We start from the raw sequence: 115,343 nt of genomic DNA on the forward strand, positions 1-115,343 counted from the left end.
AATCGGCCAGCCCCTGCGGGGCCACGTGCTCCACGGGTCCGCTCAGCGCCCGCTGGTCGGCGGCCCCCGGCCGTACGGCGGCGACGAGAGTATGGGGACGGGCAGTGAACTGGTCGAGTACGCACGAGTTACGCGTCGATGGCCTCGGCTCGCTCCCGTGGGAGCAGTTCGGGTCAGTGGTCGATGGCCAAGCCGAGCCGGTTGGTGCCCGGCGCGCGACGAGGACCAGTGGACAGTGCGTCGCGTCATGCCCTTCAAGGCGATGCCGGCGCCCGCGAGGAAATGGCGTCTACCCAGGCCGCTGCGGGGCTTTGGCGGACGGTCATGAAGGGTCGTTGGCCATGCTCTTGATCAGGCTCTTGGGCCGTAGGTCGGTCCAGTTCTTCTCGATGTAATCCAGGCACGCCTGCCGGGTGTCCTCGGGATGGACGGCAATCCACCCCTCGGGGACGTCCGCGAATGCCGGCCACAGTGAGTGCTGGCCGTCATCGTTGACGAGCACTAGGTACACGCCGTCCTCGTCCTCGAACGGATTGGTCACAACAACCTCCCAAGACATCGGGCCCCTCACACCCGGACCCGCTCATTAGGTGAGCCTAGCCTTACTTTTTACTGAGCTTCAAGTGAGCAAGAGAGGGCTGATTCACGAACCGGTTAACCCCGGCCCTCGGCGATCAGGCCGCTCAGGCTGGCGCTGATCGCGGCCCCGACCAACGCGAGCCGCACCGGCGATGCACCACCGCGCCCGGAGGCGCCGAGGAGGTAGACGATGACCGTGGTCACCGCGGCGCCGACGAACGAGAACCAGACCAACGTGGGGTAACCGCTGACGCCGACCACGCCGAGGCCGAAGACCACGGCGGCCGACGCCCGGCGTTGACGCGGAGCAGCCCCGGATCGGCCAGCGGGTTGCGGGTCAGCGACTGCTGATCGCCCCGGTTGCGGCGAGCCCGGCGCCGGCAAGGAGCCCCACCATGGTGCGCGGCAGCCGTAACTCCCTGATCACCTCGGTGGTGTACGAGCAGTCGTTCGTCCACAGCGCCCGCCACACCTCGGGCAGCGAGGTGTCCTTGGTGCCGATCCAGGTGCTCAGCACGACCAGCACGGCGAGCACCCCCGCAAGGACCAGCAGTCCGCTACCGCGCATCGCGGCGCGGCCCTTGCCCCCTCGGGTGCCACCGCTGCGCCGCCCGCGGCACGGAGCCGCGGGCGGTCAGCTTCCGCAGGCTGGCCGCAAGCCTCGCCGGGAGGCCCGCCGGGAGTTGCGTGCCCTGGCACCGAGGGCGGCGCGGCCACGGCGACCCGATGGCGGGCCGGGCCCGGCGGCCCGGTGGATGGTTGTGCCGCGACGCTGACTCACCCGGCCTTTTCCGGATGGCCGCGCAGGTATCCGCCCATGGTGCGGAAGTAGTCGGTGGCCGCCAGCTCCGTACCGTCCTCGGTCCGCACCCGCTTCAGCAGCAATCCGCGGCTGCGGCCGTGCCGGGCGTCGGAGCCCGCGACGATCACTACGCCGTCGCCCTCCTTGATGAAGATCCGCCCAGGCGTGCCGCCGTAGCAGCCTTGCGAGAGCCCGGCGGAGACGATCCGCAGCCGCTGCCCCCGGTGGTAGGTAAAGGCGTTGGGGTACGGGTCGGACTGCGCCCGCACCAATCGCTCCAGGTCCTCCGCCGGCCAGGTCCAGTCGATGCGGCTGTCCTCAAGGGCCCGCTTATGGAAGAAGCTCGCCTTGGACGGGTCCTGCGGCGTCCACTCGGCCTTGCCCGAGTCGATCAGCTCAAGCGCCTCGGTGACGATCGGGGCGATGAGGTCCACGGTGGCGTGGAAGAGGTCGGTCGCGGTGTCGGTGGGGCCAACGGGCACCGAGCGCTGCAAGAGGACGTCCCCGGCGTCCAAGGTGGCGTCCATCCGGTGTGCGGTGACGCCGACCTCTGGCTCAGCGTTGATGAGGGCCCAGATCAGCGGCGAGAAGCCGGCGTAGGCGGGCAGCAGCGAGTCATGCACGTTGAGGGTGCCGTGCCGCGGCACGTCGAAGATTTCCGGCGGTATCCAAGTGCGCCAGTTGTTGGCGACGATCAGATCGGGGGCTACCTCGGCGACGGTACGGGCCAGTTCGGCGTCGGGCCGATTGGCCAACACCACCGGGACCCCGTGCTCCGCCGCCAGGTCGGCCACCGAGTCATCCCAGACCTTTTCGTACACATGGTCGCTCTTGGGGTGGGTCACCACCAGGCACACCTCGTGTCCCGAATCCAGCAGCGCACGCAGGGTGCGGTGCCCCCAGGTTTGGTAGCCGAACATGGCGATCCGCATACAGCAACTCCCTAGAGATCGGATGACGCTCCGTCATGCGCCGGCAAGGGCGATATGGGCGTGATCAACCCCACCACCATTGCAAGGCAAGGCTAACCTTACCTAGGATTGCTCGGGCTAGGGAGGCGATGCTGCGTTGAAATATGTCAGCCGCAACACGGAAACCATCTATGACCTGCTAGGAATCGGCTTTGGGCCGTCCAACCTGGCGCTCGCCATCGCGATAGAGGAGCACAACACTCACGCCAGGACTGAGGATCGAATCCGAGCCCAATTCCTGGAGAAACAGGCTGCGTTCGGCTGGCACCGAGGGATGCTCATCGATGACGCGACCATGCAGGTGTCCTTCCCGAAGGACTTGGTCACCATGCGAGACCCCACGAGTGACTACAGCTTTCTGTACTACCTGAAGGAGCAGGGCCGCCTGGTCGACTTCCTCAATCAAAAGACCCTCTTCCCGCTGCGCATCGAGTTCCACGACTACTTCGAGTGGGCGGCCGGACGCCTGGCCCACCTGGTGGACTACTCCGCCGAGGTCGTCTCCGTGGTCCCCGTCACCGAGGACGGAGAGGTACGGTACTTCGACGTCACCAGTCGCGAGAGCGACGGCCTCCAGGTGCGACGAGCTCGGGACATATGCGTGGCGACCGGCATGAAACACCGGCTCCCCGCCGGAGCCGAACCCTCACAGCGGGTGCTGCACAACCGCGACCTGGTGCCTCGCGTCGCCGAGTTGGCGGGCCAAAACCTGCGCCGCGTCGTCGTGCTCGGCGCGGGCCAGTCCGCCGCTGAAACCGTGGCCTATGTGCACCGCGCCTTCCCCGAGGCCGAGGTCTGCGCCGTGTTCGCCAAATACGGATACACCCCGGCCGACGACAGCCCGTTCGCCAACCGGGTCTTTGACCCGGAGGCAGTGGACACCTACTACCAGGCCCCCACCGAGGTCAAGGAGTCCCTACTCGGCTACCACCGCAGCACCAACTACTCGGCGGTGGACATCGAGCTGATCGATGCGCTCTACCGCACCCAGTACCAAGAACGGGTGCAGGGCAAGGAACGGCTACGGATGCTCAACGTGTCCCGGCTGCGCTCCGTGGAAACCGACGCCGATGGGCTCCGCGTGACCGTGGAGTTCCTGCCCACCGGTGAGCAGCAGGTCCTGGAGGCCGATTTGCTCGTGTATGCAACGGGTTATCAACCTCCGGACCCGGGTCCGCTGCTCGGCGAGGCGAACGCACTGTGCCAGCGCGATGACCGCGGCGAGCTGCGCGTCAGCCGCGATCACCGGGTCTGCGTCACCGACCATGTCACTGCGGGCATCTATCTCCAAGGCGCCACTGAACACACACACGGCATCACCTCAACCCTGCTGTCCCACACGGCCGTTCGGGTGGGCGAGATACTCGACTCGGTCCTTTCTCGCCACCACAAACCGGAACCGGCAAGGCCGCGCGTCTAGCGGCGACACACCCCCTGGGAATCCGACCACGGACGCGGGGCTCATACGGGACGGCCCCAGGTCCGCAACGTGAACCCGTCCCGTGCACGACGGATGGCGGGTGCTGCGCACCGCTGTCGCCGTCCGTCATGCCTCACCATGATCGCCACGCGATACGACCCGCGAGTTCACGAAGCTGCCGCTGAGGAACTCGCGGGTCGCGGCGTACGGTTTCGGCACCGGCCCAGGCGCCGTGAGGTGTCGGACACGGTCCCGGGCCCGGGACCCCTGGGCGAGCAAGCCCCGAGACCGAGCACGGACGAACACCAGCCGCCCTTCAACCGAAAGCGAGCACCATGCTCGATCTCCGGCTGACCAACGGCATCATCCACACCATGAACCCCGATCGCCCGTACGCCCATGCACTGGGCATCTGGCGCGGCCAGCTCGTCGGCGTAGACGAGGCGATTACCGGCCTCCCCGCTCACCACGAGGTGAACCTGGCCGGGGCCACTGTGCTGCCGGGCTTCATCGATGCGCACGTGCATCTCGCCTGGACCGGCCTCGCGGCCCGCGCCACCAGCGTCGCGCCCTGCCGCGAGGTGGACGCCGTCCTCGCCGTCATCCACCAAGCCGCCCAGCGGGCGCGGCCCGCCGACTGGGTGGACGTCGCCGACTACGACCAGCGCCCGCTGGGACGTGACCTCACCGCCGCCGAGTTGGACACCGCAGGCGGCGGCCGAAAGGTCCTGGTCGCCCATCGCTCGGGACATTCGTGCGTGGTGAGCACCGCCGTACTAGATCTGTTGCCGGCCGGCACACGGCATCGCCATGGCGTGCTGAGCGAGAGCGGCATGGCTGCGGTGCGCGCCGCCCGCATGCCGTACTCCCTACGGGAGTTGACCGACGCCATCGAGACCGCCGCCCGCGGCTGCCTCACCGAGGGCATCACCGCAGCCGCCGAGGCTGGGATCGGCGGTGGCCTGATCGCCCACAGCGCCATCGAACTCGCCGCCTACCAACGGGCCCGCGACGCCCATCGACTGCCCCTGCGCATGCGGCTGATGGTCGCCGCCGATCTGCTGCGCGAGGTGGCCGCCCACCCCGACGACGGGCTGCAACACGGCATCGATCTCGGGCTGCGTACCGGTCTTGGAGACGATTGGCTGGCCATCGGCGCGCTCAAGGTCTTCACCGACGGCGGCATGATGCCCCGCACCGCCGCGCTCAGTGCTCCGTACACCGGCCTCGATCACAGCGGTGAGCTCTTCGCCGACCCCGCAGAGCTGACCTCGACCATCGTGGCCGGACACCTCGCCGACTGGCAGCTCGCCATCCACGCCATCGGTGACCGGGCGGTGGACGTGGCCCTGGAAGCGCTGGCCACCGCCCAGCGGCTGCGACCGCGCCCGGACGCTCGCCATCGCATCGAACATGCGGGCCTGGTCCGCCCCGATCAGCTTCCGCGCTTCGCCCGCTGCGGCGCAACAGCCGTCATCCAACCCGCCTTCTTGTGGAGCTTCGGCGACGACTACGCGGCTTTGATGGGCCCCGGGCGCGCCGAGTGGCTCTACCGTGGCCGTGCCTTCCATGCCCACGGCATCCCCCTCGCCGGCAGCTCCGACCGTCCGGTGACCATCGGCGCACCGCTGCGGGCCATCCAGTTCATGGTGGAACGCCGCTCCCACTCCGGACAGGTGATCGGCGCTGGTGAGGCCATCACCGTCGATGAGGCGCTACGTGCCTACACCATCGGCGCCGCCCGCGCCTGCCGCTGGGAGAAGACTCTGGGCAGCATCGCCCCCGGCAAACACGCCGACTTGGTCGTCCTGGCCGACGACCCGTACCGGGTGCCCCCTGCCCGGATCGGCGGCATCGAGGTGGTGGCCACCTTCTGTGCGGGCGAGCCGGTGCACGGCGCGGCGGCCCTGGAGCTGGGCTAGGCGAGTTAGTCCGGATGCTGGCTGGTGCGGCTGGTGCGGCTGGTGCAGCTGAACGCTTCAGATGGCGGGTGAGTTCTTACGTTCGGTGAGTCGTGAGCTCAGTTGTTCTGCATGGTGAGGCGCCAAAATTCGCACAGCTCAGCACACCGCAACGACGGCTCGTCGCATGGGCCCTTCGGCCCTCACTACCCGCCTGTTGCTCCCTCGGATGGGGGAGGTGGATACGTCCGGCGGGGGATGTCGCCGTGCGGGGTGACGCTGGACGCTGGGATTCCTGCTGGTGAGAGGGGAGTTCGGGTGGAACGATGGGATCGGATCGGGCGGAGCGCGGCATACGGGGCGGCTCTGGCGCTGTTGCCGTATTTGCTGATCAAAGTGTCGTGGGTGGTCGGCTCGCTCATGGGAGTGCTGCCGGTCGGCAACGGGTTCGATATGGCGGAGTGGGTAGTGCTCAACACCGTCACGGTCGGTATGGCGGCAATCGGCATCTCGCTGGCGCTCGCCCTGGTGCGGCCGTGGGGCATGCGGATACCGGGGGCGCCGGTGGTGTTCTGCGCCTGGGTGGGGTCGGGATTCCTCGTCCCGGTACTGCCATTCGGTGTGCTGACAACGTTCTTGGAGTGGCACGGCGGCTCGCAGGGCGGCGGTGGCGGCGGCGGTGGGGATTCGACCATGCCGGTCTGGGAGGGGGTGCTGGTCCAGTTCAGCTTTCTGGGGATGGGGCTGGGGCTTGCCCTCGCGGTTCCCTCGTACTTGCGGCGCCGCTGGCCAGACGCGTTCACCGGGCGAGTCGGTGACGGCCCACGTGTCGCACCGCCGGGGGCGGCTGTCGTCGGTGCCGCGGTTGGCCTGATCTGGCTGTACTGGGCGGCCGGCGGCACCGTGGGAATCGCCTACCCGGCCGAGCGGAACACCAACGGGTATGTGCTGGGAGCTGTCTCCGGGCTCTGGGCACTCGCCGGCTCCGCCGCCATCTGGATGCTCGCCCAGGCCCAACCCGCCCGGTTGCCCCGCTGGCTCCCGCTGGCGTTCGGTTGGGTCGGGTCTGGCTCGCTGTTCGCGTGGAGCGGCTGGAAACTGCCCCTCACCCTGTACGTAGCGCTGGCGGACCCGGTCGGCGTCACCCCGCCGGAGAACCCAGGCGTCGCAGCGGTACTTCATTTCGGCGCTGTAGTGGCGGGCGCGGCGATGCTGCGCACACTCATCCGCACGCGGACAGGGCGCCCAAGATCGTTGTGTGACGAACAACCTGGACACCCTGCTGACCGCGCTGTACATGGGAATCGATGACGCGATCGGAGCCATTCGATGGCTGGGCAGGCCACCGCAGTTGACGGACTCCGAGCTGGTCTGCGTCGCAGTCGCGCAGGCGCTGCTGGGCTTCACTTCGAAGTCGAGGTGACTGTGGTTCGTGGGTTCCCGCCTGGGCACAACGTTCCCGTACGTGCCCAAGCAGCCGCGCTGAAACAAGCGGCTGAGGGGCCCCACTGCCTTCGGTCAAGAAGGCGATACGGCTGCTGACGACGGATACGGACTTCTCGTTTGACCCACCGTCGTCCTGACCTCGGTCCTACTCCAGCTGCGGGGGCCCTACGGGGGAGAGGGTTCGGACCAGATATTGCTGCTGGTGTTCACCGTCCTGACCCTGACCGCGCTGCACCCGCGCACCACCACGATGCGCCTGAGCCTGTGCTTTCTGGCGCTACAGTCCGCCCTGGGGTACCTCACCGCCGGGATCTACAAGGTGGTATCCCCGATGTGGCGGGACGGCAGTGCCCTGACCGGCATTTTGGGCACGCGCTGCTTCGGATTCACCGGCCCCCATCCACGGCCCGACCGCTGCCAACGGCCCGTACCAGCGCAGGTTCGGCGTCCAGCTCGCCATGGGCGAAGCGCACCACTCGCTGGGCCTCGGCACCTCTTACGGCCGCCAAAGCGGCTCCAACAAGGACGCCTTCAGCTGCCGGGCCGCTCGGCCACGTACGGAGAACGTCCCGGGCCCTCGCGTCCGCACGCTGGGAAACACCGCTCAACGAATGCTGAAAGCCGGCCGATCCGCGGCGACTGGCGAGTACGCCGGCCCGTACGCACCACTCAAGCATCGCGAAGAAGGCGAGTGGCGCGATATCCCCGCTGCGGCGAACCTCGTTCCGCTCCTGGAACGACTTCCCGTTCTGAACGCTGTCGGGAAGATGACGCACACCGGCCTCGTTCGCACGTCTTGGGACCGGGCGATTTAACGGCTCGGCTTGCCGGCATACGACCCGCACGCCCTCCGCAAGAAGTGGGCGACCGAAACGTTGATCATCGGGGCGTCACTTCATGCGGTTTCCCGCTGGCTGGGGCACCGTTTCAGCGACGTGACGGCGGAGCCAGTACGGCCACCTCGCTCAGGACGGTCGTGAGCGCCTGCGCCAGATCATCCAGGCCGGCTTCGCGCCGTACGTGTGCCCCTTACACGCCGTAGCTCGCGCTGAGTTCAGCCGTCAGGCCCCGCGGCAACCAGGCTGACGCCTTCTTCGCGCAGCTTCGCGGCGTGGCTGCGCAGCCTTGCGTTCACCCCTCGCCGATCCCCTCGAACCACGTCGGTCCCCCCGCTGTGGCCTGCTTGATTCGATGGAGCGCGAAGTCTTCCAACACCGGTAGGGCGTCCAGCTCGAACCAGCCGACCTCCAGGTTCTCGTCGTCGTTCACCCGCGCCTCGCCGCCCGTCGCACGCGCGAGGAAGCAGATGTCCATGAACTGGCAGACATCTCCATTGGGGTAGGTGACGGGCTCCATCCCCTGCACCAGTAGCAGGCGCTCCGGCGCGCAACGCACCGCCGTCTCCTCGAAGACCTCGCGTACCGCCGTCTGCGCGGGCTGCTCTCCCGGCTCCGGGATGCCGCCAACGATCGACCACCGTCCGTTGTCCGCCCGGCGGGCGAGCAGCACCCTGCCGGCATCGTCGAAGACGACGGCGCTGACACCGGGCAGGTAGAGCAACTGGTGACCGGCGCTGACCCGCAGCGCACGAATGAAGTCTGGGGTAGCCATGACCCGAGCGTAGGCTCTCGGTCTGCCCGCGCCGACCCCGGGCGCGCCTGCCTGCCCGGCCCACGCCCGGCCCCCTGCCCCGCACACTCCTCCGCGCGGGCCGCGGGGAGCCCCGGGAAGGATGCCGGCCACCGCCGAAGACGTCCGCTCCGTCCCTGGCCATCGGGATTCGCACCGCTGGCGCATCGTTTCTGCGCAGAATATCCACAACTCCCCGCACACCCGCTACGGTGGCCCAAAGTCCTTGCCCGCAGGCGACGTTCTGCCCGCCGAACGGTGCCCGCTTCGACTCGGGGGGTCGAAGGGATGGTCTCATCGGCCGTAAGCCCTGCTGTCGCGGCGCGTAATACGCCCGATTTCGCAGGCGTGATTATTCTTGGCTCGTGCGCCGCCTGGGCGCTGTTGTGCGCTGTCGGTCGTACCGCGCGCCCCGAGGGCGTGCTGCTCGCCGTCCTCGCGGTGGCCGCCGGCTACGCAGGTGGCCGGATCGCCGGAGCACTGTTGCCGGTGGCCGCGCCCGCGCTGCTGGCCGCCGTGGGCCTCGGGCTCGTCCTGGCGACGCCGCGCCACGCGGACGCCAGCGCGATGGGGCACGCGGGACTGCTGGCCGCCCATACCGCGCTCGCCGTTGGTGCCGCCTGCTGCGCGGGCTGGGCCGCCACGGCAACACCGGTGCGCGTCGGGTGCAGCCTGCTCGCCGTCGCCATCGTGGCCGCCGCCTTCCAGGCGGGCTCGGTGCCTGGCGGCCTCGCCGGCAGCACCGTCTTGCTGTGCTCGGTGGCAGCGGCACGGATGCCACATCGGCTGCTTGGCCTGTGCGGTCTGGCCCTGTGCGCCGTACTCGCCGTAGGCACCTCATGGGCCGTTGCCGAACGCGCGCTCCCCTCCGGCCTGTCCACCGCGCTCCAGGGGCAGCTCACCGAGCAACGAGTCCAGCTGTGGCAGGACGCGATCAGCCTCGCCGGACAGGACCCGGCGCGCGGCGCCGGTCCCGGCCGGTTTCCCGAGTTGAGCCCCACCGCGCGGCAGGTAGCCGAGCCGGACACCAAGCCGTACTCCGCGCCCCTTCAGCAAGCCGCCGAGCAAGGCGTACCCGGCGTCATCCTGCTCGGCACGGCCTTCGGCTGGCTGTTGTACGCGCTGTGGCGCTCAGCTCGTACGACCCAGGTGGCGCTAAGCGCGGGAGCGGCGCTCACCGGCCTCGCGGTGGCGGCTGCTGTCGGCAACGCACTCAGCTTTCCCGAGGTCACCGCGGGTGCCGGTCTGCTCGCCGGAGTGGCGACGGCCCATCTGATCAGTGAGGACGCGAGCGCCCGCAGGGGCTGCTCCGACCTCACCGAAGACGCCGCCGGCGCCGCGTAGCCCGGCTGCCGCCGCCCGCCTCCATCCGAAGCCGCGCGGCATCCTGGCGCGCATTTTGGCGCGCGAGGTACAGCCGGTCACCGGCCTGACGCGGGAGAGCCGCCGGACCCTACGCGGGAGATGGGCGGCCCTTGCGGCCGTTGCTCAGTCCGAGCCGTTCGCGGATGACCCGTACCGCGGCCTCCGCGTCGTCCACCGTCACCGTGAACGTCCGCCCGTCACCGAGCCGAACCACCAGGCCCTCGCCGCGTCTGACCACCACGGCGGTGCCCTGCTCGGGCCGCCATCGGTAGCCCCAGCCGCCCCACTGACGTGGGGTGACCCGGGGCGCGAACTCCGCTCCGATCACCTGCTCCAGCGGGATGCGGCAGCGTGGCAATCCGATGTGGCCGCACCGCACCTCCAGGGCCTCGGCGTCCACGCGTACGGCCACGTGCACGAAGGCGAGCGTGCCGAACAGCATCAGCAGCCCGGTCGCGACACAGCCGATCACCGACATCAGCAGGGGAGCCAGGCCGGGCGTCCAGGCGGAGTCCACGGCCAACTCGATACCGAGCGCCATACAGGCCGCTCCCACGGCTGCCAGCGCCCACTGCAACCGGTTGGTCGCGCGCCCGGTCCAGACTTCGAAAGGCGCCTCGGTCGCCCCGGGCTGCTTGTCATCGGAGTGGGGGTCCCTCATATCTGCACACTACGCTCGGCCGGGCACGAGAGCAGCAAGGTGAGCCGTGGCGTCGCCGCCGGCCCACGCGGGGGTGTCGGAGCCGCCTGACGCAGCGGCTCGCGTACGGCCTACGCCGCTGCCACTCGTACGAGTCCGGCGCCCTCCGGGTAGGCGAGGGCCTCGGCGGGCAGCGCGGACTCGCGCCCGCTCAGCAGCACCGTCAGCGCGCCGGTGGGGGCCGCGTCCGGGGCGGGCTGTACGCCGCTGCGGCGTAGCGCCTGCGCGGCCACGGCCTCGGCGGAGGCGAAGAGGGTCACCGGCGCGGCGGCACCGGTCTGGACGGCGGCCCTGATGCGGTCGGCGAGGAGCTCATAGTGAGTGCAGCCGAGCACGACGGCCCGTACGCCCGATGGAGTGATGCCGGCCGCCGCACCGATAGCGGCGTCGATGGCGGCGGCGTCGGCGTGCTGGACGGCGTCGGCAAGCCCGGGGCAGGGCACTTCGGTGACGCTCGTCTGCGCCGCAAAGTCACGGATCAGCCGTGTCTGGTACGGGCTACCGGTGGTAGCGGGCGTGGCCCAGATGGCCACCGGGCCGCCACCCGCCGCGGCGGGCTTGATGGCCGGCACGGTGCCGATGACCGGCAGCGCGGGCTCCAGCTCGGCACGCAGCGCGGGCAGCGCGTTGACCGAGGCGGTGTTGCAGGCGACGATCAGCGCATCGGGGCGGTGCGCGGCGGCGGCCCTGGCACAGACCAGCGCGTGCGCGACGATATCGGCGGGAGTACGCGGCCCCCAGGGCATGCCATCGGGGTCACTGGAGAGAATCAGGTCGGCGTCGGGCCGCAGCCGGTGGACGGCGGCGGCAGCCGCCAGCAGGCCAAGGCCGGAATCCATGAGCGCGATCTTCACTGCCGTACGCCTCGCAATACCGGTCCACTTCCCGAGCGGGCCCGGCCGCACCAGCGTTGGATACAGCTCGTGACCCCGTGCGACACGCCATCCAAGCGCGACACTCGATCACTTTAATCGATCGCTTCCGCTACCCGGCTCGAACGGCGGAGCGTAGCCGGATCTCGCACGCTCCAGCGCACCACTGCGCTCCGCCCGCACTCGGGCCTGCGCCACCCCGCCCCGCCCGGTCGTCCCCGACCTCACGGGTCAGTACAGCTAGACAGCTAGATAAATAGACCCCCCGTATCCCGCCGGCTTCCCTTCGCGCGCAGGGGTCCGCCGCACACCGAATAGCGTGCTATACCCCCCGCACGGCGTTCACTGGGGCAGACTGCCACGGATGAGCGCGCTTACCTGGATCGCCCTGGCCTCGCTGGCCTCTTGGGTGTGGCTGCTGCTGGGGCAGGGATTCTTTTGGCGTACGGATATCAGGCTGCCGCCGCGCGGCGAGCCGGCAACCGGGCCGTGGCCGACCGTGGCCATCGTGGTGCCCGCGCGGGACGAGGCGGAGGTGCTGCCGCTGAGCCTGCCGTCCCTCCTGGAACAGGACTATCCGGGGCAGGCCACGGTCTTCCTCGTGGACGACGGCAGCACCGACGGCACCGCGAAGATCGCCCATGAGCTGACCGCCGGCTGCGGCGGCCTGCCGCTGGTGGTGGCCTCGCCCGGGGAGCTGGAGCCAGGCTGGACCGGGAAGTTGTGGGCGGTACGGCATGGCATCGCGCTGGCCAGGGCGCAGCTTGAGCCGGAGTATGTGCTGCTCACCGACGCGGATATCGCGCATGAGCCGGACAGCTTGCGGGAACTGGTCAGCGCCGCCCGCTCGCATGACCTTGATCTGGTGTCGCAGATGGCGCGGCTGCGCGTGGAGACGGCCTGGGAGCGTTTGCTCGTCCCGGCCTTTGTCTACTTTTTCGCGCAGCTTTACCCCTTCCGTTGGGTCAACCAACCTGGGGCCAGGACCGCGGCGGCAGCGGGCGGCTGTGTGTTGTTGCGTACGGACGCCGCGGAGCGGGCGCGGGTGCCCGAAAGCATTCGGCAGTCCGTGATCGACGACGTGGCGCTGGCCCGTGCGATCAAGCACGCCACATCGGCCCCTGCGAACGGAAGAGGCCGTACGGACACGCCACCTGCCAGCCGCCCCGCGACCGCGCCGTACGCAGCAGACGCCGTGGGCGCCGTGGGCGCGGGGGCGGTGGTCCGGCGGCCAGCGACCAGCGGGCGGATCTGGCTGGGGCTCGCCGAGCGGGTGGACAGCGTGCGGCCCTACCCACAGCTGAGCGAGCTGTGGCGGATGGTCTCTCGCAGCGCTTACGCCCAGCTTCGGCACCAGCCGGCGGTGCTGGTGGCAACCGTCGTAGGCCTCACCGTGATCTACCTCGCTCCCCCGGTGGCGGTGTGCGTCGGGGTAGTGGGCGGGCATCGGGCGCTGCTGGTGATCGGCGCCGCGGCATGGGCGGTCATGGCCGGCAGCTATCTGCCCATGCTGCGCTACTACCGGCAATCCCCGTGGCTGGCGCCACTGCTGCCGTTCACGGCGTCGTTGTATCTGCTCATGACAGTGGACTCGGCACGGCAGCACTACCGGGGCCAAGGCGCGGCCTGGAAGGGGCGTACCTACGCCCGTCCCAAAGCCGCGCCGTGAGCACCTCGCGGCGAGCGGTGTCTCGCGCAGGCGCCGAGCGTACGCGTCACTTGCGGCCCGGCGTCCAGTTCATGCCCCAGCCGTACGCCCGGTCCAAAGTGCGCTGTGGGCTGACGCCACGGTCGGGCACCAGGTATCGGGCCTCGCGCTGGACGACGAGGTCACCGTTGTTGTTGGTGATCAGCGCCAGGGCACAGACATTGGAGGGCACGGTGCACTCATCGAGCGAGAAGTCCACCGGTGCGCCGTGCTGCGGGCTGAGCGTGACGGTGGCGTTGAGGTTGGCGAAGCTGCGGGCGCCCTCGTAGATCGTGACGAAGACGAGGATGCGACGGAAGGAGCTCTTGGCGTCAAGGTTGACGGTCAGGTTCTCGCCGGACGCCCGGGCGCCGGTCCTGTCATCCGCGTCCAGGTGGATGAACGGCGGCTGGTGTAGGGCGCCGAAGGAGTTGCCGAGTGCCTGGACGACGCCCTTGGTGCCATCGGTGAGTTCGAAGAAGGCTCCGAGGTCCAAGTCGAGGTCGGAGTGCAGGGCCAGCGCCTTGCCCAGCTTCTGGCCCCAGCTCTTGAACTGCTTGTGCACCTCCCAGTTGAGGTTGACCCGCAACGTGCCGGAGGTGCCGCCCTGCTTGGTGAGCGAGACGGCGGGCGCCTCCTTGGTGAGCGTCACCTTGGTGAGCCGCACGGGAGCACCCGACGACGCGGGAGCCGCGGGGGCCGTGGCGGGCGGCGGGGCTGCCGGGGTTGCCACGGGGCGCGGCAGCGGGGCGGCGGGCGCAGTGGGCGGCGGGGTGCTCACCGGCGCTGCCGCGGGGGCCGCGGCGGCGGCCGGTCCCGGCTGCGGCTCATCGACGGAGATGCCGAAGTCAGCGGCGAGGCCCCCGAGCCCACTGTCGTAACCCTGGCCCACGGCACGGAACTTCCAGGCGCCCTGCCGACGGTAGAGTTCGCCGAGGACGAAGGCGGTCTCGACGGTGGCGTCATCGCTGTCGAACCGCGCGAGTTCGGCACTGTTCGCGGCATCGAGCACCCTGATGTGCAGTCCGGGCACCCGGCCGAACGTTCCGCCATCGGCGGAGGCCGCCAGGACGATGGTCTCGATGACGGGCTCGACCTGCTCCAGGTTCACCGACAGGCTGTCGGTGATCTCGGTTCCGGTGCGCTTTCCTTCGTACCGCACGGCGCCGGAAGCGTGGTTGGCCTGATTGTAAAAGACGAAGTCCGCGTCCGAGCGGACCTTTCCTCCGGCCAGCAGCAGAGCCGACGCGTCCACGTCAGGAACTCCCGCACCGCCGCTCCACCCGAGCTCGATCCGTACCGCCGAGGCAGGGACGGGCACGTTGGTGCCCTTGCGCATCGTCATGTTCCCCCTCATTCCTTTCACTCGCCGGGCCACAGGACAACTGCCGGTAACCCGTCCAGAACGCGCTCTTTACAGGATCTCAACGTACCCCGGCGACCGATTTTCCCGAATTCGTTCGTATTAGGGACCACGACCACTCGGAACCCGTGAAACAACACTCTTATCGGGCTCCCCAACCAGCACATGGTGGGCTTAACTTAAGGGCTATGACCCTCCCCCGCAGCGGCTACGGCGGCGGTTACTACTCCGCGCCGAACTTCCCTGACACTCCGATCTACGACAGCCTTGTCGCCGAGCGGGGCACACCTCAGATCGCTCCGATCCGTGTGCCGTCGCCCTACGATGCGGGCGGCCACTTCCCGCCGGCGATCCCGGCGGCCCTGCCCGCACTTCCGGCCGGCCCCTCGCATCACACCCCGCCTCCTTACGGCTACCAGACCCCTGCGCAGCCCGCACTCCAGCAGGCGCCCGCACCTTACATCCCGCCGCAGGCCACAGCCCCGCGCGGCTACCCGGGGCAGCAGCAGCCCCAGCAGCCGCGCCAGGCGGCTCCCAACGGGTACGAGGCGATGCGCCCGATCGCGGCCAGGCCCGCCGCCCCGCGCCCGAACCCGATGCCCTACCCCGAGCAGTACGGCCGCCAGCACCCCGGCCAGAACTACTGAACGGCATCGGCGCCTGACACCGATCCACTCGACCACACAGCCGCTACCGGTCGGCACCGCCCGCGGTCACGCCGCGGGCGAGGCGGGGGAGCGACCGGGGCGGCGCCATGACACGGGTCGTCTGCCGCACGGCCCATGCCATGCGCCCCGTAGCACGTGAGCCATCCACCCACTGACCACCGGGCGCTCGACCGCCGGGGCCTGCTGGCAAGATGAGCACATGTCCGACGTACAGATCAGCGCGATCCACGTCTACCCGGTCAAGTCCGTGGGAGGGTGCGCGCTCGACGAGGCCGCCGTCGAGCCGTGGGGACTAGCCGGGGATCGACGTTGGCTGCTGGTCAAGCCTGACGGCACTTTCCTGACCCAGCGCCAGCTTCCGCGGCTCGCGCTGGGCACCGCGCAGCCACTGCCGGACGGTGGCCTTCTTCTCACGGCGGACGGCCTGGAGCCGCTGACCGTGCCGGTGCCCGATCCCGAGGTGAGCCACATCTCTACCGTGCAGGTCTTCCAGGACCCGGTCGAGTTGGTGTGGTCCACGGGCGCGGGCGGCGAGTGGTTCAGCGAGTTGTTGAGGCAGGAGGTGCGTCTGGTGCATCTCGATGACCCCGCGCGGCGCCGGCCGATCAATGTGGAGTTCGCGCGCCCGGGCGAGACGGTGAGCCTCGCCGACAGCATGCCGCTCCTCCTCACTACCACCGCGTCCCTCGCAGCCCTCAACTCCCTTATTGCCAAGGGCGATCACGCACAAGAGGGCCCGCTGCCGATGAACAGGTTCCGGCCCAACCTCGTGGTAGACGGCGTCGCGCCCTGGTCCGAAGACGGTTGGCGCAAGGTGCTCATCGGTGACGTCGCCTTCCGGGTGGCCAAGCCGAGCTCCCGCTGCGTGATCACCACCACCGATCAGCGGACGGCCGAACGCGGCAGGGAGCCACTGCGCACGCTGGCCCAGCATCACCGCATCGGCAACAAGGTCGTCTTCGGCCAGAACCTGATTCCGGAGCACACCGGGAACGTACAGGTGGGCGATCCGGTCAAGATCCTTGAATAGCGGTCGTTTTCTGGCAATTGTGGTCAACGAGGAGATTCACGTCCCGCACACCGTAGTGTCTGCTCTCGCTGGAAGCGGCCGTTCGATGGACACCTCGCCAGCAGCCGTGACGCCGACGCCAACAGGGGGCCAAGAGATAGATGCCTGCCTCGGAAGCGGAGGGCAGCCGCCTGATGCCCGTGCACCGCATGCGACCTGGAGACCATGCCTTCGTGAGTTACGAAGACGGCGACTCCCGTGCGCAGATCATGGCGGCCTTCGTCTGGCTCGGCGTAGCGCGCGGCGAAAAGGTGACCGTCTTCGCCGACCCCGCCCTGAGCGAGCAGGAGGTACGGGACGCCGTACAGGCCCGTGGCCCGTCCGTGGCTCCCGCCCTCAACCGCGGCCAACTGGAGTTCAGCAGCATGCGGGCGCTCCTGAGCCCCGATCATGAGTTCACCGTTGGACGGCAGCACGCACGGCTGACAGAAGAGACCGAGCACGCCCTGCGCCAGGGCTACACCGGCTTTCGCGCCTTCATCGACATGGCCTGGGTACGCGACCTCGGTGCGGACATCGCGGTGATGATCCGCCGTGAGACACATTCCGCGCACCTGTTCACCGGCCGCCCCTACAGCGAAATCTGCGCCTACGATCGGCGCTGGTTCGCCGGTGATGTGCTCGACCACATGGCCAAGAGCCACCCGTACCAACTTCTCGACCGCCTCGGTGTGCTGAACATCGTCGAGTCCGATGACACGTTGCTGGTGATCGGTGAGGCGGACATCAGCGGTCGGGCGCGCTTCACGGACGGCGTGCGTGCCGCGCTCACCCGCACCGAGCGTGCGGCTCTGCTGACGATCGACCTGTCGCGACTGCACTTCCTCTCGCTCGGCTGCGCGACCGATCTCCTCGCGCTGACGCTCGCAGCGACGACCAGGCCGCAGATCGCCGTCGCATGTGACCCCTACGTAGCGCGCACCCTGCGCAGGCTGGGCTCCGATTCCATCTCCAAGCTCGCGTTGATCGAGGTGAGCCGTCAGTGCTAGCCGATCCCCGTCGCCCCTTTGACGGCGAGGCGGACGGACGCTTGCTGGACCGTCAATTCACCGCGCGCGATCTGCCACAACTACGGGTGCTCGTCGAGGAATGCGCCGCCTGGGCGGGGCTTTCCGACGCCCGACGCGGGGACTTCGTATTGGCCGTGGACGAGATCGCCACCAATGCCATCGAGCATGCGGGCGGCCGGGGCCATCTGACTCTGCGCCGCGTCGGCGACGAACTGGAGTGCAAAATCGCCGACAGCGGCCCGGGGTTCAGCGAGGACGTCATCCCCGATCTGCTGCCGGGGCTGGACGGCGCCCCCAGCGGACGCGGCCTGTGGCTAACCCGGCTCGTCTCCGATCGGCTCGCGATCAGCGCGGGCGCCATCGGCGCCGTCGTCACGCTCGCGATGCGGCTGCGCTAACCGGCCCCGACGGCTGCGCCTACCCACCTCAACCGGCTGTGCTGAGCCACCTCAACCGGCTGTGCTATCCCGCCTCAATCGGCTGCCATTAGCCTCCTCGGATACGGCTACAGCCGGCCTCAGTAGCGCGTGCATGCCCGGTGGCGGGGTGGCTCGGACGAGGGCGTGTCCGGTACGGGAAGCTGACCGGTCAACTCCCCCACACGGCGCACGCTACGGTGTTCCTTCCGGCACACCACACGGCCGTATCCGGTCGATGCACGCATGAGGTGGGGGCACAGCAGCACCATGGCACAGGGCTCGGTCCAGGTGACGCACAGCGGTACGTCGCGGTGGCGGCGGCGCACAGGAGAGTACGCCTCGCTCATGGCGGCGCTGGAGGCCGCGGGGGACGGCGATCTACTCACCGTCGCCCCGGGCACCTACCGGGAGAACGTGGTCCTGACGCGGGCCGTCACGCTGCGCGGACCGGAGGGGGCCCGGGGCGCGGTGCGGATCGCCCCCACCGAGGGCGTCGCGCTGACGGTGCGCGCCTCCGCCGTCGTACGGGATCTCCACATCGAGGGCCAGGACTCGGCGGCCCCGGCCCTGCTGATCGAGGATGGGACGCCGGACCTGGCAGATGTGCGGGTGGCCACGCGCTCAGCGGTGGGCATCGAAGTACGCGGCAGCGCGCGCCCCACGGTGCGCCGCTGCACCGTGGACAACCCGGCCGGCATCGGCTTCAGCGTGCTGGATGGCGCGGGCGGGATCTTCGAGGACTGCGAGGTGGTGGCGGCCGGCCAGTCCGGCGTCTCGGTGCGCGGCGGGGCGCATCCGCGGCTTGAGCGCTGCCGCGTGCACCATGCCAGCGGCGCTGGGCTTTCAATCACCGGTGAGGGCAGCACGCTGGAGGCTGTGGGCTGCGAGGTGTACGAGATCAAGGGCTCGGGCGTACAGGTCGCCACCCGTGCCGCGGCGCTGCTGACCGACTGCCAGGTCCACCGCACCACAGCGGACGGGGTCAACCTCGATACGGACGCCGTGTTGACGCTGGCGGACTGCGACGTCCACGACGTACCGGAGAACGCCATAGATCTCCGCTCGCGTTCGGTGCTCACCCTGACCCGATCCACGGTGCGGCGCTTTGGGCGCAACGGGCTTTCGGTGTGGGACCCGGGCACCCGGGTGGACGCCAACCAGTGTGAGATCTACGACAGCACGGGCGACTACCCGGCGGTGTGGGTGAGTGACGGGGCAGCGGCGGTACTCGATTCGTGCCGGGTGCACGACGTGCCGGATGCGCTGTTCGTCTTGGACCGCGGCTCGCGGGTGGACGTCGTGGACAGCGACCTCTCGCAGGTCCGTAACACGGCCGTCTCGGTCAGCGACGGCGCCAGCGCGCAACTCGACGACTGTCGCATACGCGAGGCCGCCACCGGAGCCTGGTTCCGCGACCACGGCAGCGGCGGCACCCTCGCCGGTTGCACCATCGACACCGTGGCCACCGGAGTGATCGTCACCAAGGGCGCCGACCCGACGATCGAGCGCTGCACGGTGACCTCGCCCACCGAGGCCGGGTTCTATGTATCAGCCGAGGGGCGGGGCTCCTTCGACGGTTGTCGGGTGACTGGCAGCGGCGGCTATGGCTTCCACGTCATCGACGGCTGCCGCAGCACGCTGACACGGTGCCGTACCGAGCGCTGTGCGCGCAGCGGTTACGAGTTCGCCGAGCCGGGGCCGATCAGCGAGGACTGCACCAGCGACGAGAGCGCCGCACATGGCGTACCGCCCATCCCGTACGGGCCGTCCTCTGGCGGCGCAACCGGCCCGGCGGCCACCACGGGAGCGCCCGCCGTGCAGACGGTCGGGCTCCTCGGCAGCCTACCGGGGCAGCGTGGCGCAGCCCCCCAGCCGGCAGCGGAACCGGAGCCCGTCCGGCCACCCGATGCCGTGCTGGGCGAACTCGACTTGCTGGTCGGCCTGGAGAGCGTCAAGCGCGAGGTGCGGGCCCTGACCGACATGATCGAGGTCGGTCGGCGGCGTCAACGAGCCGGGCTGAAGGCGGCGTCCGCGCGCCGGCATCTGGTCTTCACCGGCTCGCCGGGCACCGGCAAGACCACCGTTGCCCGGCTCTACGGGGAGATCCTGGCCTCGCTCGGGGTGTTGGAACGCGGACATCTGGTGGAGGTCTCCCGCGTTGACCTGGTCGGCGAGCACATCGGCTCGACCGCGATCCGTACCCAGGAGGCGTTCGAGCGGGCCCGCGGCGGGGTGCTGTTCATCGACGAGGCGTACGCCCTCTCCCCCGAGGACTCCGGGCGTGACTTCGGGCGCGAGGCCATCGACACGCTGGTGAAGCTGATGGAGGACCACCGGGAAGCGGTGGTGGTGATCGTCGCTGGATACACCGCGGAGATGGCGCGCTTCTTGTCCGTCAACCCCGGTGTGGCCTCGCGTTTCTCGCGGACCATCACCTTTGGCGACTATGTGCCCGAGGAACTGGTGCGCATCGTGGAGCAGCAGTCCGACGAGCACGAGTACCGGCTCGGCGAAGGCACGACCGAGTCCCTGCTCAAGTACTTCACGGCGATCCCCAAGGACGCGGGGTTCGGCAACGGGCGCACCGCCCGGCAGACGTTCGAGGCAATGGTCGAGCGGCACGCGGGCCGGGTTGCGCAACACCCCGACCCGAGCACCGACGACCTCACCCTGCTCTATCCGGAGGACCTCCCCGAGCTGCCCTGACCCCGCGGGGCAGCACTCCACGACTTGGCTGTGGGCCTCACTCCTCGCCAGTCGCGCTGCGGCCCGTGTCAGGGCCGTCAGCGGGCCGGCCCAGCAGCGCGTCCGGGGCCGACGCCGCCGTTCTGGGGCGGGGCACCCCGTCACCGGGAAGTCGGGCCAGTAGCCCTGCTCGCTCCCTCACGAAGGCCGGGTCCGCCTGGTACTCGGAGTGGCCCCGGATCGGCGCCGGCAACGGGTGCTCTGCCGTCCGGCCGTAGACGAGCGGGTCCTTGAGCGCATCGCAGTCGATGTGTGGCCGGTCGTCGGCCGGCCGCGCATCGGCTAGGGCGGACGGCTCGATGGGGCCGCCGATCGGGTCGGTGTAGCGCCACAGGTTGCGCCAGCAATGCACCTCGGCGTGCAGTGACGACAACTGGGCGGGCCCGAAGTAGGCGGGGAACCAGCGCCCGTACAACCGCTCCAGCGGTGAGCCGTACGTCAGCAGGGCGACCCGTCGCCGGGTACGCCAGTTGAGCTGCCATACGGCCGCCGCCGCCAGCACGCTGCCTTGCGAGTGGCCCGAGATGACCAGCCGGCCGCCGGTGCGTTCGGTCCAGGTCTGCATGCGCCAGGTCAGGTCGGGCACGGCCCGCTCGGCGTAGCACGGCGGTGCGAAGGGGTGGGCTGCGCGCGGCCAAAACGTGCCGACGTCCCACAGGATGCCGATGGTACGGCGGGCCCCCGGGTCCCGGTAGGCGCGCCGGCCCCAGGTGATGAAGAGCGCGAACGCGACGCCCACCAGCCACGAACCCAGCGCCTGCGCGGTTTGCGCGGCTGCGTCGATGACCGCGGGCGTGCCGTCGGCGGCCCGCCCCGGCACCTCGCCCGTGCCCCAGGCGCCGGCCACCGACAGGCAGCCGAGCAGTAACGTCAGCAGGGCGACGGGGCCGATGATCCAGGGCATGGAGTCGGTGATGCCGGCGCGGGCGATAGTGCCCGCGATCTTCTCGGTGCGGACCTTGTCGGGCCGCTCGCCCGGGTAGCCGTCCGGCACCGTGCGAATCAGCCGCAGCCGAACCCGCTGCACGCCCCACACAAAGGCCAGGAGTAGCAGCACCAGGAACACCAGGAGCGGCGGGATCACCGCAGCCTGCCAGGACAGCAACACCGGCGGTCCCGCGATCGGGCCGCCGCCCATGCCGGGCGTGGCGCCGCCGTCGAGCCAGTCCGCGATGCGCTGCGCCACACCACCGGTGAGCACCCCGCCCACCGAGCAGGCCAGCACCGCGACAGCGGGCCCGCCCAGTCCCCACAGCGGCGTCCGTACCCGCCCGGTGGGTGGTTTCGGTCCGCGCTTGACGTGCTGCGGGCCGAGTCCTCCGCGGTGTCCTGCGCGGGCGGCGGAGCGGTGGAGCACCGCGGCCACCACGGCGAGAAGGACGATGAGGGTGATCTGGGTGAGGGCGATGACGCCGAACATCTGGTCGCCCGGCAGCCGCCCGCTCGAAGCCCAGCCGGGGCGGGACCAGCCCGCGTACCCGGCGGCCAGGACCAGCAAGATGAGTGAGATGCCGGGCAGCAGGTGCGCGGTGAGCCGATCGAGGGTGTGGTCGGGCGTCGTCTCGCTGCGCCCCCTGCGGCACATCACATACAGCACCACGAGGCCAGCCAGGTGGATGACTGCGAGTAGCGCCCAGCCGGTGGCGTCCAACAGGGCGGAGCCGCCGGGGGCGCGGTCGTAGCGGGCGGCGGTGAGGGTCAGGGCGGCGGCGATGGTGAGTAGCCCGGCGGCCGTGTGCACGGCCTGCAACCGAGCCACCAGTCGGCGGCCGTACCAAAAGCCAGGCAGGCGCAGCGCCGGGTGGTGGGCGGCGGACACGTCGTCCTCGTTGACCTGGCGCTCGATGGGCGCCGATGATTCGTAGGCGCTCCAGGTCCGGGTGGACAGATGCGACAGCAATACGATGACGGCCAGCGGCACCACGGCGGCCAGGGCGAGCCTACGGCCCGGCTGGCTCCACCAACCGCCGCCCGCCGGCGCCGCGAAGTCCATCCAGCCCCTTCCGCCCGTGCAGGAGGCGGAGCCCGCGCACTGCCAGGCCACCAGGTCGAGCGCCACCTCGCAGACGGCGGCGACCAGCAGCACCGTCAGGGTCAGCGCGATCAGCCGCACCAATACGCCGTAGAGCCGTACGGTGCCCTCGCGGCGGTCGGCGGCGGGCCGCATCCAGTGCGCGAGGTTGATCACCATGAAGGGGAGCAGCAGCAGCCACAGGGCGCGGGTGCCATCTCCCGAGGTGAGCCCGGACCAGCAGTACGCCTCGGGCACCGGCCGGTCGCGGTAGTCGGCGGGACGCTGTTCGGCGTCGGCGTCCTCAGTGCGACGGTAGACGCCCGCGGTCTCATCGCCAAACATCCGCTGGACCCTGGGGTCGGCGTCGAGCATGCTCGACGGAGTGGCACCGCCGACGCCGTGGACCAGTAGTTCCAGGGCGAGTTCGGCCTCGGGCGGTGGGTCGTGCGGCGGTGTGTCGGCCCGTGAGGCCGCCTTGGGGTGCGTGGCTGATGGGTTCGGTGCCATGGGTGCGGCAGGTGGTGCTGGCATGGCTAGTGAGGCGGGTGCACATGCCGTGACGGGTGGGGCCGTCGTGGCTGCTTGGATGGTGTCCGTGAGACTCGTGGGCTGTCTTATGTCGTGAGTGCGCTCTGGGTTGGCCTCGTCGTCCGGTCGCGTCATTGGCGTCACCGTGTCCCCCGATCCGGTGTGGTGATGCTGAGATGCTCGCAGCGGTGCGGCAGCCGCGTCGGGCCGGCCGCCATGTCCCCCCGCTAGGGCGATTGTGCCCGATCCGGGCACGCCGTATCCGCATGCGAAGATGTCCGCGGACATCAGCGGCTGGTCGGAAGGGACGGGCGGCGTGAGTGACAACCAAAACCTCCTCGCGGAGCAGCGGCGCGCCCTGATTCTCGATGAGGTCAGGCGACGCGGAGGTGCGCGAGTCAACGAGCTCACCCGCAAGCTCAAGGTGTCGGACATGACGGTGCGCCGCGACCTGGATGCGCTGGCCCGGCTCGGCGTGGTGGAAAAGGTGCACGGCGGGGCCGTACCTGTCACCGAGGCGAGCACCCACGAACCGGGGTTCGAGGCCAAGTCCGGGATGGAGCTGAGCGCGAAGGAGGACATCGCGCGAACGGCCGCCCAACTCGCCACTCCAGGCAGTGCGATTGCGCTCTCCGGCGGGACGACGACGTACGCGCTCGCCCAGCAGCTCGTGGAGGTGGCGGGGCTGACCGTGGTGACGAACTCCATGCGGATCGCCGATGTGTTCCACAGCGCACGACGGGCGGCCGACGCGGCTGCGGAGCACGCCGGGAACCGGGAGCGCCCCGGTGGGGCGGCAACCGTGGTGCTCACCGGCGGGGTGCGTACGCCTTCCGACGCGCTGGTGGGTCCGGTGGCGGACGCGGCGATCCGTTCACTGCACTTCGATGTGCTCTTCCTCGGGGTGCACGGCGTTTCGGCCGAGGCGGGCCTGTCCACGCCGAACCTGGCCGAGGCGGAGACCAATCGGCATTTCATACGGTCCGCGCGGCGGGTGGTCGTGGTCGCGGATCACACCAAGTGGGGGAAGGTGGGGCTTAGTTCATTCGCCTCGCTGGCCGAGGTGGATGTGTTGGTCACGGACGCGGCGCTGTCTCGCGCGGCACGCGAGGAGATGGCGGATGAACTGCGGGAGCTGGTGGTGGCCGGGGAGCGTGCGGACCCGGCACCGTGAACGCTTTGCAGGCGGGTAGTTGCCTCGATCGGCTACGGCCGGTGCGCTGCGGCGGCTTGGGGCGAGGTGCTGTGGTCGTACGCGGGTGCCACATCGGTGGTCAGCGGGCCAAGGGTGGAGAACGGCGCCGCCGCACGCGTGGCGGCTTCGGTGGGGGTGCCGGGGCCGGCGCGGCCCCATGGGGCCGTCACCGCCAGACGCCTTCGGCCAAAAAGCGGTTGAGCGTCGTGGCGTACGGCGCGATGTCCAGGCCCTGTTCGGCAAGCCAGGCGTCCGAGTAGTACGTGTCGAGGTAACGGTCGCCCGGGTCGCACAAGATGGTGACGACGCTTCCGGTGCGGCCCGCGGCCACCATCTCGGCGACGATCTTCAGCGCGCTCCACAGCCCGGTGCCGGTGGAGCCGCCCGCCTTGCGGCCGATGGCCGCCTCCAGGGCACGCACGGAGGCGATGCTCGCCGCGTCCGGGACCTTCATCATCCGATCGATCGCCCCGGTGACGAAGCTGGGTTCCATGCGCGGGCGGCCGATGCCCTCGATGCGCGAGCCGCGCTCGCTACTCGCGTCCACGTCGCCATAGGCCCAGCCGTCGAAGAAGCAGGAGTTCTCCGGGTCAGCGACGCAGACCAGCGTGTCGTACATGCAATAGCGCACGTACCGCCCGATGGTCGCCGAGGTGCCGCCGGTGCCCGCGGTCGCCACGATCCAGGTGGGCTCGGGGTAGCGCTCCAGCCGAAGCTGCTGGTAGATCGACTCGGCGATGTTGTTGTTGCCCCGCCAATCGGTGGCCCGCTCGGCGTAGGTGAACTGATCCATGGCATGGCCACCGGTGGCGGCGGCGAGCGCTGCGGACTCGGCGTACATCGTGCGCGGATCGTCCACGAAGTGGCATTGGCCGCCGTGGAACTCGATCAAACGACACTTCTCGCGGCTGGTCGTTCGGGGCATCACGGCGACGAAGGGCACCCCGATGAGCCGCGCGAAGTACGCCTCGGAGACGGCAGTGGAGCCGCTGGACGCCTCGATGACGGGCTTGCCGGGGCGAATCCAGCCATTGCACAGCCCGTAGAGGAAGAGCGAGCGCGCCAGGCGGTGCTTGAGGCTACCGGTGATGTGGGTGGACTCGTCCTTGAGGTAGAGGTCGATGCCCCACTGCTCGGGGAGTGGGAAGCGCAGCAGATGGGTGTCGGCCGAGCGGTTGGCGTCCGCCTGCACCTTGCGGATCGCCTCGTTCAGCCAGGCCCGGTAGGCCGGGTCGGTGCGGTCCACGTCGATCGTCTCGGTGCTGTACACGCCACTCCTCGCACTGTTCCTTGGGACCGGCAGCGGACCTGACCCATTCTGATCATAAATGGGCACTGGTGCCCGGCTCTCGCGGCAGGCAAACTGCCTCATGGGAGTACGGTGACGGCTAGGCCGAAGACCGGGTGCGCAGCGGGCGCAGTCGCCCACACATAGGGAGGCGTGGATCGTGGCGGAAGCCGAGTTCAATGCGACCGGGGTACGAATCGAACGCTTTCTGCGGTCGGTCACCCGCGCCGGACAGGTGCTGATCAAGGACGGCAGGCTGGAGTTGTTGACCAGTTACGGCCGTGAGATCGACAGCGCCCCACTGCGGTCGGTGCAAGCGAGCAAGCCATGGTTCGCGGCCCGGGACCGGGCACACGCCACCGTGAACGGCACCCGCTATTTGCTGACCCTCGGGCAGCGCGAGGCGGGGACCACGGATGGCTCTAACGCCGCACGGCGGTTTTTGGATGTGGTGCGTTCCGCACAGGGGCAGCCCGGCACGGGCTGACGCGCGAGTTGCGCAAGCGGGCGGATGACGTGACCCTGAGACGAGTATCAGTGTCACCGAGAGTTCACCAGTGGTAACGCTGAGAACCAGCACACTGGTCGTGCGCGGCGGTCACCTTCGGCGCGCCCCCTCTTCGCCCGCACCTGACGCAGGCTAGCCCTACTTCCTCAGGGAGCCGCAGCCGTGATCAGCAGCACAAACCGGCATTGCACCGTAGAGCTCCAGGCTCTCCCGGAGCGGATCGGCCAGGTCCGCAGAATCGTATCGGCGCAGTTGCGCTACTGGCATTTGGACCAACTCATCGAGCCGGCCACGCTCGGCGTCTCCGAGTTGCTGACGAACGTGTATGTGCACGCCGAGCCCGACAAGCGCTGCACCGTGGACATCGTCTGGGTGCTCAATCAGCTCACCATCTCCGTCCGCGACGGCGATCCGCGGGAGCCCACTGCGTCGCAGGCCGACCCGTTCGGCACCCATGGGCGCGGGCTCGCCCTGATCGCGGCCGTCAGCGCGAGCTGGGGCGTGCGCACGGACGACGGCGGCAAGACCGTGTGGTTCGCGCTGCCCGCGCGGCAGACGGCCACCCGATCGATGCAACGCCTCCCCTACGAACCGTCGCTCCCCGTGGCCGAGCCCGCCCGCGGCACACCACTCCCCGCGGTCGAACCCGTCCTGCGCGGGATGCCGCTGATCGAGCGCCATGCCGTCAAGGCCACGGCGGCCCACTGACCACGGCTTCGCCGGCGCTACCGGCACGGCTGGGATTGCCGGCACGGCTGGGATTGCCGGCACGGCTGGGATTGCCGGTGGGCAGGAGGCGCAGCCCCCTGCCCACCGGCTCGGCGCGGCCCCAGGCGCGGCGCGGACCGGACCGGACCGGACCGGACCGGACCGGGACGCTGCCGCTCAGGTTCGTGCAGCGTCGCGAGCCGGGGCCTGGGTCACTCGGTGGCGATGGCGCGCAGCACGTCCAGGCGCGCGGCCCTGCGCGCGGGTCGCCAGGCCGCCAGCGCACCGGCCGCCACGCCCACCAGGCCCACGACGGCCAGTTGCTGCGGCGGCAGGGCGAAGGCGCCATCGCCCGAGTTCACCGCGGCCTTGACCAGCGCCCAGCCCAGGAAGCCGCCGAGGCCGAGCCCGCCGAGCGTGCCGAACGCGGCGACGAGCACCGACTCCCAGCGGACCATCGCGCGCAATTGGGCCTGGGTCTGGCCGACCGCGCGCAGCAGGCCGAGTTCGCGGGTGCGCTCGTGCACGGCCAGGGTGAGCGTGTTGGCTATGCCGAGCAGCGCGATCAGCACGGCGAGGGCGAGCAGCGCGTAGACGAGGGTGAGCATCATGTCGATGCCGCCCGCCGATGACTCCGCCCACTCGTCCCGGGTCTGTACCTCCGGGTTGCCCCAGTTCATGGCGACCTTCTCTACGGCCTCCTTGCCATCGGACGCCGCCTCATCGTCCTTGAAGGAGACAGCGACCAGGCTGTCGGCGTCCTGTGCCCGGTGCGGGGCCCAGGCCTCGCGGGTGATGATGTACTCGCCTGCCAGGTCCTTCTCCTCGTACACCGCGCGCACCGTGAACGACTGCCGCTGACCATCGGTGAAGGTGAGTTGGGTGGTGCTGCCGAGGCGCCAGTGGTGCTTGGCGGCCTCGCTTGCGGAGACGGCGATGCCGCTCTTGCCAAGGCCGGTGAAGTTGCCTTCCACGTCGCCGAGGTTCAGCACGCCCGACAGCGCGGCCGGGTCGGTGACGGTCAACTGGCGTCCGCTGCCATCGACCTTGGCGACGCCGCGGCCGAGGCCGAGCGCGGTGTCCACCTGCGGCAGCTTGTCCAGCGCGGGGGCGAGGCCGGGGCTGAGCCCGGAGCCGCCACCGCCGAACGCCGGGACACTGACCGCGACATCGCCCGCGAAGGTCCGCGAGACGGTCTCGTTCATCGTCGCCTTCAACGATGCGGCGAAGACGGTGAACAGTGACACCACGCTCACGCCGATCATCAGCGCCGTCGCGGTCGCGGCCGTCCGCTTGGGGCTGCGCAGCGCGTTGCGCCCGGCGAGCGCGCCGGTCACCCCGCGCAGTGAGCCGAGCGGCCCGCTCAGGGCGCGTACCGCGAGCGAGGAAGCCACCGGGCCCACCACCACGAAGGCGGCCAGCGTGAGGACCGAGCCGATGGCGGTCAGCATGACCGAGGGGGTATCGGCCAGCACCCCGAGCACGGTGACGCCGACTCCCACGGCTCCGAGGACCGCGCCGGTCAGCGTCCTGGCGCGGGAGGCACCGGAGTGGTCCACGGCCGTTTCGCGGAGCGCGGCCAGCGGTGCGGTGCGCCCGGCGCGCAGTGCGGGCGCCAGCGCGGAGCCCATGCACACCACAACGCCCACGACCAGCGGCAACAGCAGCGACAGCGCGCTGATCACCAGGTCACCTTCGGGGAAGGGGAAGCCGACTGCCCGGAAGAGGGCCTGGAGCCCGGCCGCCAGGCCGATGCCGCCGAGCAGCCCCGCGAGCGAGGCGGCGACGCCGACCACCGCTGCCTCCGTCAGCGCCCCGGCCATCACCTGGCGGCGGGCGGCGCCGAGGGCGCGTAGCAGCGCGTTCTCACGGGTGCGCTGGGCGACCACGATGGCGAAGGTGTTGTGGATGCTGAACGTGGCCACCAGGAGCGCGACGCCGGCGAAGACCAGCAGCAGCGCGGTGAACATGGTCAGGAAGGCACCGGAGATCTGGTCCAGGTTTTCCTCGGCCGACTCCTGCCCCGTGATCGCCTCGATGCCGCCTGGCAGCACCGGCTCCAGTCGCTTGACCAGTTCGTCCTGGCTGACGTCGGGGCCTGCGCGGACCTGGATGCTAGCGGCCTGGCCCGGCTTCGCGGTCAGATACCGCTCGGCGTCCTCCTGGGTCAGGCCGGTGAAGGTGACCTGGCCCATGCCGTCCTCGCCGCCGAAGGTGGCGATGCCGACGATTTTGATCTTGACGGGTTGCGGGGTACGCAGCACGGTGCTGTCGCCGATGTCCAGGTCGCCGGTCTTGGCGGCGCCCCGGTTGATGACGGCTTCGCCCGGGGCCCGAGGGGCGCGGCCGTCGGCGAGTTGGTAGGCGCCCAGTTCCTCGTCGGTGATCCAGTTGCCGGCGAGGGTGGGCGGGCCCTGGCCGCCGACCGCGTCGCCGTCCTTGCCGACGAGTTGGCCGGCGCCCTGGATGCTGGGTTCGGCCGCGGCGACGCCGTCCACGCGCTTGAGGTCGCGGGCCAGGGAGGTGGCGACCGGCTCCCTGCTGCCGGCGCCGTCGTCGGGCGTGGTGATGGCGTCGGCGCTGCGTACGACGGCGTCGGTGCCGCTGGTCGCGTTGCCGAACATGGTGTCGAAACTGGCCCGCAGGGTGTCCCCCATGACCAGGGTGCCGCCGAGGAAGGCCACGCCGAGCAGCACGGCGAAGAACGTTCCCACAAAGCGCCGCTTGTGGGCGCGCAGCGATGCCAGGCTGATCCGCGCAGCGGCGCGGTTGCCGCTCATGACGCCACCGCGCGGGCGGCTTCGGTGCTGCGGTCGAACGCCTTGAGGCGGTCCAGTACGCGTTCCGCGGTCGGGTTGGGCATGCGGTCTACGAGGCGGCCATCGGCCAGCATGATCACCTCGTCGGCGTGCGCGGCGGCGACCGGGTCGTGGGTGACCATGACCACGGTACGAGCCATGGTGCGTACGGCCCGACCGAGCAGTCCAAGGACCTCCTCGCCCGAGCGGGAGTCGAGGTTGCCGGTCGGCTCGTCGGCGAAGACCACGTCCGGGCGGCTGGCCAGCGCGCGGGCCACCGCGACCCGCTGCTGTTGGCCGCCGGACAGTTCGCTGGGTCGGTGGCGCAGTCGGCCGCCGAGGCCGACCACATCGATCAGGCTCTCCAGCCAGTCCGGGTCCGCCCGCTGGCCTGCCAGGTCCAGCGGGAGGCTGATGTTTTCGGCGACCGTCAGGGTCGGGAGCAGGTTGAATGCCTGAAAGACGAAGCCGACCCGCTCCCTGCGCAGCAGCGTCAGGCGGCGGTCGTCCAGCGCGCTCAGCTCGGTGTCCGCGATGAACGCGGAGCCCGAGGTGAGGGTGTCGAGCCCGGCTGCGCAGTGCATCAGGGTGGACTTGCCGGAACCAGAGGGGCCCATGATCGCGGTGAACTGCCCGACGGGGAACCCCACGCTCACCCCGTCCAGCGCCCGGACCTCGGTGGCGCCGGCCCCGTAGACCTTGACGGCGTCCACCACCTGAGCGGCGTAATTGGTGCCATCGGGGACGGTGTGCGCTGTGCTGCCCGCGGGCGTGGGGAGCGTGGTCATGAGGCACCGCCCTTGGCGCCGCGGCCGAACTCCTCGTCCAGTACGGACAGTCGCCGCCAGTATTCGTCCTCGTCGATATCCCCGGAGGCGAACCTGCCCCCGAGGATGGTCAGGGGCGAGTGCGCCCCGTGCGGCCACGGCGGCAGCGACCGCGCCCGCTGGCTCCGGCCGCGCCACACGGTGCGCCGCAACACGGTGATGCCACCCCCGATGACCAGGGCCCAGATAAGAGGAAAGAGCAGAATCCAGGGTCCTGGACCCCCGCCGTCGCCCCAGGCATGCGCGAGAGTGTTCATCGTGACCGGACTCCTCGGTTAGGGCTCGTGCTGTCCCTACCGAGCGTGGTCTGTGGCGGCTGCCCGGTCGTCGTACGACCAGCGGCAACTCGCGTACCCCACGGGGAGTAGCAACGGTCGCCGGGCGTACCTCCCTGGGCGATCGCGTGCCAAGGCAACTGCCGCAACTGGCGCGCGTTGTACGGTGAGGCCTTGGCTTGAGAGGAGCGGCGGTATGGGGTCGGAGATCGGGCTTGCGCGGGCGATTCGCGGCCTGCGGGCGGAGTTGGCGGAGGCGATGGCTGACGGCGAGGACGAGGCGATCAAGTTCCGTATCGAGTCCATCAGTCTCGATCTCCAAGTAGCCGTGGAGAACGCCCACGAGGGACATGCGGGGCTCAAGTTCTGGGTCGTCTCGGCCGATGCCGGCGCCTCCACCGCCTCCACCGCGACGCACTCCCTCTCCTTGCAGCTCGCCGCCGAAACGGCCGCGGGTGATCAGGTACGGATCGCCTCCCGGCCCGAACGGCGGCCGGACTGACGGCGCCCAGGGAGGACAACAGCGTGCGAGACCTGCCAGATCGGGCCGTCGAAGTGGTACGGGTCAGCCGATCGGATGGCACCGTGCGCTACGGGGGCTCCGGATTCCTGCTGACCGGCGAACTCGTCCTGACCGCACGGCATGTGGTGGACGACGGCGACTGTACGTACCGGGTGCTGCGGCCGGAGCCGCGTCAAGGCGCCAGCGAGGCCGCGGTCGAGCTGGTGGTGCTCGACGCGGAGCACGACCTGGCGCTGCTGGTCCTGGACGAACCGGTGGATGACCTGGCGCCGCTGCGCTTCGGGAGGCTACCGAAGGCGATCGGCACGGTGGCCTTTCACGCCATGGGATTCCCCCGTTTCGCCCGCGAGGACGGCCGGCCGCGTAGACGGCAGACCACCGGCACCATCCAACTCGCCTCGCTGCCCGGCGCCCACGGTCTCGACCTGTGGCACGACACCTCGCAGCCCACGGCCCTCACCGGCACCGGCTCACCGTGGGAGGGTTTTTCCGGCGCCGCGGTGCTCAGCCCGCGCGACCCCGGGCCCGATGCGCCCTACCTGATCGTCGGCGTCTACGCCTCTCACCTCACTCCGGCCGGGACCCGCGCCACCCTCGCGACCCGCGTGGACTCCCTCGCTGGCACGGGCAAGTTCGCCCGCTATCTGCGCGCCCACGAGGTCAATCCCGAACCGGTGGAAGTCCCCCTGCCGGGCGGGGCGCCCCGGTCGCTGCCCGCCAACGTCCGCACCCATGAAAGCGTGCTGGGCAAGCTGCGCGGCACCCGCAGCTATCTGCTGCCCGAGCGGCTGCCGTTCGTCAGCCCCGGGCCGCACAGCCAGGCGTCGCCGCAGCGGCTGCTGGCCCGTTTGACCAACCCCGAACGAGGGCGCGGCGTCCTGCTGGTGGGCGCGGCGGGCACCGGCAAGACCCGCACCTGCTTCGAGGTCGCACAGGCAGCGCACGATGACAACTGGCATGTGCTGCACATTCGTACCGACCGACAGCGCTCGCTGACCGTCGCCCATCTCGAACAGGCCGTCTTCGACGCCGGGCGCCCCCGGGTGCTGCTGGTCCTGGACTACCTCGACACCTGTGTGCAGCTCGATCTGGGCGCGTTGGCCGATGAGTTCATGCTCGGCGCGGCCGAGCGCGGCATCCAGGTCGCCTGTGTGGCATCGACTCGGCCAGGCACTCTACCGGTGCTGCGTAAGCGCGGTGTCCGGCAGCTCTTCGATGAGGTGACGCTCCGTCAGGACACTGGGCATCAGTCGGCCGTGATCGACGCGATGCTGCCGGTGGTCGCCCCGCGCGCGCTCGACGGTCTGGGGCAGGCGACGCTGCGTACGGCGTGCGGCCAGCGGCCCATCATCGCGCTCCTCGTCGCCGCGCAGATCGAACGGCGCTTCGGTGCCCGCCGGGACATGCCGCGCCTGTCCGGCTGGCGCAGCGACGACCTCTTGGCCTGGCTGGACCCGCGGCTTCAAGAGGACCGGCTGCGCTCCCCCGATGCGGCCGACTGGGAGGCGGGCGACGGCGGCCAACCGGCTCGCCCGCCCGGCGATCGACAACTGGCCGCCACCGTCGCCGCCTACGCCTGTCCGCAGCCAAGGGATGCAGTCGTCGCGGCGGTGGACGCCTTCCTCGACGGCCGGGGCAGCGGCCTCGACGGCGAATACATCGTGCGTACCCTGACCGAGCTCGGCTGGCTGGAAGAGCCGCACGAGGACCACCTCACGGTGGTCCATGACATCGTCACCGACGAACTCGTACGCCAACTCCTGCTACCAGCCGGCCCGGTGCACGCGGACTCGGTACGGGCCGTGTTCGCGACCTCCCTGATCAGCGCCCGCACCTTCGGCGGGTTCGCCGGTCACCTGGCGCGGCTGGCCGCCGATCTCGATGACGCGGACGGCCGCGAGGTGGCCCGCTTCGGTGGTGGCTTGCTGCGGGCCGAGGCACCTCGGATCGGCGCGCTCCTCAAGCGGTCCGGTGAGGAGGGCAGGCAGGCGCTGCTCACCTTGCTCAGCCGCAGGCCCTGGCGGGCGTCCATGGACGGGGTGTGGGACGAGGTGGCGCAGCCGTGGTTGGTGCGTGAGAAGGGCTCCCCCACCGCTCGTGCGCTGCTGGCCCAGGCCATCGAGTCGGCCACGGCCCAGGTGCCCGAGCGCCTGGTGGACGCCGCCCTGTCGTGGCTGTACCGGGGTGGCCCCGAGGCAGAGACCTCGCACCATGTCATCCACGCTCTTCTGGAGCGCCGCGATCTGCCCATCGGCTACCAGGAGCGGGTGGTGGCCTACGCCCTCGCCTGGCTTGAGCTGTGGAAGCGGCACCGCGCGGCGCGCTTTGTGCTCAGCGCGCTGCTGCGACAAGACCGCGCGCTGACCGCGGAGCGGCTGTCGATCGCCACCCAGTTCGCCTTCAACTGGCTGCACGTTCACCACACCACGGACGCCGCCCATGTGTTGCACCGGCTGCTGTCCCGCACGGACTTGGACCACGCCTGCGCCCGGCGCGCCATTTCCCTGGCGCTCAGTTGGATCGGCCACGGCCATGCCACGCAGCGGGCCACCAGCTTTGTGCTGGCCCCGCTGGTCGCCCATCCACAGCTCAACCGCCAGCAGCACAAGCAGACCGCGGGCCTGGCGCTGACCTGGCTGGCGAACAACGAGGCGGAGCCGGTGGCCCGGTTCGTCCTGAATGCCCTGCTACGCCGGAACGACCTGGCTGAGTTGCGCGCGAGCCGCGCCGTCGAGCAGGCACTCGCCTGGCTCGACCACGGCCACGCCCCGTCCCTGGCGGCGGCGCTGGTGCTCGGCCCGCTGCTGCCGCACCGCGCCCTGGCCGACGATGAGCGCGCCCAGGTGGTACGGATGGCGCTGGACTGGGTGAGCGGGTACGGCGATTCCCTCGCCGCCGGCTACGTTTTGTGTGCGTTGCTCTGTGACGGTGGCGTCCCGGCCCAGGACGCGGCAGACCTGGCCGAACGCGCGCTGGCCTGGGCCCAGGCCAACCCCGCTACGCCCCACGCCGCCCAGGTGCTGTGTGCCCTGCTCACGCGCACGGAGTCCGATGAGCGGCTACGCCGTACGGCCGACTTCGCCCTGCACTGGTTGGAGTCCTACGGCACCGACACCAACTCCGCCGCCGTACACCGCGCCGCTTTGTCCTGCCGCAACGTACGCCGCGACCAGGCGCGCCGCGCGGCCGACGCCACGCTGGACTGGCTGACGGCACGGGCCGGGACAGCCGACTGCCACGGCCCCGATAACCCGGGTGCCTGCGGTACCTGTGGCGACCGTGCCGACTGCGGTGACTGTGGCGGCTGTGGCGGCTGTAGCGGCTGTAGCGATTGCGAGGCGCCGCAGAGCGCGGACCAGGCGGGCGCCGCGGCCCCGGACCAGGACGTGGCAGCGGCAGCCGCCGGCGCGGACCTGGAATCGGGCCATGGAGTGGGGACGGCCGAAGGGCTCGGCGACGAGGTGGGCCCCACCTTGTGTGTGCTGCTCACCACCCCGGAGTTGCTAGCGGGGCAGGAGGCGCGCGCGCTCGGCCACGCGGTGGGCTGGCTCGGCCGTCCCTGGCGACACCGCGACCACGGCTTCTTGTGGCTGCGGGTACTGCGTTCACGCGGCTGGAGCGGTGGCAGCCGCGGCTGGCCGCAGGGCAACGGCCAACTCGCCGCGCCACAGCTGAGCGACATCGCGGCGATGCTGTGCTGTACGGGCCTCACGGCGCCCGAGGCGCAGAACCTGGCCGACCGCGCCCTTGCCCTCGCCGCGGACCCGGGCGCCCCCAGCCGCACGGTACGCGCCGCGCTCGCCGCGGTGCTCGGCTGCCCGCTGCTCACGGCACGGCAAGAGGCGATTGTCGTCGCGCGGGTGGAGCGGCTGCTCGCGGCGGATCACTCCAGCGGGGTGCTGGCTCCCCTGCTCGCCCTGCTCGCTCGCCCGCTGTCGGGCGCTGCGTACGCGCGCGCGACCGCTCTTGGATGTAGCTGGCTCGCCGCGCGCGAGAGCTCCGCCGACGCGCCACGGGTGCTGTTCGCGCTCGCCGACCGGCGACGGCTCGCCGACGACCAGCGACGGGCGCTGAACGTCCACGCACTGAATTGGTACGCGGTCAACCCTGAGCACGCCAGGGCGCCGGCAGTTCGGGCCTTCCTCACCGACCACGGGGACGACGCGTTCGGCCACTGGCTGCGAAGCGTGGAGGAGACCAGGGCCTGGCTGCTGGCCCACCCGGACGACCCTGAGCGCGGCGCCGTACTGCTACGGCTGCTGGCCGGGCCCGACGAGGTCCCGCTCAACACCGCTGAGCTAGCCCCTTCAACCACAGGCGGCGCATCGGGCACGTCGGGCGCCACGGACACGTCGGGCACCAGGGACACCACGAGCCCCACTGCTGACGACGACACGCAAACAGGGCGCGCCCACGGTCACGACGGCGGCGGTCGGCCCGCGGGGCGGCTACTGGAACGACGTCTCATGCTCTCCGCCGTGCACTCGGCGCTGACCTCCGTATTGAGCTGGCGGGACTTCGTGGCGCTTTTGGACAGTGCGGATCTCTTGCCGGAGCACAGGCGCGCGGTGGCGGGGCAGGCGCTGGCGTATCTGCGCTCGGACGGGGTGACCAAGGCGCGGCTCGTCATCATCGCGCTGCTACGCACGCCTGAGTTGACCGCGGAACAGCGGTGGGACGCGGCCGAGGAGGCGCTCGCGCTGCTGACCCGGACCAGCGGCAGAACGTTCAAGACCCGTCCGGTGCTGTTGGCGCTGCTACGCAACCGCGATCTGTCCCACGAGCATGAACAGGCCGCTATCGAACGGGCTTTGCGACAGGTGGACGGGGCGGACAGCAACGAGGCCAAGCCGCTACTCCGGCTCGTGCTCAGCCGGAATCTGACGGCTGAGCAGGCCGCGCGCGCCATCGGCTACAGCCTGGACTGGCTACTCAGACGCGAGCCGGCGGGCGGTGTCGGCTCGTTGGTGGCCGCGCTGCTTGAGCGGGATGAGCGGGATGAGTACGCCCCCGGCCAGTGGCAGCTCGCCACCGCGTACGCGCGAAGCTGGCTGCTGGCCAACCCGGAGCACACGGTCGCGGAGCGAATCAGCAGCCGCCTCGCCGCCGGGCCCGGCACGTGGTCGCCCGCCCCGACGCCGCACCCAACGGCCCCGATCCCCGGCCCCATCTCCCCCGCCAGCGGCTGACGCCGCATCGCCAGCCCGGCCTACCTCGGCTGCCTGGGCCTGGGGTGCGGCGATGCGGGGGGTACGAGGCCGCGGGGGCGCGGGGTGCGAGGGCGCGGGAGCGCGGGGTGCGGGGGTGCCCGCCAGCACGTCCGCGCCCCACCCGGCTACGGCGCGCCCCACCGGCCCGTACGGAATCACCTACCGCTGTCCGCTCAACAGCCCAGCGCCCCCAGCGGGTCGTCGAGCACCGGCTGCCAGGCCAATTCCGCCGCGCCCACCAAACTGTTGTAGTCGAGCGTGCAGGGCAGGATCGGCACCCCACCGCTGCGGCCCCACAGGCTGCGCTCCGCGACAACGGCGCGCAGCCGCTCGGGGTCGGCGTTGAGCAGGTCGCGATGCAGCCCGCCGAGAATGATCCGGTCCGGGTTGAGGATGTTGACCAGCCCGGCGAGGCCCTGGCCGAGCCGGTCGATGAGCAACTGGGCGGCGGCCCGTACCGACGGGTCGGCGTACTCCTCGCGTAGCAGCTCGCGCGCCTGCTGGAGCAGCGACACTTCGGGCCCGAGGTCGCGCCCGGCTGCGGCCAAGAAGGCCAACGGGTCGGCCTCCACATCGAGACAGCCACGGCTGCCGCAGTAGCAAGAGCGCCCCTCGGGTTGCACCGTCAGATGACCAACCTCCAGAGCAAGTCCGGAGCTGCCGGTGTGCAGCCGTCCATCGAGCACCAGCGCACCACCGACACCGCGATGTCCTGTGGCCACGCACAGCAGGTGTCGGGCGCCACGGCCGGCGCCGTGCCGGTGTTCGGCCAGTGCGGCGAGGTTGACGTCATTGCCGGTGTGGCCGAACACCACGCCGTGACTCGCATCGGCGCGGGCGATGGCCTGGTGGCCGAGGCTGGCCTGATGGTGGATATGGGGGCGGTGGCCAGGGGCGGGCTCGGGGGCTGCGCGGCTCGCGCTGGGGGCGTACGCACCGTTGCGGGCGCCGGCCGGCTCCGGGATGCCCGCGTCGGCGAGGCTACGGCGGAAGAGTTCCCGTACCGGCGCGCCGGCCTGCCAGGCGACATGCAGCGGATTGAGCGCGGTGCCCTCGGGTTCGGCGACGGCGGAAGGGACGGCAAGGCCCGCGCCGAGGCAGCGGCGGCCACTCGCACGGAGCAACCCTGCGCCCGCTGCGACGACCGCGTCCAGCACGGCCGCCGGATCGGCCGGCACCGTCATACAGCCGGGCGCTGTGGCGACGATCTGGCCGCCGAGTCCGACGAGCGCCGCCCGGAAGCCATCCACGTGCACCTGCGCCGCGAGCACGACCGGGCCGCCTGGTGCGACGGTGAGCCGATGCGAGGGGCGGCCCTGGGTTCCAGCGGCTGCACCCGGTCGGGAATCCACCTGGATGAGGCCGAGCGCCTCCAGTTCGGCGGCGACGGCGCCCGCAGTCGCACGCGTCACACCGAGCTCGGCGGTGAGCACCGCGCGGGTGGGCGCGCGGCCGGTGTGTACGAGTTCCAGCGCCGGGCCGAGGGCCCCGCGGCCCCGCTCCAGTCTTGTCCGTGTCTGGGTCACCCCCCTATTCTGGCTTTGTGCCGACGCTAAACAAAATACGGACGGCCACCCCGTGGAAACGGAGGGGCGCCGCCGTGGACCCGATCATCGCCCACCTCCGTACCGCACTGACCCTCTTCTTCGCCCTGGACGGCTTCATCTTCGCCGGCTGGGTCGCCCGCATCCCCGCCATCAAAGCGCAGACCGGCGCCTCGACCGGCGACCTCGGGCTCGCCCTGCTCGGCGTCTCGGCAGGAGCGGTGGCCACCATGATGATCACTGGACGGCTCTGCCAGCGGTATGGGCATCAGTCGGTGACGGTCGCCGCTGCGGTGCTGATGTCGCTGAGCGTCGCGCTGCCAGCGCGCACCCACTCGACGCTCGCCCTCGGACTGGTGCTGCTCGTCTTCGGCGCCGGCTACGGCGGCCTGAACGTGGCGATGAACAGCGCCGCAGTGGACCTGGTGGCCGCACTACGCCGCCCCGTGATGCCCAGTTTCCACGCCGCTTTCAGCCTCGGCGGCATGCTGGGCGCCGGCCTTGGCGGCCTGGTCGCAGGGCACCTGTCGGCCGCCACCCAGCTCAGCGTACTCACCGTCGTCGGCCTCGTCCTCACCGGCTTCGCCGGCCGTGCGCTGCTCGCCCACCCGGTGCCACAACGGCCGCGCGAGCAGCCGCCAGCCTCCGGAACGCGGCCACGCCCACACCAGGTGCGCGAGCCGATGCACGGAGCTGACGTACTCCGCGGTGCCGGTGGGAGCCGTCAACGCGGCGAGCCCGGCAAGGCAGCGGCCCGGCGGGCCCGGCGGCTGGTCTCCGTGTTCGGGCTCATCGCCCTGTGTACGGCGTACGGCGAGGGCGCGCTGGCCGACTGGGGCGCACTTCACCTCAAGCAGGACCTGAACGCTCACCCCGGCATCGCCGCCGCCGGCTACTCGGTCTTCGCCGCCACCATGACCATCGGACGGCTGACCGGCACGGCGCTCCTCGAACGATTGGGCCAAACTCGGGCTCTGGTAGCGGGCGGCGCAACGGCCGCCGCAGGAATGCTGCTCGGCGCGCTTGCGCCCACCATCTGGCTCACGCTCATCGGCTTCGCCATCACCGGGCTCGGCCTAGCCAACATCTTTCCCATCGCCATCGAACGCGCGGGCGCGCTCACCGGCCCGAGCGGCGTCGCCACCGCTTCGACATTCGGCTACGGCGGCATGCTGTGCGGCCCGCCCGCGATCGGTTTCATCGCCGACTGGTACACGTTGCCGATCGCGCTCACGACGGTCGCCCTCCTGGCGGCGATCGCCGCGGCCATCGCGTACGCCACCCGCCATGCGCTCCGGCCGACAGACGGTTGAACACTCACTCGCGAGGCGTTGCACCGTCCGGCCGTGCGGGGGCTGACGCCGGCTTTTGGTCGGGGCCGACGGCTTCGCCGCGGAGGGGTCCAGGCTCATTGTCAGTGCCTCCTGGCACACTCCGGGCATGGAGACCACGAAGTTGCTTCAGATCCTCGCCCGCGACGGTGAGCTGCTGGCCGATGCCGCAGAGAGAGCCGAGTTGGACGCCCGCGTAGCAAGTTGCCCCGAGTGGACCGTGCGCGATCTCGTCGCACACACCGGCCGGATACACCGGTGGGCTACCGGCTTTGTGGCACACCAGCTCACCGAGCCGCGCCGCCCACCGCAGGACCCGGAGTTGCAGGGGGCCGAGTTGCTCGCGTGGTTTCGGGAAGGCCATGGCGCGCTGGTGAGCGCGCTTCGCTCGGCCCCGGATGACCTGGAGTGTTGGACGTTCTTGCCCAGCCCCACGCCGCGAGCCTTTTGGGCACGCCGCCAAGCGCATGAGACCGCGATACACCGAGTCGATGCCGAACTGGCGCGCGGCGCGGGCGTCTCGCTCATCGACGCCGACTTCGCCATGGATGGCGTCGATGAGTTGCTGACCGGCTTCCACGGACGCGAGCGCAGCCGGGTGCACTCGGAGCAGCCAGTTGTGCTGCGGCTGCACAGCACGGACACGGCGGCCCGCTGGACGGTGCGTCTCTCGGACGGGCCGCTGGCGGTGGAGCGCCAGGGCGAGGGGGCTGCGGCACCGCAGCAGACCGCCATCGATGAGGACACTGAGGGCGCGGCGCGAACTCAGGCGGCGCAATGCACCCTGATCGGTTCGACGGCAGATCTCTATCTCACGCTGTGGAACCGGCCGCCGAGCGGGGAAGTGCGCACGGAGGGTGACACGGCCGTCGCCGCGTTGTGGCGCGAGACATCGGCCATCGTCTGACCGTGCCCGAGGTCACCAACTGTCTGGGAGAGACATGAATGACGGGAACGGACGAAGCCAGCGGAAACGGCAGTGCCGTGGAAGGAGGCGCCCACCACGGGCGGGGCACACGGTCGGGTTCCTCCGTGACTGCTGACCGTACGCCGCAGGGGACAGGCGCCCCAGACGTCACGAGCGCCCCAGACGGTGCAGACGCGGGCTGGCGGTGTGCCGGGCCGCGCTGGCGTTCCGCCGCGGAGCCCGCCCTGCTGTGGCGGCATCCGGCCCATGGCGAGCGCGCGTCTCCCCTCTCCACGGGACGACTTATCGCGTTCACCACCCGCGCAGAACGCGGCTGCCTCGGCGTACGCCGAGGTGACCGGCACACGCCCTGCCCGGTGGCCGCGCCGATCTCTCCATCGGCTGTCTCCGCGCAGTGCCCGGATTGCGCCCGCCTCGACCGTTCGTACTCCGTCGCCGCCGACACCCGCACCGACGACCGACGACCGTACGACGTCTATCTCGCCTGGTTCGGCCCCGGTTGGATCAAGGTCGGCATCACCGCGACCGAGCGCGAGGGGGCCCGACTGCTTGAACAGGCCGCCCTTTCCTATGTGTTGCTCGCTCGCGGCCCGCTGATGGCCGCGCGCCGCGCAGAGGCGGTGCTGGGCGCGGCTCTCGCCGTGCCCGATCGTTTTCCGTACGCGGCCAAGCGCGCCGCTCGCCAGCATCCGACGCGGCGCGAGGACCGCGCCGCCGAGCTCACCGCGCTGCATGCCCGGGCCCACGAGTTGGCCGCCCTGCCGGAGTCGCTTCGCCCGCTGACCTGTGCCCCCGTCCACCACGACGCGGCGTTCGGGCTCGACCGCATCGGGCCGTCCGCCCCGCACGGGCTCGTGCTGCTCGGCTCGCACTGCACGGTGGCCGGGCATGTGGCGGCGGTAGCGGGCCCCGACGTCTATCTGTGCGGCACGGACGGCCGGCCGCTGCTGCTCGATGCTCGGCACCTCGCGGGCTGGCCCCTGGTGGCAGCGGACCCTGCGGCCATGACCACGGCACGCATCCGTCCGGCACCGGGCACGCCCCAGGAGCCGGCAGCCCTGTTTTAAGAGCCACGGCTCACCCCAGGGTTGTGCCCCCGCCGTAGCGGCTAGGCGCTCGCGGTATCGCGGCGTACAGCGCACCGGCCGGACGGGGCGGGCAGCGCCTGGTTCGATCAGCCAAGCCAGCCTGGTCGTACCAGCCCTGACTCGTAGGCGAGCACCACGAGTTGAGCTCGGTCGCGGACACCGAGCTTGACCATGGCCCGGCTGACGTGGGTCTTTGCCGTGAGCGGGCTGACAACGAGGCGGCGGGCGATCTCCTCGTTCGACAGACCGATGCCGACGAGGGCCATCACTTCGCGTTCGCGGTCGGTGAGTCGTCCCAGCTCGGCAGCGGCAGCGGGTTCCTTGGAGCGCGCCGCGAACTCGGCGATCAAACGACGCGTGACACCGGGTGAGAGCAGCGCATCACCACCCACCACGGCGCGCACCGCACGCAACAGTTCCTCCGGTTCGGTGTCCTTGACCAAAAAACCGGACGCGCCGGAGCGAATCGCCTCAAAGACATACTCATCCAGCTCAAAGGTGGTGAGCATGACCACCCGAACGTCACCGAGCGCCGCGTCTTCGGTGATCTGCCGGGTGGCGGCGAGCCCGTCGAGCAGCGGCATGCGAATGTCCATGAGGACGACGTCGGGCCGCAGTTCACGGACCTGGTGCACGGCCCCTTGACCATCGGCGGCCTCGGCGACCACCTCAATGTCGGGCTGGGCCGCGAGCAACGCCCGGAATCCGGCGCGTACCAGCAGTTGGTCGTCGGCTAGCACGACGCGAATCACAGGGTCTCCTTGTGCGGCAGGGGGATGCAGGCGCGGACGCTGAACCCTCCTTCGGGGCGTGGTTGGGCCTCGACCGTGCCCCCGAAGGCAGCGGCACGCTCCCGCATGCCCACCAGCCCGTTACCGCCGGACATGCTATCCGCACGCCCGCCGGTGGCGTCTGAGCTGGCCGGTCCGTCGTCCTCGATCAGCAGGTGCAGCTCTTGCGGTCCGTAGCGCAGGGCTACGCGTGCGGTGCGCGCCTCGGAGTGGCGGACGATGTTGGTCAGCGCCTCCTGCACGATGCGGAAGGCGGCCAGGTCGGCACCGGGCGGCAGGTCGGCCCTGCGGCCCTCGGCGCGGACCTCGACGTGAAGTCCGGCGGCCGATGCCTGCTCGGTCAGTTCGGGCAGCCGATCCAGGCCCGGCGCGGGCGAGCGTGGCGCGCTGCCTGGGGTGCGGAGGCTGTCGAGCACCTGCCGCACCTCTCCGAGCGCTTCCTTGCTTGCCGCCTTGATGGTGGTCAGTGCGGCTCGGGCCTGTTCCGGGTCCTGGTCAAGCAGCGCAAGGCCGACGCCCGCCTGCACATTGATGACCGAGATGCTGTGGGCCAGGACGTCGTGCAGCTCGCGGGCGATGCGCAGCCGCTCCTCGTCAGCGCGGCGACGTTCGGCCACTTCGCGCTCGATGCGCTCCCGGCTGAGTTGTTCGTTGCGCACGCGGGCGAGTTCGGACAGGGCGAGGATGACCAGCACCCAGGCGGCGATACCCATCTCCTGCCACCAACCGGCGGCGGTGTCGTCGGCTGGTGGCAGCCAGCGGTAGAGCCAGTGCGTGACCAGTGCATGTCCCAGCCAGGCCATGCCGACCGCGCCCCAGGCGGCGTGCCGGTGGCCCATGGTGATGGCGGAGAAACAGGCGACAGCGACGCTGAAAACGATCGGTCCGTACGGAAAGCCCGCCGCAAGGTAGACCGTGGCGACGGCGCAGGCGGCAAAGACGGTGGCTCGCGGATAGCGGTGCCGCAACACGAGCAGTGCCGGGCCCAACACCAACAGCAGGCGGGCCAACGGGTTGAGGTCAACCCGGTCCTGCTGGTGCTGGGAGGCGACGGTGGTGCCGACGAGTTGCACGAGCGCCAGGGCCAGCGAGGATATCCACGGCAGTCGCCCGGCGGGTGGGTCGGTCCACCGCCGCCAGGGTGGCCCATCGCTCCGCCACCGCCTGGGCTCCCGCGCCTCGCCCACTCGGTGGACTCGTTCCGTGCTCATGCCGCAACGCTAGACCGCGCAGAAGCGGCGCGCGTCAGCCAGTCGCGGTGCTCGTCCCTACTCCCTGGGTAGTAGCCCGACTTGGCGAGCAAGACCGGTAGCAGCCTGATCGAAGAACGCCTCCCGCGCCTCAACAACGTGGTTGAACTGACCGAAAACCTCAAAGTTGACCAGCCCGAACAACTGCGCCCAGGTCGCGGTGAACCCGGCCAGCGCCGGGACAGGTAGATCGACACCCAGCTCGTCCGCCAACCGTCGCGCGTCCTCGCGCACCGGCGCCGGCGGTTCTGCCATCGGGTGCAGCGCTCCGGTCCGGTGCGCGTCGCGGAGTACGGCAATGAGGGCGAGGCCGACACGGGCGGCAGGACCGACCGTGTCCTGGGGTGCTTGGTAACCGGGTACGGGCGAGCCGTAGATCAGCGCGTACTCGTGCGGATGAGCCAACGCCCACCTGCGTACGGCCCCGCAGACGGCGGTCCAACGCTCGGCTGGCGCACCGCCGGCTGCGGAGGCGAGCGCGGTCTCCGCCGCCTCGCCCAACGCGTCGTAGGCATCGATGATCAGGGCGGTCAGCAGGTCGTCCCGGCTGGGGAAATAGCGGTACAGGGCGGAGGAGACCATGCCCAGCTCGCGAGCGACCGCGCGCAGTGACAGCTTGGCGGCTCCCTCACGGGCAAGTTGCCGTCCCGCCTCTTCCTTGATGGCGGCGGTTACCTCGTCGCGAGCCCGTTCCCTGGCTCCCTTGATCGCGCTCATACACGTCAGTCTGCCACTCCATGGGAGCACCAGCCAAAAAAAAGAGCAGTGCTCTTGTTTTGTGGCGGCGCTTCGTAGACACTGATCTCAGGCGAGAGCGCCGATCTCTCTATGCTCCCGGCTATCTGTAGTTTTTCGCGATGCGCGTCTGGGCGATCAGCGTCTGGACGGCAATGCCTGAAGGGAAGGCCCGCCATGGCGCACTACATCAAGCCCGGCCGATTTGAGGCCCGAGTGATCGGCGGCACGATCGCCTGGCTGGCTCGGCGGGGCATCTCGCTAATGGGCAGCGCCGAACTGTCGGTGCGCGGTCGCACCACCGGCGAATGGCGCAGCCTCCCGGTCAATCCGCTGCCCCTCGATGGCGGGCACTATCTGGTCTCCGCCCGGGGCACCACTCAGTGGGTGCGCAACATGCGGGCTGCGGGCGGCGGACAGCTGAGGAAGGGGCGACGCATCCAGGTCTTCCGCGCCATAGAACTGCCCGAAGGCACGGAGAAAAACCGGGTAATCCGGGCCTATCTCAAGCGCTGGGCCTTCGAGGTCGGCAAGTTCTTTAACGGCGTGACCGGCACCTCAAGCGACGCGGAAGTGACCGCAGTCGCCGTACGACACCCTGTCTTCACGATCAATTACGAGGACGATGACCCATGCGCACCACACACGACATGGCAGACGCCCGCCGCCGTATCGGGGCCGGGGGCCTCCGCATCGGGGCCGGGACAAACCGGCGCGAGCGAGCAGAGCACGGCAGGGACGTCCCTCAACAGCGGCCTCAAGCCTGCGGGCACGACACACGCCGACTGAATCCGGAGCACGGCCTAGCCGGGCCGCGCGCCGGCCATCACCGCCCGGCCTACCTACGAGAGAGCACGCCCGCCTGCCGGCCCGATCCGCACGACACCCGGGGCACCTGCCACCAACGGCGCCGGTGCCAGAAGCAAGGGTGCACATGGCCCGTGCCCGGAGGCATTGGGCCGCCCTCTCCCGCAGGCCGAGGCCCGTTGCCCTTCCGCCCTGTCCGTTCGCACGCGCAACCGCGTCGGCGGCTCATCCACGCAGCAGCCCACCAGTGGATGGCCGCCCACCTCCACCACTCCTCGCCACGGTGGGCATGGGCGCCAGCGTCAACCGCGGTCGAGAACCATCATCAGACGGCGCGCAGAGGGGTGCGTGCGAACGATCTCGGCCAGCGTCGTCGTGCCACGCGTGATCTTCGCAAAGGCCCGCCAGGCCGGGCGGAGGCCGGTAATCGCCGCGTGCACCATGCCGGGCCTGCGCTCGAAGGCCAGCAGCAACCGCCGCCCGACCCCCATCTCCACACCGAGCCCGGACTTGATCGCGAACGCATAGTTCAAGGCCTGCCGCCGCGCGTCTACCGCGTCATGCGCCTCCGCTATCCGCACGGCCCACTCCCCCGCCAGTCGCCCCGATCGCAGCGCGAAGGAGATCCCCTCTCGGGTCCACGGCTCCAGCAGCCCCGCCGCGTCGCCGCAAACGAGTACGCGGCCACGCGAAAGCGGCGAATCATCGGAACGGCAGCGCGTGAGGTGACCGGAGGAAACGCTCGGCTCAAACCCGGCGAGCCCAAGCCGGGCGATGAAGTCCTGGAGGTATCGCTTGGTGTCGGCGCCCTCGCCGCGCGCCGAGATGACGCCGACCGTAAGGGTGTCGCCCTTGGGGAAGACCCACCCATAACTGCCGGGAATGGGGCCCCAGTCGATCTGCACCCGGCCCGCCCAGTCCTCGGCAACAGTCGGCGGCACCGGGATCTCCGCCTCCAAACCAAGGTCCACCTGCTCGACCTTGACGCCCACGTGCCCCGCTATTCGGCTTGCGCTGCCGTCAGCTCCGACGACAGCACGGGCGAGGATGGTCTCCCCATCCGCGAGCACAACGGCGACGGTGCGCCGGTCGGGTACAGAGGTGCCGTGCTGCTCGACCCGGGAGACCATCACGCCCGTGCGCAGGGTGGCGCCCGCGGAGGTGGCCGACTCCACCAAAGCGGCATCGAACTCGGGCCGGTTGATCAGCCCGAAGAGCATCTGCTTGGACCGCCGGGTGCGGGAGAGTTTTCCGTTGAGCGAGAAGGTCACGGCGTATACCCGGTCGCGCAGCGGCAGTTCGAAGCCTGGCGGCAGGGCCTCGCGGGTGGGCCCGATGATGCCCCCGCCACACGTCTTATAGCGGGGTAGCTCCGCCTTTTCCAGCAGCAGAACCCGGCGGCCTGCACAGGCCGCGGCGTGCGCGGCGGACGCGCCCGCCGGGCCCGCACCTACGACCACGACGTCCCACGCCGACTCATTGTCGTCGGCCGCGTCGCCGCCGCTGGAATCGATCCCGCCGCTGTTGTCGCTGCTCACGATGCGCTACTACTCCCGCTCGACCACTCACTTCGGCTACCGCTCGCATCCTACGGCGCGCCGCCCCGCGGCCCCGCTGTGGGAAGATCGGTGCACCCTTCGCCCGTACGTACGGACACAACGCCGCGCCCACAAGGAGCGTTCCATGGACCAAGCCTCTGTTCGCCAGCCCGACCACACCGCGCTGGCCCAAACCGTGGCCACACTCCAGTCCCGGGCCCGTGTGGAGCTGGCCGAACTGGTGGCCTTCAGGTCCGTAGCGGACCCGGCGCAGTTCCCCAAAAGCGAGTGCGAGGCCGCCGCAAACTGGGTGGCCGACGCGCTGCGCGGCGAAGGCTTCCAGGACGTCGCCCTCCTCGACACTCCGGATGGCACCCAATCCGTCTACGGGTACCTGCCCGGCCCCGCAGGCGCTCCGACCGTCTTGCTGTACGCGCACTACGACGTCCAGCCACCCCTGGACGAGGCCGCCTGGATCTCTCCGCCATTCGAGCTGACCGAGCGCGATGGTCGCTGGTTCGGACGGGGCGCCGCCGACTGCAAGGGCGGCCTGATCATGCACCTGACGGCGCTGCGGGCCCTGCGGGAGCATGGCGGCATACCCGTCAATGTGAAGGTGATCTGCGAGGGCTCCGAGGAGCAGGGCACCGGTGGGCTTGAGCGGTACGCGGAGGCCCACCCCGAGCTGCTGGCGGCGGACACCATCATCATCGGGGACGCGGGGAACTTCCGGCTGGGCCTGCCGACCGTGACGGCGACGCTGCGGGGGATGACGCTGGTGCGGGTGAAGGTGAACACCCTGGCGGGCAACCTGCACTCGGGCCAGTTCGGCGGGGCCGCCCCGGACGCACTGGCAGCTTTGATCCGGGGGCTGGACTCGCTGCGCGCCGAGGACGGCTCAACCACCGTCCAGGGTCTGGCGGCCGATGCGAGCTGGACGGGTCTCCAGTATGCGGAAGAGGATTTCCGCAAGGACGCGAAGGTGCTCGACGGTGTGGAGCTGGTCGGCTCCGGAACCATCGCGGACCGGCTCTGGGCCCGCCCGGCAGTAACCGTGCTCGGCATCGACTGCCCACCGGTAGTCGGCGCCACCCCCTCCGTACAGGCGAGCGCGAGCGCCTTGGTGAGCCTTCGGGTACCGCCGGGCGCGGACGCGGCCGAGGCCACCACCTTGCTGGCCGCGCATCTGAAGGCGGCGATTCCGTGGGGAGCGCGGATAGCTGTGGAGCAGGTTGGCCAGGGTCAGCCGTTCCGTGCCGACACCAACAGCCCCGCATACGCATCGATGGCCGACGCCATGCGTATCGCCTACGAGGGCCAGGACATGCAGATTTCCGGCATGGGCGGCTCGATTCCGCTGTGCAACACGCTGGCCGCGCTCTACCCGGCGGCCGAGATCCTGCTCATCGGGCTGAGTGAGCCGGAGGCACAGATCCACGCGGTCAACGAAAGCGTCTCGCCGCAGGAGTTGGAGCGGTTGTCGCTGACGGAGGCGCTTTTCCTCCTCGGGTACGCGGCGAGCGCTCCGGCGTAGCCGGCACTGCCCCATACCGTCCAGCGGACGGTTCGGAGGCGGGCGCAGCGTCTTGGCCTGCCGCCGGATCGCTACCGGGCCGCCATCCGGCACATCGTGCGACCGGACCAGACCGACCGGCCAGCCGCAGCACTGAGCACGACGTCGGACGCAACGCCTGGCCATGGCGGTGGCCGCAGCCGTAGCTGTGACCGCATCCGTGGCCAGGCCAACAGGGCCGCGGTGATGTCGGTGATTGCGGTGATGCTGGCCGTGATAGTCGGGCGTGGCGCGGACGTCGTGTGCGCGGGCAGTGGCGCGGACGTCGTGTGCGCGGACAGTGGTGCGTCGGTGTGTGGTGCACGCGGTGCGCGGTCAGACCCTGGGGGGCGTGGCGTGGCGGGGCAGGGCGAGCTCGAACCAGACGACCTTGCCCTTGCCCAGCCGGGTGACACCCCACGCCCGGGCCAACTTGCTCACCAGAAACAAGCCCCGGCCCGTCTCGTCCAGCGGATCGGGCAGGCGCGCGTAAGGCGAGCCGGCACCGTCGTCACGCACCTCGCAGACCAGAGCGTCCGCGAGCCACAGCCGGATGCTGAGGGCATGGTCGGCGTGCCGAACGGCATTGGTGACCAGTTCGCTCACCAGGAGTTCGGCGACATCGATGAGTTCCGACAGGCCCCAGCGGCGCAGGGCGCCCACCGCGAAGTGGCGGGCGCCAGCGGGGCTAAGCGGTGAGACATCGAGTTCGCGCGAGCGCATATGAGAGGCGGGGATGCCGTCGAGGCAGGCGAGAACGAAGGCGGTTCCATCATCGACCAGCCCCGCCGGCTGGGTGGCTAGCAGTCGGGCCTCCAACCGGGCCAAATATGCGGGGTCTCGGGTGGCCCGATCCGCCGGTGTATCACGGGGCACCCGACCCGGTGCGTCAACCGAGCCCGCCCGGTCCGGGGTGCCGGCTCGGGCGGCCCGGCCCGGCGCTTCGTCAGGGGCCACCGTGGCGGAATCGGCTAGCGCGGCACGGAGCAACTCCAGGCCGGTATCCACCGGCAGGTCCCGGGACTGGACGAGGCCATCCGTGTAGAGCACAAGCGTCGATCCGGGCGGCGCCTCCACGCTGAGCGACTCGAAAGGCACCTCACCCACCCCGATGGGCACACCGTTGGGCGTGTCGAGAAGTCGCACATGACCGGACGGCAGCAGCAAGAGGGGAGGCAGATGCCCGGCGTTCGACAACACCATGCGGTGCGCGGAGGGGTCGTACACCGCAAGCACACAGGTGGCCAGCGCCTCGTGGCCGAGCATCCGCACTTGCTCATCCAGCCGGTAGAGAATCTCATGCGGTGGCAGATCGAAGCCCGCCAAGGTCTGCACCGCCGCACGCATCTGCCCCATCACGGCGCTGGCCAGGCCGGACCGTCCAATCACATCGCCGACCATCAAGGCGATCCGACCACCCGGCAACCGCACCGCGTCATACCAGTCGCCGCCGGACCCCACCGCGCCCGGCACATATCGGCAGACATAACGCACACCCGCCAGCACTGGCATGCTCCTGGGCAGCATGCTGAGTTGAAGTGCTTCGAGAAAACCGGCGTCTGACGGCTCGGCGAACGCGTACCGCGGATACGAGTTCCCCGCGGGGCTGCTCAGATCGGGCCGACCCCGGTCGGCTCCGGCCTGATCGTCGGCGCCCGTGGCATGGCCGCCGTCGCGCCGGTTGGACTCCACCGCGTCCAACTGGCGTTCCAGCGTCCGGCAGGTCGCCTCGGCAGTCTCGACCCGCTGCTCAGCGGCGCGTAGCCGCACCCGCAACCGATGCACCTCGGCATTGAGGGCGTCGCGCTCGGCGCACATCCGTTGCTTCTCATCGCGCCACAATTCGACGGCGGACTCGGAAGCGTCCCGTTCTCCACTGTGGTCCAACACCAGTTGTCGCAGCTGAAGTTCCACATCTCGCACCCGATGCTCGCGGTCGGTCAGCGCCTCGGCGAGCGCCCGGCACTCCGTCTCACCGGTACGGGCCTGCCGGTCCGCATCGGCCAGCCGAAGTTGCAACAGCTGGATGCGGTCGGAGGTGCTGCCGCGGGCAGCGAGTGCCTGGCGGTACAGGCCGTCGATCAGTCCCAGAGTCTGCGGTGTGACGGAGTTCCCGCTGTGCTCCGCGACATCGTGCAACAGGTTGTGCACGAACTCCCAGGGCGGCATGCGCGTACCACTCAGATAGCGACTCACGGCCGACTTATCGAGAAAGCGGCGTGCGGCGTAGCGAGTGACGGACAGGTTCAAGGAGCGGAACAACGAACGGAGGTTGTCCGCGAGTTGCTGTGCTTCGGGGGACAAGTCCGCCCGCATGGGCGCCAACCCACCATCAACAGCGCGCTCCCCGCTCATGCCGGTCCTCATCTCCCCTACCTATACCCGGCGTTGCGCTACTCGGCAACGCGTTGCCCGGGGCGCAACACCCCGTCCCTGCGGCAGCGTTGCGCGTAGTCGGCCTCGCTGCCGCACAGCACGATATCCGTACTCCACACTCATCACGGGAGAGACAACCATGTCTCCTGCACCATCGGGGGCCGGATGGCCGCACACCGTCTTGGCCGCGCTGCTCGCCGCCTTTAGCTACGGCTGGGGGCCGGACGAAGTCCGGACCATGCTCTATGCGTTACTGGCAGTGGTGATCGTCGCCGGAGCCACCCAGAGCCGCTGACCACCACCCACACAGCCGCCTTTCCCGCCACCGGTGGGCCCGGCCCGGTACACACGGCTGCGCCGCAGCAACGCACGGGCTTCGATGTGTCTGCGTCAGGTCGAGGCTGGAAGAGCCGTCCTGCCAGCAGCCGTTTACTCGACCGGTTCGCCCGGCAGCGGCTCTTCCGCCCCCTGCGCACGTGCGGCCCCCGTTCCATTCGGCGGCTACCCGGCTACCCAGGTTGCCCGATCCGCGTTGGCTACGCCGCGTGCGGCCCGTCGCCGACCGGAGTGCCCGCCTCCAAGTTGAGCGGGCGACCACGTTCCCGCGCGCGAAGCGCCCACCGCAGCCTGCTCAACTTGTTCGGGGTCAACAAATCGGCTGCCTCGTCCTCGGTGACAAACCGCCAGCCGCGCAGTTCTTCCGCGGGCAGCAGCAGCTTCTGAGCCTGGCCGCTGCTCAGCCGCCCGCCGTCGAACAGCAACCGCACCCCACCGAACTTGGGAGGTTGCGGCGGTTCCCAGTCCACGACGAGCAGCCGCAGCGGATCATCGATGCGTACCCCGAGTTCCTCGACAACCTCACGCACTCCGGCGTGCGAGGGCGGTTCGCCCGGTTCGACGACCCCGCCGGGGAACTCCCAGCCCGGCTTGTAGGTCGGATCGACCAGGAGCACTCGGTCGTCCTGGTCGAAGAGCAGCACCCCGGCGGCCACGGTCTCGGCCGTGGGCTCCGGCGTCTGCACGATGCCGCAGGCTCCTGCCTCGTCGCGAAGCGCATCGGCCACCCGCTCGGCGGTTTGCCGCGGAGTAAGCCGGTCAGTACGTATGACGTACGCATCGGCGGCCAGCCACGGCAACGCGGACTGGTAGGGCGCAAGGTGGTCCAGACACCAGTTTCGTACGGAGGCGCCGTCTTCCTCCCGCTCGGCAAGGCGCTCGCGGCTCGCGATCCGCTCTCGAAGGATCGTTTCCTCCGTATGCAACAGGACGTGGCGCACGAAGATGCGTCGGGCCGCGAAGCCGCCGAATATCTCATCTCGGTAGTCCTGTCGCAGCAGCGTCATGGGCACCACCAACACGCCGCCCACCTCCGCGAAGAGCGCCGCTCCGGTGTCCACGACCAGACGGCGCCAGGACGGCAGGTCTTGGTAGTCGCTCACCTCCTCAAGGCGCTTTCGGGGCAGCATCATGCGCAGACCGTTGCCGACCAGTTCGGGATCGAAAAGCGTGCTGTCGGGCAAAAGCTCACACAACTCGCGCGCCGCACTGGTCTTGCCCGCGCCGAACGTGCCGTTCAGCCAGACGATCACGGGTCCCCCCTCCTCCGTAGGCGTCAGAGAATTGCCCGCATCACCCTGCCACGAAAACGTGTGCGGACCGCAGGGGGCTTTCTCCGCCCCGCCGGGCGAGCATGCTGGGGCCCAGGTAGGCGATACGAGGACCGTGCACGCCGTGGCGGGGCATTTCCCTGTCGTCCCCCGTGCTGGACAACGCGCCCTGGCTGCGTTGAGAGCCGCCGGCACCGCGGCGATGGCGGCGAGCACGTCCCCGTTGAGCGGTCGTCCGCGCGGAGCAGCCGGTCACACGAAGCGGGTTTCCCCGTGGAGCGTGCGGTGACGCCACTGACGAACATGAGCCATGGTGGTCAGCAGACCGGCAGGCCCGGGGCGGGCTGGTCGTTTGCTCCACCCTTCAGGTAGACGACGCTGACGTACACACCGGCGTTACCGCTGTCGTCGTCGGTCTTGGCCCACCAGACGTTGGTCCAGGCACCGGATGACTCCCGGCGGCCCAGATTTTCCTGGCAGAAGAAGTAGTTCACGCCGCTATTCAACGTCCCAACCTGGGACCCGTCGCGGCTGTAGGAGGTCGCAGACTTCCACACCGTGCAGTCGTGCTTACTCGGGCCCGCGCCCGATGGATGGCAGACCGGCGCGGAAGACTGAGATGGCGAAGTACCGTGCTCAGGCTTGGTCTTCCCCGCGTCGTCCCGCTTTCCGGCGTCGCCCTGGCGGCCGTCTTGCTTGCCGTCCTCGCCGCCGCTTCCACCACCCTTACTGCCCTTACTGCCTTTACCATCCTTGCTGTCCTGGTCATCTGTGCGGCTCTCGCCGTCGCGCCGGCTGTCCGGCTCGCCGCCTGCTGACCCCGTCTGAGCCGGCGACGAAGCGCCCGCTGGACGCTGCTCGCCCTTGCCACCGCCCCGGCCCTGATCGGCGGGCCCGCCACCCGGTGCCGTAGCACCGTCAGGGCGGCCCGATGCCCCGCCGCCCGCCCGAGGGGTGTCATCGCCGCCTTGCTCCGTCAGCGCGTACGCCACGCCACCACCGACCAACACGGTCGCAGCCGCCACCGCGACCAACGTGGTCCGCCGTTTACGTCGAGGCGCGGGCAGCCGTCTGGTCGGCCTGCGACCATCGGCTACCCAGGTGTCCCCAGCACTGCCGGCACCCCCCGCGGCGCCATCTGCGCTCTTCGCAGACCCGGCACCCCGTCCATCCCCATCCGCCGCTCCCACACCCACAGGACCCATATCCGCACCAGGTATCCCAGCCACACCAGATGTCGCAGCCACACCAGGTATCCCAGCCACATCAGGTGTCGCAGGCGCATCGAAAGTCCCGGCCACACCCGACGCGTCATAGGCCCCAGCGGCACCGAAAGGCCCCACCTGACCGGCCGCTCCCACCGCGGCCCCACCGCCGAACCCCTCACCCGCACCACCGGACCGATAGCCCCGGCCACCTCCACCCGACCCATGCCCCTGCCCCTGCCCCTGCCCCTGCCCACCGAACGGCCCCTGCGTCGGGCCTCCCAGCGCTTCGTACGGCGCAGCTCCAGACGCACCGGAGGCGAACGTCACGGCCTGCCCCGCCGCCACCGCATCGAGCAGCCGCGCAGCTTGGGCCGCGGTCGGACGGGCCGCCGGGTCCTTGGCCATCAGGGCCCACAGCACTGCGGTGAGCGGCCCCGCCCGGTGCGGTGCGGGTAGCGGTTCGGTGACGATGGCGGTCAGCGTGGACCAAACCGAGGTGCGGCGAAACGGGGACGAGCCCTCCACCGCCGCGTACAGCGTCATGCCCAGCGCCCATACGTCGGAGGCGGGGCCAGGCTCATGGCCCTGAGCGCGTTCGGGGGCCAGATAGTCGAGCGAGCCGATGAGTTCGCCGCTGCGGGTCAGCTTGGTCGCCGCACCGTCGTCGGGGGTGTCCATGCTCGCGATGCCGAAGTCGGTGAGGACGACCCGACCTCCCCCAAGCCCGGCCGAGGACCCGAGTGCTCCCGTCGCGCCCGCGCGGTCGATGAGCACATTGCCCGGCTTCACGTCCCGGTGCAGCACCCCGACCTCGTGTCCCGCCCCCAGCGCCTCGGCGACACGGGCGCCAATGGCCGCCGCCCGCACGGGGGTCAGCACGCCTTCGGCCGCCAGCACATCATCGAGGGAGGGCCCGTCGATGAGCTCCATCACGATGACCGGCAGCCCGTTCTCGTCCGCGACGTCATGCACGGTGATCACACCGGAGTGTCGGATACGGGCCGCAGCGCGCGCCTCTCGGCGCATCCGGGTGCGAAGATCAGCCAATTCCTCGGGCCCGGCATCGGTGAAGGCGCGGAGCACCTTGACCGCGACCTCGCGACCGAGCACCTCGTCCATGGCCGCGCACACCACGCCCATGCCGCCGCGTCCGAGTTGCCGTGTGACGCGGTATCTGCCGCCCAGTACCCGGCCGGTCAGATCCGCGCCGCCATCCCCCGTACTCACGCCGCTCCATCCCCTCACACACTCGTGCCACACGCAGCCCCGTGGGCGTCCCCCGCGCGCGCCATGGCACCTCGCTCGTGTGTTCTGGCGCCGCGTGGGGCTCAGCTTAGGCCCGGGTAGCCCACCGGGCGTTACTGCCCTACGCGCTGCCCGGGGCGGGAGCCAGCCGCCGCGCCGAACCCGGTGAGACCATTGGCCCGTGCGGCTGCCGCTGCCGCACCGACGAGTCCGGCGTCGGTGCCCATCTGAGCTGGTACGACATCGAGTTCCTGGACGAAGGACAGCCGGGCGTACTCCCGCAGGGCCCGGCGCAGCGGGGCGAAGAGCACCTCACCGGCGCCTGCGACGCCGCCCCCGATCACCGCGAGTTCCACCTCGACCAAAGTGGCGGTAGCCGCGATTCCGGCGGCCAGGGCCTGTGCGGCGCGTTCGTAGGAGGCTCGGGCAATGCGGTCACCGGCTCTGGCCGCCGCAGCAACTGATGCGGCGTTGGCCCCCTCGGGGCCGGCGCGCCAGCCGTGCGCCACCGCGCGAAGCGCGATGTTGGGGCCGCTGGCGATGCGCTCAACGCACCCCCGGCTACCGCACGGGCACGGGTCACCGTCGAGGTCCACGCTGATGTGACCGATGTGGCCCGCGTTGCCGGTAGGCCCCGGGTGGGGCAGCCCGCCGAGGATCAACCCGCCGCCCACTCCCGTGGAAACGACCATGCACAGCGCGTTGGCGCAGCCGCGTGCCGCGCCCTGCCAGTGCTCCGCAGCGGCCATCGCCACACCGTCGCCCACGAGCGTGACCGGCATCGCGCCTACTGCCTGACGAGCCTGGTCGATCAGCGGAAAGTCGCGCCAGCCCGGAATGTTGACCGGGCTCACGGTGCCGACCGAGGCGTCCACCGGGCCCGCGCTGCCGATGCCGAGCGCAACAACGCGCGGCCACTGGCGACTGGCGATCAATTCGTCAAGTACGGCCAATACGGCGGCCATCACGGTCGAGCCGGCTGCCCGGGCAGGCGTGGGCCGTCGCGTCTGCGCGGCTAGCGCACCGGTCCCGTCCACCAGTGCGCCCGCAATTTTTGTGCCGCCGATGTCTAGTGCGGCAACGAGCTCATCTGACATGGGGCGGTCTCCTGACAGGCGAGTGGGGAGCTAGCTGGCGTACCCGTGACGGTCCTGCGGGAAGGGCGGGAGCCGAATGTACGCGGCCCTGCACGGCGGCGCCGGTCATTGCATTCAGGTTCCGGTCATAGTCTCCCCCGGATTTGACAACGTTGTCCAGAGGCTATGCTCACCCCGATGCTGCCATCACACAACTCAGCGACAGGACGAGCGCACCGTGACTGACCCGGCCCGGGGCACCACACAACGCAACGGCACCACCTCGCCCCGCTATGGCAACAGGCCCACCATGAAGGACGTCGCCGCCCGCGCAGGGGTCGGCCTGAAGACGGTGTCTCGCGTGGTAAACAGCGAGCCCGGGGTGACGCCCGACACCGAACGGCGCGTCCAGGAAGCCATTACGGCGCTCGGCTTTCGGCGCAACGACAGCGCCCGCATCTTGCGCAAGGGCCGCACCGCAAGCATCGGCTTGGTACTCGAAGACCTGGCCGACCCCTTCTACGGGCCGCTCAGCCGGGCCGTGGAGGAGGTAGCCCGGGACCATGGGGCACTGCTCATCAACGGGTCCAGCGCCGAGGACCCGGCTCGTGAACAGGAGTTGGTACTCGCTTTGTGTGCCCGCCGCGTGGATGGCCTGGTGGTCATCCCGGCGGGTGATGACCACCGGTATCTGGAGCCGGAGATTTCGGCCGGAGTCGCCACCGTCTTCGTGGACCGCCCCGCTGGGCGGATCGACTGTGACGCGGTGCTGTCCGACAGCTTCGGTGGTGCCCGCGACGCGGTGGCCCACCTCATCGCGCACGGCCACCGTCGAATCGGGTTCATCGGCGACCAGCCCCGCATCCACACCGCCATCGAGCGGCTGGGCGGTTATCGGGCCGCGATGAACGACGCAGCCCTGCCCGTCGATGAGGCATGGATGTCCCTCGGCGCGACCGACCCGAGCCGGGTGTTGGCCGCGGCCGAGACGATGCTGTCGGGACCCGAGCCGGTGACGGCGCTGTTCGCCGGAAACAACCGAGTGACCGTCACGGCCGTACGGGTACTGGCGGCGCAGCCCGGGCGGGCCGCACTGGTCGGCTTCGACGACTTCGAGTTGGCCGACCTCCTCTCACCTGGGGTCACCGTGGTGGCACAAGACGCCGCCCAACTCGGGCGCACCGCTGCGACCATGCTCTTTCGTCGCCTTGAGGGCGCCGGCGAGGAGCCTCGACAGGTCGTGCTGCCTACTCGCCTCATCTCCCGCGGTTCCGGGGAGATCCGACCGGCGCACTGGTCGTAGCGCCAGAGCGCTCCGTACGCCGTGGGCCCCGCCCGGCGCCTGGTGCGGACCGCGCCCCACAGCGTGGAAAGCGACCCTGTTCTGTGGGCCGTACGCGTGCGCCGCCAGCGCGCACGTAGCGCCTTGGCGAGCGCCGTCGCACGCGCCGCCCAGCGGCTAGCCATCCGCCCCCGTACGCCGGCACGCGACGCTAGGCGCCCCCTACCGGCCTCGGGAAACTTCGGTATAGCGTCGTTAACACTATGTCGGCGATCTTGAGCTTTTAGCGCGGGTGGTCTCTTGACCGACCGCCGCGCGGTTCGAGTTGACCTCGCCGCTGGGCTCCGGCGCCGACGAGGCATGGCAGGCCATGCTCACCGAACCGTTTCGGCCGCGGGCAGCTGGATCGAGGCGAGTTTGACCGGGTCGATGACGATGTGGATGCCGGCGATCCGGCCTTCGGTGACGGTGAAGGCGATAACGGAGAGAGGGGTTCCGTCGGGGCGCCAGGACATGTGGCCGGGGATGCCGTTGACCAACACGGGTTGTTGGCGGGCGGCCTTGCCGGAGAACATGCGGGCTCCGGAGGCGACCTTGGTGGCGCCGAGGGTGATCACCATGCCGTCGGGGGTGTCGACGGTCAGTTTCACGTTCGGATCGAGGACGCGCAGAAGTGCTTCGAAGTCGCCGCTGAGGGCGGCGGCGCTGAATGCCTGGACGGCCTCTCGGTGCCCGCGGCCGGGCCCCGCCGGCCGGTCCGTGGCTTGGACCTTGCGGCGGGCGCGGCTGGCAATCATCTTGGTGGCGTCGGCGGATTTGCCCAGGATCTGGCCGATTTCTTGGAACGGGACCGCGAACATGTCGTGCAGGACGAACGCCAGGCGCTCGCTCGGGGTGAGCGAGTCGAGCACGACGAGCAGGGCGAGGCCGACCGAATCGGCCAGCGCCACCTGCTCGTCCGGCGCGGGGTCGGCGTCCGGTGTCACCACGAGGTTCGCGAACTCTTGCTCGTACGCGGTTTCGGGGCGGGCTCGGCGGGATCGCAGGAGGTCCAGGCTGATGCGACCGACCACGGTGGTCAGCCAACCCGCCAGGTTGTCGATGGTCGCCTCGTCCTGGCGGACGAGGCGCATCCAGGCTTCCTGGACCACGTCCTCGGAGTCGGCGTGCGAGCCCAGCACGCGGTACGCGACGGCGCGCAGCCGATCGCGCTGGGCTTCGAACGCCTCGGTCACGAGACCGGACGGATGCGCGGTCACGGCTATCGCGGCTGACGGAGCGAGACCCGGTTGCCGTCCGGGTCCACCGCCTCGATGCGGAGCCCGAACGGATACTCCTGCGGTTCGGACTCTTCGAAGGTGACGCCGCGCCGGCGCATGATCTCGAAATCCTTTCGCAAATCGTCGGATTCGAGGATCACCGGACCGGGCACGCCAGCCGGCTGTCCTGTGGCTGCCGCCTGCGACCACAAAATGATCTGCACCGGACTGTCGGGAACCCCGACGGTGAGGAAACGTCCGTCGGGCCCTGGGAAGTCGAGCCGCTTCTCCAGCCCGAGCCCCTCGGTGTAGAACTCCAGCGCGCGGTCCTGATCGGTGACGTAGATCGTCACGTACATGATGTTGCTCAGCATCCGGTTCTCGATTCACTCGTTGGTGCGCCGACCGTTCGTATTCGGTCGTCGCACCTATGACGAATGCCGACGGGAGAAGGTAACAGGACCGGTTCGCCCGAGCGGTTACCGGGTGCATGCGGTGTCTGGTGAAGGGGGCGGAGCGGCTGGCGGCTGCGCTGGGGACGGCGTCGTTGCATCCGCGTGCAGGTCTGCTCAGCCTTGTCGGTCAACGCCGTCTCGCGTGCGTTGATCTGTTTCAGAATGGGCTTGAGCTGCGAGGTATCGGTCATGCGTCCCGCCAGGTGGGTGTGGTGGTGTCGCTTAGCCGGCGAGTTATCACGTCGCTCATCGCCCAGTAGACGCGTGACTCCGAGGAAGCGGTGCGGTGTTCGTGGTCGCGGACCAGCCGCCGGTGCAGCACCATGATCCCGTAACTCTGCTCGACCGCCCATCGCTTGGGCTGGGGCACGAACCCGACGTCGGCCGGGTTCCGTTCGACGGTCTTCATGTCCATGCCGAGCCTTCGGCCGCGGCGTACCCGCTCTCGGTGTCGAGAGTCACGAGGCGCACGGCGCCGGGCGGCCGGCTGAGGCGGTTCGCGAGGGGCCGCTCGGCCCTTGGCGTGCACCACCCGCACCGCGCACGCGCTCCCCGCGCTCCAACGCGCCTCCCGCTCCCGCAGCCAACACGCCCGCCGGCCCGACCGGCGACCGCCGCCGACGCGCCCCCGCGACCGGCCCCCTCATCACCCGCCCGCCTCGGGTGACCCGTGCCCCGCGTGCCCCGGCGCCTAGTCCAAGAACCGGTCGTCGTCCAACTCGTCCGCATCATCGTCGGCATCGGCGTCGGCATCATCCTCGGGCACCGTCTGGGCGCGGCCCGCGGCGGCCTCCGGGTCGGGCACCCCGAGCAACCTTCTGGTCAACGCGTCCTGGTCGGACAGCAGTTCGCTGAGTGCCGCCTCCATATCGGCGGTCTCCACCGCGTCCGCCTCGCGCTCGGCTGCGAACAGTGTGGTGCGGCGCATCAGTTCCTTGGCGAAGGACGCAGTGGTGCCCGCGCTACGGGTGACCGCCTCGGACAACGCCGCATCGGACAGTCCCAGCCCTCCTCCGTACAGCTCAAGAAGTCTGCGCCGCCCCGCCGCGTCCGGCAGCGGGATCTCCACGGCCATGTCCACGCGGCCCGGTCGCTGGGCGAGCGCGGGTTCGAGGATGTCGGCCCGGTTGGTGGTGAGCAGGAAGGCGACGTCCACGTCGTCGCCGAGCCCATCCATCTCGTTGAGCACCTGGAACAGCAGTGGTTGTCCACCATCCGTGTAATCCCGGGACTCCGCGATGAGGTCACAGTCCTCCAAAACCACCAGCGCGGGCTGGAGATGGCGGGCCAGCGAACAGGCGGCGCTCACCCGCTGAATGCTCATGCCCGCCAGTACCACCACCGTGAACTCGGGCAACTGCGAGAGCAGGTAGCGCACGCTGTGCGTCTTTCCAGTGCCGGGCGGCCCGTACAGCAGCAGACCGCGGCGTAGGTGCTGGCCCTGTGAGCGCAGCCGTTCCCGACGCCTGGCCACGCCGACGACCTGTCGCTCCACGCGTTCCAGGAGGCCTTCGGGCAGCACGATGTCGGCGGGGCTCAGCACGGGTCTGGGGTGGAAGCGGAACGGGCCGATGCCGTCCTCGAAGTCGCTGCCCTGGAAGGACAGCACCTTGCCCCGGAAGATGTTGTGCTCGTGGATCAGCCGGTCCACGCCGACCAGCAGTCGTTTGGCCGCATCCCGACTGGGGGCGAGCACCTCCAGCTCGACGCCGTTCCTGCCGTAGTCCTCATGAGGTCCGCGCAGCAGCACGACACACCGCTCATCGCCGTCCGTGCCGAGGTAGAGCCCGAAGGAAACGCAGGCCAGTTCCTCGTCGGTGGACACGGGCACATAGGCGTAGTCCACGGCGCCGATGACGTAGCGACCGTAGCGGTGCGCCGCCTCTAGCATCTCTGAGAGCGAGTCAACACCGCGGCTCTCGGCGCTGACGCCGATGAGCTCATGGCGACGGCCGTCGCTGCCGAACCAGCGTTCCAGCGCAAGGTGAACGTTGGCATGTTCGTACGAGGGGTAGTTGGCCTTGACGATGGGCAGCCGCTCCGGCGGCTGGCCGAGGTGGTCGCGCAGCCGCAGATCGAGCGAGCGGTCCGGGTCGGGGTGCTCGCGGTGGACCACCTGATCGAGGAAGTCCCGGAAGAGTCTGCCGAATTCGGCGATCTCTGTGCTGTCCATACCCACGCTGGATTCCCCTCCGCGGCACCCGTGGTCGTCCCGGCCCTCGCCGGGCAGGCACCGTCGCTCCCCGCACCGCGACGCCCGCACGAGCGCCGATCCTCGCGCATCGTACGGGCGTGGCACCTGGTCAGGCCGCCTATTTATCGGCGCCCACCGGCGCGCCCGTGCCACCGGTCGTACCCGCGACCGTGGCCGCGGCCGTATCCGTGGCCGCGGCTAGCCGACCGGCCAGCCGGTCCAACTCGGCCCGACCCAGGCCGGTCAGCTCGGCCACCTCATCGGCGTCCACCGCGCCACAGTCCAGGCCACGCAGCAGATAGCCGCTGCGGGCCCTGGCCGTGGCGGGCTCGTCCAACACGTCGCTGCCCGACCGGTTCACATAGGCCGCAAGACGGCCGGCTGCCTGGTCGAGCCCCTCTCGGTAGAAGGCGTAGCCGGCGGTGTAGCGCGTCGGCAGGTGGCCTGGGCGCATCTCCCAACCCGTGCGCGCAGCGCCTGTTCGCCCCAGGAGCACACCGTGTCGGCGGCGACGCCATAGCCGGGGACGGAGACGGGGACGGGGACGGTGTGGACGGGCTGTCTGTTGCCCGGGCCGCCGGGGGTAGCGCCGCGCCAATTCGGCGTCCACGGTGGCGAGCGAGGCCCCTTTGTCCGTGCGTACGGTGCTCGCGAGACTCGTCGCCACCGTCTTTCGCTGTCCCCTGCCCACACCCTCCCTGCGAACCGGTACCCAGGCCAACCGCTATCGAGTTTTCCGCTAAGCGGAATCTGAATCCGCACAGCGGACTTATCCATGCCACGTGCGCCGGTCACCACCCGTCTCGCCGGGCATGGATGGCGCGCCAGCTGCGGCCTAAGCGGGGTATCTAGGCTGGCTGGGCTGGGCTGGCTGGGCTGGGCTGGAACCGGGTATCGCCCAGGTACGCGGCAGGCCCCGCGCGAGGATGCGCGGGGCCTGCCGTTGATGGTGCGGGCGCCGGTCGATGACCGGCCGCTGCCGTCAGCCCTTGCGGGACGTGACCTCTTCGGTGAGCTGCGGGACGACCTGGAAGAGGTCGCCGACCACGCCGTAGTCCACCAGGTCGAAGATCGGGGCCTCGGCGTCCTTGTTGATGGCCACGATGGTCTTCGAGGTCTGCATGCCGGCGCGGTGCTGGATGGCGCCGGAGATGCCCGCAGCGATGTAGAGCTGCGGGGAGACCGACTTGCCGGTCTGACCCACCTGGTTGGTGTGCGGGTACCAGCCCGCGTCCACGGCGGCGCGCGAGGCGCCGACGGCCGCGCCGAGCGAGTCGGCCAGACCCTCGATGATCGGGAAGTTCTCGGCGCCGTTGACGCCACGGCCACCGGATACCACGATCGCGGCCTCGGTCAGCTCCGGGCGCCCGCTCGACTCACGCGGGGTACGCGAGACGATCTTGGTGCCCTTCGAGCTGTCCGCCACGGTCACGGCGAGCTGCTCGACCGCACCGGCGGCCGGCGCGGCCTCCACCGCGGCGGCGTTCGGCTTGACGGTGATGACCGGAGCCCCCTTGGTCACTCGGGACTTGGTGGTGAAGGCGGCGGCGAACACCGACTGAGTGGCGATCGGGCCCTCGTCACCCGCCTCCAAGTCAATGGCGTCGGTGATGATGCCCGAGCCGATGCGCACCGCGAGACGCGCGGCAATCTCCTTGCCCTCGGCCGACGACGCCACGAGCACGGCAACCGGGGAGACGGCGTCGTACGCCGCCTGCAACGCGTCCACCTTCGGCGCGACCAGGTAGTCGGCGAACTCCGGCGCGTCGGCGGCAAGCACCTTGACCGCGCCATGCTCGGCCAGCACCGGCGCGGCGGTGTCCACGCCGGCGCCCAGGTGCACCGCGACCGGCTCGCCGATGCGGCGGGCCAACGTCAGCAGCTCAAGGGTCGGCTTACGGACGGCACCGTCCACATGGTCAACATAGACAAGAACTTCAGCCATGGATCTGCTCTCCTGCGAAGAAAGTGCGAAGTCGGTGGAAGGGGGCGCGATGTGCGCCCGGGGGCGATGTCGGCAGCCGCCGGACCGCGGGGCCGAGGCCCGCTGCGGGCCGCGCGCCGCCAACGAGCGCGCGCATGCGGGTCAGATGAACTTCTGGCCCGCCAGGAACTCGGCGAGCTGCTTGCCGCCCTCACCCTCGTCCTTGACAACGGTGCCCGCCGTACGCGCCGGACGCTCGGTCGCGTCCTGGACCGCGGTCCAGGCGCCCGCAAGACCGACCTCGCCGGCCTCCAGGTCCAGGTCCTCCAGGTCCCACGACTCCACCGGCTTCTTCTTCGCCGCCATGATGCCCTTGAAGGAGGGGTAGCGGGCCTCGCCGGACTGGTCGGTCACCGATACCACCGCCGGCAGGGCCGCCTCAAGCTGCTCGCTGGCGGTGTCGCCGTCACGGCGGCCGGTCACCTTGCCGTCCGCGACGCCGACCTCGGACAGCAGCGTCACCTGCGGTACGCCCAGCCGCTCGGCCAAGATCGCCGGGAGGATGCCCATGGTGCCGTCAGTGGAGGCCATGCCGCACACCACCAGGTCGTAGCCGATCTTCTCGATGGCCTTGGTGAGGACGAGCGAGGTGCCGAGCGCGTCCGTACCGTGCAGGTCGTCGTCCTCGACGTGCACCGCCTTGTCGGCACCCATCGACAGTGCCTTGCGCAGTGCGTCCTTGGCGTCCTCGGGACCGACGGTGAGCACGGTGATCTCCGCGTCGTCCACGCCATCGGCGATCTGGAGCGCCTGCTCGACCGCGTACTCATCCAGCTCGGACAGCAGGCCGTCCACCGCGTCACGGTCGGTGGTCAGGTCCTCGGCGAAGTGCCGGTCGCCGGTGGCGTCGGGCACGTACTTCACACAGACAACGATCCTCAAGCTCACGCCGGCTCTCCTACTGCATCGTCTCTTCGCAAACTGCCGTGTGCTGGCAGCATAGGCGCCTTCAGGGGCAGACCCCGATCGGGGCGGTTCGTACCCTCGACCACAATATTACTCGTCAGTACACCTACGGTTTTCCCCGTTCGCAAGGCCGTCGAACTGTGACCTTGCCAACGGCGTAAACCGGGACCGGTCAGTCCCGCAGAGCGTTGAAGCGCCCCTGGTGGTAGAGCAGCGGGCGGCCCGCTCCGGCCGGGTCCCCGGCGAGCACCCGGGCGATGACCACGCGGTGGTCTCCGGCAGGTATACGAGCCACCACCTCGCACACCGTCCAGGCCAGCACACCCTCAAGCAGGGGTATGCCCTCGGGTCCGATACGCCAGCGGGTGGGCGCGGCGAATCGGTCGGCGCCGCTGCGGGCAAACGTCGCCGCGAGCTCCCGCTGGTGCTCGCCCAGCAGGTGGACGCCGACATACCGGGCCTTGGACAGCACCGGCCAACTCGATGAGTCGGTGCCCACGCCGAAGGAGAGCAACGGCGGTTCGGCGGAGACCGACGCCAACGAGGTGGCGGTGAAGCCCACGGGGCGCTCACCACGCGCGGTGATAACCGCGACGGTGGAGGCTTGGCGACGAAAGACGGAGCGGAAGACATGGGTGGCGGCGAGCCGGGTCGCGCCGAGGTCGGGCGAGGCCGTCATGGGCTGTTCCTTCTACTGCGGGGAGGCGGCGGGGAGAAGGGTGGTGCGTTCTCCCGGTGCTCAGTGCTGTCTTCCCCCGGTGTTTTCTCGCCCGAACCGGGCCAGCGGGGGCGCGTTGCCGTGGTCGCTCAGGGACTCGGACAGCACGCGCTTGCATGTCGGACGAGGTCCACATGGACGCGTCCGTAGAGAAGGAAGCCAGGCCGCATCACGTCAGAGTGACGACGCTTGAACGCCGAGGTCAAGACCATATCGGCAGGTGGGAGATCCATCACGGCCCGTCAAGGGCCCGGCCGAGCGCGGCGATGACGTCGGCGGTACGGGGTTGCCCCTCGGCCGTGGACACCACACGGCCCGCCGCGTCCAAGACGATGACCGTTGGGGTCTGCACCACGCCAAGGCGCCGGACCAACGCAAGTTTGGCCTCCGCGTCAATTTCGAGATGCATAACGCCCTCGACCATGGAGGTGACCGACGTGAGCACGCGTCGAGTGGCACGACACGGCTGACAGAAGGCGCTGGAGAACTGCACCAGCGTCGCGCGCTCGCCGAGCCGGTCGGCCTCCAGTTCGGCGGCTGTCAATCGTTGCGTCATACACCAAGCATGAGGCATCGAGTGCGGGGCAGGAGTCGGTTGCGGCAAGGTGGCGACCGCTCTACTCGACATCTGGCCGCTACCCGTGATGAGGATCTCCCTCCCGGGCGGCCCGAAGGCTGGCCGCAGCGCCCGACATCAGGCACGATCAGCGGAAAGCCTGTACCTACGGCCGCGTAACTTCCACCGGGAGAGCCCTCCCAAGGAATGGCAGAAGGGTCCCCCTCGATGGCAGAGCTCGTCTATCCACCCGTGATCGGCATGGCCCGCACCATGTTCAAGGCGCTGGACCTGCGCTTTGACATTCAGGGCACCGAGAACATTCCTCGCCGTGGTGGTGCCGTCCTGGTGAGCAACCACATCGGGTACCTCGACTTCGTCTTCGCAGGGCTCACCACGCGACCGGCGAAGCGCCTGGTGCGTTTCATGGCCAAGGAATCGGTCTTCCGGCACAAGGTTTCCGGACCACTGATGCGGGCGATGAAGCACATCCCGGTCGATCGCAAGCAGGGCATTGACGCGTACCGACACGCGGTGCAGTCGCTACGCTCCGGCGAGATCATCGGCGTGTTCCCGGAGGCGACGATCTCCGAGTCCTTCACGCTCAAGGGGTTCAAGTCGGGTGCGGCCCGCATGGCACAAGAGGCGAGCGTGCCGCTGCTCCCGATAGCGTTGTGGGGCACGCAGCGGCTGTGGACCAAGGGCCATAAGCGGGACCTGGGGCGCCATCACTTCCCGATCACGGTGCGGGTCGGCGAGCCCATGGACGCGGACCCGAGCGAGCCGGCGGACTCCATCACCGAGCGGCTGCGGGCCCGGGTGCAAGAGCTCCTTGAGGCGGCGCAGCGTGCCTATCCGGTACGCCCCAAGGGCCCCGACGACACCTGGTGGGTTCCGGCCCACCTCGGCGGCACCGCCCCGGCGCCGCCCCAGCCCGCGGGCCACTGACCCCAAGCGCTTATCCCTGGGCGTCGATTTCTGGGCGGTGTTCCCGGGGGTGAGCGCCCAGCGAACAGCAGGGCGCGGCTGGCCGGACATCCGTGGATGTCCGGCCAGCCGCGGATGCTGCGTACGGATACAGCAGCTGGGCAGCGGGCGAAAAGCTACCTACCCAACTCCTCCTTGAGGGCGGCGGCGAAGCCGTCCACGTCTTCCTCAGTGGTGTCAAAGGAGCACATCCACCGCACGTCACCTGCGGTCTCGTCCCAAAAGTAGAAGCGGTAGCGCTTTTGCAGCCGCTCGCTGACATCGTGCGGCAGCCGGGCGAAAACCGCGTTGGCCTGCACCGGGTAGAGAATGTCCACGCCATCCACACCGCGGACCGCGTCGGCCAACCGCCGCGCCATGGTGTTGGCGTGCCGCGCGTTGCGCAGCCATAGGTCCTTGGCCAGGAGCGCCTCCAACTGCACGGAGACAAAGCGCATCTTGGAGGCGAGCTGCATGGACAACTTGCGCAGGTGCTTCATCGCCCGTACCGAGTCCGGGTCGAGTACGACCACGGCCTCGCCGAAAAGCATGCCGTTCTTGGTGCCGCCGTACGACAGCACGTCCACGCCCGCGGCGTAGGTGAACGCCCGCATCGGGACGTCGAGTGAGGCCGCGGCGTTGGCTATCCGGGCGCCGTCGAGGTGCACCTTCATGCCACGCTCGTGGGCGTGGTCGCAGATGGCGCGAATCTCGTCGGGCGTGTAGACGGTGCCAAGCTCGGTGTTCTGGGTGATCGAGACGACCTGCGGCATGGCGCGGTGCTCGTCGTCCCAGCCGTATGCCTCGCGATCGATGAGCTCGGGCGTGAGCTTGCCGTCCGGGGTGGGCACGGTGAGCAACTTCAAACCGCCCACCCGCTCGGGAGCCCCGCACTCATCGACGTGGATGTGCGCCGAGTCGGCGGCGATCACCGCGCCCCAGCGGTCGGTGAGCGCCTGTAGGGCGACGACATTGGCGCCGGTGCCGTTGAAGACCGGGTAGGTCACCGCCAGCGGGCCGAAGTGGCTGCGCATGACGTCTTGCAGGTGCGTGGTGTAGTCGTCCTCGCCATAGGCCACCTGATGGCCGTCGTTGGCTAGGGCGATGGCGGCCAGGATCTCTGGCGGAGCGCCGGCGTAGTTGTCGCTGGCGAAGCCGCGTACGGCCGGATCGTGGTGGCGACGGGCGTCGGTCTTACGGGGCGTTACGGCTTCGCGGTCAGCCACAGGCGGGTTCCGTTCACCTCTCGTGCGGGCTGCTCCCAGACGCCGGCGATGGCATCGGCCAGTTCCTTGACGTCCGTGAAGCCCGCGAACTTCGCGTTGGGGCGCTCCGCTCGCATGGCGTCGTGCACCAGCGCCTTGACCACCAGGATCGCAGCCGCGGACGTCGGCCCCGCCTCGCCCCCCGCCTTGCGGAACGCGTCGGCCAATGCCAAGGTCCACGCCTCGGCGGCAGCCTTGGCCGCCGCGTAGGCCGCGTTGCCGGCAGTGGGCTTGCTCGCTCCGGCGGCGCTGATCAGCAGGTAGCGGCCGTTGGCGCTGCGTCGCAGCCCGTCGTGGAAGGCGAGCGAGGTGTGCTGGACGGTGCGTACGAGAAGCTTGTGCAGCAGCTCCCAGTCGTCCAGGTCGGTTTCGGCGAAGGTCGCCGAGCCGCGCCAGCCGCCCACCAGGTGCACCAGACCGTCGATGCGGCCGAATTCCTTTTCGGTACGCGTCGCCCACTCGCGGGCCGCGAGCGGGTCGAGTAGATCGACCGTGTCGCCCGTGACGGTGGCGCCACCGTGCGCATACCGCGCGGCGTCCACGGCCTCGGCCAGCCGGGCCGCATCCGCGTCGGAGGCGACGACGGTGGCGCCCGCCTCCGCCAGCCGCAGCAAGGTGGCCCGTCCGGCAGGGCCCGCGGCGCCGGCCACCGCGATGACGGCGCCCTCCAGCATGCCCTGGCCAGGAGCTGCCGCACCGGCCACTGCGTTGTCGGTCATGATCGTCGCCTCCTGGTCGGACTGCTCGGACGGGGTCATGCGGCCACCGGGTCCGCGCTCTTGGCCGTGATGCCCTGAGTAGAGGCGATCACAGTCTTCAGCTTCTTGGCGAGTGCCTCGTAGAACATGCTGAGCGGGAACTCGTCCGGGAGCACGTCATCGACCAGTTTGCGGGGCGGCAGCGACAGGTCGAGGGCGTCGGGGCCCTTGGCCCATGCGGAGCCGGGGTGCGGGGCAAGGTAGGAAGCGACCAGTTCGTACGCCTTGAACCAGTGCACGAGCTTGGGCCGGTCGATGCCGTCGCGGTAGAGCTGTTCGATTTCGCCGCAGAGCTGGTTGGTGACCTGCGGTGCGTTGGCCCAGTCGATGTGCAAGGTGTTGTCGGTCCAGCGTACGACGTCGTGCTTGTGGAGGTAAGCGAAAAGGAGCTGACCGCCGAGCCCGTCGTAGTTGCGCACCCTGTTGCCGGTGACCGGGAAGCGGAACATCCGGTCGAAGATCACCGCGTACTGCATGTCGCGTGCTTGCGGATAGCCCTCGGCCTCCAGCTTCACCGCTTCCTTGAACGCCGTGAGGTCGCAGCGCAGTTCCTCAAGCCCGTACATCCAAAACGGCTGTCGCTGCTTGATCATGAAGGGGTCGAAGGGCAGGTCGCCATGGCTGTGCGTACGGTCGTGGATCATGTCCCACAGCACGAAAGCCTGCTGACAGCGCTGCTGGTCGCCGATGAGCTCGCGGGCCTCGGCGGGCAGGTCGATGCCGAGCGTGTCCACCGCCGCCTCGCTGACCCGGCGAAAGCGCGCTGCCTCCCGGTCGCAGAAGATGCCGCCCCAGCTGAACCGCTCGGGCGCCTGGCGCACGGCGATGGTCTCCGGGAAGAGCACGGCGGAGTTGGTGTCGTAGCCGGCGGTGAAGTCCTCGAAGGTGATGCCGAGGAAGAGCGGGTTGTCGTAACGGGTGCGCTCCAGCTCAGCCAGCCACTGTGGCCACACCACGCGCAGCACGACTGCCTCGAAGTTGCGGTCGGGGTTGCCGTTTTGCGTGTACATCGGGAAGACCACGAGGTGCTGGAGCCCATCGGCGCGCTGCTGCGCGGGCTGGAAGGCCAAAAGCGAGTCGAGGAAGTCCGGGATGCCGTAGCCGGAGTCGGCCCAGCGGCGCAGGTCGGTGGTCAGCGCCCGGTGGTACGCGGCGTCATGCGGGAGCAGCGGCGCCAGTTCGTCGATGGCCGCGACGGCTCGTTCCACCTCATGCCGCAGGGCGTCGATCGTGGGCGCGCCGTCCGCCTCAAGATCGACCGAACCGTCCTTGGACTGCCATGGACGCACGGTCTCCACAGCGTCCTTGAGTACGCCCCAAGCCGGGTGGTCCACCACACGCTCCGCGGACAGAACGCCATCGATCGCCGTCTCCGGCGCGAGAATTTTCGTCATGATCACTCCTCCACGGAAGAACCTCGCGTGGAGTCACCGTATCCGTGGACAGATCTTCATCTCAAGTGGATCAGCGAAAAATTATCCTGCCTAAACCGGGTTTAGGCCGCCGTTTTTCCTGTCGAGAGCGGTTTCGGTGCTCAAGACAGCTCGTCGAGGCGGGTAGGCACGAAGGGTGTGAGGGGCGCGAGGACGGGCTACACGGCCAAGGGACGGGCGCAGGCTCGGGCTGTGCGGGCCCCAAGGCGAGGAGCGTGGCGGCGTCACCCCCGCCGGACGCGCGCCGTACACCGCTCGTCACACCGCTGGTGCCCAAGCGCCCGTTAGGCTGGCCGCCGCCGGCAGCGGCCGACGCACTCACCTCGGGCCCCGCCGCCTCGTACCGCCCCTCCACCGCCCTGGGCAGACCTACGAAGGAGCCAGCGTTGACCTTCCTCACCATCGGACACCGCGGCGTCATGGGTGTCGAACCCGAGAACACTCTGCGTTCGTTCGTCCGCGCCGACCACGAGGGCCTTGACGTCATCGAACTGGACCTGCGCCTGAGCAAGGACGGCGCGCTCGTCGTCATGCACGACGCGGACGTGGACCGCACCACCGACAGCACCGGCCCCATCCGCGACTTCACCCTCGCCGAGCTGCGTGGATTCGACGCAGGACAAGGCGAGCGCATCCCCGTCTTCGAAGAAGTCGTGGACGCGGTCAAGGCCCCCATTCAGGCCGAGATCAAGGACGTGGCAGCGGCCAGGGCACTGGCCGATGTCCTCACTCGACGCGATCTGACCGAGCGCGTGGACGTCATCTCCTTCCACGACGAGGCCATCACCGAGATGGCCAAGCTGCTGCCCGGGGTACGGACGGGCCTGGTCGCAAGCCGCTACGGGCTCGATGTGATCGACCGCGCGCTGGCCGCCGACGCCGCCATGCTCATCCTCAACATCCGCCGGCTCACCCTGGAACTGGTCGAACGCGCCCACGCCACGGGCCTCAAGGTCATCGGCTGGACCGTCAACACGCCAGAACACCTCAAGATCGCGCGCGGCATGGGCCTGGACGGCGCCACGACCGACTACCCGGAGATCAAGAGCGCGGCGCGGTACACGGCCTAACGGGACGCTCCAAGCCCTTTGCAGCCACACGCCTCGCGACGGCGCCCCGCAGCCCACACACCACGCACGCGCAACAGGAATCGCGCGAAGCGCTAGGCGAACGCGAGGGCGCACGAGCGGCGCACGAGGCAGAAGGGGCAGGAGTGGCCCCGGCCGCGCTACGGCGACTGACCGGTTTCGCCCGCATTCGCTCCTGCGCATGCGTAGGGTCACGACCATGGTGCATGTGCTGAGCAGCCGAGTGCTTCTGCGTCCTACCGATCCCGAGCGTTCGCGCACCTTCTACGGGCGCACGCTCGGCCTTGAGGTCTCCCGCGAATTTGGCACCGGACCCGAGCGGGGCACGGTCTACTTCCTGGGCGGCGGCTTCCTGGAGGTCTCCGGGCGCTCGGAGACCCCGCCCGCTCCCGGCCTACAGCTATGGATGCAGGTCGCGGACGCCGCAGCGGCACACAAGAAACTGTCACAGCGCGGCGCGCAGGTGCTGCGCCCGCCACTACAAGAGCCGTGGGGGCTGGTGGAAATGTGGATCTCCGACCCCGATGACGTCAAGATCGTCCTAGTGGAGGTGCCCGTCGATCACCCGCTGCGCTACCGTCCCGGCCTCTGATCGACCCCCGGTACACCAGCTCCGCGCCACCCCAACGCATCCCGCTTTAGGTGACGGAGGGTGACCGGTGAGGCAGCTCAAGGGCCCGAAACGGGCCGTTCGACGCCTGCCGAGGCGGCGGTACGAAGCTGCTGACGGGATGGGCCTGGCAGCCACACGATGCGGCGCCCATCCCCCACCGGCGCCCCCGCACCGGCTCCCGCGTGCCACAGCGCCGAAGGTACGCTCACAGCACGGGTCGTCGCGCCACCGCACGATGTGGTAGGCCGCTGGCCGAGGGCGCCGAACGGGAGGCCGCGGTGTTCAACCTGCTCGACGAGCTGTTCGCGCCTGGTCGCAAGCACACCCAGGAAGAGCGCGAACGGATGGAGCTGTGCCTGGACGACGTCGGCGACGGCGACCCCGGCCGCGGCCCGATAGACCTCACCTCGGGCCAGGTGACGATGCGCCGCGCGAGACCCATGCGCTGAAGCCAGCCAAGCGACGGCTTGACCGCGCCGCCCCGCGGAGGCCATCGTTCCGCAACACCTCGAACGTGCGTGTCCTACGTCACTTCGGCGCCAGACCGTACCAGCTCCCAGCGCACCCCTCATAGGCTGAGGGACATGATGGTCCCGCTCGTGCTGCTGGTCCTCGGAACGCTGGCCGCGGCAATGGCGCCGCGCATGCTCACCCGCTCCGACTGGCCCGACCGCGAACCGGTGCTCGCCCTATGGGTGTGGCAGTGCGTGGTGGTCGGCGTCATCATGTGCTGCGCGCTGGCGATGTCCCTGAGCGCGGCGGCGGCCTGGGAGGCCGTGCGGGGCAATATCTTCGCGCCCGCGCCGAACGGAGTGATGGAGGCGTACGCGCTCACCGGCTACGGACCGTGGGCCGCTCCGGTCGCGGTCGTCCTGGCCTGCGGCGCCGCGTGGAACGTCATCATGCTGACCCGCGAAGTGCGCGGCTCGCGAGCCCAGCGCAAGCAGCGGCGTACGGACCTGCTCGTACGCTCCCCTGCACTTCCGGGGGAAGAGCCCAGCGCGAACCGCCTCGTCGTGTTGGAGGGGGACCGCCCCGATGCCTGGTGGCTGCCGGGCACAGCACCGCAACTGGTCATCACCACGGCCGCACTACAGCGGCTGAACAAACGGCAACTCGACGCGGTTCTCGCACACGAGCAGGGTCACGCGCAGGCGCGCCATCACTGGCTGCTGAACGCCGCATCGGCGCTGGCAGGTGGGTTCCCGCAGGTGCCAGTCTTCGCCGCGTTTCGGGATCAGGTGCATCGGCTCGTGGAGCTGGCCGCCGACGACGTTGCCTCACGCCGCTTCGGCCGCCTGGCCATCGCGCTCGCGCTCGTCGAACTCAACGAAGAGCGCGGCGTGTTCGGCCCCTGCCCCGGCATTGCCGAAGTCCCGCGCCGAGTGAACCGGCTGCTGACGCCCGCGCCGCGCTTCACGACGGCACGCCGCTGGCGGCTGACGGCCGCGGCGGCTCTGGTCCCGATCGTGCCGGTGCTGGTCACCTTCGTACCGGCGCTGCGCGCGCTGAGTTAACGCCGCCTCCACCGCGGCGCCGATGGACCGTTGGTTGGCCGAGGCGGCGCACCGTGAAGGCGGCATGCGGGGGTGGCGATGCGTACACCTCGTACCGAACCGTTGCCCTTACCCCCTCCCCGTCCGCGATCATCGACCTCATGCGACCGCCACCCCGCCACCCCACTGACCGTTCCCCCTTCCGCCTGCCGCTGATGCGGCGGGCCTGTGCGCTGACGGGGGCGGTGTGCCTGGCGCTGCTGGCGGCGCTGCTGCCGCTGGTCGCCATGGAATGGGGGCCGCTCATGTCCGCGGATCGCGACCTCGCGAGCGAGTTGCACCGCTCCGCCGTGATGCACGACGGTTGGACGCGGACCAACCGGATCTTGTCCGACTGGGTCTGGGACCCGTGGGCGATGCGTGCGCTGCTCGCCGCCGTGGCGGGGTGGCTGCTCTGCACCCGCCGTTGGCCGGTCGCGCTGTGGATGGCGGCCACCGCCGCCATCGGCACGGCCCTCCAGCAGGGCCTGAAGGCCGCGGTCGGCCGGGATCGACCGCGCTGGCCCGACCCGGTGGACTCGGCGCACTACGCGGCCTTCCCCTCGGGCCACGCGCTGACCGCGACCGTCACCTGTGGGCTGCTGCTGTGGCTGCTTTGGGTGGGTAACGTCCGCCTGGTCTGGTGGAGGGCCGCCGCGGCGGCGGCCCTGGTCTCGGTGCTCGGTGTGGGCTTCACCCGGCTGTACCTCGGGGTGCACTGGCCCACCGATGTGCTGGCCGGGTGGCTGATCGGCAGCGCGCTCGTCGCAGGGGCCATCCCGCTGTACCCGCAGACGCAGACCGGAACCCACCCGGCCGGCCCCGCCCGATCGTCCGCGCCCAACAGCAGCGCGGACGGTGGCGCAGGCACCACCGCGTAGGAGGAAGGGCCCCTACCGCGCTCGCGGGGGCACCGCGTACGACGCCCACGGTGCCCTCTCGACCTCACGTGCCGCAGCGTCGCCGCACACCGTTTTCAACGCCGCGGGCCGCGATGGCAGAGTGCTCCTATGAGCAACCTGGATCTGCGGCCCGCACCGACCGTTTGCGGCGGACGCGCCGACGTCACCGCGCAACCCGTCCGCGAGCTGCTGGCGGCAAAGCCGGTCATGCTCGGCGAGAGCACCGAGGTGCGCCGACTGTTGCCGACGATGGGCCGGCGGATGGTGGGCGCATGGTGCTTCGTGGACCACTACGGCCCCGACGACATCGAACGCGAGCCGGGCATGCAGGTGCCGCCCCACCCACACATCGGGTTGCAGACGGTGAGCTGGCTCCACGACGGCGAGGTGCTGCACCGGGACAGCCTGGGCAATGAACAGACGCTACGGCCCGGCCAGTTGGGCCTGATGACGTCGGGGCGAGCCATCGCGCACGCCGAACAGTCCCCGCGCGAGCACGCGAAGCTCCTGCACGGCGCCCAACTATGGGTGGCGCTCCCCGACAGCCACCGGCACACCGATCCGGCCTGGGAGCACCATGCGAAGCTGCCCCGGCTCACCGGCGGCGGCGGGTTCAGTGCCACGGTCATCCTCGGCGAACTGGACGGCGCCCGCTCCCCCGGCACCACCTACACCCCGCTGATGGGCGCCGATGTGACCCTGGCTGCCGGCACCCAAACGCGCCTGCCGCTGCGGCCCGACTTCGAGTACGCCGCGCTGACGATGTCGGGCGAGGCCGAGGTGGACGGCGTACGGCTGGCCCCGGGGTCGCTGCTGTATCTCGGCTGCGGACGAGCGGAACTCCCTCTACGGGCCGACGTGGACAGCGCCTTCCTCCTCCTCGGCGGCGAGCCGTTCGAGGAACGCATCGTCATGTGGTGGAACTTCATCGGCCGTTCTCACGAGGACATCGCCCAGGCCCGCGAGGACTGGATGACGGGCACCCGCTTCGGCACGGTCGGCTCGTATGAAGGGGCCGTGCTGCCGGCGCCAGAGTTGCCGCCTGTGCCCTTGAAAGCACGAGGACGTACGCGCTGAGCTGGCGTTTTCAAGCTTCGAGCCGTGAGGCGGCGGCGGCGCGCCGCAGATGCCGAGGCCCTGTCGGAACCGATGGGAGTCAGGGCTGCGGTGTCGCCTTGTCGGGGCATTGCGCGTTCCAGGGTTCAGGCCGGTGTAACCATGTTTGGCAGACCACTTGCTGACCACATGCTGACTTTCCCTGACGCTGCGTCAGCTAGCCTTTCCCGACCTTCCGCAGGAACAGCAGGTAGTCCTCGACCGTGAAGCGGCTTAACGGTCACGCTCCCCCATGGAGCGCCGTCCAACCGGTTGCTTAGCTGCCGCGCACGCGTCGGCATGCGCCCGACGCTGGGAGAGCGCGTTATCAGAAATGGACAACGCCCACTCTGGTCACCATCTGACTGCTGCCTCCGCGTCCCTCTGTCCCGGTATCAGGCTGTCCAGGTCAAGGAGGCAAGCTTCATAGTGGGATTCGACAGCTGTGCGGGCCAGTACCGTGTTCCGCAGGCTCGCCGAACTCGTTGCTGGGGAAGCCCTGCTGGGCCGGGCCCGGCCGGCAGACCGTGGCCGCAAGCGGCTGGTGGATCTCGATCCCGGCCCTCTGCCTGCTGTGCTTGCTCTGCTTGCACTCATCGAACCGGACGGTCGCGGTGATCCGATGTCGCCCCCGCACTGGACGACGAAGTGCAGCCGCCACCCTGGCCCGCGAGCTTACCGGGCAGGGCACTATGTCTCGCTGGAATCCGTGGCTGATCTCCTGCGCGGAGACGGCTTCAGCCCGCGGGGCAACACCAAGACGGTCGAGGGCCGCCAACATCCCGACTGGGGCGGCCAGTTCCGCTACACCCAAGAGCACCCGGGAACACCAAGATGCCGGGGACCTCATGGGCAGCGTCGCACGAAGAAGAAGGAAGTTATAGGCCGGTACAAGAACGCCGGACGGGAGTGGCGGGACGGTAGGGACCGTAGCGTTCGTCCATGTCGCAGACCGAGACACACAAAGTATCTACACTCTCCCTCTCCCCGCCGACTCCGCCACGGCGGCACCGGGTATTGGCAGCGCTGACAACTGCCGCTCCAGCTTTGCTCGGGTACATAGCTGCGCGACTGGTAGGGCTGGCGATCCTCTTCGTGGCCGCGCCCATGGCAGGCAAAGATGCACTGCATCTATTGTGCGAGCGATGGGATTCATTGTGGTACCAGCGAGTCGCCGACGGCTGGTACGGCTACGAAGTGCACTTACCCAACGGCAGTGTTCACTCCGACCTCGCCTTCTTCCCCATGCTCCCTGCGCTGGAGCGAGGCTTGGCCGAGCTTTTGCCCATGCGCCTGGCGACTGCCGGCCTGGCCATCTCGTGGACAGCATCCTTGGCGGCTGCATGGGGCATATACGCCGTCGGCGCGCGCCTCCACGGGCGGCGAACCGGCGTAGTCCTGGCAGTGATGTGGGCTTGTTACCCCACGGCATACGTCCAGTCGATGGCATACGCGGAGACACTCTTCACAGCCACGGCTGCATGGACGCTGTATGCCGTGCTCACTGAGCGATGGATTCTCGCCGCCCCTCTCACAATCGTCGCGGGGCTCACGCGACCCTCGGCAGCGGCCCTGATCGCAGCCCTCACCATTACTGTTGTGGTCGCTGTGGCAACAGAACGCAACGAGGGCCTCGACTGGAGCGCAATAAGTCACGCCCACCGGCGCATGTTGACAGGCGTTGCCCTCGCACCACTGGGATGGCTTGGATATGTGGTATTCGTCGGCGTTCGCCAGGGCGACCCCTTGGCCTACTTTGCAGTGCAGGCCGAGTGGGGCAACAGCATTGACGGCGGTATCGCGTTGACGGAGATGGTGTTCGAGCATCTGACGAGCTCAGCTCCGCTTGCCGGTGTTGGCCTGGTTGCCGTGTTCACACTTCTCGGCTGGGTCATGTGGCGGTGCGTGAAGCAACGCCAGCCCCTACCGGTGCTCATCTACACGGTGGCCGTGGTCGTCATCTCGCTGATTGGCTCAGGCTACTTCACATCCCGGCCACGATTGATGATGCCCGCTTTCCCGCTGCTGCTCCCCGCCGCTGTGGCACTGGTCCGGTGGGGCAATATGCGAACCTGGTGGACGCTGAGCGCTCTGGCAGCCGCGTCCGGGGCCTACGGGGCATTCATTTTGCTAGGTTCTGGGCCGCCCTGACCTCAAAACGAACCCTTGAGGCGCACCCTGCCGCCATGCCCTGGGCCACACGCCGCCATGGTCTGAACCGGCCCAGCGTGATCAAACCCCAGGAAGGTGCAATGCACACGCTGTGTACTTACGTCCCGCACGAGCCCTGACCCCGGGTCTTGGACACGCGCTCATGCGGCTTCGGTCAGCGTGGTTGATGTTGTTGCGATGGTTGTCTCGTAGGCGATGGGGCTTCGTTGTCCACGGCGGGGGTGACGGCGTCGGGTGTTGTAGCGGTGCAGCCACCACCATAGAAGGCTTACTAGAACACGGGGTCAAATCAATGTCCTTCAGCAGGACTTCGGTGGTGTCCATCGCAGGTCCCTTCCCCGTTCGGGGGAGGGACCTGTTGGCGTTCTGGGCCTGGGGTTGCTGCCTGACGGCTTGGACAGCGTGGAGCCGGGCGAACGGTTCCTTGAGGTCATGCTCGGCGATCCGCTCCTCGTCGACGTATAGGCCGTGGAAGATCGATTGGTTGAGCAGGCGGCGCTGATCGTCGTCACAGCGACGGTATAGCTCCTGTGGGTTCTCCAGTAGCTTCAAGCAGACTTCGATCAGGCGGGCGCCCTCAGAGAGGTCCTGGCCGGTCTCCTTGAGCCGTTTCTTGAGGTGCTGCCGCTGGCGCTCGATGTCGCGGAGCTTCGCCTTAATCTTGGCCTGGGGCAGGGTGCCGTCGGCTGCCAGCTCAAGGAGATTCTCTTCGCCCGCATCCAGCACCTGTAACTCGGTAGTGAGCTGCCGGTGGAGGAGCCGGGCGGCGGCTTCCTCTTCGCCGATGGTCTCCGCGATGTGCGTGCGGATGTCGGCGACGAAGGTGGGGCTGAAGCACACTCGGGCGTAGTGCTGCTCGACGGCGTCCTCAATGTGGATGACGTTGACGTGCGGGGCCTGGCAGGTGCCGTCCTGTCTGTTGCGGCAGAAGAAGTACATGTACTCGGTGTCCCGAGCGTTGATCGTGCGCTGGAGGATCAGGCGCTGCGTGACGCCTGCTTGCCTGCACCGTTCACAGAAGAGCGAGCCCTTGAGGTAGTGGTGGTGTACACGGCGGCGCTCCCCAGCTGCGGCTCGCGTTTCGATGATCTCCTGGACGCGTTCACAGAGGCCGTCGTCGATGAGCGGCTCGTGGCGGCCCTTGAACTCCTCGTCCTTGTAGGCGATGTAGCCGATGTAGTAGCGGTCGCGGAGCATGTCCGAGAGCTTGCTCACCGACACTTGCTTCGCGGGATACCGGGCGGTGGGCCGCGTGCGCAGGCCCCGGTCGAAGAGTTCGTCGGCCAGGTCAGCCAGGGTGTACTGGCCGGTGGCGTACAGCTCGAATGCGACCTGGACAAAGGGCGCGCGTTCCGGATCGACCGCCACGGTGCGGATCTCACGGCCCTCGAAGCGGTCGAAGACGTTGATGTACCCGAGAGGGGCGCGGCCGAGCGTGCCGCCGTTCTTGGCCTTCTGGCTCATCTTGTAGGCGATGTCGGCGCCCGACTCGCGCGACTGGTACTCGTTAAAGGTCGCCAGGATGCCGTGCATGAGCTGGCCGACGGGTGAGTCGTCGATCGACTCGGTGGCCGAGATCAGCGTGACGTTGCGCTTGCGCAGGTCCGCCATGACCATGGCGTCGTCGAGCCGGTTGCGCGCCACACGCGAGAGCTTGTAGACGATGACGTAGTCCACGTCTCGGAGGGTGCGCACGCGCGTGAGCATCTGCTGGAAGGCCACGCGCTTGGTCATCTCGGTGGCGGATTTTCCGGGCTCGATGTATTCGTCGATGATGGTCAGGCCGAGCTGGTCAGCCTTTCGCAGGCAGACGACGCGCTGGGCAGGGATGGAAATGCCTTCAGGATCGTAGTCCGTCTTGACCTGGCCGGCCGAGGACACGCGCAGATAGATGACGGCACGAGTGGTAGCACCGATTGCTTGGTTTTCTGGCCCTCTTCATCGAGTAGAATATCGAACAGGTCGGTGTACGCGCTTGGTGCACTGCTGCGCGTTCCTCCTTCGGCTTCCTGCGTGTAGCGAATGAGATCGTCCGTGCTGTCGTTGTTTGCGTTGAGCGGTTGGTTCACAGGTGTTCCCCCCTCTCCTTCATGCCGATTTCCTTATCGGCTCACAGATGAGCACTTGGCGAGCAAAGTGCTTGGCCAAAGCGTCCAAATCCGCATCGCCGAATGCGGTTGTCGCTCGGCGTAGCGGATGATCGATGATGTGCTTCAGTTGATGGAGGACTGTAAACGCCCGCTCGTCGGTCGAGTCGTCTTCGCGCACATAGATGTGCCAATGGCGATTTGCCCAGTAGGTAATTCCGGGTACAGGCAGGCGGGCAACCGACTCCACGACGATGCTCGGGAAGAGGTTCGTGAGGTGGGTGGAAGCCTGGCGTGTAGGGCCAGGCAGAAGCTCCCGGAGCAGCCCTGCCTGCTGGGCAGCGATGCGGCGCATGGCCGCCATGGAGCTGGCTGGTTCACGGCCGAGGTCACGTAGCGCGGTGAGCGCTCCGGGACTGGCGGTTGGGGTGGTGTCTTTTGCAGTGTTCGTAGTGATCCTCCTCTCCCCATCCGGTATCTATTTCTTTGATTGCTTCTCGGACTCATCTTCGAACGGAGCTGGACCGTTGGGGTCGAGGCCGTGTTCATCGATGAGCCGTTGGTTATATTCGTCAACTGAAGCGATAGCATCCTCTGGCAGATGACCGTAGCGCGTACGTAGATAGGCGCTCATACTGGGTAAGTCGGATGGGATGACGTACCCAGCCATTGTGAACAGATCTGCAAACGGTACTTCTAGGGTGCGTTTCGAAAGTGTTGGTCACAGCCACTCGTTGATGGCTGCGACCAGTACGGTCGCCTCGTAGCGGACGGCGAGCTTGTCGTATCTCGTGGCGACCGCACGGTGGCGTTTGAGGCGATTGATGCCGCACTCCACCGCGTGGCGCTCTTTGTAGTCGGTCTTGTCGAACTTCGGCGGCCGGCCACCGTGGGAGCCGAGTTTCCTGCGGTTGGCGATCTGGTCGCGCTTCTCCGGGATGGTGCAGCGGATGCCGCGCCTGTGCAGGTAGGCACGGTTCGCGCGGGAGCTGTACGCTTTGTCGGCGCGAACGGTGAGCGAAGTGCCAGAGCGAGGGGACGATGACGTCCCTTACATCATGGCGCTTCAAGGAGTCGAGCATTACGGAGAACGCGGATTCCGAGCACCTGATGTTCTCCGTGAACACCTGATCTAGCGCGAAGCCTTCGCGCTGGGCATGCGTGGCCAACTCGCGCTTCACGCGCTCGGATTCGTCGTCCGTCTCGTCACTGCTCACGACGCGCATGTAGCCATAAATTGCAGGTCGCATGAAGTTCCCCTTTGCCGTTGGAAGCCGGTCCAATAGCGGGCTTGAGGCCAGGCTCCGCTGTACCGGCGTAGCGGCCAGAAAAGCCCCTTGACCTGCGGAAACCCAGAGCGAACGAGGGGCAAGAACGACGCAAAAATGAGGCAAGGGCGGCCTTGACCTGCGTAAACGGCCCCCGGGTGGCTATGGTGGGTACGCCCCTGAGCCCCGGGAGGGAAGTGCGATGGCGGCCAAGCGCATGCGGCTCGCTCAGCGTCGCAAATCTGCGGGCTACAGCCAAGAAAAGCTCGCCGAACGACTGGGCATCGAGCGCTCGACGGTCGTGCGCTGGGAAACGGCCGAGAGTGAACCTCAGCCGTGGGTGCGCCCTAAGCTCGCCGCCGCGCTCAAGGTGACGCTCGACGAGTTGCAGTCCTAGCTCGGCGATGTGACGGTCATCCAGGCGAAGCTCAGCGAACGTATGAGCTACGTCCTCCAACACCCGTCGTCAGTCGACCTGGTGGCAGTCGCCTACCTGCACGAGCGGATTCGCCAACTCGACGAGCGGTACGACAGGGCACCCTCGACGGCCCTGCTCGGACCCGCCGGCCAGGTCCACGGGCAGGTGAAGTTCCTTCGGGAGAACGCGACCAACCCCCGAGTGCGCAAAGCCCTCTTCGAGGTCGAAGCCGAGTCGGCCGCATTTATGGGCCAGCTCGTCTGGGACGTGAGCCAGCGGCGTGACCACGACGCACCGGTCGCCTACCTGGACGAGGCGGTGACCGCGGCCCGTCAGGTGCGTGATCCGTACGCCGAGGCATACGCGACCCTGCGCAAGAGCTTCGTGGCACTCTACGGCGAGAAGGACCCGCTCAAGGGCGCGACGCTCGCAGGACAGGCGGCAAAGGTGGCACGCTCCGTCAGTCCCTCCCTTACGGGGCTGAGTTTGCTTCATATGGCCGAGGGCTATGCCATGAGCGGTGACCTCAAGTCATGCGAGGCGGCGCTAACGAAGGCGGAAGCACAGCTCGACCGGGTCGGTGCCGATGACATGGCTGCTGAGTACTACACGGTCAACGAGTTCAGCCGCTTGTCCGGGTCGTGCTACTTCTCCCTGAATCTGCCCGAGCAGGCCGAGCCCATCCTGCGTATGACCGCCAGGGCACTCGCCGCGAAGCAGAAGAGCCAGGCCATCGCGCTCGGGAATCTCGCCTTGTCACTGATTCGCCAGCGCAAGGTCGACGAGGCGGCGGCCACTATGCACCGGACGATTGACGCCGTGGAGCTGACACGGGGTGGCGGGGGTCTTAACCTGGCATTCGCCGCTGGTCCAGAGCTTCGAGAGTGGCGGCACGAGCCGTGGGTGCAGGACGTCAATGATCGTCTGCTAGCCCTCATGGCGGCGATCTGACGGGACCGGTAGGGGCGCATGAGCAACATCGACCAGGCCAAGGAAGCTGTCCGCGACCAAGTGTGGCGCCTGCTCGAACACGAAGGCGCTGTGCCAGAAGGCTCGTACGGCAAGATCCCTGGCTTCAACGGCGCGGAGGCGACGGCCAAGCGCCTGGCCGAGCTGGACGTGTGGAACCAGGCCCGGACAGTCAAGGCGAACCCCGACTGGGCCCAACTGCCGGTCCGAATCCGCGCTCTCAAGGACGGCAAGCTCCTTTATATGGCTGTGCCGAGGATGGCGAGCCTCCAACCGTTCTTCCTGCTTGACCCAGCAACGCTGGAACTGCCCGCCGAGCAGGCCGCGGAGAAAGAGGGTGCCGCACAGGTGGCTCGTCGAGTCAGCGTCGAAGACATGAGGCCCATCGACGTGGTGATCTGCGGCAGCGTGGCAGTCAACCGTTCCGGCGCACGCATCGGCAAGGGTGCGGGGTACTCCGACCTGGAGGTGGCGCTCCTCATCGAGGCGGGCTTCGTGACGGACGAGACGGTCATAGTTGCGCCCGTCCACCAACTCCAGGTCGTCGAGGACGACATCCCCGAGACCGAGCACGACTTCAGCGTCGATCTCATCGTCACCCCCGACGAGGTGATTCAGTGCCCCAACCGGCGCCGGCCCCGGGGGCTTGTCTGGAGCGACCTCACTACCGAGAAGATTGAGGCCATCCCTGCGCTTAAGGCTCGATTTCTGTAGCCGACCAGAAAATGATGACCGCCCCGATGCCCAACTGGCGCGAGCTAGAGCAGAGCAATCAACGGAAATACAGAAGGAGCGAGAAGGTGAATTCATGACGACGGTTGACGAGCACATCCAGAGCACAGACGCAGCGATCTGTCAGAACATCGCCTCTTTGACTCACCAGCGCGACCTGCTGTCTCAGAACATCCTTGCGCAGCTCCGGAACCTGGTCGAGGGCGTCGCCGTGCGCCTCCAGTCGGGCACCTCCGACACCCAGTACAACTACCCGGCGATAGGGCTTGGACTTGCCTTCGTGAAGGGGAGCGGCCAGTACAGCTTCCTGGGCCGGTTCCACAAGCTTCTCGAAGCAAGCGCCTCGCACTACACCATGGACGGGGATGCCTCCGAGCGCCTGATGCTCAAGTACTACGAGTACCTTCTACGAATCCGCACCCTGCTCAAGGGAGGCTGCGGGATCGACGTGCTCGCCAACCTAGAGTCGTTCCCGGTCAATTTCGACCCGTCGTTGCGGGAGTACCACGAGAAGATCGCCGCCCGGATTGAGGCTCTACGCAGGACCGGTTCGGGTGGAGCGCGGGATCGCTACTACATCCATAAGACGCGCCCGTTCTTCGTCGGTGGGCACATCTACTACGAGGTCACCCTCTACCGAGCCGTCAACAAGGTCAGCAAGTTCGACCGCATCATTGCCTTCACCAACATCGACATGAGCGACAAGTACTCGGCCATGCTGACCCTCCAGCGCGACTCGATCAACGTCCTCGACCAGACGATGCCGATCACGATCATCCGCGACTGGGAGGTCTCGATCCGCCCGTGCGAGCTCAACAACTTCGCACGTCTCCTGGGCATCACGATCAAGGCCAGCACCGGCTCCGCCGAGTACCGCTACCTCATGGACGGCCTGACGGTGGGTTTGGGCAGCCTGCTCGATCTCGTCGACATGCCCGATGACCAGTATGAGACGGCCAAGACTGCAGGCACCGCGAGCACGACCAAGCCGCAGATCTTCCCGGTGTTGGACGAAGTGCGCCGAATCGTGCGGTCAGGGGCACAGGGCCGCAACGTTATCCGTTACCTCATGCTGCGGATGCACAACCAGGTGTTGAAGCCGCAGTACAACTGGGATAGGTGCGGTCGTCTGTCTGACCTCAACCTGCTCTACGGCTGCATCCCGTTCGATCAGATGCCCTTCTGTACCTCATTGCCAGGGCACAACCCGCGCTACTGGGATCTCGTCGAGAGCCTCGACTCGACCGACCGGCACCACGAGCTGCTCGCTCGGCGAGTCCGGAACAACGTTGAACGCCACGGGATGCTCTACACACCCGTCGCTGACCTCGAAGCCCTCGGCGACGTCAGCAAGCTGATCGCCATCTACAACAATAAGCTCTACTACAAGCACACCGAGCGGCAGCTCGTGCAGGACAAGGGGCATGTCTTCACCCGGGGGTACGAGGATGACACTGTCTCCATCGTCGAAAAGCTCCAGAAGTATGCGACGTCCGGGATCGACGGCTACACGGTGGCCGTCGAGCTATGGCTCAACGAGGCTCCTCGCGGTATCGATGACGACGTCAAGAAGGCCGCCCTCAAGCTCCTGTTCAGCCAGTCTAAAGTCGCGCTGATCTACGGTGCGGCTGGCACGGGCAAGTCCACAATGGTCGACCATATTGCCCAGCACTTCAACGACAAGACGAAGCTGTTCTTGGCTCACACCAACCCGGCGAAGGATAACCTCGAGCGCAAGGTCACCGCCCAGAACTCGACCTTCCGGACGATCAGCAGTCAGATCTACCGGAATGGGTCGGACCCTGAGTACGACCTTCTGGTCATCGACGAGTGCAGCACCGTGAGCAACGCAGACTTGCTTAAAGTGCTGGAGAAGACGTCGTTCAAGCTGCTCGTCCTTGTAGGCGACGTCTACCAGATCGAGTCGATCCAGTTCGGCAACTGGTTCAGTATCATCCGCTCATTCATCCCTAGCACGGCCGTGTTCGAGCTGACAACACCGTTCAGGACCAAGAGCCAGTCTCTCCTGGGGTTCTGGGACAAGGTCCGGATTATCGACGGCGACATCGCCGAAGTCATTGCCCGCAACGGCTACTCGACCGTGCTGGACAAGTCGCTATTCGAGGCGCAGCGGCAGGACGAGATCATCCTGTGTCTGAACTACGACGGCCTGTACGGGATCAACAACGTCAACCGCTTCCTTCAGAGCAGCAACCCCAACCCGGCGACCACTTGGCGCGTCTCCACCTACAAGGTGGGCGATCCAGTTCTGTTTAACGAGACCGAGCGGTTCCGGCCGGTGATCTACAACAACCTGAAGGGACGAATCGTCGACATCGCCTCTACCCCAGGCCAAATACAGTTCGACGTCGAACTGGATCGACCGCTCACCGAGTTCGACGTCGTTAGCGGGGAGCTCCAGTGGGTGAAAGATTCGACCGTACGCTTCGCCGTCTACGACCATGACACCAGCGACGAGGACGACGACTCACTTAACACCGCCGTGCCGTTCCAGATTGCCTACGCCGTCTCGATCCATAAGGCACAGGGCCTCGAATACGACTCCGTCAAGATCGTCATCACCGATGCGAATGAGGATGACATCGCGCACAGCATCTTCTACACCGCTGTCACCCGGGCACGGGAGAGCCTCAAGATCTTCTGGACACCAGAGACCCAGCAGGCGGTGCTCAAGAGTCTTCTACGGAGTGCGAGTCCGAAGGATGTCGCACTTCTGTCGAGTCGACGCGGACTCACGCCGGTTGCCCGATCTCGGCGTACTTCGTGAGCCGAGACACACCCGGGTAGGGTCCGGGTTCGAGATGAGGGAGGAGAACCGACCGCCGGAACAATCTGTCACCCAACTGTCGTACGTAGGGCATGACACAGATACGAGAAGCGGCAACGCCACCGTACCGGCGCTCTCCAGCGCCTTGAGCAACCGAACCAGGGACTTGCTGGGGTTCGAAAGCGAGTCACGGAGGCGCACCACTCGCGAACGAAGACTGGACAACGTGCGATGGGTAGCCAGAGGTAGCTGCCTTGGTTTGCTACGGCACCTCTGGTGCGAGGACGGCAGCCGCAATCTTTTGCGCGATGTCGCTTACTGAGTCGTGTTCTGTGGTGAAGCCCGCGAGATCGGGAAGAATTCCGCTGTATTCAGCGACGTCTTCGAATGTAACTTTGTGCAATACGGGAATCAGGGTGCTCTTGTGGAGAAGGGCCCCGAGTTCGCGCTCCGTCCAGAAGCGCCCGGTAAGATACACAGCCGTCAGAACTGCAACGCCAGCGTGAGCACGTCGGAGCCCCTGGTCCATCTGCAAGGCCTGGCTCTTCCCAGGACGGATCGAGACTTCGTCAAACCAGACTGTCACCCCGAGGTCTTCAAGCTCCTGTCGAAGTTGTCCGGCTACTTCTGATCCATCGAGCCGTGCGTAGCTGAGGAAAACGTCGCACTCCCGTGCGTCGTGGGCAGAAACAGCCTCTTGGACTCTGTCGGCGAGCTGGCGCTCTTCGACCGTGTAACGAACCGTAGGCCGGGTCACTGCTTCCTGAAGGCTGCGGTTGATCTTGGCGACCTCCTGCTGGTTGTGGCGGTCGGCCGCTTGGTTGTGTGCGTCAACACGCCTGTTGTAAGCAGCGACCGCTTGTCGGTTCTGCTGCTCAACCTTGCGGTTGTGCTGATCAATCTCGCGGTTAGCCTTGTCGACAACCTTCTTCTGCTCTTGCTCGGCCTTGCGCTGAGCCGCCTTGACCTGCTGGCGGAATGCACTCTCGTTGAACTTCTGTGCCACTTCTTGTCCTCCTGCGACGCTGGCGCTCCTGTCCCAGGAGGCTCCCTTTCAAGTTAGCCCACGGCACTGACAGTCGATTCTGCCTGCCCTGCGAGACCTGGCGGAGGGCGTCAACGCTCTCGCCCGTGGCTGTCCCGCATGCTCACCCCGCGCTCGACCAACCGAGTGCGCACAGTCCCGCCGTCTACACCGAGTCGCTCGCCAATCCGTGCGAGCGCCTGGCCGGCCTCGTAAAGTCGTACCGCCTCGCCGATCTGCTCTGCCGATAGTCCACGCATCCGCATCTCGACGCCATGGTGCTTCAGGATTTCGCCCACCCGCTGCCGACTGATCCCGAACCGATCACCGAGCTGGTAGACCGTCGCTCCACCCACGTAGCCGTCGATGAGCTGCTGCACCTGGTCGTCGCTGAGCTGCTTCGCCCGACCAGGTTTACGTCGCACGGGCGGCTGTCGAACCGGAGCAGATAGATCCGGCAGCTTGCGCAACAGCGCTTCCAGCGCTCCGACCTGCTCCTTTGTGTTGTAGTACGTTCGCCGGAGGTCCGGAACGCTTCGAGTCGGGCCTCACGCTTGCTCGTCCAGCCCTTTCGTCCCTGGTGCGTCTCCCTTTTCGAAGGTCGCGTTGGAACTCTCCGCGGCGGCGTTGTCCGCTGAGCTGCCCACCGCGCTCATGCTTTGGAGCACGTCCACCCGGCGGCAGGCGTCAGCGAACGCGGCGCTCGTGTACTGAGCGCCGTGGTCGGTGTGCATGATCGCGCCCTTGAGACTGCCGCGGGTTGGTTTTGCTGCGGCGAAGGCGTCGGTGACGAGCTCGGTTCTCATGTGGTCGGCGATCGCCCAGCCCGCCAGGCGGCGTGAGCACAGATCGATCACGGTCGCGAGACAACAACAATTTCCGCCGCCGACGCTCAAGTACGTGATGTCGCCGACGTACTTGGTGTTCACTTCCTCGGCCGTGAAGTCGCGTGCGATCCGGTCCGGGGCCTTCGCGGCGGCCAAGTCCGAAACAGTGGTGCGGTGCCTGCGGTGCAGGCGGACTCCGGCCAGGCCGGTGCCGCGCATGACGCGCGACGCGCTTGTGGTTGACGCGCTCACCGTCCTCCCGACGTTGTGCGGTGACCCTGGGGACGCCATAGGTGCCGTCCGATTCCCGGTGGACTGTGCGTATCTTGGCGGCGAGCTTGGCGTCGGCCGCCTGGCGGGCTGTGCGGTCCGCGGCGGTCTTGCGCCGGGAGGAGAAGCCCGAGCGGGTGATGCCCAAGATCGTGCACAGCCGCTTCACGCCGTAATGGCGCTGGTGATCATCAACGAACTGGCAGCGGTTCACCAGTGCGTCTCCGTCGCGACGAAATACCGCGCCGCTTTACGCAGCATGTCCCGCTCTTCTTCGAGTTCACGGACCCACTTGCGCAAAGCCGCCACCTCCGCCGGGTCAGACGCCGGCGTGGCCGCCTGGGCCACAAAGCGCGAGCCGGGAATCCGCCCGTCAGCGGCCCGTATCCAGCTTGTGCAGCGTCTCGGTGTTGACCCCCAGGTCAGCCGCAACCGACTCGATCGCCGCTCCCGGCCCAGAGCGGTACGACGCGAACGCGTCCGCCAGGAACTCCGGCGGATAGTGCTTCATCCCCACAGCGACTCCGTTCTCCCATATCCCAAGATCTAGTTCCACCGCCGCAGTGCGTACCATTCCCCCAGCCTGGCTACACCAAGTCCGCCACGGCGGCACCATCCTCACCCCCATCGACACCCCGTACGGCCATGACGCCCTACTCACACTCACCTGCGACGGCGCCGGCAGCGCCACAGGCCACCTCATCAAACCGGTAGCGTTCATGAAACTGCGCGGCCAACGCCACCAACCCCCATGGAAAAGCCTCGGCTGGCCCAAGAAACGCCTCCCCGTTGCCGACGCCCCGCCATGGAAACACCACCGCGTCACCGCAGACCCCGCAGGGCAGCGCATCTATCTCCACCGAACCCAGTAGCACCGAACACCACCGCCCCACGAGGCCGGCCATGGCCTCCGGGTCCACCCACCCAGCCCCTCGCACCCGGCGGGCAGGTGCCCGCGGACAGATGGTGCTCTGCATCAACTGCTCTCGTTAGTGCTCTGAGCGCATGGGTTCACCGGACTGAGGCGGGCCAGTCGGCGGATAGCGTGTAGTGCCAGCCCGGGCGCCAGCTAGGCGGTGCTTGAAGTAGTTCTTCCAGCGGTGTTCCGGTGAGCAGATGGTCGAGTGCCCATCGGTTGGCCGAGTGGGCGATCACCAGGATTGTGCTGCTGTCCCATCCGGTGGCGAGGTCGTGAAGGAAGGCACGAGTGGCCGTAACGACCTGGCGGTAGCTCTGGCCTCCGGGGAATGGTTCGTCGATGTGCTGGGCTCGTTGGGCGGCGATGAGGGAGATCGGGTGTCCGTTGAGGTCTCCGTAGTTGCACTCACGCAGTCGGATGTCCTGGTGGATCGGGGGACGGCCATCGGGGAACGCGGTCCGGGCTGTTTGGACAGCCCGGCACAGGTCGGAAGCGAACACAGCCGCGAAGCCGTCGCCGGGGCGGCGTTCGCCCAATTCCCGGGCCTGGCGGCAGCCCAGGTCCGAGAGTCGGCCCGGGAGCCAGCCGGTGGCGATGCCGGTTTCGTTGTCCGTGGTGGTGGCGTGTGTCTCGTAGACGATCTCTACTGCCATCAGTGCTCTTGGATGTCCTCGACACGTCAGGCTGCATGGGCGCGCGGGCGGCATCACGGGCCGGCTCCTATGCATTTCTGCCGCGCTCACGGCGGAAGGTCGCCAGCGCGGTGCGGCCTTTGCCTCCGGCTTTCGCCGTAGACGTTGCACCCTCGGTGGCAGCGGAAGTTGAGTCGACGGGTGACCTGCTTGCTCAGGCATGCAGACCGCCCTGGTTAAGTGGCGGACGTCGTCTTGAGTGCGAGGGCCCGCAGTGGAGCGATCCGGGTTCGGGCGTTGCCGTGGTAGACGGCGTTCGTGCAGATCACGAGGTAGCGGCCGGTGTCGAGGGCAAGGTAGAGGCTGGTCCCGGTGAATCCGTGATGGTAGGCGACGCGTCCGCCGGCGGCGAGGACCCAGGACAGGCCGCGGTCCAGGCCGGGCTCGATAGCGGCCTGCGGGACGAGACTGACGCGCGTCCACTCACCTAAGTCGGTGTCGGTCTGGTCTGTGTACGCGGTCAGCAGCCGCTGGGCGTATTGGGCGAGGCTGCGCGGGGTGGCGAAGACGCCGGCATGACCGGCGACGCCGCCGAGCAGGGCGGCGTTGTCGTCGTGCGCGACGCCCCAGACGCGCGGGGCGCCGGGGATGCGCTGCTCGGTCGGGGCGACCTGGTGGGAGCGGCTCAGGGGCCCGTACGTCACTTCGGGCATGCCGAGGTCCTCCCACATGGCCGCGGCCAGTTCGTCGAGGGGCTGGTCGTTGATGTGGGCGAGGGCCAGGCCCAGCAGGATGTACCCGCGGTTGATGTAGCGGTGAGTGCCGGGGGCATCGTCCAGTGGCTCGCGGCACATCAGTTCATGCAGGGGCAGTTCGGCACCGCGGTAGTGGTCCAAACGTGTGGAGGCGCGAAGCCCCGAGGTATGGGCAAGGAGTTGGCGCACGGTCGCCTCGGCTGAGGGCGTCTCGCCGTTCATCGCGGGCAGGAAGTCACGGAGCGGCTCGTCCAGGTCGAGGAGGCCGTCATGCAGCGCGCGGCCGACCAGGGGCCAGGTGGCGACGACCTTGGTCAGCGAGGCGATGTCGTACGCCGTATGCCGGGTGGGTGCTTCGTCGCCGCACTCCGGGGCGACGATGCCGGCGCTGAGGTATTCGGGGGTGCCGTCCGCGGTGCCGTAGACGATCACACTGCCGGGGGTGACGCCGTCGGCGATGACGGACTGAAGGGATTTTTTGAGGCGGGCGGCGTCAGCGGCGGTGAATGGGGCGGGCATCAGGGCCTCCGGGGTGGGTGGTGATGTCGGCTCCCAGCGTGGCGAGGGCGGACAGCAGGTATCCGTAGCCGCGCCGGAGGCGATACATCCCCCGGATCGTAGAGGGGCCCTCAGCGGTGAGGGCGGCGATCAGCAGGGCGGTCACCGCACGGATGTCTGACGCTTCTACATCTGTGCCACGAAGTTGGACGGGATCTGTGCCACGACGCTGGACGGGCCCGCGGATGCGGCTCACCGAGCCGGTGGTGGTGATGTCGGCGCCGAAGGCGAGCAGCTTGCTGCGCGGGGCGGCGACGGAACCGGCCCCCTCGACACTGTGGTGACTACTGGGGACGTCCGAGGTTTTTGCAGCGGCGGCGGGCAGCAACCGCCCCCGCCAGGCAAAGTATCCGAGGGCTCCCATGCCCGCAGTGGGCCAAGGGCCCTTCCGGCGCCGAGGGACGCCACACAAGGAGGCCCAACGCCCCGCCACCACCGCAGTGTTGGTGCAGCGGCGGTAGCAGACGTGGACGCTCGCGATCGATGCCGGCGAAGGCCCCGAAGCGCTCGGCGCGCTCAACCACCCAGCGATATCGGCCGGGCCTCCCTGTCCCGGTAAGCGGCCCACGGCCTGGGCGTATCGCTTATCGGCCAGCGGGCAGGACACACGGCCCACGCGGAAAACCCTCGCCGCCCTGGCCCTCAGCCGTCCATGTCGGCTCCACGATCCGCCCTTGGGCGTCGAACGGCAGCCTAGCCCTGCGAGTCCGGCTTCCAATCCTGGACGAGGAGCCCTAGCAGCACCTCGTCCAAGAACTCACCCATCACCCAGGCCGAGGAACGCAGCACGCCCTCGCGGACGAAGCCGTTGCCCTCGGCGGAGCGCAGCATCGCGGTGTTGTCGGACAGCGTCTCAATCTGTAGCCGTTGGAGGCCGCGCACGACGAACCCGTAGTGGCACAGCACCGCGACGACGTCGGTGCCGTAGCCCTTGCCGCGAGCGGACGGCAGTAGGCCCAACCCGATGTGCGCGGACCGGTTGTGATTGTCGATTCCCCACAGCGTCGCGGTGCCGACCAGCGTGCCGCCGTCCAGCTCGACCACGGAGAACGGGACGTGCCCCTGCTCCTTGTCGTCCACCACGAGCCGCGGGTCCTGCGAACCTGGCGTAATCGGCCGCCATGGCCCGCCCTCGGCCCGCGAGGCGTTGACCACGTCGTCGTACAGCTCGGCCCGCAGGACCGGAATGTCGTCCTCGTGCCGGGCCCTCAGCCCAACCTTGTTGCCTTTTAGCATGCGAGCTTCTTATCCGGCCGGGCTGACCTGCGGCAAACGAATAAGAGGTCGGCTCAGTCGGGGTAGCGGCGAAGGCCGATGCGGGTGCTGGCGATGCCGACGAAGACCCAGAAGCGCTCAGCTCTACGCCTGTGGCGCCCGTGCCGGCGGCAGCAGCCGTGAAAACCAGAGCAGTAGGCCCGAAGGGCTCAGTGGAAGCAGAGACAGAACGGATGGCCGGCCGGGTCCGCGTAAACCCGCCAGTTGGCCCCCGGGTGGAGCTCGTCCGTGCGCTCCAGCAGGGTCGCGCCGAGGGCGAGCGCCCGCTTTTCCTCACCGTCGAGGTCGTCTACGTCGAAGTCCAGATGGAGCTGCTGCGGGCGCGCTTGGCCGGGCCATTCGGGCGGTTGGTAGCCGTCCACCCGCTGGCAGGCCAGCGGTGTTCCCTCGAACCCGTGCACCTCGATCCAGTCGAGATCCTCAGGTTTGGCGAGCACTCGGCCGCCGAGCAGCTCCGCGTAGAACTCGGCGAGCCGTACCGGATCAGCGCAGTCCAACGCGACCGCTTGCAGCTTTCGAATCACTTCCGACACTCCTTACTCTTCGGCCGCTTCCGCGACACCCCCGCAGGGGTGCGTTGTACCCGCCACCGCGGCGGGCATGCGCGGCGGCACACCAGTCCGCAGCCGGACGTCACCCACAAGGGAGGCGGCAGCGGGGTCCATGGTCCAGCATACGGACGCCGCCCGCTCACTCCTCGAACCGGCGCCCCGAACAACAACCGCCCCGACCAACCATGTCACCACGCATGAAGCACATGACACACGCCCATATTCGAGCCCTTGATGCGCTGCGCTCCCCGTCCATGAACGAACCCGACTTCCCACACCGGGCTCCGGGAGCCTTACCTACGAGTGTGAGGCGGGCACCTGGCGCACACGCGCACGGGCAAGGCGATGCACACCGTGCCGGACGAGCGGACCACCGCGACCATCGGCGTCGGCCCGCGGCTGGAGCTGGAGATCGTCGCTGCGCCGGCTCATTTCGGCGAGGTGGGGCGGGAGCCCGCCGAGGACCGGTGATCAGTATGTTCGCCTCACCGAAGGTTGGGACGGCGGCCTCAGGGGATTGATGCTGGACATGCTGGTGACAACGGCCGCTGGCGCGCTGTCCGCCACAGCGGGCGTGCTGGTCGGCGGTATCGTCACGCGCCGTGCTCAAAATCGCCAGTGGGCTCGTGATCAGCAACTAGCCGCCTATCAGCAGCTGTTCAGTCACTACGCCAAGTCCACGATGGACCTCAGGCGAGCCCACGGTGACCAGCACGGTTGGAATTACGACCGGGGCGAGTGGAGCGCGGCTTTGATACGCGTAACCCTGGCCGCTCCCATGGATGTCGCGGCGGAAATCGACAATGCCAGCCGTGCCATCAATTCCTTTCTGGACCAAGTGGAGCGAGGCGGACGCACGCCACTGCATGACCCGCTAAGTCCGCAGGAGTTCGAACAGGCCAGGCTGGCAACCGCATAAGCGCGAGTGAAGCTGGTCAACGTCATACGACGTTCACTGAGCGATGACCGTAAGGGGCTGCCCCTCGAAATGGGTGGTTGAGGCTGCGGCCCCACCATGCCCGGTCGCTGCGGTGGGCGTACTTGGCTCGGGCTGCTTGGAGCTGCACTCATAAGCGCATGTGGGGCTGTGGGAACGGGTTTCGCGACAGCGGGGTGGGTGACGCCGGCACCAGCGATGATCGTGCGGCCGGTCGCCGCCGATGGTCTTCAGGATGAGAGCCTGTGGCCGCTGTGGCACCGGGTCTCCAGGACAGAACAGTCAAGCCCCCTCGGGATCGCTGCTCCGGCACAGTAGGTTACACGAATGTCTGACTACCTCTCGCGCACTCTCGCCGCCTACGAACACAGTGTCCACACCTACGAATGCGCCACCAAGGACATGCTCCCGGACGAGGAGCTCGACCTTTTCGCACGAATGCTGCCCGATCCGGCCGGGCCGGTACTGGACGCCGGGTGTGCCTTCGGCCGCGACACGGCCTTGCTGGCGGCCAGGGGCATAGCGGTGACCGGGGTGGATCTGAGCGAACCCTTTCTCGTCCGGGCCCGGGAGCTCCACCCCGCACTGGACTTCCGGCGTATGGACGTGCGCGCGCTGGACCTTCCGGACGCCTGTTTCGCGGGCGTCTGGTCCCAAGCGACGCTGCTGCACCTCAAGGACGAGCACGTGGCGACCGCGCTGTCCGAGTTCTCTCGGGTATTGCGGACCGGCGGGGCACTCTTCGTCAGTTTCAAGGAAGGCGAGGGCGAGGAGGAGTTCGTCGAGTCGTTCAGTGCCGACGCTGCCCGTTTCTTCCGCTACCAGACCGCGGGCCGGGTCCGCGGTCTGCTGGAGGCGGCCGGCTTCGCCGGGCCCGACGTGCGCATCGTCAATGAACGAGAGCGTTACGGGCCCGGGCATCGCGATATCAACTGGCTGACCGCGTACGCCCGTACCGCGTCTTGATCCGTTGGCCGCAGGCCGGGGCCCGGTGCGCCGTCGCAGCCGTTGTGAATAGTCCCGTGTACCGAGCTGAGCGCACGTCGCACCGTCGGGTACGAGCCCACTTCGTCCGTACCCGGCCGGCGTTCTAGGAAGTACGTTGGCACCAATTCGCCAGCAGAGGTGTCACGGACCGCAAGTCCCCGCTGTCCACTACTGTCGAGGCTCTGTCCCGCGCCTGCTGGTCCGGGTTGAAGGCGATACTGAGGCCGACCTCGTCGAACAACGGCAGGTCCGATCGGCTGTCGCCGATGGCCGCGCACCGTGAAAGGGCAAAGCCGAGATCCTCCGCATAGCGCAGCGCGAAGTCACGTTTGCCGAACTCGTCGAAAGCGATCCGCACTCGGCCGGTGAACGCTCCGTCGGCGCGTTCCAGTTCAGGGCCGCAGTAGGCGGCGAACCCGAACCTCTTCGTGATGTGCTTCCCGATCGGTTGCCAGGCCAAGGTGGCCAATACCGGCAGGAGGCGGTGCCCACGGCACCATTGGACCGTCTCCGCTATGCCCTCGACGAGCGGCAGTTGAGTCAACCAGTTGTCGATCTCCGTTTCGGTATGGCCCGCCCATGCGAGGGCGTCTACGGCCGCGATCTCGGGATTGGTCAGTAGGCCAGCCGCGTAAGCGGCTTCAGCCTTGGCCATTTCCTCCTCCGTGCCCAGGTAGCGAGCCACGTGGACAGCGGAGCCCGGGGCTGGCACAAGTGTCCCGTCAATGTCTACGAAGACCACGCCGTCCCACTCCGACGGATCGGAGACGACCTCCCACCCGTCGCCGGTTTCCCGCATGATCCACTCCTTCTCATCGTGCCACCATGCGCGCTGTAAAGGCGACGAAGAACCGTGCCCCGGGCAGAGTTCACGCGCTGTCCGCCGCACAGCCTGATTTGTCTGGAACTGGTGCGCCCACAGGGAACGTAGCGCGGGGGCATTCAGACACACCGAAAGCCGCTGCCGCGTTAGGACGGGAGAGTTGACGTGCCGATCAAAGGTGGACCTCCTGGCGTGATTTCACTCCGAGTTTGCGCAGCACCTTGGCCACATGTTCCTCGACGGTGCGAGGGGAGAGGAACATCGCCTGGGCGATCTCGCGATTGGTGCGGCCGTGCGCTACCAGGCGCCTCACCTCGCGTTCCCTGGGCGAGAGTTCGTTGCCGTAGCCGCGGCGGCCACGAGGTGAGGGGGTGCTTACACCGGCGCTGCGGATCAGATGGCGGCAGCGCGCTGCGTCCGAGGTCGCCCCCAGCTCCTCATAGGTGCGCGCGAGGTCGGTGAGTTCGGTGATATCGATGGCACGCGCCGCCACCGTCTCGGTGAGCTGCGCCAGCCGGTAGGGGGTGCCGAGGTCCGTGAAGCAACCGATCGCCTCAGCGCACAGGCGGGCCGCGCCGGCCATGTCACCGGCGGCCTCCGCGAGTTGTGCCCGGGCGGCAAGCAGGGACGCCTGTGCCAGCGGCGCGTCTACCTCGTTGAGCCCGGCGGCCAGGTCAGCAACGAAGGTGTGTGCGTCGTCAAGGCGCCCAGCGGCCACATACGCCTCCACGGCCGGGCAGGCCAGCTCCCCGGCCCAGGCCCACAGGCCCTTGCGGCGGATCAGTGCCGCTCCCCGGTCGGCGTACCCGCAGGCCGCCGTGGTGTCGCCGCGGTTCAACAGCAGCGTGGCCATTCCACCGATCGCGGCCACGGCGACCGGGATGACCGCCGAGTCCGGCTGATCCATGCGGGTGGCCTTGAAGGCCGTCTCCGCGCGGCCCCAATCGCCGCGTGCGGTCGCCAACCACCCCTTCACCAAATTCAATTCGCTGGTCACCCACAGCAGGTGGGCGTAGGTCTGCGTGAGCTGCTCGATCCGTTCCGCCAAACCGTCCCAGTCACCGACGTGCCAGTCCAGCCGGGCCCGGGTGCCCTCGGCGGTGCCGACCACATAGGGCGCGCCGGCACGCTTGGCCAGGTCCAGGCCGCTGTGCAGGTACTCCCGAGCGCGCCCGTAGTATCCAGCCCACGCGCACCCGTCGGCCAGATTGCAGTGTGCGCGTGCGAGCGCGCGCAGCGTCCCGGCCTCGACCGGCTCGGACACGGAAGGCAGCAGGCTGAGCCGATCCCATACCCCCGGGTCACCGACAAGGACCCGGGCACCGAGTACGGACGCCAAGAGCTCCGTGCGCAGACCACCCGGCTCCAAAGCCTCCAAGCTCTCCTCCACTCGCTCCATCCAGACCAGGTCGGCGGCGAATGGGGCGGTGCTGATGTAGGGCAGGGCCAAAACGGCCATGCCGCGCAGGCGGCGTTCTGGCCGGCCGTGCAGTGCTTCGACGGCTAGTTCGATCTCGGCCCGGCCGCGGGCCATCGCGCCTACCTTGCGGATCAGCAGCAGCCCTAGCCACAGGTGTACTTCGCCGCGCACCTCGTCCGAGAGCCGCGGATCGGATGACAACTGCTCGATCTGCGCGATGGCCTCTTGGTGGTGCAAGTTGATCAGCGCGGATTCGCACAGGTTGATCGCGAGTCGATCCAGGTCCGCGGCCCGGGCGGTAGGTTCGGCCACCGCTGCGACGAGCAGTTCCATCGCGGTGAAGGCGTCACCGGCCCGCATCGCGGCGGCGGCGGCTGCCTCGCTGTAGCGCAGCCAGTCCGCCGTCAGCCCGGCACTCCTACAGTGCAAGGCCAGCCGAACCAACGGCGGCGGGTCCAGCTGAGCCAGCTCCCGAACCGCGCGCACGTGCAGTCCCTGGCGGTACGGGCCGGAGAGCGACCCGTAAACCGCCCGTTGGGCGAGCGCGTGCCGGAAGCTGTACTCGTTCTCCGCCACCTCCACCAGTACCGCTTGCTCCAACAGCCGGGTGACGTGCGCCCGGCTCCACTTCACTCCAGCGACCGCGCTCAGCAGCGCGTCCGAGGCGGGGACCCCGAGGACCGCCGACGCCTGCGCGACGGCACGGGCGTCGTCCGGCAGTGCGTGCATGCGCTCGACCATCGCCTCACGCAGCAAAACGGGCACCTCGACGATGTCCAGCAGTCGGCGCGCCGTCACCTCATCGGTGCCCAGCCGCCCCTCCATGGCGCGTAGCGCGCACGTCGCCTCCTCCACCACGAACGGGATGCCGGCGGTGCGCTGCCACATGATCTCGGCAAATCCGGGCGCCACCGGGTTGCCGAGGATCGCCTCGACCAGTTCCCGTACGCCGTTGGCGTCCAGCGGCGCCAGAGTCAGATGCGCCCCGGCGGCGGACGGCGGCGGACGAAACGGCCGGCCCAGCGGCGCGTTGCCCACCAGGTCCTCGCGGCGGTAGGTCATGACCAGCGACAGGCCAGGAGGCGGGTCGGTCATCACGAACCGTAGAAGCTGCCGGGTGCCCTCGTCCGCCCAGTGCATGTCCTCGATCACCAGGACGACTCGGCCCAACGCGGCCAACAGGTCGCGCACGGCGCGGAAAAGCTGGTGCCGCTCGGCGGCGGGATCGCCCAACGCGGGCAGTGCGGACGGCAGCGAGTCGGCAAGCTCGGGCAGGTAGGGACGGAGCGCGCCGACGACGGCACTCAACTTTCCCCGCACCTGCCCCACCTGACCCGCGCACTGGCTCAGGCACTCAAGAACGACGCCATAGGGGAACGGATCGCGCAACGGCTGGCAGTGCTGGACCGCGACCAAGGGCGGTCCGTCGCCCATAGCGTTGATCAGTTCGGCGATCAGCCGGGACTTGCCGACGCCCGCCTCTCCCTCGACGAAGATCACCGATGGTGCGGCGGCCACGGCGGTGTGCAGGGTCCGCAGCTCCCACTCACGGCCGATCAGTACCGGTGAGCTAGTCCGCAGCACAGTCGAGGATGGGGTTTCGGCCGGCCGCGCACCATATGTCATCGTCTTGCCCCCACGCCCCGGCTCAACCATTGATCACTGATGAGGTTCCCAGAGGATAGCCAAGGTGGCGAAGGCACGGAAGGTGTCGTTACTCGATGCCTAAAGCCCGTACCTCTACGGGGGATTGCCACAGTTGTTCGGGCGACCATGCCGGGGGGATCGTTCTCGCCGAGTGGCTCACTGCCCCCTGGCCCCCGGCAGTCACTCCTCATGCCCGGTTCTTCCGGGCCGTGAGCGGGGAGACGGAGTTGTCATGCGAGAGAGAACCTTGCGCAGAACGCGGCGTGCCGGCACGGCGGTCGTGCTGGCCGCCGGCATGTTGGCCGCCGGCGGTGCAGCCGGCGCCCAGGAGCTCCAGAATGCCGCCCCCATGGCAGAAGCCGTGGTCCAGCAGGCCTCCCAGCACGTCCAAGGACAGTACATTGTTGCCCTTGAGGACAACGCCCCCCGGGCCGCAGCCGGCCAGGCTGCCGACTTGGCCGACCGATACGGCGCCGAGGTCACCAGGACGTTCTCCGCCACGTTCAACGGGTTCACCATCCGCGACACCAGTGGCCAGGACGCGAAGCGACTCGCGGCCGACCCGTCCGTCAAGGCGGTATACGAGGACGGCACCGCCCGTGCCACGGGCGAGCAGCCGAACCCGCCGTCATGGGGCTTGGACCAGACCGACCAAAAGACCACCAGTCTCGACAAGAAGTACACCTACCCGAACACCGCCGACAGCGTCACCGCCTACGTCATCGACTCCGGTGTGAACAAGAACCACACCGAGTTCGAGGGCCGGGCCAGCTTCGGCTACGACTTCGTTGACGATGACACGGACGCCAGTGACTGCTACTGGCATGGCACGCACGTGGCCGGCACCATCGCCGGCAAGACCGTGGGCATCGCCAAGAAGGCCAAGGTCGTCGCGGTGCGGTCGCTCGGTTGTGACGGCAGCGCACCCGACTCGGCCACCGTCGCCGCGCTGGAGTGGGTCGCCACCAACGGCAAGGGCCCGGCCGTGGTCAACATGAGCCTGGGCATGGACGTCGTTGGCGTCGGCGACCAGCAGGTCAAGGCGCTGGTGGCCAAGGGCTTCGTCGTCGCGGTCGCGGGCGGCAATGACGGTAAGGACTCTTGTAGCGTCAGCCCCGCCCGGGTGCCCGAAGCCATCACGGTCGGCTGGATGAACCAGGGCGGCAGCCGCAGCGGCAACTACGGCACCTGCCTCGACCTGTTCGCGCCCGGCGGCAACATCTACTCCTCCGACCACACCGGCAGTTACCGCGCCGGCAGTGGTACGTCGATGGCGACTCCGCACGTCGCGGGGGCGGCAGCGATGTATCTGGAGGCCAACAAGGGCGCCACACCGCAGCAGGTACGCGACGCGCTCGTCAACAACGCCACACCGAACCTGGTCACCAGTCCCGGGGTCGGATCGCCGAACAAGCTGCTGTACACCAGCTTCATCAAGGACGGCGGCCAGGAGCCGGTCTGCGGCATCAAGAGCAACACCGAGGCCGTGCCCATTCCTGACAGCGCAGAGGGCAGCAGCAGCATCACGCAGGACAAGTGTGAAGGTCGCGCCTCGGCCACGTTGCCGGTGAAGGTGGACATCGACCACACCTACAGCGCCGATCTGGCCATCGACCTCATCGGGCCGAGCGGCGCCACCTACGCACTCAAGCGTGCGGGCGGCGTTGGCACGGCGGATGGCGTCCACCAGACCTTCGCGGTCAACGCCTCCGCCGAGAACGCCAACGGCACCTGGAAGCTGCGGGTCAAGGATGCGTACAAGTACGACACCGGCGTACTCACCGGCTGGTCGATCACCTTCTGAGGGCTCGGGAGAACCGGAGGTCGGCCCGCTCCTTGGGACACCCCCGGCGCCTCGCCCGCGTACGCCCGAAGGTCACCACACCCTCCCCTTCTGCTACTCCCCCACCTACCCACCCACCTCATCAGCGAGGAATCGTCCATGAGAGCAACACGCCTGCTCCGACCACTGATTGTCGCAGTGGCCATAGCCTTCCTGCCGGCCGCCCTGCCAGCCGCAGCCGACAGCGCGCCGCCGCCCGCCAAGGCCGCCATCCCCACCGATCAACTGCGTCCCGACAGCGGTGTCAGCCCACGAGTGGTCAACGGGCAGCGCACCACGGTCAAAGAGAACCCGTCCCTCATCACCGGTCTGCGCGTGGGCGGCGGCGGCCCGCAGGGCGCCTCCTGCACCGCCTCGGTGGTCGGCCGGAACAAGATCCTCACCGCCGCGCACTGCATGATCGACGCCACCGGTGCCAAGAGCTACCTGTACGGCGACGATGACCTGAACACCACGGGCGACGAGAGCTTCCGCACCAAGCTCGCCTCCTACAAGGTGCACCCGCAGTACACCGGCACCAACAGTTGGCGCACCGGTTACGACGTTGCCGTCGTCACCACAGAGGACGACATTCCGGTGCCCTCAAGCCAGTGGGCCAAGGTCGCAGGATCGGGCGACAGCGCGCTCACCGAGCCCGGCAAGTCGGGCATGGCGGTCGGCTGGGGCAAGGTCTCCGCCGGTGGCTCCTCCGGTGTGCTCTACAAGACCACGATGCCGGTCAATGACGCCGCCAACTGCCAGGTGTTCGACATCAAGGTCAACCCTGAGCTCATGGTCTGCGTCGGCTACAGCGACGGCCGCACCGGGACGTGCTCGGGAGACAGCGGCGGCCCGTTCACCGTGGACGGCGTCGTGGTAGGCGTCGTGTCGTGGGGCGCGGGCAACTGCGACCGCTACAGCATCATGGCCCGTCTCACCAACTCGATGGGTGACTGGGCCAAGAAGGAGATCGGCAATGTTGATCCAGGCGACGGGAAGTTCTCCGTCAGCCTCAACCCCGCCGCTGGACAGGTCGCTCCCGGCAAGTACGTGTCCACCACGCTGACCAGCAAGGCCGGTGAGGCGGGCGCCGAGAAGGTCGAACTGTCGGCCACCGGATTGCCCACCGGCACGACCGCCACGTTCCAGCCCACCTCCATCCAGTCCGGTGACACGTCCAAGGTGACCTTCGAGACCTCCACGCAGACCCCGAAGGGCAAGCACACCATCACCGTCGAGGCCAAGGGCACGTCCGGCACCAAGACCGCGACGTACACGCTCACGGTCGATGACGGCACCAGCCCCGAGGGCCCCAAGCCCGTGCTGGCGAACGACTCCGCCACCGTCAGCGCCGGTGGAATCGTTCAGACGAAGATCTCGGTGACCGGCGGGCAGGGCTCCAGCAAGCTCACCGCCACGGGCCTGACGATGTCGCCGATGTTCTTCCCGCAGACGGTGGCACCCGGTGGAAGCTCACAGATGACCGCCTTCGCTCCGATGACCGCCGGTGTCTACAAGATCACGGTCACGGCCACGGACGAGGCAGGAAAGACCGGCAGCTCGACCTACACCCTGACCGTCCGCTGACCATCCACTGACGGACCCGACCGACGACACACAGGGATCAACAACACACGAGAACCAGCGTCACACGGGGCCCGCGAGCACTGCTCGCGGGTCCTTCGCGTGCGCCGTGCCTTTCGGCGCTGTCGTCCTTGCTGCTGCCGTGCGTGCAGCGCTCCCAGCCGCTCTGCCCACCGGATCGCACGGCGCGCGACCGCTGCGAGAAGATGGTGCTCATAGGCGACGTGGCGGGCTGACCCGATGAGCCATCGCACCGTACGCAACTGCCCGTGCCGACTTCCGGGGTGCGAACGCTTTTGCGGGCCGGACACAAGAAGGGGGAGGAGGCCGCGGAAGGCGCGGCCCGTGGAAGGGGAGGTCCGTGGCAACGGACGAGGAATTGCTGGCGCGCTCGGACACCGACGCGTCGGCCTTCGAACCGCTTGTGGAGCGCCATTCAAGGGCACTGCACGGCTACTTCGCACGCCGGGCCCCCGGCGCGGCGGACGATCTGCTGGCCGAGGCGTGGCTACGGGCCTATGCGGGCCGCGGCACCTACGACGCGGCCCGCGGGCCGGTCCGAGCGTGGCTGTTCGGGGTGGCCCGCAACGTGCTGGCCGCGCACTGGCGCGGCCTTGAACGGCCCGCGCTCGGCGCCGCGCTCGCCGGCGCGGCGAGCAGCGACCCATGGCACGCCGTAGACCAGAGGTTGGACGCGGCGGCGATCGCGCCGCTGATGCGCAGGACCTTGGCCGAGCTGCCCGCCGTGGAGCGGGAACTGCTGCTGTTGATCGCGTGGGAACAGCTCAGCCCCACCGAGGCCGCGGCCGTTGTCGGCGTCCCCGCGGGCACGGCCAGATCCCGGCTGCACCGGGCGCGTACCCGGCTGCGCGAGGCGCTAAGCCCAGCTATCCCGCTTCCCCTGACAGGAGACCTCGCATGACCGGGCAGGACAGGAACACCAACAGCGCGGACTTCCTCGACTTCCCCGGTGCGGGCCGGTTGCGGGCAGCGGGCAAGGTCGCGCCGCCTTCGGCGGACGCCGTCGCCACGGCGCTGGCCGCGGTGCGTTCGGCGGCCAGCCAGGCGCGGGAGGACGGGCCGGCCGTCGAGCTCGAACGGGAGCCGGTGGCCGCGATCGTCCCGGTACGGACGTGGCGGCGGCACCTTCCCGTGCTCGTCTCGGCGGCGGCTGTCGTGGCGATCGCGTTGGGGATCGCGTTCCAGCCCTGGTCGGGCTCCGAGAACGTGCAGGGCTCCCCGGCGGCGGAGGAGCGGGCGGGGACGGCACCGTACTGGAAGGTGCGGACCCTCCAGTGGAATCGGAGTATCGACAAGACCAAGCGGCCGGACGAAACGTACGAGACCGTCTGGGTGAGCCGAAGCGGCACCCGCGGGAAGCCCGGCAACCACCCGGTCCAGGACTACTCCCAAAAGGACATGGGAGGAACGGCCTATGTGATCGGCGACCATCCAGTCATGTGGGACGACCTCAAGAAGCTGCCCACCGAGCCGGTGGCGCTGCGGGCCCGGCTTGTCGGGAAGACCACCGGAGAGTCGGCCGCGGAGGGGCTCTTCGACGGCGTCGAAGAGTTGCTCACCCGCTCACCCGCCGAACCGCGGCTGCGGGCCGCGCTGTTCAAGGTCCTCACCGGGATTCCCGGTGCGCGGGTGACGGAGCGAGTCAAGGACAGCACTGGGCGCGCCGGCACGGCCGTCGAACTGGACGCCGACACCTGGCGCCGGCAACTGATCGTCGACACCAGAGCGTTCCATGTGCTGGAGTCCAGGGACACGGCGCGTAACGACGGCCTGCCGTGGGGGAATTGGCAGCTGCGGGCCGGTGACCTCCTCCACCGCACCACCTACCTCTCGATGGGGCCCGTCTGGACAGCGCCGGAGCTGGACCCGCTGACTGAGTAGCGGACCCCCTTCAGCATCAGACAGCTCATGCACGTACGCGGCGGCCTTCGTCTTGGTTGGTGCACCTTGGTCACCGCCCATGATCAAGCGAAGGCCGCCGCACGATCCGGCGAACGCCCAGATGAGCAGCCTGGTGTGAGGAGTATGTCGATGCCCAGATCTAGGCGGGCGTCGGCCGTCAGCGGAGCCGACGAACGAAGACGTCTTGGGCGCCGTTGGTGTCGCCCGCTACCAGGTCGGGGGCGTCGCTGGTGAAAAGCAAGGAACGCCCGGACCGGTCGGGGGATGCGCCCCACGATCCGCCGGCGGGTGCGTGTCCCTCGGGTGTGGAAGTGATACGGGCGATCTTCCCGGTCACCAGGTCGCGGCCATAGATGTGCCACTCAGCGTTGGTGTCCCCCGGGGAGAGGCCCAGGTCGGAGCACGTGAAGTAGACGGTCCGGTTGTCCGGGCTCAGGCCCTGGCCGTAGACGGTGCGCTGTGGAACGCTGCCGTCCGGCATCAGCACCAACCGCCGATAGCTACCCGTTCGCAGATCCCGCGCGTAGTAGTTCCACGCGCCGGTCGGCTCACCCTCGGGCACGATCCGCTCCCCGCTCTGGAACAGCAGATACCGGCTGTCGGCGGAGAACGCTAGCTCGTAACTGACCTTGGCGGGCAGGCCGTTGTGGTTGTAGGCGCCCGCCGTCGTCTGCTCCGTGCGCCGGTCATGCACCCCGAAGGTGACGTAGGGCACAGGTCGCTTCACCGCCTGCTGGGGCCTGGTCCAGGGGAAGAGCGTCTTGGCCGTGGTGGTGAAGGTGGCCTGGCGGCCGTCAGGGCTCAGGAGCGATTCGGAAGACGGGGCGTCGCCCTGGGTGCCGTCAGTGGCGACGCTGACCAGTTCGGTGGTGCCCCGTTGCCGGTCACGTACGTAGACGTCACCCGTGCCGTTGGTGTCCTTCGGCCCGAAGTCGGAGCGCAGCGAGGTGAAGGAGACGTACCGGCCGTCCGTGCTGATGGATGCCCCGAAGCTGCGACCGTCCGGGGCCTTCGTGCCCTTGGTGGTGAGCAGTTCGGTGGTGCCCTTCCACCGGTCGCGCAGGTAGACATCAGCGCCCTCGTTAGTGTCGCTCGCATCGAGCGCGGACTGCGCGTCGAAGACGACGAACCGCCCGTTGGCGCTCACGGCCTGCCTGCCTCCAAGCCCGGATGCCAACTGCCCATCCGTCCCCACGCTGACCACTTCGACCTTCTCGGTGCGCAGGTCCTTCGCGTAAATCTGGATGCCCGGGGTTGCGCCGGGTAGCAGATTGCTGGCCTCGCTGACGAAGACGACGGTGTGCCCGTCGCCGCTGAGGATGCCGCCCCAGGACGCACCGTTGGCCTGCTGTCCGTCTGCGGTGACGCTGACCCGCTCGATGAGGGGCGGGGGCCCAGCCGGTGAGGACGCGGCCGGGGGCTGGTGGGACGTCTCGGTGGAACCGTGGGCAGGGGACGCGGGCAGCGTGAGGAGACAGAGCCCCACCGCGGGAAGCGCGGTTGCCAGGCGTAAGAGTCGCATGAAGCCTCCCAGGACATGTGAGCCCCCTGACGGGGACAGGCCAAGCCAAGCCCGGCCGGGGAGCCCGGTCAACCGAAGAACGGGCCACTCCGCCGCACAGGCCAGGAGTTGCCATGCCCGGAGGCGGTGAGTTGCCTTGCGTGGACGCCAGGAGTTGCCTTGCGTGGACGCCAGGGGCTGCCGCGGGGGCAGGCAGGTGATCATCCTTCAAGATCCATTGTCAGTGCCTGCCCATAGTGTGGAGATGTCACTTGGGGAGCCCCGAAGAAGGAGCAGAAGCATGTCCGCCAACAAGATCCAGCACAAGGTGAATCACGTCGCGCTGGTAGTGGACTGTTCAGGTTCCATGCGTCCACACCAAAGCCAACTGGTCCGCGTCGTGGACGAGTTCGTGGCAGGCTTGAAGGCCGAGTCGGACAGCCTCGGTCATGAGACTCGCATCAGCCTCTACTCCTTCGACCATCAGGTGGAGAACCTGGTCTGGGACATGGACGTGAAGCATCTGCCGTCCATGCGGGGCCTGTACAAGGTAAACAACGGTGCTACGGCGCTCATCGAAGCGTCATTGAAGTCGCTGGACGACCTGGGCCACATCTGGGAGGAGTACGGCGAGCACAGCTTCCTTCAAATTGTGGTGACGGATGGCGAAGAGAACGCCTCCGGTGGCGACCGACGACACGATGGTGACATGGCCATCCTCGGCCCCTGGCTCGACAAGATCGCGGCGAAGATGGGTGCGCTTGCGAGCCACTGGACTTCCGCGATCCTCGTTCCCAACTCCCTGGCGAAGCGAACCGCTCAGAACTACGGCTTCCCGGCGGGAAACATCGCGATCTGGGATGCGGATTCTCAGGAGGGTGTCGAGGAGGCGATCGGTACCGTGCGCGCTGCCGCCACCAGCTTCCTCCGAGGCCGCGAACAGGGCGTGCGCGGCACGAAGAACCTGTTCGCGATCGGCCAGGACATATCGGTTGACGACGTGCGGGCGAACCTCGAACCGGTCCCGGCTGACAAATACCGACTCCTGAAGGTCGATACGGAGGTCGAGATTCGATCCTTCGTCGATTCGCATCCGGGCGTGACGTACGAACGAGGCTCGTGCTACTACCAGTTGGGTACCCGGGTTCAGGTTCAGCCCGACAAGGAAGTCATCGTGGTCGAGAAGGACACCGACCGCGCATACACGGGCGACGCGGCGCGCAGCCTTCTGTTCGGCACAGATGTCCAGGGGACCGTATCGGTCAAGGCGGGGCGTAATCCCAAGTTGGAGGTATATGTGCAAAGTCGTTCGGTGAACAGGAAGCTCAAGCCGAATACGCGGCTGCTCATCATGCTGTGAACATCACGAACATCACGAACATCACGAACATCACGAACAGGGCGTAGAGCGTGCGGCCCAGGACCGGGTGCGCTGAGTCGGCCAGTCGCGGGGGACTACTCGGGTAGGCCGCCCGGCTCCCGCACCGCCTTCGATAACACCCGCACACCGCGTCACGGGGGTACGGCGCGCAGAAGCCGTGGACGGGACATGCCCCCAGACCATGTCCATGGGCGGCGAACAGCACACTCTCATGTGAACGCCGGTGTCTGCCTCTTCAGCAACCGCTCGCTGTGCACGACGAGTTCGCCGGCTCTCCCCCGTACTGCGCCGGCAAGACACTGGACCGGCCCACAAGTCTTGGGCCGACCGGCAGGGCACCGCCCGACCAGCCAAGACACCGTGCATGGCGACTCCGGCAACAAGGCGGGGCCAGGGCTCGCCTCATTGCTCGTGTGCGCCGCCGCGCTCGTGAGGTCCGGGTGCCTTGCCGAATGCGAGTCGGTCGAACTTCTCCCTGATGGATGAGCGTCCGCTGCCGACTGGGGCTCTCACACCCTGGTCGAGGTGCCGCCTGCGGCTTCGGCGACAGCGGTGACTGCGACAGCGGCAGTGGCAGTGGCAGTGGCGGGGACGATGGGGATGACGGGGCGGTCGGTCGGTGCGCCGGCATGCGGGTGTCCGCGGTGGCGTGGCGCGAGTGTCACGACGCGATCCGCCAGGAGAAGCTGTAAGCGCTGTCATGCACTACCCGCCCCCTGACCAACCCAGAGCACGCTCCAGCGCATCCGCCACCGGGACTGACGCCGATCGCCCCGTGAGTGCGCCCGTAGGCCACGGAGCTGATCTAACGAGTCGCCGCGCCGCACCCTCTACCGCTGCCGACGTGGTGCGCACGAAACGAAAGGTGTCCTCTTGCCCGAGCCACTGTGGGGGGCTAGGTGTGATAGAAAGCGCTTGCTGTGCACTGCCTGCTCACTTCCGGCTCAAGAAGGGTTTGGATATACCGCGATGCCCCATGGAGGCACGTCGTGACACGCAGGACCGTGCGCATCGCCGTGAACGGCGTCACCGGGCGGATGGGCTACCGCCAGCACCTGGTGCGTTCTCTTCTCGCCATCCGGGAGCAGGGCGGCCTCGACCTCGGTGGCGGCGATGTGCTGTGGCCTGAGCCCGTTCTCGTCGGTCGCCGGGAGTACGCGCTGCGCGAGATCGCCGACCGGCATGATCTCTCGGAGGTCGCCACCGATCTCGACGCCGTGCTCGCCGACGACAGCATCGACATCTACTTCGACGCCCAGGTCACCTCGGCCCGCGTGGAGGCGCTGAAGAAGGCCATCGCTGCGGGAAAGCACCTCTACACGGAGAAGCCGACCGCCACCGATGTTGCCGGCGCTCTTGAGCTGGCTCGCCTCGCTCAGGACAAGGGCGTCAAGCACGGGGTGGTGCAGGACAAGCTGTTCTTGCCGGGTCTGCTCAAGCTCAAGCGCCTGGTGGACGGCGGCTTTTTCGGCGACATCCTGACCGTACGCGGCGAGTTCGGATACTGGGTCTTCGAGGGCGACTGGCAGGACGCACAGCGGCCCTCGTGGAACTACCGCGCCGAGGCCGGCGGAGGCATCACCATCGACATGTTCCCGCACTGGGAGTACGTGCTGCATGAGCTGTTCGGCCGCGTCACCTCCGTCAACGCGCACATCACCACACACATCCCGCAGCGCTGGGACGAGCGGGGCAAGCAGTACGCGGTGACGGCTGACGACGCCGCCTACGGCATCTTCCAGTTGGAGGGCGGGGTGATTGCGCAGATCAACTCTTCGTGGGCGGTACGGGTAAACCGCGATGAACTCGTCGAGTTCCAGGTCGATGGCACGCACGGCTCGGCGGTCGCGGGCCTGCGAAACTGTCGCGTCCAACACCGCGCGGCCACGCCCAAGCCGGTATGGAACCCGGATGTGCCGCTCACCGAGTCCTTCCGTGACCAGTGGCAGGAGATCCCGGACAACGCTGAGTTCGACAACGGCTTCAAGGCCCAGTGGGAGTTGTTCCTGCGCCATGTTGCGTTGGACGAGCCGTACCACTGGGACTTGTTGGCGGGCGCGCGTGGCGTGCAGCTCGCCGAGCTGGGGTTGCGGTCGTCGGCGCAAGGTCGCCGCCTGAGCGTCCCGAAGCTCTCTTTGTGAACATCCGTCTCCCCAACCCCGACGGCACGGTGCGCACCTACGAGCCACGTACCGACCCCCTGCGCTGCACGGCCGGCGGGCCCTTCACCTCCCGCACCGTCTTCTCGGCCGCCCATGTCGTAGCCGATCCGTACGCGGACACCACTCCCGACTCCCCCGCCGCCATCGACTGGGACGCCACCCTCGCCTTCCGCCGCCACCTGTGGTCGCACGGCCTGGGTGTGGCCGAGGCCATGGACACCGCGCAGCGCGGCATGGGCCTGGACTGGGCCGCAGCGGCCGAGTTGATCCGTCGCTCCGCTGCCGAGGCGCGTGCGGTCGGCGGCACGATCGGGTGTGGTGTCGGCAGCGACCAGTTGAGCGGGCCCGCCACGCTGGCGCAGGTCCGTGCCGCCTACGAGGAGCAGCTCGAACTTGTCCAGTCCACAGGCGCCCAGGCGATCGTGTTGGCCTCCCGTGCCCTCGCGGCCGTGGCCTCCTCGCCGGATGACTACCTAGAGGTCTATACGCACCTGCTGCGTCAGGCAGCCCAGCCGGTGATCTTGCACTGGCTTGGTGCGATGTTCGATCCGGCGCTGGAAGGCTATTGGGGCTCGAAGGACCTGGACGTGGCCACCGCGCTCTTTCTTCGCGTGATCGAGGCCCACCCGGGCAAGGTCGATGGCATCAAGGTTTCGCTGCTGGACGCTCGGCGCGAGGTGGACTTGCGCCGTCGTCTCCCGCAGGGCGTGCGGTGCTACACGGGTGATGACTTCAACTACCCGGAGCTGATCGCGGGCGATGACGTGGGATTCAGTCACGCTCTGCTCGGCATCTTTGATCCACTCGGGCCGCTGGCAGCGGAAGCTGTGCGCTCTTTGGATACGGGTGACGTCGAGAAATTCCGCGAACTCCTCGACCCGACCGTCGAGCTCTCCCGTCATCTGTTTCAGGCCCCGACGCGGTTTTACAAAACCGGTGTGGTGTTCCTGGCGTGGCTAGCAGGGCACCAGTCCCACTTCACGATGGTCGGCGGCTATCAGTCGGCCCGTTCGCTGCCGCATCTGGCTCGGGCTTACGAACTGGCGGACGGCCTGGGCCTCTTCTCGGACCCCGCACTCGCCGAGACCCGTATGAAGTCCCTGCTGACCGTCCACGGAGTTTCGCAGTGAACGCTCTTTCCCGCTTCCGGAGTTCCGCAGTGAACGCTCTTTCCCGCTTCAGCATCAACCACATGACGGTGAAGCAGCTGTCGCTGCCGGCTCTCGTCGATGCGTGCACGCGCCTCGGCGTCCCGGCGGTGGGCCTGTGGCGCGAACCGGTCGCGCAGTACGGCCTGGAGGCGACGGCCGCGCTGGTCCGCGACGCCGGCCTCGCCGTCACCTCCCTGTGCCGGGGCGGCTTCCTCACCGCCCTCGACGACGGCGACCGGGCCCGCGCCTTGGCGAACAACCGCACTGCGATCGATGAGGCGGTGACGCTTGGCACGGACACATTGGTCCTGGTGTCGGGCGGCCTTCCGCCGGGCAGCCGCGACCTTGTGGCGGCGCGCGAACGGGTCGCGGACGCGCTCGTTTCCCTGGCCCCCTATGCAGCCGACCGAGGGGTCCGGCTGGCCATCGAACCCCTGCACCCGATGTTCGCCGCGGACCGCTGCGTGGTCTCCACCCTCGATCAGGCTCTTGACCTCGCGGAGCGCTTCCCCGCCCGCCAGGTCGGCGTGGTCGTGGACACGTACCACATCTGGTGGGACGACCGGGCTCCCGCAGCCGTGGCCCGTGCGGGTACCACCGGCCGTATCCATTCCTTCCAGCTCGCCGACTGGACGACTCCTCTTCCGGCCGGCGTCCTCACTGGCCGCGGCCAACTGGGCGATGGCGCCATTGACTTCCGCCACTGGCTCGCGTTGGTCGAGTCGGCGGGTTGGGCGGGTTTCATCGAAGTGGAGCTCTTCAACGAGGAGTTGTGGGCAAGAGAAGGGGCGGAAGTGCTGGCAGAGACGGCGACGCGCTTCACTGCCTGCACGCAGCCGGCCAGTAGGTAGCGATTCGGTAGGTAGCGAGTCGGCAAGTAGCGGGTCGGCAAGTAGCCGCCTCGGCAGGCGGTCCCGTTCGACGAGGCCGCCTGCGCCGAAGCAACGGCCTTCCGCACGTGTATTTCCCTCGCGGCGGCAGCGAGATCTACCGATCGCCAGCAGCGGGGGCCCGCCGGGGCCCGCCACGCCCTGGCCGCTACCGCATCCGCCGCGTCCCACCAGTTAACCGACTGGTACACCACACATGGCGTATCGATCAGCCGGACCGCCCTACCATCGCCGGCCGCCATAAATGGGCAGGTAAGAGCCCCAAGGCGATATTGTCGGATGTCGTCGTGGATCGGTCCGTCCACTGGCCGCCCGGCCCGGCCCGGCGGCCCCGCAGACGCCCGAGACCGCAGATGCCCGCGACCTTAAACGCCCGAGACCTCCGTCACCGGCGCCTCGCACCCGGGATGGCCCCAACGCGTCCCCAGCTTGGCGATCGCCTCGCCGATGGCGTACGGCTGCCCGCACGGGCAGGTGCCGCGGAACTTCGCCTTGATGGTCCGCGAGCCGTTCCCCGCCGTGGCGCGGGCCGGCCGCTTGCCTGCCGCGGCACCCGACTTTGAACGGGCCGGGGCGCTGCGCTCCGGCGCCGGCACCGGCGGCTGGGTGGCGCCGAGCGCGGTGCCGGCGGCCTGCTGGCTGATGGCCGCGTCACTCGCGGCCTGGTCGGCGATCGCGTTCAACACATCGCCGTCCACCCGGTGGGCCGGCACATAGCGGAACTCGACCTCCCGGCCCGCCAGCAGGGCATCGATCTCCTGCACGAGCTCCTGGTTGGCCACGGGTTTACCGGCCGCCGTCTTCCACCCGTTGCGCTTCCAGTTCGGCAGCCACTGCGTGACGGCCTTCATGGCGTACTGGGAGTCCATGCGCACTTCCAGGGACGTCCCGGGGGCGACCGACTCCAACAAGCGCTGTAGCGCGGTGAGTTCGCCCACGTTGTTGGTGGCACGGCCCAGCGGTCCGGACTCCCAGCGCTCGGGCCTGCCCTGCGCGTCGGCGATGACCCACGCCCAGCCGGCCGGCCCCGGATTCCCCTTGGCCGCCCCGTCACAGGCGGCGATGATGCGATCAGACATCCCTCGATCATGCCTTACCCAGCACGGCGCACGGGCCACTGGGCGACCCAAGGCCGCGACAGCGCTGCCGGCGCGGACGACGGCGCTTGTTGGCTCACACAGCACCGGCCCAGCCGGTCGAGAGCGGTGTTCTCCGGCTGCTCAGCCCTGGGGGCCGGGCCCGGCGGGCGCTGGTGCGCTGCTGCCGGTGTAGGAGGGGATGTCGGTGACGAGTTGGGTGAGGGCCGGATCGGCGGCGAAGCGGCGTGCGTGCAAGGCCGCGATCTGCTCGCCGATGTCGGGATCGTCGCTGTCGGTGGTGTCGTAGGAAACGAAGGTCTCAAGAAGGGGCAGCCCGATCCGGTCGGTGTGGGCGTGCGAGGGCGCCGTCAGATACTGCCAGTAGCCATCGAGGTCCTCGATGACGAAGACGGCACCGTACGCGAACTCGCCGCCGACGTCCCGGCCGACGATGTACTGCTTGACCGCGTCGATCGACTCGCCCTGGCGGCGCAGGCTAGCAAGCGCCTGCGCTCGCTGTTCCGCGGTGGTGGTCTCTTTGAAAACGAATCGGTTGTGGTGATAGATCACGGCTCTGCCTTCCTGTACGGGGTGGGTACGTGCACGGGCATGAGGTACGGCAGGTCGGTTTGGCGACGGGTGAACTAGGGCGAGAACAGCGCCGCTTAAGCGCCGGTCCCGGGGATAAAGGAAGCGATCACGCACGGGACCAGTAGCCGAGCAGCGCGGCCACCGCCTGGTCGGCCAGCTGTTGTGCACGGTCGAATCCGACGTCCGCGAGCGTGCCGATGCCCGCCAGGCCGTGCAGCGTGCCCCACAGCAGGTCGCTGGCGTCCTCGACGCTGACCAGCTCCACCGTGGCCTGCTCTGCCCACGTCTGGATGAGGTGCCGGGTGAAGGCGATGACGTCCGCGGCAGCCCGGTGGCGAGCAGCGGCGTCGATGATCGCGCCGGACGCCGCGCCCGACATCAGTTGGTACAGGGCTGGCTGCGATCGCACGAACTCCAGGTACGCGGTCGCTGCCAGGTGGGGGCCGTGTGCTGGCGTCCCGCCGGCTACCGCCCCCCGTAGCCGTTGCAGCAGTTCGGTGTTGCCCTGCTGCAACAGGGTGTGCAGCACCGCCTCTTTGTTCTCGAAGTGCTGGTAGATCACGGGCGCGCTGTAGCCGATCTCCGTGGCGATCCGTCGGATCGTCACCGCTGGCCAGCCCTCGGCCTCGGCTACCCGGTTCGCGACCGTCAAGATCTCGTCGAACGTTCGCCGACGCGTCTCTTCTCTACGACCCATCGAATTCCTCACGACGTTAGAAAACCTAACGTCGTTAACCATAGCCGCATCGGCAGATCCGTCAAGGGGCTCGTCGCACACACCCCCGCCACCGGCCCGACGCTCCGGGCATGTGACCCGCCGCCGACAACTGCCCCTAGCCCCGCCGCGCCGAGCGAGGGGCCAAGCGGAACGTCCGGATCAAGGACGTACTGGCTGGTTCCACGGGTTCCACGGGTACCACGGGTACCGCGGAGACAAAGACGTGCCCGCGATGTGGTGTGACTCGATACGGCTCGATAGAGCCTGACTCAGACCAGTTCGGGTTGCGGTTTTGGTTGCGGCACCGGCGCGGCCTTCGGTTCCCACAGCTTGGTGGTCCGCATGTAGCCGTGGATCACTGAGGCCATCACCACAATGACGAGCGGTCCACACACCCACCGATATTCGGCCATTTCCATCGACAGATAGCGATACGACACCAAGAGCGCGGTGAAGACCGTTGTGCCGTAGGCGACCAACTGGATTCCTGACCGGTCCCAACCGCGGTCGAACGAGCGCAGCCCTGCCTCGATCGTGAGGGCGAACACCACGCCGGCCACGAGGTCCGCGCCGTAGTGATAGCCGAATCCCAGCGTCGCGCCGAGCGTGGTGATCAGCCAGAACGTGCCGGCGAACTGCAAGACGCGGGGGCCTTTGCGGGTGTGGATGAAGATCACGGTGGCCCACGCTGTGTGCAGGCTGGGCATGCAGTTGCGCGGGGTGATCTCGTCGAACGGCATGTGCTGCGGGGTCTCGATCGGTGGCGGCGTGTCCGGCCACAGATTGGCTACCGCCCAATGCCCGCCATCGGCGCCGTAAGCGAAGATTGGTCCGACCACCGGGAAGAGCATGTAGATGCCCGGGCCCAGCAGCCCGATGAGCAAAAAGGTACGCACCAGGTGGTGACGTGGGAAGCGGCGCTCGACCGCCACGTTACGGAGCTGGTACAGCGCGACGATGACCGCTGCCACCGCAAGCTGACCGTAGACGAAGCCGAGAACACCGTCCCCGATCGAGCCGGTGGCCTTGACGATCCGGCCTACCCACCACGACGGGTTGCCCAGCGCCTGATCGGCGGTTGCCACGTACTGATCGAGCATCGCCGGGCGGGTCTTCGATGTGATGAGTAGCCAGGTATCGCCAGTCTTACGGCCGGCCACGAGCAGCAGAGCCAGCCCGACGCCCTTGAGCAGCAGGACGCGCTCCGGTCCTGTGCGGCGCGTGATGGCGATGACCCCATAGCTCAACAGCACCCACAACGCGCCGTTGCCGAAGTTCATCCTGGCGTCGGCCGCCCACCGCACCAGCAAGAACACACCGTCGATGCCGATCGCGACACCAGCGGCGATGAACCGTTGCCGCCAGCTCAGCACCACCATCATCAGCGCCATGGCGGCGTACAACAGCGGCCCCGACTTGGGGGTGAATAGCACCTCTCGCGCCTGGTTGGTGATCGGCCCCGGTACGCCGTAGCCACGCGCGGTGATCTCCAGCGCGATGAGGAATCCAAGGGCCACCACGCCCACCGCGGTCCACAGCATCGCCCGTGGCTGGCGCCACGCAGCGAACATCGTTTTGCAGTTTATTCGCGAATATATCCGCGTTGCTATAGATATCAATGGTTTGGCCGATTTGGTAGATGTTGGTTAAACAGCTCACTCTGCGCGCTGGAGCGTTTTCTCGTGATGGGCGGGCGATCAGGGCGATCGTCGTGAGTTCGGTCATGCTATCGGACCGGTGCGAGTGGGCTTCGCTGGTCACGGGCGGTGCGAAGGTCAGTCGATCCTGGGCTCGACGGTTCGCGCCTTGGGGATGACCATGGAGCTCTCGACGCCCAGCGGGCATCGAGGGCGGCACGGGTTGCCCAGTGGCCCTTCAGCATGCCCACAGGGCCGCGAACTGGCGGCCTGAATGGAGGCATTGGCAGGCCCGGCCGAGGTCTCGTGTGCCGCTGCCGTGTGGGCGACATCACCGTGGGCGATGGGGCACTGTGCGTGTGCGTACTGACGAATCCGCCTCGGTCGGCATGATCCGTACGACGCAGAAGACCGCGGCACCCGCAGTGCGCGGCCACAGCCCAAGGGGAGTCGCCGCGCACCGGTCGGGTCAGCCGGAGATGGGGCAGTAACGGCCGGGGGCTATGACGCCGTCGGGGTCGAGCGCGGCCTTGAGCCGGGCGATGGTTCCCCAGGGCGCCGTGTCCTGCTCCGTCATGAACTCCATGGCATCGATGCCGATGCGGTAGAACCGGAACCCTTCCGCGTACAACTGCCGGTGCAGGTCGTCGTTACATGCATGCGCGGACGCTGTCTGCTGGGGGTCGGTGCGGTCGAAGTAGAGGTTGATGACGGATTCGGCGTAGTCGGCGTTCATGGGGTTGATCGCGAGGGCGGGCACGATGCCGTGCTTAGCGCAGATCCGCTCCACCGTAGCCATCAGGTCACGGACGGTCGCACCCTCGACGGCGACGACTGGCATGCAGGCCAGGTAGCCGATCGTGGAGTCGTCCAGGGCGTCCAAGGTCGCTGCGTCCGGCACGGTGGTGGCGCCCGTTGCCTGGTGCAGCCCTTGGAGGAATGCGGTGGTCGGGCGCCCCGAGTGCACATCGAACATCGCGGTGATCAACGGATCGGCCTCGTCGCCCGCGGCGTCTGCCGCGGTGATCTCCCGCACCGCGGCCCCCACGGCCGCGAGGGGGCCACGGGCCTCCTGCACGGCCACCTGCACCTGGGCCTGTGTCCCATCCAGCGCCACCACTCCGGTCCAGGTGGGCACCTGGGTACTGGCGGTCATGGACAGGATGCGCTTGTCGTTGAAGAAATGCACGATCGACCGGAGTATGTCCGCGGTGAACAACGCGCCCACCGCGTCCACCAC

Annotated in this window: 101 protein-coding genes and 5 pseudogenes (1 of these 106 only partly in view); 48 read left to right on the plus strand and 58 right to left on the minus strand. The window is 68.7% G+C overall.

What is annotated here, in order from left to right:
- Positions 1–322: 322 nt before the first annotated feature.
- The 4 genes from FHS42_RS11500 to FHS42_RS11510 all read right to left on the minus strand — a co-directional run bounded on the left by FHS42_RS11500 (position 323) and on the right by FHS42_RS11510 (position 2,313).
- Entirely contained in the window at positions 323–541 is a 219-nt protein-coding gene (locus FHS42_RS11500; RefSeq protein ID WP_312866832.1) for an MbtH family protein, read from the minus strand.
- A gap of 113 nt (positions 542–654) precedes the next feature.
- Positions 655–858, minus strand: coding sequence for an iron chelate uptake ABC transporter family permease subunit (locus tag FHS42_RS38165; protein ID WP_312866833.1), 204 nt, complete (start codon positions 856–858; stop codon positions 655–657).
- A 58-nt stretch (positions 859–916) separates the two neighbouring features.
- A complete protein-coding gene (locus tag FHS42_RS38170) occupies positions 917–1,147 on the minus strand; it encodes an iron chelate uptake ABC transporter family permease subunit (protein WP_281392725.1) in 231 nt (76 codons plus the stop codon).
- Between the two features lie 209 nt (positions 1,148–1,356).
- A complete protein-coding gene (locus tag FHS42_RS11510) occupies positions 1,357–2,313 on the minus strand; it encodes a methionyl-tRNA formyltransferase (protein WP_184571770.1) in 957 nt (318 codons plus the stop codon).
- Between the two features lie 136 nt (positions 2,314–2,449).
- Here FHS42_RS11510 and FHS42_RS11515 point away from each other — a divergent pair, with 136 nt between their 5' ends.
- The 4 genes and pseudogenes from FHS42_RS11515 to FHS42_RS39380 all read left to right on the plus strand — a co-directional run.
- A complete protein-coding gene (locus FHS42_RS11515; RefSeq protein WP_184571772.1) occupies positions 2,450–3,772 on the plus strand; it encodes a lysine N(6)-hydroxylase/L-ornithine N(5)-oxygenase family protein in 1,323 nt (440 codons plus the stop codon).
- Between the two features lie 335 nt (positions 3,773–4,107).
- Entirely contained in the window at positions 4,108–5,694 is a 1,587-nt protein-coding gene (locus FHS42_RS11520) for an amidohydrolase (protein WP_184571774.1), read from the plus strand.
- A 297-nt stretch (positions 5,695–5,991) separates the two neighbouring features.
- On the plus strand, positions 5,992–6,984 hold the full coding sequence (locus FHS42_RS11525) for a hypothetical protein (RefSeq protein ID WP_312866834.1): 993 nt from the start codon (positions 5,992–5,994) through the stop codon (positions 6,982–6,984).
- Positions 6,932–7,241: pseudogene (locus FHS42_RS39380) on the plus strand (IS982 family transposase); the annotation flags it as partial. The gene FHS42_RS11525 and the pseudogene FHS42_RS39380, both read left to right, overlap by 53 nt.
- Positions 7,242–7,505: 264 nt before the next feature.
- Here the strand turns inward: FHS42_RS39380 and FHS42_RS11535 are convergent.
- Positions 7,506–7,895, minus strand: coding sequence for a hypothetical protein (locus FHS42_RS11535; protein WP_184571779.1), 390 nt, complete (start codon positions 7,893–7,895; stop codon positions 7,506–7,508).
- Positions 7,896–8,250: 355 nt separating this feature from the next.
- A complete protein-coding gene (locus FHS42_RS11540) occupies positions 8,251–8,730 on the minus strand; it encodes an NUDIX hydrolase (RefSeq protein WP_184571781.1) in 480 nt (159 codons plus the stop codon).
- Between the two features lie 306 nt (positions 8,731–9,036).
- Here FHS42_RS11540 and FHS42_RS11545 point away from each other — a divergent pair, with 306 nt between their 5' ends.
- Positions 9,037–10,092, plus strand: a complete 1,056-nt coding sequence (locus tag FHS42_RS11545; protein ID WP_184571783.1) for an O-antigen ligase family protein — start codon at positions 9,037–9,039, stop codon at positions 10,090–10,092.
- Positions 10,093–10,201: 109 nt separating this feature from the next.
- Here the strand turns inward: FHS42_RS11545 and FHS42_RS11550 are convergent, their stop codons facing one another.
- Complete coding sequence (locus tag FHS42_RS11550) at positions 10,202–10,774, minus strand: hypothetical protein (RefSeq protein ID WP_184571785.1); 573 nt, start codon at positions 10,772–10,774, stop codon at positions 10,202–10,204.
- Between the two features lie 110 nt (positions 10,775–10,884).
- Complete coding sequence (locus tag FHS42_RS11555) at positions 10,885–11,667, minus strand: glutamate racemase (protein ID WP_184571787.1); 783 nt, start codon at positions 11,665–11,667, stop codon at positions 10,885–10,887.
- A 382-nt stretch (positions 11,668–12,049) separates the two neighbouring features.
- On the opposite strand from FHS42_RS11555, the gene FHS42_RS11560 reads away from it, so the two are divergent.
- Entirely contained in the window at positions 12,050–13,354 is a 1,305-nt protein-coding gene (locus FHS42_RS11560) for a glycosyltransferase (RefSeq protein WP_184571789.1), read from the plus strand.
- A gap of 46 nt (positions 13,355–13,400) precedes the next feature.
- Here FHS42_RS11560 and FHS42_RS11565 read toward each other — a convergent pair whose 3' ends face one another.
- Positions 13,401–14,711 (minus strand): TerD family protein, encoded by a 1,311-nt coding sequence (locus FHS42_RS11565; RefSeq protein WP_184572359.1) that lies wholly within the window; start codon positions 14,709–14,711, stop codon positions 13,401–13,403.
- Between the two features lie 212 nt (positions 14,712–14,923).
- Here FHS42_RS11565 and FHS42_RS11570 point away from each other — a divergent pair, with 212 nt between their 5' ends.
- The 5 genes from FHS42_RS11570 to FHS42_RS11590 all read left to right on the plus strand — a co-directional run bounded on the left by FHS42_RS11570 (position 14,924) and on the right by FHS42_RS11590 (position 20,607).
- A complete protein-coding gene (locus tag FHS42_RS11570; protein ID WP_184571791.1) occupies positions 14,924–15,382 on the plus strand; it encodes a DUF6643 family protein in 459 nt (152 codons plus the stop codon).
- 220 nt (positions 15,383–15,602) lie between these two features.
- Positions 15,603–16,433, plus strand: coding sequence for an MOSC domain-containing protein (locus FHS42_RS11575; RefSeq protein ID WP_184571793.1), 831 nt, complete (start codon positions 15,603–15,605; stop codon positions 16,431–16,433).
- A 212-nt stretch (positions 16,434–16,645) separates the two neighbouring features.
- Positions 16,646–17,461: an MEDS domain-containing protein gene (locus FHS42_RS11580; RefSeq protein WP_312866836.1), complete on the plus strand. Its 816-nt coding sequence runs from the start codon at positions 16,646–16,648 to the stop codon at positions 17,459–17,461.
- Positions 17,455–17,880 carry an ATP-binding protein gene (locus tag FHS42_RS11585; protein ID WP_184571797.1) on the plus strand — a complete coding sequence of 142 codons (426 nt, stop codon included), beginning with the start codon at positions 17,455–17,457 and terminating at the stop codon, positions 17,878–17,880. Before FHS42_RS11580 ends, FHS42_RS11585 begins: the two co-directional genes overlap by 7 nt.
- A 288-nt stretch (positions 17,881–18,168) precedes the next feature.
- Positions 18,169–20,607 carry a right-handed parallel beta-helix repeat-containing protein gene (locus FHS42_RS11590; RefSeq protein ID WP_184571799.1) on the plus strand — a complete coding sequence of 813 codons (2,439 nt, stop codon included), beginning with the start codon at positions 18,169–18,171 and terminating at the stop codon, positions 20,605–20,607.
- A 37-nt stretch (positions 20,608–20,644) separates the two neighbouring features.
- Here FHS42_RS11590 and FHS42_RS11595 read toward each other — a convergent pair whose 3' ends face one another.
- Positions 20,645–23,167 (minus strand): lipase family protein, encoded by a 2,523-nt coding sequence (locus tag FHS42_RS11595; protein WP_246494571.1) that lies wholly within the window; start codon positions 23,165–23,167, stop codon positions 20,645–20,647.
- A 337-nt stretch (positions 23,168–23,504) separates the two neighbouring features.
- Here FHS42_RS11595 and FHS42_RS11600 point away from each other — a divergent pair, with 337 nt between their 5' ends.
- Positions 23,505–24,362 (plus strand): DeoR/GlpR family DNA-binding transcription regulator, encoded by an 858-nt coding sequence (locus FHS42_RS11600; protein WP_184571801.1) that lies wholly within the window; start codon positions 23,505–23,507, stop codon positions 24,360–24,362.
- A gap of 47 nt (positions 24,363–24,409) precedes the next feature.
- Here the strand turns inward: FHS42_RS11600 and FHS42_RS39060 are convergent.
- Positions 24,410–24,490, minus strand: a pseudogene (locus FHS42_RS39060) (phosphomethylpyrimidine synthase ThiC); the annotation flags it as partial.
- A 59-nt stretch (positions 24,491–24,549) separates the two neighbouring features.
- The gene (locus tag FHS42_RS11610; protein WP_312866837.1) at positions 24,550–25,653 is read right to left on the minus strand and encodes a PLP-dependent cysteine synthase family protein; all 1,104 of its coding nucleotides are present in this window, start codon (positions 25,651–25,653) and stop codon (positions 24,550–24,552) included.
- A gap of 178 nt (positions 25,654–25,831) precedes the next feature.
- On the opposite strand from FHS42_RS11610, the gene FHS42_RS11615 reads away from it, so the two are divergent.
- Both FHS42_RS11615 and FHS42_RS11620 read left to right on the plus strand, forming a co-directional pair.
- Positions 25,832–26,158 carry a hypothetical protein gene (locus FHS42_RS11615; RefSeq protein ID WP_184571805.1) on the plus strand — a complete coding sequence of 109 codons (327 nt, stop codon included), beginning with the start codon at positions 25,832–25,834 and terminating at the stop codon, positions 26,156–26,158.
- 183 nt (positions 26,159–26,341) lie between these two features.
- On the plus strand, positions 26,342–26,887 hold the full coding sequence (locus FHS42_RS11620) for an ATP-binding protein (protein WP_184571807.1): 546 nt from the start codon (positions 26,342–26,344) through the stop codon (positions 26,885–26,887).
- Between the two features lie 212 nt (positions 26,888–27,099).
- On the opposite strand, the gene FHS42_RS11625 is transcribed toward FHS42_RS11620, so the two are convergent.
- From FHS42_RS11625 to FHS42_RS11635, 3 genes are read right to left on the minus strand one after another with little or no spacing between them, the layout of a single operon-like run.
- Positions 27,100–29,667: an FtsX-like permease family protein gene (locus FHS42_RS11625; RefSeq protein ID WP_184571809.1), complete on the minus strand. Its 2,568-nt coding sequence runs from the start codon at positions 29,665–29,667 to the stop codon at positions 27,100–27,102.
- Entirely contained in the window at positions 29,664–30,473 is an 810-nt protein-coding gene (locus tag FHS42_RS11630) for an ABC transporter ATP-binding protein (protein ID WP_184571811.1), read from the minus strand. The genes FHS42_RS11625 and FHS42_RS11630 overlap by 4 nt, the downstream gene beginning before the upstream one ends.
- Complete coding sequence (locus tag FHS42_RS11635) at positions 30,470–30,769, minus strand: SHOCT domain-containing protein (protein WP_184571813.1); 300 nt, start codon at positions 30,767–30,769, stop codon at positions 30,470–30,472. The genes FHS42_RS11630 and FHS42_RS11635 overlap by 4 nt, the downstream gene beginning before the upstream one ends.
- A 214-nt stretch (positions 30,770–30,983) precedes the next feature.
- Between FHS42_RS11635 and FHS42_RS11640 the strand changes: the two genes are divergently transcribed.
- Positions 30,984–31,289 (plus strand): trypco2 family protein, encoded by a 306-nt coding sequence (locus FHS42_RS11640; RefSeq protein ID WP_184571815.1) that lies wholly within the window; start codon positions 30,984–30,986, stop codon positions 31,287–31,289.
- A gap of 23 nt (positions 31,290–31,312) precedes the next feature.
- The gene (locus FHS42_RS11645) at positions 31,313–36,499 is read left to right on the plus strand and encodes a S1 family peptidase (RefSeq protein WP_184571817.1); all 5,187 of its coding nucleotides are present in this window, start codon (positions 31,313–31,315) and stop codon (positions 36,497–36,499) included.
- 194 nt (positions 36,500–36,693) lie between these two features.
- On the opposite strand, the gene FHS42_RS11650 is transcribed toward FHS42_RS11645, so the two are convergent.
- Positions 36,694–38,046: an ROK family protein gene (locus FHS42_RS11650; RefSeq protein WP_184571819.1), complete on the minus strand. Its 1,353-nt coding sequence runs from the start codon at positions 38,044–38,046 to the stop codon at positions 36,694–36,696.
- A gap of 17 nt (positions 38,047–38,063) precedes the next feature.
- Here FHS42_RS11650 and FHS42_RS11655 point away from each other — a divergent pair, with 17 nt between their 5' ends.
- From FHS42_RS11655 to FHS42_RS11665, 3 genes are all read left to right on the plus strand, one after another.
- Positions 38,064–39,377 (plus strand): MFS transporter, encoded by a 1,314-nt coding sequence (locus FHS42_RS11655; protein WP_184571821.1) that lies wholly within the window; start codon positions 38,064–38,066, stop codon positions 39,375–39,377.
- A 127-nt stretch (positions 39,378–39,504) separates the two neighbouring features.
- Positions 39,505–40,302, plus strand: coding sequence for a maleylpyruvate isomerase family mycothiol-dependent enzyme (locus tag FHS42_RS11660; RefSeq protein ID WP_184571823.1), 798 nt, complete (start codon positions 39,505–39,507; stop codon positions 40,300–40,302).
- 125 nt (positions 40,303–40,427) lie between these two features.
- Positions 40,428–41,390: a DUF2797 domain-containing protein gene (locus tag FHS42_RS11665; RefSeq protein WP_312866839.1), complete on the plus strand. Its 963-nt coding sequence runs from the start codon at positions 40,428–40,430 to the stop codon at positions 41,388–41,390.
- Positions 41,391–41,497: 107 nt separating this feature from the next.
- Here FHS42_RS11665 and FHS42_RS11670 read toward each other — a convergent pair whose 3' ends face one another.
- The 3 genes from FHS42_RS11670 to FHS42_RS11680 are packed head-to-tail and all read right to left on the minus strand — an operon-like array spanning position 41,498 to position 44,169.
- Complete coding sequence (locus FHS42_RS11670; RefSeq protein WP_184571827.1) at positions 41,498–42,163, minus strand: response regulator transcription factor; 666 nt, start codon at positions 42,161–42,163, stop codon at positions 41,498–41,500.
- Positions 42,160–43,413, minus strand: coding sequence for a sensor histidine kinase (locus FHS42_RS11675; RefSeq protein ID WP_184571829.1), 1,254 nt, complete (start codon positions 43,411–43,413; stop codon positions 42,160–42,162). The genes FHS42_RS11670 and FHS42_RS11675 overlap by 4 nt, the downstream gene beginning before the upstream one ends.
- Before the next feature lie 57 nt (positions 43,414–43,470).
- Positions 43,471–44,169, minus strand: a complete 699-nt coding sequence (locus FHS42_RS11680) for a TetR/AcrR family transcriptional regulator (protein WP_184571832.1) — start codon at positions 44,167–44,169, stop codon at positions 43,471–43,473.
- A 195-nt stretch (positions 44,170–44,364) separates the two neighbouring features.
- Here FHS42_RS11680 and FHS42_RS11685 point away from each other — a divergent pair, with 195 nt between their 5' ends.
- Positions 44,365–44,976 carry a PNPOx family protein gene (locus FHS42_RS11685; protein ID WP_312866840.1) on the plus strand — a complete coding sequence of 204 codons (612 nt, stop codon included), beginning with the start codon at positions 44,365–44,367 and terminating at the stop codon, positions 44,974–44,976.
- 320 nt (positions 44,977–45,296) lie between these two features.
- Here FHS42_RS11685 and FHS42_RS11690 read toward each other — a convergent pair whose 3' ends face one another.
- Positions 45,297–46,508: a geranylgeranyl reductase family protein gene (locus FHS42_RS11690; protein WP_376772579.1), complete on the minus strand. Its 1,212-nt coding sequence runs from the start codon at positions 46,506–46,508 to the stop codon at positions 45,297–45,299.
- Positions 46,509–46,677: 169 nt separating this feature from the next.
- On the opposite strand from FHS42_RS11690, the gene FHS42_RS11695 reads away from it, so the two are divergent.
- The gene (locus tag FHS42_RS11695) at positions 46,678–48,066 is read left to right on the plus strand and encodes a dipeptidase (protein ID WP_184571835.1); all 1,389 of its coding nucleotides are present in this window, start codon (positions 46,678–46,680) and stop codon (positions 48,064–48,066) included.
- 354 nt (positions 48,067–48,420) lie between these two features.
- Here the strand turns inward: FHS42_RS11695 and FHS42_RS11700 are convergent, their stop codons facing one another.
- The gene (locus FHS42_RS11700) at positions 48,421–50,439 is read right to left on the minus strand and encodes an ATP-binding SpoIIE family protein phosphatase (protein ID WP_184571838.1); all 2,019 of its coding nucleotides are present in this window, start codon (positions 50,437–50,439) and stop codon (positions 48,421–48,423) included.
- A gap of 160 nt (positions 50,440–50,599) precedes the next feature.
- Between FHS42_RS11700 and FHS42_RS11705 the strand changes: the two genes are divergently transcribed.
- Positions 50,600–50,755 (plus strand): hypothetical protein, encoded by a 156-nt coding sequence (locus FHS42_RS11705; protein WP_184571840.1) that lies wholly within the window; start codon positions 50,600–50,602, stop codon positions 50,753–50,755.
- Positions 50,756–50,996: 241 nt separating this feature from the next.
- On the opposite strand, the gene FHS42_RS11710 is transcribed toward FHS42_RS11705, so the two are convergent.
- From FHS42_RS11710 to FHS42_RS11720, 3 genes are all read right to left on the minus strand, one after another.
- Positions 50,997–52,049 (minus strand): NUDIX hydrolase, encoded by a 1,053-nt coding sequence (locus FHS42_RS11710; protein ID WP_184571841.1) that lies wholly within the window; start codon positions 52,047–52,049, stop codon positions 50,997–50,999.
- 335 nt (positions 52,050–52,384) lie between these two features.
- Complete coding sequence (locus FHS42_RS11715; RefSeq protein ID WP_184571843.1) at positions 52,385–54,502, minus strand: serine/threonine protein kinase; 2,118 nt, start codon at positions 54,500–54,502, stop codon at positions 52,385–52,387.
- 131 nt (positions 54,503–54,633) lie between these two features.
- Positions 54,634–55,617: an ROK family protein gene (locus FHS42_RS11720; protein WP_184571845.1), complete on the minus strand. Its 984-nt coding sequence runs from the start codon at positions 55,615–55,617 to the stop codon at positions 54,634–54,636.
- A gap of 217 nt (positions 55,618–55,834) precedes the next feature.
- Between FHS42_RS11720 and FHS42_RS11725 the strand changes: the two genes are divergently transcribed.
- A complete protein-coding gene (locus FHS42_RS11725; protein ID WP_376772570.1) occupies positions 55,835–56,899 on the plus strand; it encodes a LacI family DNA-binding transcriptional regulator in 1,065 nt (354 codons plus the stop codon).
- A 353-nt stretch (positions 56,900–57,252) separates the two neighbouring features.
- On the opposite strand, the gene FHS42_RS11730 is transcribed toward FHS42_RS11725, so the two are convergent.
- From FHS42_RS11730 to FHS42_RS11770, 10 genes and pseudogenes are all read right to left on the minus strand, one after another.
- Positions 57,253–58,137: a sigma-70 family RNA polymerase sigma factor gene (locus FHS42_RS11730; protein ID WP_184571847.1), complete on the minus strand. Its 885-nt coding sequence runs from the start codon at positions 58,135–58,137 to the stop codon at positions 57,253–57,255.
- A gap of 2 nt (positions 58,138–58,139) precedes the next feature.
- Entirely contained in the window at positions 58,140–58,511 is a 372-nt protein-coding gene (locus FHS42_RS11735; protein ID WP_184571849.1) for a VOC family protein, read from the minus strand.
- Between the two features lie 268 nt (positions 58,512–58,779).
- Positions 58,780–59,007 (minus strand): hypothetical protein, encoded by a 228-nt coding sequence (locus tag FHS42_RS11740; protein ID WP_246494573.1) that lies wholly within the window; start codon positions 59,005–59,007, stop codon positions 58,780–58,782.
- Between the two features lie 276 nt (positions 59,008–59,283).
- Positions 59,284–60,765: an AAA family ATPase gene (locus FHS42_RS11745; protein WP_184571851.1), complete on the minus strand. Its 1,482-nt coding sequence runs from the start codon at positions 60,763–60,765 to the stop codon at positions 59,284–59,286.
- 139 nt (positions 60,766–60,904) lie between these two features.
- Positions 60,905–61,255, minus strand: a pseudogene (locus tag FHS42_RS11750) (DUF6986 family protein); the annotation flags it as partial.
- 513 nt (positions 61,256–61,768) lie between these two features.
- Entirely contained in the window at positions 61,769–62,731 is a 963-nt protein-coding gene (locus FHS42_RS11755) for an electron transfer flavoprotein subunit alpha/FixB family protein (RefSeq protein WP_184571853.1), read from the minus strand.
- Positions 62,732–62,872: 141 nt separating this feature from the next.
- Entirely contained in the window at positions 62,873–63,658 is a 786-nt protein-coding gene (locus tag FHS42_RS11760) for an electron transfer flavoprotein subunit beta/FixA family protein (protein ID WP_184571855.1), read from the minus strand.
- A gap of 190 nt (positions 63,659–63,848) precedes the next feature.
- Complete coding sequence (locus FHS42_RS11765; protein ID WP_184571857.1) at positions 63,849–64,355, minus strand: flavin reductase family protein; 507 nt, start codon at positions 64,353–64,355, stop codon at positions 63,849–63,851.
- Positions 64,356–64,483: 128 nt separating this feature from the next.
- A complete protein-coding gene (locus FHS42_RS38590) occupies positions 64,484–64,627 on the minus strand; it encodes a putative leader peptide (protein WP_312866841.1) in 144 nt (47 codons plus the stop codon).
- The gene (locus tag FHS42_RS11770) at positions 64,627–64,950 is read right to left on the minus strand and encodes a TlpA family protein disulfide reductase (protein WP_184571859.1); all 324 of its coding nucleotides are present in this window, start codon (positions 64,948–64,950) and stop codon (positions 64,627–64,629) included. Before FHS42_RS11770 ends, FHS42_RS38590 begins: the two co-directional genes overlap by 1 nt.
- A gap of 228 nt (positions 64,951–65,178) precedes the next feature.
- On the opposite strand from FHS42_RS11770, the gene FHS42_RS11775 reads away from it, so the two are divergent.
- Positions 65,179–65,898, plus strand: a complete 720-nt coding sequence (locus FHS42_RS11775; protein ID WP_184571860.1) for a lysophospholipid acyltransferase family protein — start codon at positions 65,179–65,181, stop codon at positions 65,896–65,898.
- Between the two features lie 155 nt (positions 65,899–66,053).
- On the opposite strand, the gene FHS42_RS11780 is transcribed toward FHS42_RS11775, so the two are convergent.
- The 3 genes from FHS42_RS11780 to FHS42_RS11790 are packed head-to-tail and all read right to left on the minus strand — an operon-like array spanning position 66,054 to position 69,333.
- Positions 66,054–67,142 carry a threonine aldolase family protein gene (locus FHS42_RS11780; RefSeq protein WP_184571862.1) on the minus strand — a complete coding sequence of 363 codons (1,089 nt, stop codon included), beginning with the start codon at positions 67,140–67,142 and terminating at the stop codon, positions 66,054–66,056.
- The gene (locus FHS42_RS11785) at positions 67,121–67,900 is read right to left on the minus strand and encodes an SDR family NAD(P)-dependent oxidoreductase (protein WP_184572362.1); all 780 of its coding nucleotides are present in this window, start codon (positions 67,898–67,900) and stop codon (positions 67,121–67,123) included. Before FHS42_RS11785 ends, FHS42_RS11780 begins: the two co-directional genes overlap by 22 nt.
- A 35-nt stretch (positions 67,901–67,935) precedes the next feature.
- On the minus strand, positions 67,936–69,333 hold the full coding sequence (locus tag FHS42_RS11790) for a DUF6421 family protein (RefSeq protein WP_184571864.1): 1,398 nt from the start codon (positions 69,331–69,333) through the stop codon (positions 67,936–67,938).
- Between the two features lie 425 nt (positions 69,334–69,758).
- Between FHS42_RS11790 and FHS42_RS11795 the strand changes: the two genes are divergently transcribed.
- The 8 genes from FHS42_RS11795 (at position 69,759) to FHS42_RS11830 (ending at position 76,756) form a co-directional block, all read left to right on the plus strand.
- Complete coding sequence (locus FHS42_RS11795; RefSeq protein ID WP_184571866.1) at positions 69,759–70,442, plus strand: glycerophosphodiester phosphodiesterase; 684 nt, start codon at positions 69,759–69,761, stop codon at positions 70,440–70,442.
- A 217-nt stretch (positions 70,443–70,659) separates the two neighbouring features.
- Positions 70,660–71,052, plus strand: coding sequence for a VOC family protein (locus FHS42_RS11800; RefSeq protein WP_184572363.1), 393 nt, complete (start codon positions 70,660–70,662; stop codon positions 71,050–71,052).
- A 299-nt stretch (positions 71,053–71,351) separates the two neighbouring features.
- Positions 71,352–71,522: a DUF6191 domain-containing protein gene (locus FHS42_RS11805; protein ID WP_184571868.1), complete on the plus strand. Its 171-nt coding sequence runs from the start codon at positions 71,352–71,354 to the stop codon at positions 71,520–71,522.
- A gap of 135 nt (positions 71,523–71,657) precedes the next feature.
- Positions 71,658–72,590 carry a M56 family metallopeptidase gene (locus tag FHS42_RS11810; protein WP_184571870.1) on the plus strand — a complete coding sequence of 311 codons (933 nt, stop codon included), beginning with the start codon at positions 71,658–71,660 and terminating at the stop codon, positions 72,588–72,590.
- Between the two features lie 140 nt (positions 72,591–72,730).
- Positions 72,731–73,489 carry a phosphatase PAP2 family protein gene (locus FHS42_RS11815; RefSeq protein WP_376772572.1) on the plus strand — a complete coding sequence of 253 codons (759 nt, stop codon included), beginning with the start codon at positions 72,731–72,733 and terminating at the stop codon, positions 73,487–73,489.
- A 129-nt stretch (positions 73,490–73,618) separates the two neighbouring features.
- On the plus strand, positions 73,619–74,587 hold the full coding sequence (locus FHS42_RS11820) for a pirin family protein (protein ID WP_184571872.1): 969 nt from the start codon (positions 73,619–73,621) through the stop codon (positions 74,585–74,587).
- 592 nt (positions 74,588–75,179) lie between these two features.
- Positions 75,180–75,635, plus strand: a complete 456-nt coding sequence (locus tag FHS42_RS39065; RefSeq protein ID WP_376772580.1) for an ISAzo13-like element transposase-related protein — start codon at positions 75,180–75,182, stop codon at positions 75,633–75,635.
- Entirely contained in the window at positions 75,548–76,756 is a 1,209-nt protein-coding gene (locus FHS42_RS11830; protein ID WP_184572398.1) for a putative hexosyltransferase, read from the plus strand. Before FHS42_RS39065 ends, FHS42_RS11830 begins: the two co-directional genes overlap by 88 nt.
- 81 nt (positions 76,757–76,837) lie before the next feature.
- On the opposite strand, the gene FHS42_RS11835 is transcribed toward FHS42_RS11830, so the two are convergent.
- The 3 genes and pseudogenes from FHS42_RS11835 to FHS42_RS11845 form a co-directional block, all read right to left on the minus strand.
- Positions 76,838–78,694 carry a recombinase family protein gene (locus FHS42_RS11835; RefSeq protein ID WP_184572365.1) on the minus strand — a complete coding sequence of 619 codons (1,857 nt, stop codon included), beginning with the start codon at positions 78,692–78,694 and terminating at the stop codon, positions 76,838–76,840.
- A 171-nt stretch (positions 78,695–78,865) separates the two neighbouring features.
- Positions 78,866–79,219, minus strand: a complete 354-nt coding sequence (locus tag FHS42_RS11840) for an ImmA/IrrE family metallo-endopeptidase (protein WP_184571883.1) — start codon at positions 79,217–79,219, stop codon at positions 78,866–78,868.
- A gap of 366 nt (positions 79,220–79,585) precedes the next feature.
- Positions 79,586–79,876 (minus strand): annotated as a pseudogene (locus FHS42_RS11845) (transposase); the annotation flags it as partial.
- 458 nt (positions 79,877–80,334) lie between these two features.
- Between FHS42_RS11845 and FHS42_RS36930 the strand changes: the two are divergent.
- The 4 genes from FHS42_RS36930 (at position 80,335) to FHS42_RS11860 (ending at position 85,039) form a co-directional block, all read left to right on the plus strand.
- Positions 80,335–80,529 carry a helix-turn-helix transcriptional regulator gene (locus FHS42_RS36930; RefSeq protein WP_246494583.1) on the plus strand — a complete coding sequence of 65 codons (195 nt, stop codon included), beginning with the start codon at positions 80,335–80,337 and terminating at the stop codon, positions 80,527–80,529.
- A gap of 9 nt (positions 80,530–80,538) precedes the next feature.
- Positions 80,539–81,501 carry an NsdA family TPR-like regulatory protein gene (locus tag FHS42_RS11850; RefSeq protein WP_312866842.1) on the plus strand — a complete coding sequence of 321 codons (963 nt, stop codon included), beginning with the start codon at positions 80,539–80,541 and terminating at the stop codon, positions 81,499–81,501.
- Positions 81,502–81,519: 18 nt separating this feature from the next.
- Positions 81,520–82,233, plus strand: a complete 714-nt coding sequence (locus FHS42_RS11855) for a 5-formyltetrahydrofolate cyclo-ligase (RefSeq protein WP_184571885.1) — start codon at positions 81,520–81,522, stop codon at positions 82,231–82,233.
- A 94-nt stretch (positions 82,234–82,327) separates the two neighbouring features.
- Positions 82,328–85,039 carry an ATP-dependent DNA helicase gene (locus FHS42_RS11860; RefSeq protein WP_184571887.1) on the plus strand — a complete coding sequence of 904 codons (2,712 nt, stop codon included), beginning with the start codon at positions 82,328–82,330 and terminating at the stop codon, positions 85,037–85,039.
- 262 nt (positions 85,040–85,301) lie between these two features.
- Here FHS42_RS11860 and FHS42_RS38595 read toward each other — a convergent pair whose 3' ends face one another.
- From FHS42_RS38595 to FHS42_RS11885, 5 genes and pseudogenes are all read right to left on the minus strand, one after another.
- Positions 85,302–86,045: a TIR domain-containing protein gene (locus FHS42_RS38595; protein ID WP_184571889.1), complete on the minus strand. Its 744-nt coding sequence runs from the start codon at positions 86,043–86,045 to the stop codon at positions 85,302–85,304.
- Positions 86,046–86,155: 110 nt separating this feature from the next.
- Positions 86,156–86,488, minus strand: a complete 333-nt coding sequence (locus FHS42_RS11870; RefSeq protein ID WP_221476386.1) for a hypothetical protein — start codon at positions 86,486–86,488, stop codon at positions 86,156–86,158.
- 123 nt (positions 86,489–86,611) lie between these two features.
- Positions 86,612–87,142, minus strand: coding sequence for a DDE-type integrase/transposase/recombinase (locus FHS42_RS11875; RefSeq protein WP_184571891.1), 531 nt, complete (start codon positions 87,140–87,142; stop codon positions 86,612–86,614).
- A gap of 28 nt (positions 87,143–87,170) precedes the next feature.
- A pseudogene (locus FHS42_RS39070) lies at positions 87,171–87,215 on the minus strand (hypothetical protein); the annotation flags it as partial.
- Between the two features lie 318 nt (positions 87,216–87,533).
- Entirely contained in the window at positions 87,534–87,671 is a 138-nt protein-coding gene (locus FHS42_RS11885) for a helix-turn-helix domain-containing protein (protein ID WP_184571894.1), read from the minus strand.
- A 25-nt stretch (positions 87,672–87,696) separates the two neighbouring features.
- Between FHS42_RS11885 and FHS42_RS11890 the strand changes: the two genes are divergently transcribed.
- Positions 87,697–88,032: a hypothetical protein gene (locus FHS42_RS11890; RefSeq protein ID WP_312866855.1), complete on the plus strand. Its 336-nt coding sequence runs from the start codon at positions 87,697–87,699 to the stop codon at positions 88,030–88,032.
- Between the two features lie 139 nt (positions 88,033–88,171).
- On the opposite strand, the gene FHS42_RS11895 is transcribed toward FHS42_RS11890, so the two are convergent.
- The 5 genes from FHS42_RS11895 to FHS42_RS11915 form a co-directional block, all read right to left on the minus strand.
- Positions 88,172–88,732 (minus strand): histidine phosphatase family protein, encoded by a 561-nt coding sequence (locus FHS42_RS11895; RefSeq protein WP_184571895.1) that lies wholly within the window; start codon positions 88,730–88,732, stop codon positions 88,172–88,174.
- Between the two features lie 215 nt (positions 88,733–88,947).
- Positions 88,948–89,985, minus strand: a complete 1,038-nt coding sequence (locus tag FHS42_RS11900; protein WP_184571897.1) for a serine hydrolase domain-containing protein — start codon at positions 89,983–89,985, stop codon at positions 88,948–88,950.
- Positions 89,960–90,388 (minus strand): carboxyvinyltransferase, encoded by a 429-nt coding sequence (locus FHS42_RS11905; RefSeq protein ID WP_184571899.1) that lies wholly within the window; start codon positions 90,386–90,388, stop codon positions 89,960–89,962. The genes FHS42_RS11900 and FHS42_RS11905 overlap by 26 nt, the downstream gene beginning before the upstream one ends.
- 329 nt (positions 90,389–90,717) lie before the next feature.
- Complete coding sequence (locus FHS42_RS11910) at positions 90,718–91,260, minus strand: GNAT family N-acetyltransferase (RefSeq protein WP_184571901.1); 543 nt, start codon at positions 91,258–91,260, stop codon at positions 90,718–90,720.
- A gap of 188 nt (positions 91,261–91,448) precedes the next feature.
- Positions 91,449–91,823 (minus strand): VOC family protein, encoded by a 375-nt coding sequence (locus tag FHS42_RS11915; RefSeq protein WP_184571903.1) that lies wholly within the window; start codon positions 91,821–91,823, stop codon positions 91,449–91,451.
- Between the two features lie 372 nt (positions 91,824–92,195).
- On the opposite strand from FHS42_RS11915, the gene FHS42_RS38175 reads away from it, so the two are divergent.
- From FHS42_RS38175 to FHS42_RS11925, 3 genes are all read left to right on the plus strand, one after another.
- Complete coding sequence (locus FHS42_RS38175; protein WP_281392726.1) at positions 92,196–92,321, plus strand: hypothetical protein; 126 nt, start codon at positions 92,196–92,198, stop codon at positions 92,319–92,321.
- Between the two features lie 49 nt (positions 92,322–92,370).
- Positions 92,371–92,769 (plus strand): hypothetical protein, encoded by a 399-nt coding sequence (locus FHS42_RS11920; protein ID WP_184571905.1) that lies wholly within the window; start codon positions 92,371–92,373, stop codon positions 92,767–92,769.
- A 345-nt stretch (positions 92,770–93,114) separates the two neighbouring features.
- Entirely contained in the window at positions 93,115–93,753 is a 639-nt protein-coding gene (locus tag FHS42_RS11925) for a class I SAM-dependent methyltransferase (RefSeq protein ID WP_184571907.1), read from the plus strand.
- A gap of 124 nt (positions 93,754–93,877) precedes the next feature.
- Here the strand turns inward: FHS42_RS11925 and FHS42_RS11930 are convergent, their stop codons facing one another.
- Together FHS42_RS11930 and FHS42_RS11935 are read right to left on the minus strand one after the other, a co-directional pair.
- Positions 93,878–94,573, minus strand: coding sequence for an HAD family hydrolase (locus tag FHS42_RS11930; RefSeq protein WP_184571909.1), 696 nt, complete (start codon positions 94,571–94,573; stop codon positions 93,878–93,880).
- Between the two features lie 196 nt (positions 94,574–94,769).
- Complete coding sequence (locus tag FHS42_RS11935; protein ID WP_221476387.1) at positions 94,770–97,601, minus strand: ATP-binding protein; 2,832 nt, start codon at positions 97,599–97,601, stop codon at positions 94,770–94,772.
- Between the two features lie 295 nt (positions 97,602–97,896).
- Between FHS42_RS11935 and FHS42_RS11940 the strand changes: the two genes are divergently transcribed.
- From FHS42_RS11940 to FHS42_RS11955, 4 genes are all read left to right on the plus strand, one after another.
- The gene (locus tag FHS42_RS11940) at positions 97,897–99,468 is read left to right on the plus strand and encodes a S8 family peptidase (protein WP_184571913.1); all 1,572 of its coding nucleotides are present in this window, start codon (positions 97,897–97,899) and stop codon (positions 99,466–99,468) included.
- Positions 99,469–99,606: 138 nt separating this feature from the next.
- Positions 99,607–101,073 carry a trypsin-like serine protease gene (locus FHS42_RS11945; RefSeq protein ID WP_184571915.1) on the plus strand — a complete coding sequence of 489 codons (1,467 nt, stop codon included), beginning with the start codon at positions 99,607–99,609 and terminating at the stop codon, positions 101,071–101,073.
- 358 nt (positions 101,074–101,431) lie between these two features.
- Entirely contained in the window at positions 101,432–101,992 is a 561-nt protein-coding gene (locus FHS42_RS11950; protein ID WP_184571917.1) for an RNA polymerase sigma factor, read from the plus strand.
- Complete coding sequence (locus tag FHS42_RS11955; RefSeq protein WP_184571919.1) at positions 101,989–102,972, plus strand: hypothetical protein; 984 nt, start codon at positions 101,989–101,991, stop codon at positions 102,970–102,972. Before FHS42_RS11950 ends, FHS42_RS11955 begins: the two co-directional genes overlap by 4 nt.
- Positions 102,973–103,150: 178 nt before the next feature.
- On the opposite strand, the gene FHS42_RS11960 is transcribed toward FHS42_RS11955, so the two are convergent.
- Positions 103,151–104,515: a TolB family protein gene (locus tag FHS42_RS11960; protein WP_184571921.1), complete on the minus strand. Its 1,365-nt coding sequence runs from the start codon at positions 104,513–104,515 to the stop codon at positions 103,151–103,153.
- 280 nt (positions 104,516–104,795) lie between these two features.
- Here FHS42_RS11960 and FHS42_RS11965 point away from each other — a divergent pair, with 280 nt between their 5' ends.
- The 4 genes from FHS42_RS11965 (at position 104,796) to FHS42_RS11980 (ending at position 110,039) form a co-directional block, all read left to right on the plus strand.
- Complete coding sequence (locus FHS42_RS11965; protein ID WP_184571923.1) at positions 104,796–105,854, plus strand: vWA domain-containing protein; 1,059 nt, start codon at positions 104,796–104,798, stop codon at positions 105,852–105,854.
- 1,010 nt (positions 105,855–106,864) lie between these two features.
- Complete coding sequence (locus FHS42_RS11970; protein WP_184571925.1) at positions 106,865–108,016, plus strand: Gfo/Idh/MocA family protein; 1,152 nt, start codon at positions 106,865–106,867, stop codon at positions 108,014–108,016.
- Positions 108,013–109,167 (plus strand): dihydrodipicolinate synthase family protein, encoded by a 1,155-nt coding sequence (locus FHS42_RS11975; protein WP_184571927.1) that lies wholly within the window; start codon positions 108,013–108,015, stop codon positions 109,165–109,167. The genes FHS42_RS11970 and FHS42_RS11975 overlap by 4 nt, the downstream gene beginning before the upstream one ends.
- Before the next feature lie 62 nt (positions 109,168–109,229).
- Complete coding sequence (locus tag FHS42_RS11980; RefSeq protein WP_184571929.1) at positions 109,230–110,039, plus strand: sugar phosphate isomerase/epimerase family protein; 810 nt, start codon at positions 109,230–109,232, stop codon at positions 110,037–110,039.
- A 404-nt stretch (positions 110,040–110,443) separates the two neighbouring features.
- Here the strand turns inward: FHS42_RS11980 and FHS42_RS11985 are convergent, their stop codons facing one another.
- The 5 genes from FHS42_RS11985 to FHS42_RS12005 form a co-directional block, all read right to left on the minus strand.
- On the minus strand, positions 110,444–111,157 hold the full coding sequence (locus tag FHS42_RS11985; protein ID WP_184571931.1) for a ribonuclease H family protein: 714 nt from the start codon (positions 111,155–111,157) through the stop codon (positions 110,444–110,446).
- 141 nt (positions 111,158–111,298) lie between these two features.
- Positions 111,299–111,727, minus strand: coding sequence for a Dabb family protein (locus tag FHS42_RS11990; RefSeq protein ID WP_184571933.1), 429 nt, complete (start codon positions 111,725–111,727; stop codon positions 111,299–111,301).
- A gap of 127 nt (positions 111,728–111,854) precedes the next feature.
- Entirely contained in the window at positions 111,855–112,445 is a 591-nt protein-coding gene (locus FHS42_RS11995) for a TetR/AcrR family transcriptional regulator (protein ID WP_184571935.1), read from the minus strand.
- Between the two features lie 290 nt (positions 112,446–112,735).
- Positions 112,736–114,037, minus strand: coding sequence for a phosphatase PAP2 family protein (locus tag FHS42_RS12000; RefSeq protein ID WP_246494590.1), 1,302 nt, complete (start codon positions 114,035–114,037; stop codon positions 112,736–112,738).
- A gap of 535 nt (positions 114,038–114,572) precedes the next feature.
- Positions 114,573–115,343 carry the 3' portion of an FAD-binding oxidoreductase gene (locus tag FHS42_RS12005; RefSeq protein WP_184571937.1) on the minus strand. The gene runs 744 nt beyond the window's last position, so the window shows 771 of its 1,515 coding nt (coding positions 745–1,515); the start codon falls outside the window, past its right edge; the stop codon is at positions 114,573–114,575.

Origin of the sequence: Streptomyces zagrosensis (assembly GCF_014203645.1) — a bacterium.
GTDB classification, from domain to species: domain Bacteria; phylum Actinomycetota; class Actinomycetes; order Streptomycetales; family Streptomycetaceae; genus Streptomyces; species Streptomyces zagrosensis.

Bases quoted from the DNA above. Each gene is read 5' to 3' on its own strand.
- FHS42_RS38170 (WP_281392725.1), bottom strand. From the start codon at position 1,147: ATGCGCGGTAGCGGACTGCTGGTCCTTGCGGGGGTGCTCGCCGTGCTG.
- FHS42_RS11510 (WP_184571770.1), bottom strand. From the start codon at position 2,313: ATGCGGATCGCCATGTTCGGCTACCAAACCTGGGGGCACCGCACCCTG.
- FHS42_RS11520 (WP_184571774.1), top strand. From the start codon at position 4,108: ATGCTCGATCTCCGGCTGACCAACGGCATCATCCACACCATGAACCCC.
- FHS42_RS11540 (WP_184571781.1), bottom strand. From the start codon at position 8,730: ATGGCTACCCCAGACTTCATTCGTGCGCTGCGGGTCAGCGCCGGTCAC.
- FHS42_RS11545 (WP_184571783.1), top strand. From the start codon at position 9,037: ATGGTCTCATCGGCCGTAAGCCCTGCTGTCGCGGCGCGTAATACGCCC.
- FHS42_RS11550 (WP_184571785.1), bottom strand. From the start codon at position 10,774: ATGAGGGACCCCCACTCCGATGACAAGCAGCCCGGGGCGACCGAGGCG.
- FHS42_RS11560 (WP_184571789.1), top strand. From the start codon at position 12,050: ATGAGCGCGCTTACCTGGATCGCCCTGGCCTCGCTGGCCTCTTGGGTG.
- FHS42_RS11565 (WP_184572359.1), bottom strand. From the start codon at position 14,711: ATGCGCAAGGGCACCAACGTGCCCGTCCCTGCCTCGGCGGTACGGATC.
- FHS42_RS11570 (WP_184571791.1), top strand. From the start codon at position 14,924: ATGACCCTCCCCCGCAGCGGCTACGGCGGCGGTTACTACTCCGCGCCG.
- FHS42_RS11575 (WP_184571793.1), top strand. From the start codon at position 15,603: ATGTCCGACGTACAGATCAGCGCGATCCACGTCTACCCGGTCAAGTCC.
- FHS42_RS11590 (WP_184571799.1), top strand. From the start codon at position 18,169: ATGGCACAGGGCTCGGTCCAGGTGACGCACAGCGGTACGTCGCGGTGG.
- FHS42_RS11595 (WP_246494571.1), bottom strand. From the start codon at position 23,167: ATGGCACCGAACCCATCAGCCACGCACCCCAAGGCGGCCTCACGGGCC.
- FHS42_RS11625 (WP_184571809.1), bottom strand. From the start codon at position 29,667: ATGAGCGGCAACCGCGCCGCTGCGCGGATCAGCCTGGCATCGCTGCGC.
- FHS42_RS11630 (WP_184571811.1), bottom strand. From the start codon at position 30,473: ATGACCACGCTCCCCACGCCCGCGGGCAGCACAGCGCACACCGTCCCC.
- FHS42_RS11635 (WP_184571813.1), bottom strand. From the start codon at position 30,769: ATGAACACTCTCGCGCATGCCTGGGGCGACGGCGGGGGTCCAGGACCC.
- FHS42_RS11640 (WP_184571815.1), top strand. From the start codon at position 30,984: ATGGGGTCGGAGATCGGGCTTGCGCGGGCGATTCGCGGCCTGCGGGCG.
- FHS42_RS11660 (WP_184571823.1), top strand. From the start codon at position 39,505: ATGGAGACCACGAAGTTGCTTCAGATCCTCGCCCGCGACGGTGAGCTG.
- FHS42_RS11675 (WP_184571829.1), bottom strand. From the start codon at position 43,413: ATGAGCACGGAACGAGTCCACCGAGTGGGCGAGGCGCGGGAGCCCAGG.
- FHS42_RS11680 (WP_184571832.1), bottom strand. From the start codon at position 44,169: ATGAGCGCGATCAAGGGAGCCAGGGAACGGGCTCGCGACGAGGTAACC.
- FHS42_RS11685 (WP_312866840.1), top strand. From the start codon at position 44,365: ATGGCGCACTACATCAAGCCCGGCCGATTTGAGGCCCGAGTGATCGGC.
- FHS42_RS11695 (WP_184571835.1), top strand. From the start codon at position 46,678: ATGGACCAAGCCTCTGTTCGCCAGCCCGACCACACCGCGCTGGCCCAA.
- FHS42_RS11700 (WP_184571838.1), bottom strand. From the start codon at position 50,439: ATGAGCGGGGAGCGCGCTGTTGATGGTGGGTTGGCGCCCATGCGGGCG.
- FHS42_RS11705 (WP_184571840.1), top strand. From the start codon at position 50,600: ATGTCTCCTGCACCATCGGGGGCCGGATGGCCGCACACCGTCTTGGCC.
- FHS42_RS11720 (WP_184571845.1), bottom strand. From the start codon at position 55,617: ATGTCAGATGAGCTCGTTGCCGCACTAGACATCGGCGGCACAAAAATT.
- FHS42_RS11735 (WP_184571849.1), bottom strand. From the start codon at position 58,511: ATGCTGAGCAACATCATGTACGTGACGATCTACGTCACCGATCAGGAC.
- FHS42_RS11740 (WP_246494573.1), bottom strand. From the start codon at position 59,007: ATGGACATGAAGACCGTCGAACGGAACCCGGCCGACGTCGGGTTCGTG.
- FHS42_RS11745 (WP_184571851.1), bottom strand. From the start codon at position 60,765: ATGGACAGCACAGAGATCGCCGAATTCGGCAGACTCTTCCGGGACTTC.
- FHS42_RS11755 (WP_184571853.1), bottom strand. From the start codon at position 62,731: ATGGCTGAAGTTCTTGTCTATGTTGACCATGTGGACGGTGCCGTCCGT.
- FHS42_RS11765 (WP_184571857.1), bottom strand. From the start codon at position 64,355: ATGACGGCCTCGCCCGACCTCGGCGCGACCCGGCTCGCCGCCACCCAT.
- FHS42_RS38590 (WP_312866841.1), bottom strand. From the start codon at position 64,627: ATGGATCTCCCACCTGCCGATATGGTCTTGACCTCGGCGTTCAAGCGT.
- FHS42_RS11770 (WP_184571859.1), bottom strand. From the start codon at position 64,950: ATGACGCAACGATTGACAGCCGCCGAACTGGAGGCCGACCGGCTCGGC.
- FHS42_RS11775 (WP_184571860.1), top strand. From the start codon at position 65,179: ATGGCAGAGCTCGTCTATCCACCCGTGATCGGCATGGCCCGCACCATG.
- FHS42_RS11785 (WP_184572362.1), bottom strand. From the start codon at position 67,900: ATGACCGACAACGCAGTGGCCGGTGCGGCAGCTCCTGGCCAGGGCATG.
- FHS42_RS11790 (WP_184571864.1), bottom strand. From the start codon at position 69,333: ATGACGAAAATTCTCGCGCCGGAGACGGCGATCGATGGCGTTCTGTCC.
- FHS42_RS11800 (WP_184572363.1), top strand. From the start codon at position 70,660: ATGGTGCATGTGCTGAGCAGCCGAGTGCTTCTGCGTCCTACCGATCCC.
- FHS42_RS11810 (WP_184571870.1), top strand. From the start codon at position 71,658: ATGATGGTCCCGCTCGTGCTGCTGGTCCTCGGAACGCTGGCCGCGGCA.
- FHS42_RS11815 (WP_376772572.1), top strand. From the start codon at position 72,731: ATGCGACCGCCACCCCGCCACCCCACTGACCGTTCCCCCTTCCGCCTG.
- FHS42_RS11820 (WP_184571872.1), top strand. From the start codon at position 73,619: ATGAGCAACCTGGATCTGCGGCCCGCACCGACCGTTTGCGGCGGACGC.
- FHS42_RS11830 (WP_184572398.1), top strand. From the start codon at position 75,548: ATGTCGCAGACCGAGACACACAAAGTATCTACACTCTCCCTCTCCCCG.
- FHS42_RS11840 (WP_184571883.1), bottom strand. From the start codon at position 79,219: ATGCGCCGCATCGCTGCCCAGCAGGCAGGGCTGCTCCGGGAGCTTCTG.
- FHS42_RS36930 (WP_246494583.1), top strand. From the start codon at position 80,335: ATGGCGGCCAAGCGCATGCGGCTCGCTCAGCGTCGCAAATCTGCGGGC.
- FHS42_RS11855 (WP_184571885.1), top strand. From the start codon at position 81,520: ATGAGCAACATCGACCAGGCCAAGGAAGCTGTCCGCGACCAAGTGTGG.
- FHS42_RS11860 (WP_184571887.1), top strand. From the start codon at position 82,328: ATGACGACGGTTGACGAGCACATCCAGAGCACAGACGCAGCGATCTGT.
- FHS42_RS11885 (WP_184571894.1), bottom strand. From the start codon at position 87,671: ATGAAGCACTATCCGCCGGAGTTCCTGGCGGACGCGTTCGCGTCGTAC.
- FHS42_RS11895 (WP_184571895.1), bottom strand. From the start codon at position 88,732: ATGGCAGTAGAGATCGTCTACGAGACACACGCCACCACCACGGACAAC.
- FHS42_RS11900 (WP_184571897.1), bottom strand. From the start codon at position 89,985: ATGCCCGCCCCATTCACCGCCGCTGACGCCGCCCGCCTCAAAAAATCC.
- FHS42_RS11905 (WP_184571899.1), bottom strand. From the start codon at position 90,388: ATGGGAGCCCTCGGATACTTTGCCTGGCGGGGGCGGTTGCTGCCCGCC.
- FHS42_RS11910 (WP_184571901.1), bottom strand. From the start codon at position 91,260: ATGCTAAAAGGCAACAAGGTTGGGCTGAGGGCCCGGCACGAGGACGAC.
- FHS42_RS38175 (WP_281392726.1), top strand. From the start codon at position 92,196: ATGCACACCGTGCCGGACGAGCGGACCACCGCGACCATCGGCGTCGGC.
- FHS42_RS11920 (WP_184571905.1), top strand. From the start codon at position 92,371: ATGCTGGACATGCTGGTGACAACGGCCGCTGGCGCGCTGTCCGCCACA.
- FHS42_RS11925 (WP_184571907.1), top strand. From the start codon at position 93,115: ATGTCTGACTACCTCTCGCGCACTCTCGCCGCCTACGAACACAGTGTC.
- FHS42_RS11930 (WP_184571909.1), bottom strand. From the start codon at position 94,573: ATGCGGGAAACCGGCGACGGGTGGGAGGTCGTCTCCGATCCGTCGGAG.
- FHS42_RS11940 (WP_184571913.1), top strand. From the start codon at position 97,897: ATGCGAGAGAGAACCTTGCGCAGAACGCGGCGTGCCGGCACGGCGGTC.
- FHS42_RS11945 (WP_184571915.1), top strand. From the start codon at position 99,607: ATGAGAGCAACACGCCTGCTCCGACCACTGATTGTCGCAGTGGCCATA.
- FHS42_RS11955 (WP_184571919.1), top strand. From the start codon at position 101,989: ATGACCGGGCAGGACAGGAACACCAACAGCGCGGACTTCCTCGACTTC.
- FHS42_RS11960 (WP_184571921.1), bottom strand. From the start codon at position 104,515: ATGCGACTCTTACGCCTGGCAACCGCGCTTCCCGCGGTGGGGCTCTGT.
- FHS42_RS11965 (WP_184571923.1), top strand. From the start codon at position 104,796: ATGTCCGCCAACAAGATCCAGCACAAGGTGAATCACGTCGCGCTGGTA.
- FHS42_RS11980 (WP_184571929.1), top strand. From the start codon at position 109,230: ATGACGGTGAAGCAGCTGTCGCTGCCGGCTCTCGTCGATGCGTGCACG.
- FHS42_RS11985 (WP_184571931.1), bottom strand. From the start codon at position 111,157: ATGTCTGATCGCATCATCGCCGCCTGTGACGGGGCGGCCAAGGGGAAT.
- FHS42_RS11995 (WP_184571935.1), bottom strand. From the start codon at position 112,445: ATGGGTCGTAGAGAAGAGACGCGTCGGCGAACGTTCGACGAGATCTTG.
- FHS42_RS12000 (WP_246494590.1), bottom strand. From the start codon at position 114,037: ATGTTCGCTGCGTGGCGCCAGCCACGGGCGATGCTGTGGACCGCGGTG.